This is a genomic window from Neobacillus sp. DHD-1R, from assembly GCF_057747995.1.
In genome coordinates this window covers 1,317,501-1,432,843 of sequence record NZ_CM173232.1, presented here as the reverse complement: position 1 = coordinate 1,432,843, position 115,343 = coordinate 1,317,501, and the positions used below count along the sequence as shown (strand labels likewise).

Below are 115,343 nucleotides of genomic sequence, written 5' to 3'. Positions count from 1 at the left end.
TCCGGCTGTTGCCCTGCTTGGCGCCGTCCTTCTACCCGTTGCATTACGAGCAGGTTTGCCCGCACTTGGAGTTGCAATGGCGATGAACTTGTTCGGACACGGAATTGCCTTATCAGGAGACTATGTTATTCAAGCTGCACCAAAGCTTACCGCAGATGCGGCTGGACTTCCGATTCAAGATGTTATAAATGCGAGCATCCCGTTAGTTTTTGTGATGGGTTTAGTTACAACGATTACGGCCTTCTACTTTTTAAAAAGAGATATGAAACGAGGCATTTTAAAAACCCCGTCCGATATCCTGACAGATTTACCTGTTGAAGAAAGTGATAAACCTGCCCTATTATCGCTCAAACAAAAACGTTTCTTCGCGATATTGGTTCCACTATTATTTGCCGCTGATGTTGCTGCCATGTCAATCCTCAATTTAGCCGGTGGAGATGCCACTGCTTTAGTCGGCGGAACTTCTATTTTAATTCTTCTATTAATCACCTTAACCAGTCACAAAAACAAAGGTCTTGAAAAAACAACTCAATATTTAATTGAAGGCTTCCAATTTGGTTTTAAAGTATTTGGCCCTGTTATACCGATTGCAGCATTCTTCTATTTGGGTGATAGCGGTTTCACAAAAATCATTGGTGATTTCTTACCGAAAGCCTCACAAGGAATCGTTAATGATTTGGGTATTGCACTTGCCAGTATCGTTCCATTAAGTAAACAGGTGGGAGCCATTACATTGACAACAGTCGGTGCTATAACAGGCTTGGATGGTTCCGGATTCTCTGGAATTTCACTTGCAGGATCTATAGCAAGTTTATTCGCTGTTGCTATCGGGAAAGGTGCCGCTACACTAACGGCACTTGGTCAAATTGCCGCTATCTGGGTTGGCGGTGGAACACTTATCCCTTGGGCCTTAATTCCTGCTGCAGCGATTTGTAATGTCGATCCGTTCGAACTAGCCAGACGAAACCTAGTTCCCGTATTTATCGGCCTAGTTGTAACCACCATCGTTGCGATGTTTTTGATATAAGAAAAGCGCAAGTGCCCTGGTCAGCGGCGTATGGCCTGGAGCGCTCCAACTGAAATAAAGGAAACACGAAGAGCCGGAGGCGATTCGATGTTGACTTATCGTAGGGCGGAGAGCGAAGGACACTAGCCGCTAGGGCACTGGAGCTGGACAATTCTCGAAGCCAAAACTTATAAAAACTAATATACTAAAAAGCGGCCGACTTTGTCGGCCGCCTTCTATTTAAACCTTCGCTTAAAGTACGTGTATAGGAAGATCCAAATCGATACCCATATGAATCCTAATGTATAGCCCCCAACGACATCCGTTGGATAATGGACATGTAGTATAATCCGGCTTGCTCCAATGAGCAGCAGTATAAGGGCTGCAAGACTCCCAATGATGATTTTTACCATTTTGGAATGGTTCTCCTCTATTAATAGATAGGCAATCATAAAATAAACAACCATACCTACCATTGCATGCCCGCTTGGATAACTGTAGCTTTTAACATGGACTAAATACTCAAGATCCGGTCTTGGACGGACAAAAAGATCCTTCAATAGCTTACTAACCTCATTACCAAGAGCAACAGACAGGGCCAATACAGCTGATCCAACATAATTTCGCTTCTTTAACAACAGCCACATAAGCATGAGAAGGGCCACAATTCCAATTCCTTTTTTATCGCCTAACTCTGTTACTTGAATAAAAAATGGTATGATTGAATCAGGGACGTGTGAAAACAAGCCAGCCACCTGATCGTCTATCCAAAAATGACTGTCGACTGCTACTTTAAAAGATGTAATGCATGCAAGTATTACTGCCACCATAAAAAAAATAAAAGAAAACTTTTGTTTGTTTATTACCTTCATTCCCCTAACCCTTTCACACTTTTTCTATTTAAAATCCTTTAAAAGTATAAAGAAATTCACTTTAAAAATCTATATAATAGTATCAAAGTGTTAAAATAGTTTGAAAATGCATTCTTTTCCAATCAGAGTGGAGGAGTTACATATGTTAACTACATTGTTTACTAAGTTAGAGGCTTACTATGAAGAAATGGTTTCAATCAGGCGTTATATGCACCAGCATCCGGAATTATCTTTTCATGAATATAACACAGCTAAGTTAATCCAATCCTATTATGAAAAACTGAATATCGAGGTAAAAGGTAATGTGGGCGGAAATGGTGTGGTTGCAAAAGTTTTTGGGAAAAAGCCGGGTAAGACAGTCGCATTACGAGCAGACTTTGATGCATTACCCATTCAAGACCAAAAAGATGTTCCTTACAAGTCATTGGTTCCCGGAATTATGCATGCCTGTGGACATGACGGGCATACTGCCACGCTGCTCGTTCTTGCAAAATCATTACATGAACTTCGAGAAGAACTTGAAGGGACTTATGTCTTTATTCACCAACACGCAGAAGAGTATGCTCCTGGCGGTGCTGCCCCAATGATTGAGGATGGCTGTTTAGATGGTGTGGATGTCATCTTTGGTACCCATTTGTGGGCAAGTGAACCGACAGGAACCATTCAATACCGAACAGGTCCGATTATGGCGGCAGCTGACCGTTTTGAAATTGAAATCCAAGGTCAAGGCGGGCATGGGGCGCAGCCACATAAAACAAAGGATGCCATCGTTACGGCATCACAGCTCGTTTTAAATCTTCAGCAAATTGTCAGCCGCAAGGTGAATCCTGTTCATTCTGCAGTGGTTACCGTTGCTTCTTTTACAGCGGAAAATGCCTTCAATGTCATCGCCGACAAGGCAAAGCTTATCGGTACTGTTCGTACTTTTAACGAAGACAATCGCCAATTTATTGAAAATGAAATAGAAAGAATCACATATGGTACATGTTATATGTCTGAAAGCAGTTATGAGTATCATTTTTTCAGAGGATACCCAGCAGTGGTTAATCATGAAAAAGAAACCGAATTTCTAATTAAATGTGCACAAGTTGTTCCGGATGTAATCAACATTGAAGAAACCGAACTCCAAATGGGCGGTGAAGATTTTGCCTATTATTTGCAAAAGATTCCTGGAACCTTCTTTTTCACCGGAGCAAAACCTGCTGAAGCCGAAACTGGATATCCCCATCACCATCCAAAATTTGATATAGATGAAAAAGCCATGTTAATTGCTGCCAAAACGCTAGGAACAGCTGCCTTAAAAATCCATAATGAATAACCAACTTAAGCTCCTGACATCTAGATGTCAGGGGCTTTTTGCAATAACCTTAACCGATAGGCATTCATCGCTGTTTCTCCTAAATGTTTGAGGAGATTATTATTAGCATAGGCACCAACAAATGCGCCAATTCCTGGCACAAGCTGAAATAGTTTCGCAAGATCAATATAATCCCGATATTCCTGCTGGAACTTACGCCAATCCATTTCCACGAGAACCTCCCTCCGGCTGTCCCAATTTTCAATTTCATTTAAGGTGTTCTTGCGGATTTCTTCACTTGAAAAAGCTAATTGAAAAACATGAAGGAGAAATAATCTTTCTTCATATTCCTTAGTATCAAATCCATATATAACGGCTGCTTCAAACAGAAATTTCATTTTAATGGTCAGAAGCAATGGGAAATCAGCAAGACCTAATAAAATCCCTCCTGCCCCTGTTCCCGCTCCTTCCACTACAGCAGTCTTCTGATAGGCAGCTATTTTTTTGTGTGCTAATTCATCTCTCTCTGCTAGCGTTAATCCGCGTGCCTGATCCTTATTTGTTGTAACCTGTGAGCCAAATAACGTCGCTTTTACCATCCCTTTGATGCTTTCCGTCATGACCTCATGAACCTTTTCGGGGATCCATTCATTGATTCTCCCTTGAGCTTTTTTTGATATTCGGTTCATCATTCCTGAACGTCTTGTTAACTTTCGCTTCCATTCTTCTACTTCTTCGTACACCTTTATTTCATACTCGTTCAATTTAATCCACCCCTCACCATCATTTTATGCTTAAATACGTTGGAAACCGCCCATTAGTTTCAAAAAAAAAGGATGTCTCAAAACAAGGGTCTGACCCCTGTTTTAAGACATCCTTTTTCAGATTATGCTTTTAATCGATTTTTAGCGTAAAAATAGACGAAAATATAGCTAAACGCCAGCCCAGCGAGTAAAGCAAGCAGGGAAATCATCCATTCACCTTTAATTAAAATCAAAAATGCAAAGATGACGGATTGACTAGATAAGATCACGATTAATAAAAAGTGAAACGAATCAGTCTTATAGCGTTGGGCAACCGGGTATAAGTCCACCCATAGTTTGTTTTGATGGTGATTCCATAATGGCAGCAATTGAAAGCCCGTTAAATATAAAAATAACACACTAAGCAAAATTTGCCCCAGACCAAAGGAAATAAAATAAATGGCAAGTGCGCCGATTACAGTTAAACGAATGAATAAGCCTAGATAATCGGAGGAGCGCAAAAATGTTCGTGCATACAAGTACAGGTAGGTTTTTTCTTGTGAAAATTGGATATTGCGTATAAATAGATCAAGCCACTTTCTTCTTTTCACAGTATCTTTTAATTTTGGAACATCGGTAAACATGTTAGCTAACCGATAAAAGGAAGCCATTCTCTTTTCCTCTTGCTCAATTAATTGGTCCCATTTTAAGCCCATTTTTCCAGTTTTGGCAGAAAAGGTGTAATAATAAAAAATAATGATCACTCCCATGATCAGGAGAATCATAATGTTAGCATGTTTGAACAGTAGAAAGGATAATGCGGCATTCAAAAAATAACGGACAACCAAATCCCATCTATGTACGGATGACTCAACATAATAATTGATATTCCAAGTAACAGCTAAATTCCAAACCTTCACAATGAATAACACGATTAGAAACGGGATAAAAGAGCTAAAACTATTATTATTGACATGTGCATATATTGGCATAAGCACTGCTAGTACCATCAACAGAATATAACCTTGATAGACAAAGCTTGCCGCCCCGGAACGGAAAAAATATCCTTTTAACTTACTCTCAAGTGGCAATAGAAACACCTTGTCTGCTTCTAATAAAAAGTTATACACCGGACTGTACGTGAGAAAAACCCCAATCAAAACAGCCATAATAAGTTCTGCTGGAAAATCTGTTGAAAGTGTCTCAATCCAGTTTTGATAATAAAATGCGGCTGTACCAATTAAAAATAACAAAACAATGACAAGATGCCCATTAAAAATATACCGTAAATATCTTCCTAAATCTTTAAATCGACGACCTGCTCGATCCTTCCAAAGTTTCTTCTCATCAAACATAATTTTCTTCCTTCGTTAGTTGAATATACAAATCGTCTAAAGAGGCTGCTGGCATCGAAAATTGCTCTCTTAACTCTACAAGTGTACCTTTTGCCCGGATTTTCCCTTCATGAAGGATGACAAAGCGATCACAATATTTTTCTGCGGTAGCGAGAATATGAGTCGACATTAAGATACCCGCCCCATTTTCTTTCATTTTTTTCATTAAATCAAGCAGGGACTGAATCCCTAATGGGTCAAGACCAACAAAGGGTTCATCCACGATATATAACGATGGCTGGACAAGAAAGGCACACATGATCATGACCTTCTGCTTCATCCCTTTCGAAAAATGAGCAGGAAACCAGTTTAATCGTTTCTCCATTCGAAATTCAGACAGAAGCGGTGTAATTCGTGTTTTAAAGGTAGACTCATCGAGTCCGTACGCCATCGCAGTTAATTTCAAATGCTCATCAAGGGTTAGCTCCTCATACAAAACAGGGGTTTCGGGAACAAACGTAAATAAGCGGCGATAGGCTTCTTTATTTTCTGTAAAGGACCGTCCATTAATTTGGATCGTACCGCGATGTGGTTCCATTAGTCCGATTATATGTTTAATGGTTGTACTCTTCCCAGCCCCATTCAAACCAATTAGGCCCACAATTTCTTTTTCTTTTACTTCAAAAGAAACATCCTTTAATACAGGGTTTTTTGTATATCCCCCGACAAGCTTATCGATTGTTAATAAAGCCATTTACAACGTCCTTCCTCCATCGAAGTTTATGGTTTTAATTTTATCAAATTACGCTCGATAAAAATAGGAATTCAATTTTTTATAAAATTTTTGGAATAATTCCTTTGCAATCGGACATCATAATATTCGAAGGGGAAATAACTTACTCCGATGAAGTGATTCATCTAAATTTGAGATGAGGTGTCTGTAAAAGACAATTTCCTTTCAAACAAGTGAGCTTCTATTCGATTCAAATAAGGGGATGGTTGTATTGTACAATGTGCATGGTAACCATTTAGAGTTCAAGTAACACCAACACTGTTTATCTTAAAGAAATAAACGGAAAATGAGGTGTTTACCGCAGATCGCTACCTGTTTTTATAAGTTGGGAAAACATATAAAAACAAATAGGGGATGGTCAGCTTGAACAAAGATGTCTCTTTATAAAAAAACACTCTACGAAAAATGAGGTGTTTATCAAAGAACACTCCTAAAATGATCGCAGATTTGAAGCAGTTCCCCTTCGAGAGGGCAGGATTCCACGCGGATCCTGCCTTTTTCTTTCGTGGAAACGGAGCAAACTGGATAGCTTTTATTCCATCATTTTTAAGATATGTGGTAAAATAATACAAACTATTTTGAAGGGGTTGTTTATGAAATGAGTGATTGTATTTTTTGCAAAATAGCTAACGGTGAAATTCCGGCAGCAAAGGTTTTTGAAAATGAACATGTCGTTGCCTTTTTGGATATTAGTCAAGTTACAAAAGGACATACGCTTGTCATCCCAAAAGTACATAAGGAAAATTTATTTGAATTGACACCTGAAATTGCTAGAAATTTCTTTGAAGTTGTCCCTTCCATTGCAAATGCTTTGAAAAAGGAATTCGAACCCATTGGCTTAAACACCCTTAACAATAACGGTGAACATGCCGGACAATCTGTTTTTCATTATCATATGCACCTAATCCCGCGCTATGGCAAGGGAGATGGCTTTGGCGCTGTTTGGAAAGACAATCAAAGCGATTATACATCTCAAAAATTACAGGAAATGGCAGAAAAAATTGCCAAACAACTTTAAGATATATAGTAAAGCAGGATAATTTTCTGAAAATTATTTCTTTATATATATTATCGTAATATGGTATAATGATTGTAAGTTTTTCGCTGCAGGCAATCAGTGCACTGCAGGAGGAACAAATAGCTTAGGATAGCAGAGGAGAGATGAGAAATGAATACAAAAAATTTAGTAGTATTAGCACTTTTAGCGGGGATTGGAGTCGTCTTGCATACAATCATGCCGAGTTTCCTTGGAATTAAGCCTGACATGATGCTGGCCATGATGTTTTTAGGAATTATTCTAGTTCCAGAAGTAAAAGGTGTCGTGCTTATGGGCATTGTGACGGGAATATTATCTGCCTTAACAACACAGTTTCCTAACGGTCAAATTCCAAATATGATTGATAAACTTGTTACTGCTTTAATCTTTTTTGGTTTATTCTTAGTTTTAAGAAAAATCACCAAACCAATCGTAACTGCTGCCGTATTAACAGCAGTGGGAACATTAGTTTCAGGGAGTGTCTTTTTAGGATCAGCCTTTTTTCTAGTGGGCTTACCAGGTCCTTTTGCAGCACTATTTGGAGTGGGTGTTTTACCAGCAATTGTGTTAAATACTATTATAATGGTTATTTTGTATCCAGTAGCTCAATCAATTTTAAAAAGATCGAAAATGTCATCCGCTTCCGTCATTCAAAAGTAATGCTCGGGATCCTGTTAAGAAAAAGAACCCATTGGGTTCTTTTTCTTAACTTACATATCACAACTCTTCTATGAAAAGTATGAAAGTATGAAAGCGACTAGCAGGCATATCCCTCCACCGCCAGCCAGTGCAGCAACTCTTTTCTTTAGCACTTGTTTTGGCGGATATACACCTGGTCTTTTTAAAACAAGTAAATATTTAAAAGATCCAAAAACTAGAATTGCACTCGAGATAAAAAACGTCACAGCTACACCCTTCATCTTTAATGTCCCCCTACTAGATTCGAAAATTCGAACATTGGTTGTAACTATTTATATGTTTTACCGCCCAATCCTATGATGATCAAGGACTCGTTTTGGTAAGTAAGGATTGGATTACTATTTAAAAAAATTATTTTATCAAATTAAATATTCTAAAATTTACCATTACTCGGAGGAGACAAGTAAAATGAAAGTGAAACCGTTTTTATATGGATTTATAACTGGGGGACTTGCTGCAGGTATTAGTATATTTTTAACAGCTCCAAATTCAGGTAAAGTAACAAGAATTAAACTAAAAGAAAATAAGCAATCTGCACTTAGTCAGTTGCAAGAACTTAAAATGAACCTAATCCAATTGAAAGATTCAACTGCACATGCAACGAAAGAAGGAAAAAAACAATTGGTAAACTTCTTATCGGAAGTGAAATCTTCTCTCGTCCAATGGGAAGAAGATGTACAACCTCAACAACAAGCGATCCAAAGAGAAATTGTCGAAATGAAGGAAACCGTCCAGGAATTAGAAGAAAAAATATTAGAACATCGTTAATAGATCATTTTTCATTAAATATTGAAGGAGGAGACGCCCTTAACAGAAAAAATCCTAAGAATCAATATAAGATTATTATGATTTCTAAAAATTTTGTGAATTTATGCTTTATTAATTTTTATTTTATTGGCATAATGAAAATAGAGAAATATAAAAGTAGGTGAAAATGGGGATGACTGAGAAACAATATTCTATGAAAGAAGCAATGATTTTTAGTCAAAGAATTACACAATTGAGTAAAGCATTATGGAAATCGATTGAGAAAGATTGGCAGCAATGGATTAAACCTTTTGATTTGAATATTAATGAACACCATATTCTTTGGATCGCTTATCATTTGAATGGGGCTTCTATCTCAGATGTGGCAAAATTCGGGGTCATGCATGTCTCCACAGCGTTTAACTTTTCTAAAAAGTTAGAAGAACGAGGTTTGCTGAAATTTTCAAAAAAGGAAAACGACAAACGTAATACGTATATCCAGCTTACAGACAAAGGTGAAGAAATTTTACTTCAATCAATGGAAACCTATGAACCAAAAGGCAATGCGGCTTTTTCAGGTGCCCTTCCACTCCGGGACTTGTATGGTAAATTTCCAGATATTATTGAAATGATGGCGATTATTCGCAATATTTATGGTGATGATTTCATGGAGATTTTCGAACGCTCTTTTCAAAATATTGAACTTGACTTTATCGAAGAAGACGGGAAGTTGAAAAAGGCAAACAAAACGGAACAAGAGTTAGTATAAATCACATGCTTATAGAGATTTATTGAACTCCCGAAAAAGCGGCTCGTACAAATTTTGGAGCAAGCAAGCCTTAACTACTTCTTCAATTTTTAGATTCCCAGGCAATGAAGCTGATAATTCTTCGAAAAGCGGATGGAAGTAAACATATCCTTCCGCTTTTTGTTCTGCTAATTTCTCGCTCAACTCATCACATAAATGATAGAAATTAGCGATCTGCTGCTCAGATAACCCTTTTTCAATAATTAGCTTATAAAACTCAAGCTTTGGATTATTAACAAGCTTAATTAACAGCTTTTGATGATATTCAAGCAGATTAATTCTTTGCAAAAGCAACTCATGTCCATTCATATATTTGTCCTCTTTTCAACCCTTTTCATTATCTTATGTTCATTATTCACCTTTTAAAGAGGTGGGTAAACCTTTTTTAAGCTTTTTAAGAGATTTCAATTGGCGGCAATTGGCGTTTTCAAGGCTCCATCCAAATTGTCTAGAACTCTTCCATTCTTTATGACTATCTTTTTTTTGCATTTTTTGATATTGTATAGAGAAAAGTGAAAGCACTTATTCCGTGAATAAACTTCACGTCGAGTAATTGTTGGACCGTAATTATAGTATACCATTAGGGAGGGAATCAATGATGATCTCCGTTTTTATTGTGTTAGCAATATTTATTTTGTTTTATGTAAATAAAATGACAAATTCACTTTGTATCCAAAAGGAAATACCCGAAGAAAACCAACATAAGGTATTCCGCACGATTAATGTTTTAATCACGATATTACTAATATCATCATACTTGGAAATTTTATATACATAATCCATCAATGAATAGGCTGACAATTGTTTTTGGATGTGTAATGTTTAATCCAAGCGTTACAAAAAGCAAAGCGATGAGGCAATCTCATCGCTTTTTTGTTTACTATCCTTTTATTAATAGATCCAAGAAGCTCCAATGATAATTAACAGAATGAAAAGGACTACAACTAAAGCAAATCCTCCACCGTAACCTGCGCCACCAGACATATATCTTGACCTCCTTTCATAATTCATTTTTTTGTCTTAATAAACCCAAGAAGCCCCAACTATAATCAATAGGATGAAAAGGACTACAATTAGAGCAAATCCACCGCCATATCCTGCACTCATCGTAATACCTCCTTTTTAATTTGCTAAGATATACTATTCATGAAGGTTTCATTTCGTTTAGGCACTTCACTTATTTTTTATGGAAAAGTCTATTTTGCTTTTTTTGAAATTTCTATATATGCTCACATCTTTTATTTTTGCAGTGGTACCCATTTATGTTATAGTAAACATTGTGGACAAGTAGACCCCACAAGAATTTAACTGTTTAGGAGAGATTCATCATGAAAAAATGGATATTGGCCCTTACATTGGCTGGCGGGGTTCTTGCATTAAGTGCATGTAATCAGAGCAGTTCTAATACAGTGGCAGAGAGCAAAGTTGGAAATGTAACACAAGAGGAACTATACAATACGATGAAGGAAAAGATTGGAGATCAAGCCCTTCAGCAACTTATGTATGAAAAAGTTCTTTCAAAGAAATACAAAGTTACTGATAAAGAATTGGATGCTAAAGTGGCTGACTTAAAAAAACAGCTTGGTACCAATTTTGAGACCACCCTTGCACAGTACGGCTATAAAAATGAAGATGATTTAAAGAAAACAATGAAGCTCGGAATGATGCAGGAAAAGGCTGCTTTAAAGGATGTTAAAGTAACCGACAAGGAATTAAAAGACTATTATGCTTCCTATCAGCCAGATATTAAGGCTCGCCATATTCTTGTAGCTGATGAAGCAACGGCAAATGAAGTGAAGAAAAAGCTTGATGGCGGTGCTAAATTTGAAGAGGTTGCGAAAGAATATTCTACTGACACAGCTTCTGCACAAAATGGCGGCGATTTAGGTACAATTAACAACACGAATAAAGAACAATATGACCCTGATTTTATTAAGGCTGCATTTGCTCTTAAAGCAAATGAAATTAGTGCACCAGTAAAAACACAATTCGGTTATCATATAATTCAAGTAACAGAGAAACAAGAGAAAAAACCTTATGATGAAATGAAGAAAGAGATTGAATATCAAGTAAAATCATCAAAATTAACAAGTGATTCTATCCAAAAAGCGATGCAGCGTGAACTTAAAGCAGCAGATGTCAAAGTAAGTGACAAGGATTTAAAAAATGCGCTTGAGCCACAAGCTACTCCAGCAGCACAATAATGAAGTAAAGCGGAAACCCCCGACAAACTGGGTGTTCCCGCTTTTTTTCATTTTTCATTGAATTTCAATACTAGATTGATTTTTTATTCCCCTGTAGCCTTAATTTCCTCACGCAATTCTTTCTCCCGTTCGAGACGTTGAATATAGATTTCCCCTTCTCGTTCAATGTTTTCCATTTCCAACTCCCGCTCTTCTCTGCCCGTTTTTATGGCCATTAATGCACTAATTACTATTCCAACCACAACTGCATAAATCCAAATAGGTATCGTCAATGTCCCCTGCTCCCTTCTATAGTGGCTGTCCACTTTACATTACAACTTATTCAATATTCCTCAAAATATTCATTTCTTGGCAAAAAAAATAACCCTTTATAGGGTTATTTCTCTTAATTATGAAAAACTGGTTTATAAAACGAACGGTTATCTAAGGCGAAAATCCGCTCAGTAAATTCACCAGGCTTCACTCGCTCTAATGCCCGATCCAGCATGTTCATTTTGGCATCAAGATTATCAATATAATGAAGAATTTCTGCTTCCTTAATTAATGGCGGCTTGGGACTTCCCCATTCCGCTTTTCCATGATGGCTAAGAACAAGGTGTTGTAAAATTAATACCTCTTCCGATGATATTCCAAGCTCTTCTGCAGCCTTCCCAATCTCACCAACCATGATGGTAATATGACCAAGCAAATTCCCTTCAATCGTATAAACCGTTGAAATCGGCCCCGATAATTCCATTACCTTTCCCATATCATGTAGAATAACACCTGCATACAAGAGGTCCTTGTCGAGACTAGGATATAAAGTCGTTATCGCCTTGGCTAAGTCAAGCATGCTTACGACATGATAGGCAAGGCCTGAAACAAATTCATGATGATTTTTCGTTGCCGCAGGAAATTCTAAAAAGGCCTTTTGATGTTTCTTTATTAAATGGCGGGTAATCCTTTGGATATTAGGATTTTTCATTTCAAAAATATATTGTGTCAACTTACTATCCATTTCTTCCTGACTGACTGGTGCAGTTTCTAGAAAGTCATCAAGCTTTACGCCATCGGATAGCCCGGCTTTTCTGATTTGGCGAATTTTAAGCTGACTTTTCCCACGATAATTTTGTACATCTCCAATAACTTTTACAATATTTTGGGCAGCGTAATTCCTTTCTTCATCCGCCCCAGCATCCCAAAGCTTTGCCTCTATTTCCCCACTTTTATCTTGGAAGATCAATGTCAAAAATGGCTTGCCGTTACTCGCAATCCCTTTTATGGAACTTTTAATTAGGAGAAATAATTCAACTTGTTCTCCCACATCATAATGTAATATTCCTTTGCTCAACCTCTCCACACTCCTTCCCATAGTAAGAGTATAACATATCCAATTATTTTCCTATTAGATAATCTGAACAGCACCTTTCTCTAGAAAAAGAACCTCCTCTTTTTTAAATAAATGAAGTAAATGCTTATGACAAGTGAAAAATAAAATTTGATTATGTTTCAATCCTTTAAGCAGCTCAATTACTTTTTTCGTCCTTTTTTCATCAAAATTGACAAAACTATCATCGATGATAATTGGAAACTGATAGTTTTCATAAAGTGTTGTCGCCAAGGCAAACCGAATGGCTACATATAACTGTTCCGTTGTTGCCTGGCTTAGTTCATCGGCTTCAAATAAAGTATGGTCCCTACGCTCGACTAGAAAGCCAGTACCGGAGTTCTGAAGGTGGATCCTATGATAACTTCCATTTGTAAGAAAAGACATGTATCCTTCCGCTTTTGCAAGCATCTTTGGTAAATGAACATTTTTATATTTATCAACTGTTTGCCACAAAATCTCTTGAGCTAAACAATAGACAGACCACTCCTTTGCTGCCTCATCAAGTTCATACTTTTTCTGCTTGAAATGATGGAGAATATCAGAATACAGACCTCCCTCTTCGAGAATTTGAATTTCATACTTTACGGAAGCATATTCAGTTTGAAAACTTTTCAATTTTGCTTGCAATTGTTGGGCATCAAGATTATATTCCTTAATTAATTCCACTGGATCGGAAATGGTTAAAAAGCTTTCCCTAACCTCTTCAGAAAGAATCGAGTAGTGAAGCTGACTTTGAAGTTGATTAAGTCTCTCTAGCAGTTGCTCATATTTTTCTGCTTTAGCTCCAAGTTCATAGAATTGCTGCTCCGTCTCCACCTTAGCTGCATGTAGAAGCTTCGTATGTTCCGTTTGTAGCTGCACTAACTCTTGAGATTTTTGTTGCAAATCAGCTGTTAAATCAGCGAGCTTTCCCAATCTTTCTTGGCTCTTTATTTGCTTTTCATGCTCTTCCTTTAGCTTATTTCGTAGTAGATAAGCAGACTTATGTATATCTAAGCCGTTTTCTTCTAAAAAACGATTTTCGAAAGATTTTATATTTCCAATTAGTTTGTTTTGCTGAAGATTTATTTGCTCAATTTTAATTTGAAGCTGTCTTTTTTCTCTGCCAATTGACTTGAATTGCTCTATTAATGTGAAAGCTTCCTGTAAAAATGTCATCGCAATATAGTCTGGTATTTTTAATTCTCGACTAATGGATAACAGCTTTTCTTTATTTTGATTCGTCTCTAACTCCCACTCTTCAAATTTGGAGAGTATCTTTTCATATACCACTTGCTGCTGTTTTAGCCTTAGTTTTAACATTTGCAGTTCTTCACGTCTTTTAGTATCTTGCAGTAACTGGTTCTCGAGCATGGTTAAATCCAAATATTTCGTTGACTGAAGTTTTTGCTTTAACAGTTGTTCCTTTTCTCTTAGCCCATTAAGTGGTTGATCTAGATCTTCCTCATTAGCCTGCTTGTTGCCTTTTTTCATAAAAATAGCTGCGACTATACAGCCCAACACGCCAAGGTATAATAGAACCCATTGCTTTGTAAATAAACCATACATGATGAGGCCAAATAAAATTAACTCAAACAATAAATACTGGAGCTTTTTCTGCTTTTTCATCTTTTCACGTGCAGCTTTATCCCTTGCATTTGCCTGCTGATAAAATTCTATTTTTTCTATTACAGTTGTTAATTCCCACTCGAGGCTTTTCTTATCACTTCCAAATCTAACCTGCTCTTCAAGTTCAACCCTTTTCTGTTTATCAAGGATTTTACTTTCAGCCAAGCGGACTTCTTTTTCTAATTCTTCCAATGCCTTTCTTTCTTCTTGATACCGCCCCTCTAACTCTTCTTGTACTTCTGCTAACTTTTTCCTTTTTTGAGCCACTATTTCAACTTGATTTTTCATATATATATTTGTATTAATGGTATAAATCTCATCCTCATCTAGAGGTAAATGAAGCTTTTCACTTGTATTAGCAAGCTTCTCTTCATACTCTGCGAGTTTTGTTTCGCATTGCTGTTTCTCTAGATTCAACTGTTCAATAATTGGAACTTGTTCAAGTAAGGTGATAATAGCAGGCTCGCTTTCAAGGAAAACAAGGTTGGGCTCGATAGCTGCTAATTCTTTTTTTAAGTTTTCTATTCTTTCGGTGATACTCATGATCTCCGCTTTGTGCGGATGGATGAGTTGATTTACCTTTTCGATTCTTGCAATTCCGTGAGCAGGAAAGTGGATTTCTCCTAGCTCCAATAGCTCTTTCTTTGCCCACTTTTCTTCCTGTACAATGGACCCGATTCTCTTCCATTCATTCAGTTTTTCTATTTTTTCGCCAATTTCCTGAAGCTTGCTAATTGCAATTTCAATTTCTTTCTTCAAAACTTCTCTTTTTTCTATCAAATTTTCATATTCTTTCGTTTTTGCTGCAGCTTTTTTCAATTCTCCACTTAATTCATGGACTTCCTGTAATTTTTCATTTAACAATGGCTTCTTGCCAGACGGCTTAAAGCGGTTATCTAACTCTTTCTGCAGAAAAGTTTCAGTCTTTGATAACTGTTCTGTTCCTAATGCTCCAGCGGAAAACAGGAATTTCCCGATTTCTTCACCCTTCATTTGATGAATATTCTGAAGTCCATGCAAATTAAAGGAAAAAATAGCTTGGAATATACTTTTATCAAAGTTTGCAAGTAATTCTTTCAGGAGTTCCTCGCCGCCAATCTCGCCTGTATCTAGAATTACTTTAACATCGCCTGTTGCTTTCCCTTTAATCCGCTCGATAACCGCATATCCGAGCACTTCGTGATAAATTCTGATTTTCCCACCGTATTTGGTACTATGCTTTGGCTCATAGCGAAGATCGGATTGTTGTTTGGTAGGAAACCCGAAAAGAATGCCATGGATGAAAGCCATGATAGTAGATTTTCCAGCTTCATTTTCTCCATAAAAAACTTGAAAGTCAGTCAGGTTGGTCATGTTGACATTTTCTAATTGGCCGTAGCCATATATTTGTAACTCCAGTATTTTCAATCAATATTTCCTCCTTTCGATCAGGATTGATAAAGTAATTTGATTAACAAGTTCTCCGCTTTTTCAATTAGTTCATCTTGCTCTGCCTTAGATAAATGGGATAAATACTTTCTTCCTAAAGGGTGCTCATACAGTGGAGCTAGGGCTTTTCCGGAATCTTCATACTGATTGACAGTTTCAAAAAGTTCTCCATAAAAATTTGCTTCTGTTTTTAATAGTTCTTTATTAATCTCCACTTTTTCCATGGTTTTTAAGTCAACAACCCATACAAACGATTCCTCATCCTTTTCAGCTTCTAAAAGAAGCTCCAGCAGCTCACCATCCATGCTTCTCTTTTCACGTTCATCAGCTAACTGAGTATCATTAACAGACAGTGTTAATAAAGTCCCTGCATGGTCTCTTCGAAGATTATTGATGCAAACTTGACATAAATGAAGGATGTCATGAAAGTTGTTTGCTGAGGAAGCATCAATGATGGCTTCTTCCCAAATAACATCAGAGGACTCAACAAAGTCTAGATTTGCATCATGATCTGTCAACGTAACATGGTAAAATCCTTTACCGCCCGACTCTTTCTTATTTCTTCCTTGAAGATTGCCTGGATAAATTATGGGTGGGTTTTCTGACAAAATGGCCCGTTTATGGATATGTCCCAATGCCCAATAATCAAAGTCCTTTTGCAGTAAATCCTTGATTGAAAATGGTGCATAGTTATCATGCTCCGTCCCAGCACTTTCATTGCCGTGAAGGATACCAATATGATAATCTGCCCCTTCTATTTTCTGATAGTCATCTATTTTACGATCAAATACATGCCTAGTGGCATAGCTAAACCCATAAAGGTGGACGGTTTCCCCGCTCTTGGTTTGAAGTATTTTCATTTCAACCTCATTGTCAAAAAAATGAACGTTTGCAGGCATGTCTAGGTGCACCCAGGAACCATTTAGATGATCGTGATTACCATGAACTACAAAAACGGGAATTTCCTCTTCTGCAAGCTTGATCATTTCGGCTCGAAAGCGTGCTTGTGCCCGTAAGCTGCGATCCTCCCCATCATATAAATCGCCCGCTATGATGACAAAATCAACGTGCCGCTCAATAGCCGTTGCTGTAAGCCTTCTTAATGCCGTAAAAGTGCTCTCTTTCACCCTTGTAAAGATAGTAGAAGGCAAATGCCTTAATCCGACCAATGGGCTGTCCAAATGAAGATCTGCCGCATGAATAAACGATATCCTTTTCATATAAAAAAATCCTCTCACCATCTTTTCTCCATTGTAGCATTTACGAAAAACGAATGCACGTTCTGTTTTAAAAAGAAAAAAGAGAATGTCTTAAAACAAAGGGTCAGACCCTTTTTAGACATTCTCCCTAAAAAACTATTCGTTTTTTGTTAATTGAAGAGCTTTTTTTATATCTTTATAGGAATTGGATTTTCCATACATTAAGACACCGCCTCGATAAACACGAGCACCAAATATGGCCAATATAACAATTGTGGCCACAAGAATGGCAATTCCTACTAGTGCTTCCCATATTGGAATGGTCAACATCCCCACCCGTAAAAACATAATCATCGGTGTAAAGAATGGAATATAAGATGTAACGGTAATGAAGGTGGCATCAGGTTTACCAAGACCAAACATTGCAATCATAAATCCAGCCACAACCAGTAATGTCATTGGCGTAATCATCTGCTGTACATCTTCAATTCGGCTGACGAGTGAGCCCAAAAAGGCTGCAAGAGTGGCATAGAGAAAATAGCCAAGAATAAAGAAAATGACAGCATACACTATAGTCCCTACTGGGATATTCCCAAATCCATATACACCGAAAAAACCATCTTTTAATGAATCTATATTTATAGTGAACGAATAATAACCAACTATAAGAAATGCTGCTAATTGTGTTAGACTTAATAGTCCGATCCCCACTATTTTGGCAAACATTTGCTTGATCGGTGAGACACTAGAAATTAAGATTTCCATGACTCTAGAAGACTTTTCGGTCGCTACTTCCATCGCTATCATATTAGCATACATAATTACGGCGAAATAAATAATAAACAATAGGACATAGACGAGACCTCTAGCTTGATTCAGTTCTTCTTCTGTCTTGGCATTTTTCTCAAGGGCAACTTTTTCAAAGGAAACTGGTTCATAAAGCTTTTGCAGCTGATTAGGAGCCAAATTTATTTGTGAAGCAGCCATCATGGTTTTTACTTGCTGCAAGCCTGTTTGAAGGTCAGTAAATAGTGATGAGTCTGCAATACTCATGGCTTTATAAGTTGCTTCTGGTAATTTTTCATCATTAAAACCTAACTGAATGACCCCTTTAAACTCTCCTTTTTCTACTGCCATTTCAGCTTCTTTTTCATTACCCTTGTAAAGGGTAAGTTTAAGCTCCTTGTTAATTGTTCCTACCTGTTGGATAAAAGGTTCATAAAGCTGGCCTGTTTCATCCAAGACAGCAATATTGTCTCTTCCATTGTTTTTATCGAATAAATCAATAATCCTATTAATATTGGTAAGCGCTAATACGAGCACCACGGTCAACAAAGTTGTGACAATAAATGACTTAGTCTTTAGTTTAGTTAAATAGGTATGTAACAAGATAATCCAAAAACTATTCATATGAATTACCTACTTTCTCTATAAAAATATCATTTAAAGAAGGCTCTTCAAGGGCAAATTTTCTAATAAACCCGTTATGGACAATTTCCTTAAGAATTTTTTCAGCAATATACTCTCCTTCAATCTGCAGATGTATTCCTTCCATAGTTATTTTAGACTTCACTACCCCTGGAAAGCCTTTCAATGAATCTAAAGAAAAATCTGCATGGATGACGAGATTCTTTTTTCCGAACTCATGTTTAATTTCCTTTAAAGAACCATATACGACTGGACTTCCTTTATGTAAAATGCATAAGTGTTCACACATTTCCTCAACATGCTCCATTCGATGACTGGAGAAAACAATCGTCGCTCCATTTTCCTTTAAAGTCAAAACGGCTTCCTTTAGCATTTCGACATTTATAGGATCAAGTCCACTAAAGGGCTCATCAAGTATTAATAATTTGGGCCGATGCACAACAGCCGCTATAAATTGGATTTTCTGTTGGTTCCCCTTGGACAGCTCTTCAACTTTCTTATTCTCATACTCTGGAATTTTAAACCGATCCAGCCAATATTTTAGTTCCACTATCGCTTCGCCTTTTTGCATTCCTCTCAATCTAGCTAAATAGACGATTTGATCGCGAACCTTAAGTTTCGGATATAAGCCTCGTTCCTCGGGCAGATAGCCGACAAGATGGCTTGTGGAATAATCAATTGGTTTATCGTCCCAGGTAATTCTCCCACCCGAACTGTCTAGTAACCCTAAGATCATACGAAATGTAGTTGTTTTGCCCGCGCCATTTGCTCCTAAAAAACCAAACATCTCCTTTGCAGGAATTGTTAATGAGAGATCGTTTACGGCCGTAAATGAGCCAAATCGTTTGGTAACATGTTCAAGTTTTAGGACCATTTCACACACTCCTTTCCCTTACATATACGAATATACCATATTATGGTTTCAATTTATTTTTGCACAATATAGTGAATTATGTGAAAATATTAGTAACATTCTTTTACAAGGGGGATTTATGATGAATACTTATAAATTAACTGCTTTCGAGGCAAATGGAGAAAAACTTTTAGACGAAAGCTTCCAAGCGGAAAATGACGAGGCAGCCAAGAAACAAGGAGAACAACTATTACAAGAGAAGGCATTATTAGAAAAGACACATCGATGCACCTCTCCTAGTGGCAAACTACTTCTTTTTAAATCATAAAAAAGATATGTCTCAAAACAAAGGGCCTAATCCATTGTTTTGAGACATCCTCTTATTATTTTCCAATAAAATTAGGGCGTCTTTTTTCTATAAAGGCACTAATTCCTTCTTGATGGTCAAGCGTTTCGCGCATTTTTTGCTGACCATACTTTTCTAACTCCAATATTTTTAACAACTGTGGGCGATTCTTTTCAGCCATAATTTTTTTTGTTTTAATCATTGCCTGAATGGGACGGCTTAGCCAATCTGAGACCCTTTCATCTAGTGTCTCCTCAAGATCACCCTCTGCAATCTCTTGAATCAATCCCAGTTTAAAGGCCTCATCAGCGCTTAACATCTTTCCATCCCAAATTACTTGCTTTGCTTTTGTCTCACCTAATCTTTTTTCTAAAAAGAAATGCGCTCCACCGTCTGGAATCAGCCCAATGCCAATAAAATTCATCGCCAGCTTACTTGCTTTGTCTGCAATAATATGGTCTGTCGCCAATGCTAAACTAAATCCCAAGCCGGCAGCAGCACCAGTAACCGCACTAATCGTTAGTTTCGGAATGCTATAAAGTGTAATAATTAATTCACTAATATAATCCATAACAGGAAAGAAATCGTTTTCATTCATGTTGGACAGCATGGTTTTAATATCACCGCCAGAGGAAAAAGCCTTGCCTTTTCCAGTAATCACCACAATATCAATATCATCTGAATCGCTAATTTCTTTTAGTTTACAAATAAGCCCCTTTATTACATCTAGATCCATAGCATTTAATGATTCTGGCCTATTCATTTCGATTGTTGCAACGCGGCCGTTGACTCGCAAGTTCACCTTATCCGTTACAAAATTGATTGACATTGGAAATACCCTCCCTTTTTCTTCATTCACTTCCATTATATATGGAATGAACCAGAATAAAAACAAGCTTTCTTAATATATTGAATTTTCTTCTATTTAATTTTCCTGTTAAAAATGGAGAGAATCAACAATACCGTTTAACAGAGCCTAATTTTTAAAGATCACAGCAAAAAGACAAAGAGACGTATCCCCTTGTCCTAGTTCATTAATTTTTTTCCTGCACTTCTTTTTGTACTTGATCCCGCAGAGTCATTTTTAAAAATTTTCCAACTGATGTCTTGGGTATTTCATCAAGGAAGAGAATGTCATCTGGAATCCACCATTTAGCAAACTGCGGTTTTAGAAATTCTATTAATTCTTCCTTTGTTGTTTTCCCTTTATAAGCATCCTTGACTACAACGCAAGCAATTGGCCGTTCCTGCCAGCGTTCATGTGGAACGGCTACAACTGCCGCTTCAAAAACGGCATTGTGTGCCATTAAGGCATTTTCTAGATCGACAGAGGAAATCCACTCGCCGCCACTTTTAATTAAGTCCTTTGTACGGTCTACAATTTTCACAAACCCTTCTTCATCAATGGTTACCACATCTCCGGTATGGAGCCAGCCATCTTGAAAGGCATCCTGTGTCCGCTCATCCTTATAATATTCAGAGGCGATCCATGGGCCGCGAATACATAATTCACCCATTTCTTTGCCATCCCAGGCAACTTCACCATCTTTCCCCACGATCTTTATATCAAGACCTGGGACAATGACCCCTTGTTTTGCACGTAATTCAAGTCTTTCTTCCAAATCCAGTTCTTCTTGATAGCTTTTTAGTGTTGAAATAACAACGAGTGGACTCGTCTCAGTCATCCCATAGGCATGCATAAAGGGAATTTTATGACGTTGTTCATATGCTTTAATCATTCCTTTTGGTGCCGCCGATCCCCCGCATAAGACTCCCCTCAAACTGCTCAAGTCATATGAACCCTCATCCAGTTCTTTTAACAAGCCAAGCCATATGGTTGGAACCCCAGCTGTAATAGTTACCTGTTCCTGCTCGATTAGCTCTGCAATCAATTTGGGCGTAAAATATGGACCAGGTAACACTAAAGATGTGCCAAACCAGACTGCAGAAAACGGCATTCCCCACGCATTTGCATGGAACATTGGTACAACTGGGAGAGCGATGTCTTTTTCACTCATCGCAGCACTGTCAGCAAGCCCAAGTGCCATACTATGAAGCACAATCCCACGGTGTGAATAAACCACACCCTTTGGGTTCCCAGTAGTAGCAGATGTATAGCACATTCCTGCAGGATCATTTTCTTCAATATTTTCTGGATATTTATATTCTGGATTGGCATCTGCTAAAAGTTTCTCATAATGATAAACAGGAGTGAGCGTTGTTTCAGGCAATTCTTTTTCGTCGGTCATAATGATAAAGGCCTTAACCGTTTTTAATTCTGCAGCACAGCTTTCTAGTAATGGCAGGATATCTGAATCAACGAGGAGAACTTGATCTTCTGCATGATTAATAATGAAGGATATATGTTGTGGTGATAAGCGGATGTTAATCGTATGGAGTATTGCGCCCATACAGGGAATCGCAAAATAGGCTTCAAGATGACGATGATGATTCCAGGCTAAGGTTCCTACCCTTTCACCTTTTAAAACTCCTAATTTAGTCAGGCTGTCAGCTAATCTCCTCGTCCTTTCGGCAATTTGCTTGTATGTAAATCGATGGATGCCGCTTGCTGTTCTGGAAACAACCTGTTTTTTTGGAAAATACTTTTCTGCCCTTTCAATCATTTGTGTCATGGTTAAAGGTGTTTGCATCATAACTAATCATCCCCTCCAATAATAAAAGCGCTTTAATTTTTTCTTAGCATTGCACGGTCAATCTCCGTAAATATTCGACATTCAGAATGATTATTCCTTTATTACGAACTCTAAAAAGAAAAAATTCCCCTACTCACATTTTAGTAGGAGAATTAACTGGTATAGGTCGTTTATATCTGTAAAAATCACTTTTCTATGATTTTCATCTTTTTCAGGAACTCAATCGGCTGTTGTTTTCGAAAGTGTTCCTTTACCATATAGGCCACACCATGCTCATTTTCTGACCTTGTTACCCAATCTGATGCCTTTTTCACTTTGAAGTCGGCATTCCACATTGAAACCCCTAGACCAACTGCTTCAATTAAAGGAATATCATCCAGGCCATCACCAATATATACCATTTCACTTCTGCGAATACCAAGTTGATTCCCTAAATAAGACAATCCGGTTAGCTTTGAAACACCTGCTGGAACAATATCCAACCTTAGGGAATCTAACTCAATCACATCAATCTCATTAAACATTTTACTTAGCGCGTTTTTTGCATCATTTAGGTCAGTCACATCTTCAAAATACACTTCCATTTTGGGTGGTGCCACTGCTTGTTCATGCAAATATTCACTAAGGGATGACACAAATTGTTGAGAATAGAAAACGGGGTCTCCTGAAGTGAAAACAGTTTTTGCTAATAATTGATTATTTAACTTTAACTTATTTGCTAATGAAAATTGTTCATGGACTAGGCGGATTTGGCAAGGTAAAGCTTCTAAAAAACGGACTGTATCATAGGTAATGTCCTCATTGATCCTCTTAACATACATAGTTTTTTCTTCTGGACTAGCAATAAAAGCGCCTTGATGTGTGATCAAGGGTGATTTTATTTTTAACGCCTTTGCCACCTTTCGGGCGGAAGGGTAACTACGCGAGGTTACTAACGTTACATATATTCCTTTTTGCTGAACGTAATCAATTGCTTCTTTTGTAGACTTATGAATTTTCCCATTGGATTGGAGAAGCGTTCCATCAATATTTAACGCAAGCAAGCGATAAATCATTATGTTGCCCCCTGTTCTTGGTGAAATTACCTTTATATCACTTTTATGATTTTTCACTCATTTATAGAACAGTCCTAGCAAAAGAGCTGACAATCTGAGAAAAGAAAAAGAGGACATCCCAAACAACGTTTCAGACCGCACTAACTCAAGAAATCGCTGAACATTTCTTAACAGACGATTCTAAATTGATCATTAAATGTCGGTTTGAACCTGTTGGGACATCCTCAAAGTAAACAGCTTACATTTTTCCGTATAAATCTTCCAATGGTTTCATTATGACCTTGTTTAGTTCACCAATAACCATGCTCATCCGCTGCTCTGCTTCCATGAGGTGCGAAATTTTTTGATTTTGCTGAACAAGTCCCACCGTTGCTTGGGCCTGCTGAACTTCTTGTTCAGAAATATCTTGCCCCATCATTTGTTTTTGCTGTAGATTCATTTGCATGTGCCGAAATTGATCAAACATTTGTTTTGCTTGGGGATCAGCATTTACTTCTTTATAGGCCTGCTGTAATTGTATATACTCTGCGCTTTGACGGATAGCTGTTTCTAACGCATATGCGGAATCATATAAATTAACTGCCATTTTAAGTCCACTCCTTTTTATAAACATTTCCTAATCACTATAACAAACTATTCAATTAAATGCGAGAATGTTAAAATCACCATTCCATACGGTTTTACATACATTATCTATATCCACTAATGCCTATTAGTAATGAAGAAGTGCCATTGGAAAAGGAGCTGAACATTTCTCAAAGATTATAGTAAATGAGGAGTGATTATGTCATTTTCATTAATATCGATTACGGTAGTTCCTAGAGAAATAACCAATCAAGATGATTGCCATATCCAAATGTCCAATCATTTATATAACCATCTTCAATTGGAAAAGAATCGGGATTTAACTATCTTGATAGGAAAAAAAACGATCACCTCTAAAGTCCAAACAGCGCAATTGTCTAGTAACGAAATTCATCTGCCTGAAATGTTACTAAAAACATTTTGCCTGCCAATTCAAACCTATACATTTCATGCCTTATTTCATCCTGAAACTCATACGTTGAAGCTTGGACCTATAATTGGATTACTAACTGATTTCCCTGAACTTACCAATCAAGAACCTCACTTTCGTTCGATCCATTTATTTTGTGAGGAGCTGCATCAAGGAATAACTGAGTATGGCGGTTTTTTTTATGTATTTTCTTATAAGCAATTTTTAAACCAAGGATATTACTTGGAAAAGGATAAATGGGTGTCTGCCCCCCTTCCTGCACCGGACGTCATTTATAACAGAATTCATTCTAGAATCCTTGAACATAAGAAGGAGTATAAGCAATTTCGCCAAGAAGTGGAACAGTTAATGATTCCCTTTTTCAATGAGCGCTTTCTCTCTAAATGGGAAGTGTATGAACACTTAATTAATGAAAACAAACTTTCTTTGTTTATTCCTTCGACAAACCTATATTCGAAAGAACATCTTTACGACTTTATTCAAAAATATGACACTATTTTCCTTAAACCAATTCATGGGAGTCAAGGCAGAAACATTATTAAAATAAGGAAGGTTACGGAACAAGAATACTCGTTCCAAACCTCATTAACGAATGCCGCCGATTATAGTGAAAAAAAATATTCCTTAGAAGAACTTTATCAACTAATTAAACCGTTTGTCCATAAGCGTATTTATATTATCCAGCAAGGTATTGCATTAATGTCTCATCAATCATGTGCCATGGATTTCAGAGTTCTCTGTCATAAGGATCAATATAATCACTGGACAGTCACCTCAACAGTGGCCAGGATTTCAGCAGAACGGGAGTTTGTCTCAAATCTAGCAAGAGGGGGAACGATGGCTAGGCCCTTAAATGCTTTACGCTCTACGATGAGTCATAAAGAAGCTTTAGAAGTATTGAGTCAGATAAAGGAATTGGCACTTGCTGCAGCCACAGTTATTAGTCAGCAATCAGGAGGTTTAACTGGAGAACTTGGGATTGACATTGGCATTGATCAAGCAGGAAAACCTTGGTTAATCGAAGTCAATTCAAAGCCGTCAAAAAATTACGAGGATGGTTTAGGAAAAATTAGACCCTCCGCCAAAGCAATCATTCAATTAAGTACAAAGCTTGCTTTTGAATAAGGAAAGTGGAAGCGCCCTGGTCAGCGGCGTATGGCCTCCTCGGAAAAGCTAACGCTTTCCCTTCGTGCGATGCCAATGCTGCCGAAGCCTTCCTTATGGAGCGCTCCAACTGAGATAAAGGAAACACGAAGAGCCGGAGGCGAATCGATGTTGACTTATCGTAGGGCGGAGAGCGAAGGACACTAGCCGCTAGGGCGCTGGAGCTAGACAATTCTCAAAAATTTTTATATTTTCTTATCTCATAAGAAAAGCGCTGGAGCTGGACAATTCTCAAAGCCAAAACTTATAAATGCTTTTAGAATAAGAAGAATATGGAGGTCTTATCATTGATAACCTTTGGAATTATGACCTTAACAATGGAAAGTGAAAAATCCTATATTAACGAAATCGCACAACGTGCTGAATCATGTGAAATGGAAGTTTTTAGGTTTATACCATCCGATATCAATCCACATTCTCTTTTAGTTAAAGGGAAAATGTTTGATTCCCAAGGGAAGATGTGGTTAGAAAAAGAATTACCAATCCCAAGCATTGTTTATGACCGATGTTTTTACGGAGAGGACGAACATTCCAAACAATGTCTCCCCATCGTATCCTGGCTAAAAAGCAGAAGAGATATCACCTTCTTAGGCTATGGTTTACCTAATAAACTAGAATTATATCGTTCCATAAAAAATACTACTTTATCTTCCTATTTACCCGCTACACAAGCCGCTACTGAACCAAATCAAGTTTTAAGCGAATTAAACTTAAGGAATAAAATTATTTTAAAACCGATTAACGGTTCACAAGGACATGGAATTTATTACTTAAAGAAGAACGAGAGATCCTTTCATGTGAAAACAGAAAAACAAAAAAAGATCATTTCGCGAATTTTCCCAAATGAGGGCAAACTCGTTCATTGGCTTCAAACATTATTCAAAACGCGTGATTATCTGTTACAGCCCTATTTAGAGCTATCCAATCAAGAACAGCAGCCCTTTGATATACGGATACTTCTACAGAAAAATGAGCTGGGTGTTTGGAGTGAACAAGGTAGAGGAATTCGAGTTGGAAGTACCGGCGGAATCCTATCCAACCTAAGTGCAGGTGGAACTGTCATTCCCTTTTCTGAGTGGCTTTCCTCCCTTCAACCTGCCAAAGGGGAGTTTATTCGCCAAGAATTACATTTTATACTATCCAAGCTTCCTGCCATTCTCGAAAAGGAATTTATGCGACTTTTCGAAATCGGTATTGATGTTGGTATCGCCAAAAACGGCTCCATTTGGATTCTTGATATTAATTCAAAGCCGGGACGAAAGGTTATTTTACAAACTCAGCCCGAATTACAGGAAATCCTTTACATCCAACCGCTCCTATATGGAAAATACCTTTCTCAGACGGACCAACATGAAAGGAAAAGCTATTATGAGAAAACATTACCTTATTGAAGTTGTTCAAAATGACCAATTAGTGGTATTTTGTCCTCCTGCCATTATTCAAGATAAACAGCTAAAAAAAATTGCGTTTGGCTCAAAGTCATTGGAGGTAAATTTCCTCCCTCACCCTGACCAAAACGATCGCATTGTTATTAGTAAAAAAATTCAAGAGGCTATTCAGTTTCCACAATTCAAACTATCCCTCCATGCCTTTTTAGAAAATAATATTCTTTACATTGGTCCTTTGGTTGGTATCTTCACGGCCGGGTTTACGTCTTTCCCCCAGCAGCCGGTAGGCGAAAGGACATTATTTTTTTCAAAACTTCTTTCTGTTAGTAAAACGGTTGGAGCTCTACCGTTTGTTTTTGGGGAGCAGCACATTGATTGGAAACAAGGAACGATTGAAGGGTACTTTTTTCATGAAAATGCTTGGCAAACGGTTGAAGTACCATTCCCAAATGTGATTTACGATCGACTGCCCAATCGAAAAAGTGAAGAAAATCCAAAGTTAATAAAGGTAAGAGACCGACTACAAAAGGAATATCTCATTCCTTGGTATAATCCCGGATTTTTCAATAAATTAGATATTTACGAAAGACTCCAACACGAGACATCGGTTACAAATTACCTTCCTGAGACCTATCCGTTCACATCCTTCTCCGCCATTGAAACGATGCTCTCCAATTATGGTCATATTTTTATTAAGCCAAAAAACGGAAGCCTCGGACATGGGGTTCATCAAGTAATCTATGATAAACACGCAGACCATTATTATTGCAGGTATCAAGATGAATCAGGAGTTAACCGATTGCGTAAATATTCAAGCTTGGAGCGCTTGTTCAAATCGGTATTTGCGAATCAAGCACTGGAAAGAATGTTGGTACAGCAAGGCATACACTTGCTTAGAATCGAACAGCGCACAGTGGATTTCCGAGTCCATACAAATAAAGATGACTTTGGAAAATGGCATGTAACGGCGATTGCTGCAAAAGTTGCCGGTCATGGAAGTGTAACAACGCATGCACGAAGCGGGGGAGATATTAAAACAATCGCTGAAATTTTTTCTCAGGAAGAATGTGAAAGGTATACGAAGAAACTAATAAATGCTGCGCTCCTGCTAAGTACAGCACTGGATAAGAATATGGAAGGAATTATTGGGGAAATTGGTTTTGATTTAGGCCTTGATCGAAATGGGGAAGTTTGGCTTTTTGAAGCGAATTCCAAACCAGGCAGGTCTATCTTCAGTCATCCGGAATTAAAGGAATTTGATTTATTAACACGGAAATTATCAATTGCGTTTGCTGTCTTCCTTACAGAGCAATCCTTATTACACCCAGAGGAATTATTTAAATGAAACACATTCAATCACGTCCTCTAATTGGGATTATAACGGCACGAAAATCAAATGGTACGATTGCGGGTAACGGTCCGCTTTTTATAGAAATACAAAAGAAGCTTATTTCACTAGATGGAATAAGCTTTGTCTTTACTCCTGAAGAAGCAGATTCAGATCATATTACAGGCTATACTTTTTCACTGAATCAAGGCAAGTGGATAAAGAAGCGATTTCGCTACCCTGACCTGGTTTATAATCGGATTCCGTTTCGAAAAGCCGAAGAAAACGAACAATACCAACGTTTTTTTTCCAATTTAACAGAAAAAAGCATACCCTTTTTTAACCCTTGTTTCATCGATAAATACGAACTTTATACACTTCTGAAAAATCATCATATTCTTCAACACTATTTGCCGAAAACAATCCTAGCTCAAGATAAACAGAAATTATATTCCTTTTTAAAAGAATGTAAAACCATATATTTAAAACCAAGGCAATCTTCAAAAGGGAAAGGAATAGTCCGCTTAAGGATGAACGAACCGTCACTCATTCAACTCGAAGGAATAAACAGTCATGAAAGCTATGATTCCTTTACTCATTTTTGGGACAAATGGAATATGGAATTGCTTGAGAAAAACTATTTAGCACAGGAGGAAATTCAATCTGAAGAATTTGATGGATACAGGTTTGACTTTCGAATCCTAGCCCATGCTACTGAGGATGATTATATTCTTACAGGAGTCGGGATTCGTCAATCCCAGACTCAGGACATCACAACCCATATTCCTTCTGGAGGAAGGTTTCTCCCCTATGAACTGCTGCAAAATGCCGAGCACGATCAATTTATTAAAGTGATTATCCCTCCTATTGGTAAGGCTCTATCAGAGACGTTTGGTTATTTTGGTGAATTTTCTATTGATGCTGGAGTTAGCAAATCAGGCCAATATTATATTTACGAAGTAAATTCTAAGCCCATGAGTTTTGATGAAACTGAGATTGAAGATAGAAAAATTGAGCATCTTTGTCATTTATTTCTTCAGCTCATTCATAAGCAACAATAGTATGCTTTATCATGTTTAGGAAAAACAGTAAAAGGTATGAAAACCCGTCCTTTCCGCACACTAAATTTGAAACCAGCTACTTCTAATACGAGGGATGGTGCGCGCTGAGGCTGGAACATAATCATCATTTCAACGCAAATTATAATTGGCAGCAGGAAAGGATTGAAGGACATGGAAAATGAAAAAGAAAAGCTAACGAATGAAGGCTCTGCTTATGAAGGCAGAGAAAAAGCCTTTATGGATATTGACAGGATGATTAATGAGGGGCTGTCTGGTGGTACCGTACATGCACGTTATAATTCGACAAATATTGAAGAGGCTCGCGACCTTACGGAAGAACAACCACCACTTGAGCGCGATTAATCCATAAGTTTTACATCAACTGGCTGGCCTAAGAAAAGAGGCTTAGCCTTTTTCTTTTTATCCATTCCATTTCTACTGATATAATACAAATTATAAAAAGAAAATTTTTGATAATGGGGAAATGGACATGCTAAAAAAACTTTTAACCATATATCCGAATGCTATTTTGTTTTCCAACCAGCCGGCCAGTCCCTCAGAGCAAGTTTATTACTTTTGGAGCGAAGCTGATAATGAATGGATTGGCATTCCAAAAACAGAAGTTAGTAAGAAAGAATTAATTCTTCTTAAAACAATCTATAAATTTGTTGACTTTCAAACATCTAGTTACTCTCCTATCACAAAAGAATGGTATGATTTTTTGTTTTTAAATAGCCCTCTCCCCTCTCACCATTCCAGGAGTTATTTAAGATTTATCCAGTTCCATATTAACGGCGATGATGTAAATCAAACGGAAATCGAGTCAGCCTTAAAAGGATTTTTTACTGAAGAAGTCTTAATTTTATGGGAAAATGGGAGTCAGGGCGTTGTAATAGAAGAAAAGAGACAAATTTCACTTTCCGAAGAGGAATTAATCTCGATGACAGAAACATTAGAAAGCGACTTTTATGTGAAAGTTTCCTTTTTCATCGGAAAAGTTACTCTTTTTTCTGACCAGCTGCGGGTAAAGTTTCTTCAAGAAAAAGAATACTTTACATTTGCGATAAAGAAACTAGGCATTCCTAATATTTTTACATTTGAACGGGTTTTCCCCGCCTATTTAGCGTATTTTTTGCCAATAGAATTAAAAAATAAAGCCAGCCAAGAGATTGCTGAAGTATTTTATGAGGATCCTGACTTGTTTTCGACCATAAAGGTTTTTCTAGAAAACAACTTAAATGCAAGTATGACGGCAAAAAAATTATATATCCACCGAAACACGCTTCAATATCGGATTGACAAATTTACGGAGAAAACAGGTATTGGGTTAAAGGACTTTCATGGTGCTTTTACTGTCTTTTTGGCCTGTCTTCTTTTTGAACATCATGAGAAAGAGTAACAAAGTGCCCAAAAAAGCGTTTTCATTTTTTGTGCAACCTGTCCATATTGATTTTCCTCCTCTCCATGTAAACTTAACTTACCAAGATTATTAAGGAGGAAGTTTCCATGGCAGAATTAAAATTAGATCATATCTATAAAATTTATGATAATAAAGTAACAGCAGTTCAAGATTTCAATTTACACATCCAAGATAAGGAATTCATTGTGTTTGTTGGACCATCAGGCTGCGGTAAATCGACAACACTCCGGATGATTGCTGGCCTTGAAGATATCTCAAAAGGTGATTTTTTCATTGATGGAAAAAGAGTAAATGATGTGGCACCAAAAGATCGCGATATTGCAATGGTTTTCCAAAACTATGCTCTATATCCTCACATGACGGTCTATGATAACATGGCATTTGGATTAAAACTTCGCAAATTTCCAAAAGACGAAATTGACCGTCGTGTAAGAGATGCAGCAAAAATTCTTGGCTTAGAAGCATACTTAACTCGTAAACCGAAAGCCCTTTCCGGTGGACAACGTCAACGTGTTGCTTTAGGTCGTGCGATTGTGCGTGATGCAAAGGTATTCTTAATGGATGAACCATTGTCAAACCTTGATGCAAAGCTGCGTGTCCAAATGCGTGCCGAGATTGCAAAGCTTCACCGTCGCTTAGATACTACAACTATCTATGTAACGCACGACCAAACCGAAGCTATGACAATGGCTTCCCGTTTAGTGGTTATGAAAGACGGTATTATCCAACAAGTTGGTACACCAAAAGAAGTTTATGAAAAACCAGAGAATGTATTTGTTGGCGGCTTTATCGGATCTCCTGCAATGAACTTCTTTACTGGAAAATTAGAAGAGGGAAAATTTGTAATTGGAGCAACTTCCATTGTTATTCCAGAAGGAAAAATGAAATATCTTCGTGATCAAGGCTATGTTGGAAAATCAATTATTCTTGGTACTCGTCCAGAAGACATTCATGATGAACCAGTTTTCATCGATGCCTCTGCAGGAACAAAAATTAATGCAAAAGTAGATGTTGCCGAATTAACTGGTGCTGAGTTAATGATTTATTCTTCCATTGGCGAACAGGATTTCGTTGCACGGGTTGATTCACGTGGAGATATCCATCCTGGAGATACAATCGAAATGGCAATTGATATGAATAAAGCACACTTTTTTGATATCGAGAGTGAATCAAGAATTCACCCTCTAAGTGAAAAGTAATAATCTTCAATAAGTGGATGCCTAAACAAAAGGTCAGACTCTCCCACCCAAATGTGAGGTCTGACCTTTTGAGATATCCACTTATTCTTTTATAAAAATGACCTCATCTTTGTGACAGGCAGGACATTGGTATAAATGCGGACACGTATGGCCAGAAGCTGTGTCAGGATAGCCATCCTCCATTTTCATTAAATCAATTTCCATATAGGCGCTGTAGTCATCAAAAAAATCAAGCAACCTTCCACTTTCCAACATAGGTTCCCCACAATTTGTACACATTAAGTATACTTCCCTAAAACCATTACAGACTGGGCATACTGACATCTATTTCACCCTTTTGTTTAATTGATAATCTTAGTTTGTGTTAACTTACACTCGCTATGTAGTGGAATAAATTACTAATTAATTTTTGAATATAACCTCTAAAATTAATCATAATAAAGATTACAAAGCACCAATACACCAACGGATGAAACACACAAGTCAGGTTTTATCCAAACAAAGGAATCATCTCCAATCTATAATAACTTATCAAACAACATTGATAATATGGGTTAGGCCATGGTGGCAATATTATGGTTCAATTCCATACTGACCCCAAACTTATTAAGAGGAGTGTTATTCAACTATGGCAAGTAACAACAACTCTAATCAACTTTTAGTACCAGGCGTCGAGCAAGCACTTAGTCAAATGAAGTATGAAATCGCTCAAGAATTTGGTGTAAATCTTGGTGCAGATACTACTTCACGTGCTAACGGATCTGTCGGAGGCGAAATTACAAAACGCCTTGTACAAATGGCTGAATCTCAACTTGGCGGATACCAACGCTAATCTTTAACAAACCTTTATTGAACAATTTAATAATATGGCTAAGCCCCCTCCTTTTGGAGGGGGCTTTCACTGATTACAATTGTTAAACCATTTTTTCAGGCTTGATCCATTCAGTAAATTGCTTTTCTGTCACATATCCTGTTTTAAGGGCAGCTTCTTTCAAAGTACTATTTTCCTTAAAAGCAAGCTTCGCTATTTGTGCTGCTTTCTCATAGCCAATATGAGGGTTGAGAGCTGTAACCAACATCAATGAGCGTTCCACATTAGCTTTGATAACTTCTTCATTGGCCTTGATTCCGATTGCACAGTTTTCATTAAAGGAACGGATGCAATCTGTAAGAAGGCTGACAGATTGAATGAAATTGTAGATAATAACTGGTTTAAATACATTTAACTCAAAATTGCCTTGACTGGCTGCAAAACCAATCGTAGCGTCATTCCCAAAGATCTGACAGGCTACCATTGTTAGTGCTTCGCTTTGGGTTGGGTTCACTTTTCCAGGCATAATGGAACTTCCTGGCTCATTTGCTGGTATACTAATCTCTCCAATACCACTACGGGGTCCGCTTGCCAGCCAGCGGACGTCATTGGCAATTTTCATTAAATCAGCCGCTAGGGCTTTTAATGATCCATGTACATGAACAATTTCATCATGGCTTGTTAAAGCATGAAATTTATTTGCAGAAGACCTAAAGGGATAACCTGTTTGGCCAGTAAGCTTTTGTGCAATCATGTCCCCAAATTGTGGATCAGCATTAATCCCTGTTCCGACTGCAGTTCCTCCGATTGCTAAATCAAGCAGATATTGGCTGGAATCTGTAATCATCCGATTATTTTTCTCGAGCATAGACCTCCATCCGCTTATTTCCTGACCAAGGGTCAATGGGGTTGCATCCTGTAAATGAGTTCTCCCTATTTTGACGATGGTTGAAAAGGCTGCTTCTTTTTCTTGCAGGGTGTTTTTTAGTTCTAAAAGGGCTGGAAGCAAACTTTCGGTTATTTTTATATAAGCGGCAATATGCATCGCGGTCGGAAAAGTATCATTGGAGCTTTGTGACATGTTAACATCATCATTAGGATGAATTTTTTCCGTATCCCCTTGTTCCTTTATCCACTCGTTTGCTCGATTGGCAATTACCTCATTAACATTCATGTTTGATTGGGTCCCGCTGCCCGTTTGCCAGACTACTAACGGAAAATGGTCATTTACGTCGCCGTTGAGTATGTCATCACACACTTTTTTTATTGCCTCCATTTTTATCTCACTAAGCTTCCCTAATTGAAAATTAACGATTGCAGCGGTCTTTTTTATTCTAGCTAAGCCATAAATGAGCTCCAATGGCATCTTCTCATTCCCAATCTTAAAATTTTCTTTACTCCGCTGTGTCTGTGCACCCCAATACTTATCAGCGGCCACCCGTACTTCACCTAGCGTATCCTTTTCGATTCTATATTCCACCATTCTCAATCCACCTCACAATTTCGAACTACTTCAATATATATATATCCATTTATACCCACTTTCATTAATCTCAACTCTATTTATAAAGCGCAAAAAAAAACTGCAGACATTTGTCTGCAGCCTATGATTTAATGAGCGTATACCCGATAAAGTAAGAAAGGATTAAAAAACTGCCAATTGCTAATACAACTGAATAGTCTGACATATCTATACCACCCCAATGATAATTTTAAAACTTAAACATGTTAAAATTATCACAGAATCTCGGGGTTGCATGTGATAAAAATTACACTTTGGTGACTAAGGAGAAGATTTTCCATGAATATTTGCCTGTTAGGGGCAACAGGAAGAGTAGGTTCGGTTATTCTTGAAAATGCCATTTCACATCAATTTTCCGTCCAAGCTGTAGTGAGGGATTCAACAAAATGTAACATGGTGGCTGCAGGTCTTACCGTGATAGAAGGGAATGTCCTTCATGAAGCGATTATTCGTCAATCAATTAAGGGCACAGATGCCGTTATTAGTGCGTTAAATACAGATGGACAAGCAACCCTTTCAGATTCCATTCCTTTTATCATTAAGCATATGAAAGAAAATGGCTTGAAGCGGATTATTACCATCGGAACAGCTGGAATCCTTCAAGCACGGACTTCCCCCCGTTTATACCGTTTTCAATCATCAGAGTCCAGACGAAAGAGTACAAAGGATGCTGAAGAACATTTAAAGGCGTATTTATTATTAAAGGAATCAGGGCTTGATTGGACCGTCGTTTGCCCCACTTATTTGCCTATAGGTGAAAGAATTGGACAGTATCGATACGAAAAGGATATTCTCCCTCACAATCCTTCATCCATCTCCGTATACGATACCGGCGATTTCGCCTTTCAACAACTTTTTACAAATGAATTTGTTGGTGCGCGCGTCGGCCTTACCTATTAATCCTCAACAATGGAAAAGAGGATGTCCACAAAGGGTCTGACCCTTTGTTTGAGACATCCTCTTAAAATCAATGCTCTTTTTCTTTTCCCTTACCTTTATCCTTCCATTTCTTATTCCATTTCTCTTTTTGTTTGTTCCATTTTTCTTCCCACTTTTGAACCTCATTGTTAAAGTTTTCTTGTAAACTTTTCCGATTTTTCTCTTCTTCAGCTTTTTTTCTTTCTTCTATTAATGTTGCGATGTGTGGAACAGCAAAGCTTTTGGCAGGTGAATTACTTAATGCTTCCTTCATCACTTCACGGAAGACAACGGCCGATCCGCTACCACTCGTTGGGGTAATATAATGCTCGGCATCCGTTTTATCATAACCAACCCAAATGGCTCCCACTAATTGCGGTGTGTAGCCGACAAACCATTGATCTTTCAAACCGTTAATTCCTTTAATAGGAACCTGTGTGGAACCCGTTTTTCCTGCGGTTTCACGGCCAGGTATTTGAGCAGCTTTCCCTGTTCCCTGCTCCACAACACCAAGAAGCATGGTGGTCATATTATCGGTGACGGCCTTTGTTGTTACTCGTTCTTTTTGAACTTTCGATTCAGCCACAACATTGCCGTTAAAATTAACAATTTTTTTTATGACGTGTGCCTTCACTCTTATACCATTATTCGGAAAAACAGAAAAAGCTTCTGCCATGTTTAAAGGTGAGACTCCCTTGTGCAAACCACCAAGGGCCATTGATAAATTATTATCCTCTTTATCTAATGAAATCCCGAATCGCTTTACTGAATCGATCCCTTTTTCAATCCCTAATTCATTCAGGAGCCAGACTGCAGAGACATTTTTTGATTCCTTTACCGCCTCATACATCGGTACCTCACCCGCATATTGATGGTCATAATTGCTCGGTTGATAATTCCCGAACTTCATCGGTTCATCTTTTAACATATCTGTAATTTTCCAGCCCTCTTCAAGAGCTGGTGTGTAAACCGCCAATGGCTTAAAAGAAGAGCCAGGTTGTGCCTTTAATTGGGAAGCACGATTATAGCCCCTAAAGGTATGCTCTCCTCTTCCTCCTACAATAGCCCTTACTCCGCCTGTTTTGGGATCAATCAAAACACCACCACTTTGAACAAGGGCGTCTTCTCCATTCGGAAATAGGGCATCATTTTGATAGGCGTTCTCCATCGCAGATTGCATAGTTGGATCAAGTTCGGTATATATTTGGTAGCCGCCAGTCAATAATTCGTCCTGTGTAAACCCATATTGGTGGATGGCCTCATCTAACACTTGATCGACATAGTATGGATATTTACCACGGAACGGATCTCCCCCCATATCATTCAAGACGACTTTTTCCTGTTTCGCTTTTTCATATTCCAGATTAGAAATAAAGCCTTGCTGCCTCATTTGGTCCAACACAAGGTCTCGTCTTTCCGTGGCTTTTTCCGTGTGTTTATAGGGATTAAGGGCTGATGGAGCCTTTATTAATCCAGCTAATAAAGCAGATTCACTTATGGAAAGATTTTTAACCTCTTTAGCAAAATATTTACTGGACGCTTGTTTAATTCCGTATGCACCATTTCCAAAATAAATTTGGTTTAAATACATTTGGAGAATTTCCTGCTTTGAGTATTCCCGTTCAACAGCAATAGCTAAAAATACTTCTTCCATTTTTCTTTTCAGTGTTTTTTCAGAAGTAAGGATGGTGTTTTTCGTTAATTGCTGTGTAATCGTACTGCCCCCCTCAACCATGCCGCCTGCCTTTAAGTCACGGAACAATGCTCTTGAGGTCCCTATTAAATCAACACCATTATGTCGATAAAAGCGATGATCTTCAATGGCAATGACAGCATTTTTCAATGAATCAGGAACTTCCTTTATTGGAACTCCTTCATTTTTATTTGCTGATACTTTACTTGCCACATTCCCGCTAACATCATAAAAAACGGTGGGCTGGGGAAGTTCATTTTTCAACTCCGATATGTCCGCATCTTTAGAAAAATAATGAAGAAGTCCAAAAAAACTTAGGATTAGAATCAACACAAATAATAAAATGACTTGGAGCAAATGCCATTTTTTCAAATTCTTTAAAATGCCACTTACTTTATCAATAAATACCAATTTGATGACATCCTTTATCTGTAATCTCAGTAATAGGTATACTTTTAGATATCTAGGTAGGTTTTATGATGTTCAGGTATTAAAAAAGACGGGGCCAAGACCTCATCTCCTCATGTGTACCATTATTCACTTATAGTTAATTCTTTAAAGCGCTGTTTTGAATGTTTTTCGTCAAAACTGCTAAAAATTCGATAATTTCTTTCATCTAATATCCGAAAATGCTTACTTAAAATATTCTGTTGCAAGATAAACCCATTTTTTTGTGATAGGACTCTCCACCATATTCGACCGCCAAGCGTTTTAGTTTTTCGAAGGTCGATTCCATCCAGTGCAACTGTTTCTAATACCTCAAGGGGCTCGCTTCCAAACAAAAATTGGACCGTTTCCGTTTCTCGAAAAAGAGCACAAATCGAAACCACTGTAGACCAGTTTGCCAAAACTCTTCCCTTTTCAATTTGAACAAGTGTTTTCTTTGATACACCAATAATATCCGCCATTTTATCTTGTGTATACCCTGCTTCCGTCCGAATTAGACGAAGCTTTTCAGAAACCTGCATGATAATTTCATCCCTGGTCACGTTAAGCCCTTCTTTCAACGACATCTAGTGTAATTTTACACCAATCCTCATCATCATTCAAATATAAAGAACGACACTTCTAAATGAAATCACGGAGCTACCTTTACTAAAAAACTAAAAAACTACTAGAACATACTCTAGTAGTTTTCTAGGTCCTTTTATTTCAATTGGGGGGGAATACCACATTGGCTGGAACATGAATTCTTTAAATCACAAGCGGCGCATTTTCCTTTTTTGGATTTATTGATAAATTTAACTAATGCCCAGCTTGCGTATCCAAAAATGGCAACACCGATAATTACACTGGCCAGCATCTTCTTCACCTCTTCTTTGAATTAGACCAACCCAAACAGTTTTCCACCTTGATAGATGAGCAACGATAAAACATATGCAATATCAAATGCATAGATCATTGAAAAAGCTGTCCATTTTTTCGAACCAGTTTCTTTATAAATTGTAGCAGTCGTTGCTAAACAAGGAATATACAAAAGAATAAACACCATAAAACTATAAGCTGCGAGCGGGGTATAATAATTCGCTAATAACCCCTGTAAACTTGCATCATTCGGTACAAAATAAATAATATTCATAGTAGAAATAATGGCTTCTTTTGCAAGGAACCCGGTAATAAGCGAAGCAGATGCCTGCCAGGTACCAAAACCAATTGGATCAAAAATTGGTGCGATCACATTCCCAATCGCAGCTAAATAACTATGATCCATGTCAACCTTTAAGCCGCCAGGACCAGCATAGGATAAGAGCCAGATAAAGACGGAACCGGCAAAAATAAATGTCCCTGCCTTTCTTACGAATCCTTTTCCTTTATCCCACGTACTTCTCCACAAGGATTGGAACTGTGGAAGCCTGTATGGCGGCAGTTCGATTACAAATAAGGAAGTTTCTGATTTTAATAATGTTGAAGAAAAAACCTTTGCTAATATTAATGCCACTACAATACCAAGAACATAAAGGCTAAGTACGACAAATGCCTTATGTCCCGCAAAAAACGCTCCTACAAATAATGCATAGACGGGCAATCGGGCCGAGCAGGACATTAACGGTGTTAGAAGAATGGTTAAAAGTCTCTCTCTCGGCGTTTCAATCGTTCTGGCAGCCATGATCCCTGGAACATTACACCCAAAACCGATCATCATCGGAATAAAAGCCTTCCCATTCAAGCCTACAGACTCCATAATACGATCCATGACAAGGGCAACTCGCGCCATATAACCTGAGTCTTCTAATAATGAAATAAAAAGGAAAAGAATAAAAATTTGCGGTACAAACACCAGAACCCCGCCAACACCTGCTACCAACCCTTCAATAATTAAAGCATGAATAAACTCAGAGGCATGGATGGCTGCTAATACATTTTCAAACACAGTTGTAATCGGACCCGTTAAAAAGGCGTCTAACACATCCGATAAAGGAGTCCCCAGCCAATCAAACGTCAGCATAAACATCAAATACATGAGCAACAAAAAGATTGGCATACCTAAATATTTATTGGTTACAATACTATCAATTTTTTCTGTAAGCGGAATGACCGAGTCACTTTTACGCGCTACTTCGGTGACAATTTTTTCAATAACTTCTTTTCTTTTCAAATAGATAAAATTGGCCAATGATTTAACATGATATTGTGACTGTAATTTAGCTTCCAAGTTTTCTACTATATTATTTAACGCTTGTTTATTTGCAATTCGATTAACATAACTTTGCACATATTGATTTCCTTCAAAATATTGAATTGCAAGGAATCGGGCTGCATGACTGGTTTTACCCAAAATTTCGCCCGTAAAGGCTGTAATGGCTTCCTCCACCTCTTTACCATAGTAAACAAGGTTTTTCTTGATTGGCTGAATGGATTTGGTAGAAATGACATCAATAAGTTTGTCACAGCCTTTTCCATTTCTTGCCACAACCGGAACCACAGGAACTCCAAGATGATTTGAAAGCTTTGTTGCATCTATGTGAATACCACGCTTATTCGCTACATCAATCATATTTAGACCAATAAGAGCTGGTTTCTCAAATTCAAGCAATTGAAGAGTCAAATGTAAATTTCGTTCTAATTGTGATGCGTCTAATATATTTAACAAACGATCAACGGATTCATTTAAAAAGAAAGAGGTAACAACACCTTCATCCTTTGATAATGGATTTAGAGTGTATACACCAGGTAAGTCTATTAATTGACCAATCTTATTTTTGAAGACGCCAACTTTCTTTTCAACAGTTACACCGCTCCAGTTGCCAACATACTCATAGGATCCTGTTAGATTATTAAACAATGAAGTTTTTCCAGTATTTGGGTTACCAATTAGAGCAATCTCCATTATAATCTCTCCACTTCAATCTGAACCGCTTCTTTACGGCGAATTCCAACACATTGTCCACATGACTCAATCATTACTGGACCACCAAAGGGCATAACGCATTTAACACAAACTTCTGATCCTTCGGAAATTCCAAAGTCAAGCAAACGTCTTTGAACGAGGTGACCAACATGAGATAAGTCTATAATCTTACCTTTATCTCCTGCTTTTAAAGAACCAAACATGTATATCACCCTATCTACGTTAATTGAGAATGATTATCTTTCTAATTTGTATTTTATCACTTTTAATAGGTAATAAGAATAATAAATTTGACAAAACTCCGAAAAATTCGCAAAAAAAAACATACATGTGTTTGACCTTCTCACACATGCATGTTTTCCTTTTCTCGTTCTTACCGAATTTGATGTACAATCATTTTCTTTGGCATTGCACTGATAACTAAAATAATGATAATTGCACTGATTACAAAGCTTGGGAGCATATAAGTTCCATTATAAAGCAAGGAGTAAATAGCTACAGGCTGGCCTTTGGGAGCATATTCCCCAAAAAACACAATTCCTGATACAACATGACATAGATATCTTAGTGCGCTTCCTAAAAAAGCCCCGCAAATGACGTATGCCATCCATTTTCCTTTTTTCTGTGCATCAATAGCATTTTTCACTTGAGCAGCAAAAACACCTGCTAACCCAACAACTGTAAAAGCGATAAAGTAATCAATTATCCCTTGAACAATGGTATAAATTTGTGCAAATCCAAGAATAAATTGTAATAATCCTAGTAAAAATCCTGTTAACAAACCGCCTTTGATTCCCCAGCGGTAGGCCATTAAGAAAATCGGCACCATAGCAATCGATATGGAGCCACCCTGCGGCCAAATTTTTAAAGATAATATCCCCGCAACAAAATCCAATAAATACGCAAGTGCGGTAAAGACAGCAACCTCTGCAATAAATAAAGTGTTACTCCTCGTTTGTTTCATCAACTTCTCCCCCTACTAAACTACATAGTCCCGTTTAATCTCTTCCTGAAGCCATATGGTGCCATATTAAAAATGACCAATAAAAAAAGCAATGCACGACATATAGGGTGTCTGCATTGCTTTCATATTCGGCAAACCACATCCCTACGCTAGCGTTAACTAACAGGTTCATAGGGTCAGAACTCAAAAGTTCACTCTCAGCCATCTCAAAACAGCTCCCCCTGTGGAAGTATTCAATTGTTTCCATAAAAAATATACTATTGATTTAGAGATATTACAAGAAAATTATAACAATGTTGTTTCCAGTTGGATTGAGATAAACAGCTTCTGAAATGGATTAAACCTATTGGGAAATTATTTTTATTTTATTTTTAAAAGGATTTTGGCACTCATAAGCGAATTTAGATTGTAATCAGTTTTGTTAATACCATAGGGGGAAACGGCATGTTTACGGGCGAACAAACAGATTTAATCAGTTTTTTTAATCAAAACAAACAGAAATTAGTACAAGAATGGGAAAATTCGATCATTAAAAATCATGGAGATCCCTTTAAAATGAAGATACGCGAAAACGGGGAAGCAATTTTAAATGTAATATTTACAATGCATCAAGTTTCCCAAGAAGAGTTATTAGAAGTTCTTGAAAAAATCGCCATATCTGTTTCGGAAGAAAGAGTGTTGGCAGATATTAACATTGGGGATTTTGTCTACAACGTCAATCTCGGCAGAACTATTTTATATAGCTATCTCAGTAAAACAGGGCTTAGCTGGGCACAACTTCAAGAATCGATAAATATGATCAATTTTTGCTTTGATAAGTTTCTATATTTTGCCGTTTCACATTATTCTGAAGCAAAAAATAAAATTATTGAAGAAAAGACAATGGTGATAGACTCTACACATCAAGATCGATTGACACTTTTGGGTCAGATGACATCCAGCTTTATTCATGAATTTAGAAATCCTCTTACCTCTGTTCAAGGGTTTATTCAACTACTTAAGGCAGATTATCCAAATATGAGATATTTAGATATTATTTCAAGTGAGTTAGATCAGCTTAATTTTCGAATCTCACAGTTTTTGTTACTTTCAAAGAAAGAATTAATTGGGAAAGAAAAAGTTGATTTTAATTTAAATAATCTAATTGATGAAGTATTAAATTTTCTTTATCCAAGTATTTTGGACGGTAAAGTAAAAATCCAAAAATTTTTAAGTGCTGATTTCACATTAAATGGATATGCTGATGAAATTAGGCAAGTGTTTATTAATATTATTTTTAATGCGATTGATGTTTTAAATCATCATGAGGTTCCCAATCCGACGATAGAGATTAGCAGTAGTTTAGAAATTAGTCGGTTTATAAAGATCAGTATTTCTAATAATGGCCCAGTTATCCCGTGCGAATTACGGGAAACCATTTTCGAACCCTTTTTCACCACTAAAAAACTTGGTACTGGTCTTGGATTGTTTGTGTGTAAGGAAATTATTGAAAAGCACAAAGGAAATTTAACTTGTGATTCCTCATTAGATAAAACTACATTTTCGATTTACTTACCAGTTGTTTAAACCACCTGGAAACAATTTAATACCAATTTTCAGCAAATCCCACTTAGGGATTTTTTTATTTTTACATTTGTTTCACCTCCCGTTATAGGTCTTTTGTGCATATGATGTACTAAAAATTTTTGGGGAGAATTGGCTTATGTTTACATTAAGGGTTGACCATGAAATTGAACTTCAATTGTTTCAACAACACCACGCCTCAAAACTGTTTCAGCTGGTCGAAGATAATCGAGAACATTTACGTGAATGGATGCCATGGGTAGATAGTATGACTTCTCCTTATCATTTTGAATCTATCATACCTGTGTGGCTATCACAGTTCGCCGAGAATAGCGGGATGAACGTGGGAATCCTTTATAAGGGTGAGCTCGTCGGCTCGATTGGATTACATGGAATTGATTGGTACAACAGCATGGCAAGCATTGGCTATTATCTATCTAGAAATGCAGAAGGTCATGGCATTATAACGCGTTCAGTTCGAGCCCTGCTGAATTATTCCTTTTTCCAATTAGGATTAAACCGGATTGAAGTACGCTGTGGTGTTAAAAATAAAAAAAGCCGAGCGATTCCTGAAAGGTTAGGTTTTGTTAAAGAAGGGAAAATAAGAGATGGAGAGCAGTTAAACGGGTATTTTCACGATCTTATCGTTTATAGCATGCTGGCACGAGAATGGAGGCTTTTAAATATGAAGGTGAATTCATAAAGAAATCCATTTATCAAGCCATTCTAAAGCTTGTGGACTACACAATTTGCTAAACAAAATTTTTTTGGAAATAATAAGACTATAGAGTTAAAAGTAAGTGAGGTGGAATCCTTACTCAGCGTAAGGTAACCGATGATCTGGATGAATGTCTTAATAATAGCTATCCTTATTTCCCTTACAGCATTCTTTGTCGCATCAGAATTTGCCATTGTAAGGGTACGGACAACACGAATAGACCAATTAGTATCTGAAGGTAACAAAAAGGCTGAGGCAGCCAAAAGGGTCATTTCTAACCTCGATGGTTTCCTTTCAGCCACACAAGTTGGGATTACGATCATTTCATTGATATTAGGCTGGCGGGGAGAATCAACTGTCCGTCAGTTATTGGGGCCAGTTTTTAGATGGATTCATATTCCGTTATCCTTAGAACCTGTGATATCGACAATTTTCGCTTTTATCATTATTACTTTCTTCAATGTCGTTATTGGTGAATTAGCACCAAAAACCTTTGCCATCCAAAAGGCTGAGGAAATTATTCTGGCATTTGCCAAGCCCTTGATCATATTTTATAAGCTATTATATCCGTTCATTTGGATTCTAAATCGATCGGCGCGCTTTATTACAGGTTTATTCGGAGTTAAACCCGCTTCAGAGCAAGATCTTGTTCTTTCAGAGGAAGAATTGCGTATGTTACTTTCTCAAAGCTATGAGAGTGGTGAAATCAATCAATCTGAGTACAAGTATATGAATAAAATATTTGAATTTGATGATCGGATTGCAAAAGAAATTATGGTGCCGAGAACTGAGGTAATAACGTTTTCTAAGGAAGCAACCATGGAAGAAATTATCGAAATCGTAAAAAAAGAAAAATACACAAGATACCCACTAATTGATGGTGATAAAGATAATATCTTAGGAGTTATCAATATTAAGGAAGTTTTAACTGATTGTATCCTTCAACAATGTAAGGGTCCAGAACCGCTTCTGCCCTATTTAAAACCTGCCATTCATGTAATTGAAACGATTCCGATCCAAGAACTATTAGTAAAGTTGCAAAAAAACCGTTCGCATATGGCCATTCTATCTGATGAATATGGCGGGACAGCCGGAATTGTCACGGTTGAAGATATCCTTGAGGAAATTGTTGGAGAAATACGTGATGAATTTGATTTAGACGAGCTCCCCCTCATTCAGAAAAAGGGCGATGAACACTATATTTTGGATGGGAAAGTGCTTATTAGCGAGGTAAACGATCTTCTCGGAACAGCACTTGAAGAGGAGGATGTAGATACAATTGGCGGCTGGTTCTTAACCCAAAAGTTTGATATACATATTGGGGATTCTATACAAAATGACGGATATGTTTTTAAAATCCAAGAACTTGAAGCTCATCATATTTTATATATTGATGTGAAAAAGGCAGCAGCGTCTTCTGATTAGAAGACGCTGTTCAAATGTAAATTTTCTCAAAATTTAGATTTATTTGTTCATATTTACCGCTGTTTACCATAAAATGTTGATATCAACCAATATTCAAACTAGAACGTTTGACTGTATGGTTTAAATTCATTATAATTAATCTAATTTATAAAATGTTGAGGTGGTAAGATGGGGCTGTCTATCGGATTGGGGAAATAGCAGAAATAGCGATGGTTTCTAAGAGAACTATTGACTATTATACGTCTATTGGTTTGTTGAAGGCAGAGCGCTCCAAGTCAAATTACCGCATTTATTCGGATGAATCATTACATGATTTAAAATTTATAGAAGAATGCAAGAGTCTACACTTTCCATTAGACGAGATTAGAAGAAAACTAGAAATGCGAAAAACAAAAAATATTGGTGAATCAGAGGTGGAAAAACATGTAAGTGCGGTAACACAACAGATGAAGCAGCTTCATAGCGATTTGTTTGACCTCATTCCAATTCTAGAGAAATTGGATGAACAGCAAAAAGAGGAGCTAACAAGCAATCTAAGCCTGCTTCGAAGTGCACTTATGAAATCCCTTTTGAATGTAACTGGCTAATTTTTTTAAATTACTGGGAGGTGACTCCTTACCCGTTAATTTACGGGATAAGGGAATTTATTTGGACATATTTAACTTGGTTATAATAGCCATTTTAATTGCCTTAACTGCTTTTTTTGTAACTTCAGAGTTTGCGATTGTCAAAATTAGAAGTTCAAGAATTGATCAGTTAATTGAAGAAGGAAATTCGAAGGCTGTTTCAGCCAAAAGAGTGATATCAAACCTAGATGAATATCTATCTGCTTGTCAGCTCGGGATAACCATAACTGCTTTAGGTTTAGGTTGGATTGGGGAATCGACAATTGAACACATGCTTAGCCCTCTTTTCTTAACACTAAGCATACCTGAAAGTGCGACGCAAATATTATCTGTTGGGATAGCCTTTGCAACAATTACCTTCCTACATGTTGTGGTTGGTGAACTTGCACCGAAAACGCTCGCAATACAGAAGGCAGAAATGATTACCTTACTCATATCACGTCCGCTAATCTTATTTTATAAGATTATGTACCCTTTTATTTGGGTATTAAATGGATCAGCACGAATTGTTTCCAGTATTTTTGGGCTCAAGCCTGTGTCTGAAAACGAAATTGCTCATACAGAGGAAGAACTTCGAATTATCCTGTCGGAAAGCTATAAAAGTGGTGAAATTAACCAATCTGAGTTTAAGTATGTAAATAAAATTTTTGAATTTGATAACCGGATTGCAAAAGAAATCATGGTTCCAAGAACGGAAATGGTTTCATTGTCAAAGGATGATTCATTAGAAACCTTTCTTCAGGTTTTACGTGAAGAAAAGTTCACCAGGTATCCTGTTATTGATGGCGATAAAGACCATATCATAGGCCTTGTTAATATCAAAGAGCTCATGACCGATTTAATTGGCAATGAAAAACTATCTACTCAAACACTGGAAAGCTATACGCGGCCTATTATCAGGGTAATAGAAACAATTCCAATCCATGATTTATTAGTCAAAATGCAAAAAGACCGCGTTCATATGGCAATTTTAATGGACGAATACGGAGGAACATCTGGTCTTGTTACGGTTGAAGATATTCTTGAAGAAATTGTGGGCGAAATTCGTGATGAATTTGATATGGATGAAATTCCAGAAATTCGCAAGGTAAAGGAAAACCATTATATTATTGACTCAAAAGTTTTAGTAAGTGAGATTAATGATTTATTGGGTGTCGATATTGATGATGAAGATGTTGATACAATTGGCGGTTGGATCTTGACCGAAAATTATGAAGCAAAAGAAGGCGACACAGTTCTCCACGATTCTTACAACTTTAAAATACTTGATATGGAAGAACACCATATCAAATATATTGAAGTTACCAAAAATGCTAATCAAGAAGAATCCAATATCCCGCAAATGGCGGTAGCGAATAAATCAGAAGTCCTTTACTAAAAATAAGAAAAGCGCAAGCGCCCTGGTCAGCGGCGTATGGCCTGGAGCGCTCCAACTGAGATAAAGGAAACACGGAGAGCGAAGGACACTAGCCGCTAGGGCGTTGGAGCTGGACAATTCTCAAAGCCAAAACTTATAAATTCTGATATTATGGAAAGAAGACCAGCGCAATTCTAACTGGTCTTCTTTTTTTTGGCCATTACTACAGAAACGATTCGCCCCCTCTAACTCGCTCCCCCTTGTTATACAAAAAGAGACTGTTTATATATCAACAGTCTCTTTCAAGCTATTTTGATTTTAAAATAATAATGTCCTCTTCCGCCTTAGCAATTTTAACTAAATGAGAGTCAAGCCGACGAGTGATATGCTGGAGATCATTACATTGTGTTTCCTCAATACGCTGAAGTGCCTCTTTAATATCAGATAAATCAATTTGATTTACTTCAACTCGATGTTCGATGCTGTCCATCTTCTCTAGTCTCGATAATCTTTTTTCTATATTTTCTAAGGTGCTGTTAAATGTATTGATCAAACTTTTTATATCTATACCATCATCAGTTAATTTTTCGAATTGTTTTTCCATGGTTAAAACCTCCCCTGTCTTATTATTTATTTTATCACTGTTAACACTATAAACATGTTACAAAAACAGCAACAATGGATCATAAGTTTTCAACCATATTTTGTCGTCATTCTTTATTTCTATAATCCTGTATAGACGATTTATAGAAAACATTGACGGTTTTCTTTTAATACAGTTGTGACCAATTAGATACGAAAAATTGAACATTTTTTTAAAACAACCGAATTATGAGTAGGCATGTGAAGATTATCACATGCAAATTTTCAAATTCATTATACTCTTTTACTATAAGGGATAGAGAATACATGCTAGATTATTTATCGATTCATTTCTGTCCTTATGATGCATGATTAACTTATGAAAAGGTTGGTGTATAAATATGTTCTTATCTATCGACGAAAAAGCTACATCATGGTTCACAAAGGAATTTGAAATCAGTAAACCAATCAGTATTCGACTATATCCTCAATATGCAGGTTTTGGACAAATGAATAAAGGCTTCACACTAGCATTCTCAGCTGAACAACCGTCAAATGTTGGATTTACAAAGGAAATAGGTGGAATTACCTTTTATGTGGAAGGTAATGATGTTTGGTTTTTTGAAGATACGGAAACCTACTTGTCTGTTAATGATGTACTCGAAGAAATTCAGATTACGTACAAAGAAACTGTTTGCCCCACAATTAACTAAACCACTACCACTTTAATTAATAATGGTTATGTAAGAAAACAAGCCGGCGATTCAACCGGCTTGTTTTTTATAGCTATTAATTTACTTGTTTTCCTAAACTTGGCGGCAGTAATTTAACACTCTCATATACTTTTCCAAGCTTTTCTTCACCTTGAGCAAAGAGATCATCCCCAGCATCAAGAGCCGGTGTAGCCTTTTTCAATTCATCTGCTTTAGCTTGGTAGGAAGCTGCATAATCCTTTAATGCTGCCTCAATATCTGTTTTTTGATCTTTTAATGTATCAGGAACTTGAATGCTAGTTAACTCTGTAGCTACGGCTGCTGCAGACTCACTTGCTTTAGCCTTTTCTTCGGCCGTTGGTAACTCTTCAGGCTTGGCATCTTCCTTAGTTGCTTTAGCTATATATCCATTTAAATCAGCATCTTTTGCATTAATTTTATTTCCAAGGTCCATATAAAATTTAACTAGTTCCTTCTTAACATCCACTTTCGGTGCTGCTGCTTCTTTTGTTTCTTCTTTCTTTTCTGTTTTGGCCTCGTCATTGCTTGAACAAGCGGCTAGCGCAATTGCCATTGTTAAGGCTGTTACAAATAACAAAAACTTTTTCATCTGATGTTTCCTCCTCTATCTCTCTTTTTGTTGCCTTGATTATTTTACAACATAAATTGAGACGAAAAAAGTACAAAAAGGTTTCAAAAATTAATTTTATTAAAAAATTCATCCTATTAAATTGTTTTATAGTTACTTTTCTTCACAAAACAATCTGGACAAAGAAAATAATGCTAGTAACATTATTAAACATGTCAATTTAATTATTTAGAAAATTAAGAAAGTATTGTGAACTATGTTACAATAATGGTTATTTTTGTATATAATAAATATGACATAATAGTTCTAAATACTCATGGTTCCTAATAATTTTTCGACACTTTTCAATGAAAGGGGTTGGACAACTTGGAACATAAGAGGCCTCAAGTAGAATGGTTTCATTTAACATTTGATTTATCCATCATCCTAACCACGACAGTTGCCGCACTTATTGTTTTCCTAATCGCCTACCTATTTACAAGAAACTCTACTACACAAGTCCCAACTAAATGGCAAAACTTTATGGAGTGGATTTTGGAGTTTGTAAAGGATATTATGAACACATCAATGCTTACAACAAATAATTTATTTATCTTGTCTACTGGGGTTTCTCTTTTAATGTACCTATTTATCGCAAATCTTATGGGGGTCCCCTTCTCCATCATAACTGCTGAAGAACATTCTGTTGTCTGGTGGAAATCTCCTACTGCTGACGCTCATGTTACCATGACGCTTGCCATAATGATTATCGTTTATACCCACTTCATCAATATACGATTAAACGGTCTCAAACACTTTCTTATGAGCTTCTTTAAACCTTTTAAGGTTTTATTTCCTATTAATGCAATTGAACAACTGGCCACAACGGTAACATTGGGTCTGCGTTTGTATGGAAATATTTATGCAGGTGAAGTAATGCTTGCGCTACTAGCAGGTACTATCAGTCACGGGATTTTTGTAAGTCTTCTTGCTGCCGTTCCCATGTTAATCTGGCAGGCATTCTGCATTTTTATTGGTGCAATTCAAGCATATATCTTTGTTACGCTAACGATGGTTTATATTGCTCACCGATTAACCTAAACAATAAGGGGGTGAAGGGTATGGGGGATATTACATTATTGGGACTTCCAATATCATTAGGGACAATGATTTACCAAGCATTTGTTTTTACCATACTGGTGTTTATTTTAAAGAAACTTGTGTTTAAAAAGCTTGTCGGTATTCTTGACAAAAGAAAAGAGCATATTGAAAATCAGCTCCAATTAACAGAAATGTATAAACTAGATGCATTAAACAATCTTAAAAATAGCGAAAATATTCTTAAACAAGCAAAATTAGAGGCAAGAGAAATCATGAAGCTTGGTGAAAAAGAAGCCAATATAGTTATCCAAGAAGCAAAAGACGAGGCTAAAGAGATTCGAAAGCAAGCAAAAGAAGAAGCATTCCTTTCTCGGACACGCACCTACCAAAACAACCAAGTAAAGGGGGCTTAATAGGATGAAACACAAATTCACAAAATACTTGGGCAGAGTGACGGAAACCTTAGAATTAGGTTTTGAAGAAAAATGGATTTATGCTCATTATACAAAAGGATCGATCGAAAAGACGGCCTGCCTTTTGAAGAATGAAAATAAATCTGAAGATGAGTATCTTGAGACTTTTTTCGAAGAAAACGATGTTTCTGATGAAATGAGAAAAGAAGTTAAAAAATTTTTTGAAAATGATAAAAGCTCCAATTCCACTCAGTGGAATGAATTTACAATCTTTCTTATGAAAGCGATTTCGTTAAACATGGTATTTGGTATCGCTGTTGCCATTTCTGTTTATGCCGGTTATAAGTTTGGGACTTTTCTTGATAACCGTTATGATATTTATCCTTCCTTTACATTAATAGGTATTATTTTAGGGATTGTTGTCGGGGGTTTAACGGTTTACTCCATGATTCAAAAATATTTTAAATCGCCAACAGAAAACAAAAAAAAAGAAGTGAAACACAGCAAGAAGGAAACAGACTATACTATTAACTATCCAGTTATTGATGTTTCCATTGATCAAGTGCGTAAAGCAGTGAGATCATTTTCCGATAATTTGCCTAAAGGTGTCTTCCGGACAATTCTTGTTGAGGAGGATAATAGCATCGACTTTAAAAAGCTTGCGCCTATACTTGGAGGAATTCCTTCGAAAAATTATTATATGTCTAAGGAAACTTATGATTTGTTTGATGAAAGTGAAAAACAAATTCCCTATGAAATGGATCTTGTCCAAAAAGCTGTTGATCAATATGTGAAAGAACATAAGGAGTTTCCAATGCTAAAATTTGATCCAGACCATAGGGTAAATTATTATCAGTTATTACAGGAGCATTATCTAAAAGCTTCGCCAGAAACACAATTTTATATTACTGATTTGGATGGACTGATCACCCATATTAAACCACAAAGAAAAAACTCCTCTCAAAGTTGAGAGGAGTTTTTTCAATCAACAGGACTCGTTTAATCCTAGTATAATACCAATCAAAAATGTTAACTTCCTTTCTTTTTGGAGTATTTCTGTTTAAAAAGAAGTTTTTTTTTGCTTTTTTTCCAATTAACTTGAGATAATAGCAATAGACGACAATATTTATCTAAATGAGGAGTTCAAAGATGTTAAAACAGAAAAATAAACCCCAATATTTAGCAACGGTTTCTCTAGTTGTGATGGGAATCGGCTTTATAGTTACCATTCCCTTGCAGCATTCATTCTGGGGAAATATTTTGCAGGGTGGTTTTGAAGCAGGACTTGTCGGGGGATTGGCAGATTGGTTTGCGGTAACCGCATTATTTAGGCATCCGCTCGGTATTCCAATCCCCCATACTGCTCTCTTGCCAAAAAATCGTAAAAGAATAATCGCTGGAATTATTTCGATGCTAGAAAATGATTGGCTAACAAAAGAGAGTATTCGAAAAAAAATAGATACCATTCCATTTACAGATAAACTATTTGAAATAGTTAACCATGAAATTCATTCAAAAGCTATCCAAAAGAATTTCATTATTTTCATTCAACATTTGATTAACAAAATCAACATTGAACGAATTACTCCAGTGGTCGAAAAAGAATTAAAATCTCGGTTAATCGATTGGGATATAAAAAACTACCTTCCATTACTGATCGATAAGGTGACTAACAGAAAATATGATGAAAAAACTCTAGATTTCATCCTCAAAGAAATTGATGAATGGGCTCGGAAGGATAGCACAAAGTATAAACTCGGCGGAATGGCCGTAGATGCGGTTGAAAATATTAAAGCAGATGGTTTTATGCAGTTTGCGTTAAAATCGTTTAGCAACCTTGTTAACGAGGAAAAACTCGGAAATATCATCCAAGGTTTAATTTTAAAAGGGGTGGATAGCTATCGCGATCCCTTGAATCAAAACAGGCAGACACTATTAATTCATATCCGTCAAAAGTTGGAATCGATAAAAACAGATGAAAAACTTTATGAAGAACTCACTAACTTTAAAACACAACTGATTACCGAATGGGAACCGCAAGAACAAATCACCCATTTATTAACTCAAATCCAGCAAAAAGCTCTTGATTTTGTTGCGGCACCAGCCTTTTTCGATGATTATATTCTTCCATTTATATTAGATGGGCTAAACAAGATCAAAGAAAATCCAGAAAAAATAGATTCCATAGACACTTGGATAAAAACACAACTTTCCAACTTCGTCGATAAAAATCATTCAAAAATTGGCAAGCTTGTCGAAGAAAATTTAGAGAGATTGGATGATAAAACGCTGATCAACATGGTAGAAACAAATGTTGGAAAAGACCTACAGTGGATTCGCGTCAATGGAGCTGTTTGTGGATTTATAATTGGACTTATTTTAGTGAGCATTAGAGCCTTTTTTTAATAATATCTACTAAGAAAAGCGCAAGCGCCCTGTTCAGCGGCGTATGACCTGGAGTTGGACAATACTAGAAAGAGAATATCCCAAAGGGTCAAGACCCTATTGGGACATTCTCTTTCTTTGTCTATCGCTTTACAAAGATTCCTATCTTGTCCTTAGAAATAATAGTTATTTTTTAGAATGCTCCCTCATATTTAGTACTGTAGTACTATTTTATATGGAAAAGGGGGGCAAAAAGTTGGCTGTTAAGTTGATTAAAATTTCTGTTGTGTATTTTGTCATCGGAGTATGTATCGGTATGTACATGTCAATGACAGAAACATTTGATTTCACACCCGTTCATGTCCATATTAATTTATTAGGCTGGATGTCAATGGCACTTGCAGGTCTCATTTATGTTGCTTTTCCAAGTGCTGGCGAAACCACACTCGCTAAGGTTCATTTCTGGCTGCATAATATTTCCTTGCCTATCATGATGATTGGTCTTGCCTTTTTAGTATCTGGAGTGGACAATGCAGGTCCTGCAGTCGCTACAGGTGGTACTTTAATGGTTTTAGGGATTATCATCTTTGCTATCAATATCTTTAAAAATGTAAAAAACTAACATGCCCTTATTGTCCATATCCCCAAAAAAGATTAATGAAAAAGTGAGTGTCCAAAGGGGTTAGACCCTTTCGGACATCCGCTTTTCATAATGGGCGATCACGTACCTTTATCGCTTGTAGTAGTCTAAGGCACCCTTTCTTAGCTTGTTTTTTTCCTCGTTGGTTTTTCGATAATTGTACCTATAAATGGCACCTTCCCAGTCTCCATACATTGGATTGGGAAATACGATTAACTTTTTTCCAAATTCTTTTTTCCGCAAATTTACTGCACGCATTCTGCCAGAAACTGTTAACTCATCAAAACCACTAAAATCCCCTAAATTATCCCCAAATAATAAGATAATTTCATGTGTCTTCATCACTTGCCTGCGGCGAGTTTCTTTCCCTTTTTCACCAGGCTGTTGTAATAAAATATGCTCTTTCTTTACTTGAGGTGCCCCCACTTTTTGTAGATTTTTCATTGTTGCTTCTTTCAGTTCTTCATTTCGATTTGAAATGTAGTAAATGTCCACTCCTTTAGAATCTGCGTACTGTAAAAATTCAATTGCCCCCGGAAGTGCCTTTGCTTCAGCACGGTTAAACCATTTACTCCAGTCAAAGGGCTTTCCTTTTCCATGAAGGACAAACCACGCCTGATAAGGACTGTTGTCAAGAATGGTCTCATCAATATCAAGAACAATAGCCGGCTTTAACCCTTGGTTCTTTGGTCGTTTTTTTAAGATTTCATCCAATCTAAGTCTGCCGAGGTTGTAGCCTTGATAATATAATGCTTTTGCCTCCCCCGCTTTTTGGTACCAGAGAACAGACATGGCATTTTGCTCATACAAGTTTAGTGAAGGACTTACTACTGGTTCAGCTTTTATTTTCACACTCATGAATGAGAAAATAAGAATCACACCCATTAACATCCCAATCATCTTTTTCATCACAATGAACCCCCTTTTTTTGTATAGGGTTAGTATGTGAAAAAAAGCAACATTCAAGCTAGTTATCGCCCAATCATTTAAAATATTACGTTTTTTTTATGGAATTCTGAGTAATATCCATTATTTTCTTGTAAAATTATACAAAGGCTCAATTATTTTTTATGGTCTTCCAATCTCATTTTATATATATTTTGGAGGTTTTCATTTTGAATCCTAGACAACATGACCCTTTTAAAGCGGCTTTTGATAGTTTAGATGAATTTGCCGATCTTATTAGCCATGTATTAAATTGCCCCATAACGATTGAGGATGCAAACCATCGTCTTCTTGCCTACAGTACACATGATGAACGGACCGACGCGGCAAGAATTTCTACCATTATTGGCAGACGAGTACCGGAAAAGGTCATTAATCAATTATGGAAAGAAGGAACCATACCAGCTCTCTTAAAAACGCATGAACCTATTCGTGTTAAAAATATGAATGATATTGGACTTAATCATAGGGTCGCCATCTCTATTTGGAAGCAGGAAGAGGTCTTGGGTTTTATTTGGGCAATTGAAATAGATAAAACATTAACCAAAGAGGATTTTGATTTATTAAAAATGGCAGCCAATGCTGCAAAGAATAAATTATTGCAATTGCAAACGAGAAAAAACAAAAAGGAAGAGCACTCACAAGAATTATTCTGGAAGCTTTTAACTGGGCACTTGCAAGGTGAAAAAGAAATTTATGAGCATTTCCATACACTGCAGATTGTACCATCTCCTTCTTTTGCAGTAGCTGTCTTTCAATTTCAACGAAATATTACAAGCAAAGAAGAGCAAAACATATCCTATTTATTAAAAACAAGTCAACTAATGAAAATCATGCTTTATACGATTGACTGTAATCAACTAATCTTATTAGTATCGGCAGAAAATTTAGAAGATCCTTTTCATAAATTAACTCATTTTGTTGAGACCTTTGTTTGGAAAATGAATGATCGATATGGAGTAAAGGATGTTACTCCTGTATACAGCAGTATTTATGAAGATTATCAAAAAATTGGGAAGGCCTATAAAGAGACACTAGCGGTTTTATCCATTAAAGAAAAATTCCCACAAGAGACTACAGGTATTTTAAATTATCAAAAGCTTGGTATCTTTCAATTATTCGAGGTTATTTTAGAAAAAAGACGATATGAAGACTATGAAAATTACTACTTAAAACGACTTCATGAATATGACAAAAAGCATAACAGCAATCTTATTGAAACATTGGAGGTCTTTTTAAATAAAGATAACAATATTAATGAGGCGGCCAAGGAATTAAAGGTTCATGCGAACACATTAAATTATCGGTTAAAGCGAATTACCGAAATTGGCGATATTAATCTAAAGGACCCCAATCAGAAAATGATCCTCTATCTTGATTTAAAGCTTGAAAAATACCAGAAAAAATGACGATTTTGTGGAAATCTCCAAAAGGAAGAAACTTATTTCTCCATTCCTAACAAAGAAAAACTATGACAAACATTTTATAATAAAGCCATAGCAAAAGTTCATTGCTGACATTAGGGAGGAATAAATGATGTTTATTGGTGTTCCTAAAGAAATTAAAAACAATGAAAATCGTGTAGCGCTAACCCCAGCAGGTGTTGTTACGTTGGTAAGAGCTGGTCATACTGTGCTTGTTGAAAAAGACGCCGGAATTGGAAGCGGATTCAATAATAATGATTATACAAAGGCAGGCGCGGAAATCATTGAGGGTGCTGAAAATGTTTGGTCAAAATCCGATATGATTATGAAGGTAAAAGAACCGCTTGCAAATGAATATGTATACTTCCGACAAGGTTTAATATTATTTACTTATTTACACCTTGCTGCTGAACCTACTTTAGCACAAGCCCTAAAAGATAGTGGTGTGATTGCTGTTGCATATGAAACAGTATCAGTAAACAGAACACTCCCGCTTTTGACTCCAATGAGTGAAGTCGCTGGACGGATGGCTGCTCAAATTGGAGCACAATTCTTACAAAAGAATAACGGTGGTCAGGGAATCCTCCTGGCAGGTGTACCAGGAGTTAATCGTGGAAAGGTAACCATTGTAGGCGGAGGGATAGTTGGAACAAATGCAGCAAAAATGGCTGTCGGATTAGGTGCTGATGTAACCATTATTGATTTAAATGCAGACCGTCTTCGCCAGCTAGATGATATTTTTGGAAATCAAGTTAAAACCTTAATGTCCAATCCATATAACATTGCAGAAGCAGTGGCTGAAGCAGACTTATTAATCGGTGCTGTTCTAATCCCTGGTGCTAAGGCTCCTAGGCTTATTACAGAGGAAATGGTAAGATCGATGAAGCCTGGTTCTGTAATAGTCGATGTTGCCATTGACCAAGGAGGAATTGTTGAGACAATTGATCATGTAACCACTCATGATAATCCTATCTTTGTCAAACATGGTGTCGTTCACTATTCAGTTGCTAATATGCCAGGTGCTGTTCCACGAACATCAACCATTGCCTTAACGAACGTGACGGTTCCATATGCATTGCAGATCGCAAATAAAGGAATTTTCAAAGCGATTTTGGAAAATGAAGCATTGAAGCTAGGCGTTAATGTTGCCAATGGAGAAATTACTTATGAAGCGGTAGCAAACGATCTTAATTTTGATTATGTAACGGTTGAAGATGCATTAGAGAAAGAACTTTCTTCCATATAAGAAAAGCGCAAGCGCCCTGGTCAGCGGCGTATGGCCTGGAGCGCTCCAACTGAGATAAAGGAAACACGAAGAGCCGGAGGCGATTCGATGTTGACTTATCGTAGGGCGGAGAGCGAAGGACACTAGCCGCTAGGGCGCTGGAGCTGGACCATTCTCGAAGCCAAAACTTATAAATTCTTATACTATAAGAAAGACTACTTTTGTTGACATAAAGCAGAAAATTGATAAAGAGGATTTCTCAAAGTGTAAGACCCTTTTGAGACATCCTCTTTTCGTTATTCCGCAACCTTATAAATATTTACGATGAACCCCTTTGCCATCATAAGAAAACAACATTTTTCTATCTTCAATCATGGTTTCAATATTAACTGGTCTGCCCCAAAGTTGATGGATATACGGAAGAACTTTTTCGAGATATTTAACATCTAGTTCAATCCCCTCAAACCAGTGTTTAAGGTATAGTTCACCATTTTTCTGGTAATCCCCATCGTTGACCGTAATGTACGGAAATCCTCCATTAACTCGCATATTTACGAGCTGATCCCGAATATGTTCCCACTCCTTATCAACGACTTTATAATCACGCCCTTGCTTTTGAAACAAATACATATCTTCCCGCATAACAAGATCCTTATTTAAATAATTACGAAGAAAGGAAATATCTGATTCTACCTCACGTACCTCGAACATCTTCTCTCTACCAGACCCAGGCAAGACACCTCTTCGCTTCATTTCTTCAGTTGGATTATCATATCGTTCTTCAATATCCTCAAAAATTTTAATACCAAGATAATAGGGATTAATCCCTGTTTTGGATGGCTGCACAACTCCTGCATTTAATTTAGCAAATTCAATTGCCTCACCACTTGTTAAATCCAGTTCTCTTAAAATTCGTTGATGCCAATACGAAGCCCAGCCTTCGTTCATAATCTTTGTTTCAAGCTGGGGCCAGAAGTAGAGCATTTCTTCCCGCATCATCGTTAAGATATCTCTTTGCCATTCTTCAAGCTCTCTACTATAGGTTTCTATAAATAGTAATAAATCCTTTTCAGGTCGAGGAGGGAATTTCTTCTTCTTCGGTTGATTGGTTACTATTTTATCTTTTTCGTCGAGATTCCATAAGTCATCATAGGGTGTTTCAGCCTTGCGTTCTGAATCTTCTTCTTCTTCATCGTCTCCAATGGACCAAGAAAGTTTAGGTCTCATTAGCGAAGGGTCAATATGCTCATCAATCGCCAAGACGGCATCTAAAAAGGTTTCTACTTCCTTTTTTCCATATTGGATTTCATATTGATGGATCCTTTCTGCTGTAGCTGCCATACTTTCAACCATATCACGCTTTGTATTTTGGAAGCGGACGTTATTTTTAAAGAAATCGCAATGAGCTAGTACATGGGCAACAATTAGTTTATTTTGGATAAGGGAATTTGAATCAAGCAAAAAGGCGTAGCACGGATTTGAATTTATTACCAGTTCATAAATTTTACTTAAGCCTAAATCATAATGCAGTTTCATTTTATGAAACTGTTTGCCAAAACTCCAATGTGAAAATCGGGTTGGCATACCGTATGCTCCAAATGTATAAATAATTTCTGCAGGACAGATCTCATAACGCATCGGATAATAATCCAAACCAAAGCCTTTGGCAATTTCAGTTATCTCACTAATGGCGTATTCCAATTGATTACGTTCTTCAAGATTCATTAGCCACTCCCCCTTTTCCTCTTAAGACAATGTATGAAGTAAAGGCGGGAATGATGAAACAAGATAAATAAACTCTTTTTATTTTCCCCTATTTAAGTAGGCTTATGATTACTGGGGAATCCTTTTCGCTTCTTTTGCGAGTTTTAGTCCAACAAATCGATTACGCTTCCATTCCTCCTTAAAAACAGATAGGGGTGGGTTCGTTTCTCCAACCAGATAGCTTATTTCAATCGTCAGCCCTGGACGATGAAAGGTCGTAATGAACCAATCAGTAAATCCCCCTCCAACCGCATCTTTTTCTGGCTTAGAAAGTTTATAGCCTGTCAATCGGGCGATCTTTTTTGCAATACGCTTATCCCGTTTAAGTTCCCTCCCGTTTTTATAATGCCAGAAAATTTCTCTTCCTGCCGTATGGTACGCAACTGCAATGGCTGGGTTTATCTCTTTAATAAATGCGGATAGGGCTTGTACTTCTTTTGCTTCAAATGGTTTCTCTCCTTTATAAAATCGGTAAAAAGGGGCTTGTGGCTCACAATCCAGCTTGTCCCATCCTGCTGGATATTGACGATTTAAGTCAACTCCCATTCCATTGGCTTTCCACCGCTCAAAATTATTTAGCTTTTCATTCATCAGCCATAATCGTTCTTGATGCTGGACCGGAAAAATTTTAAGATTATTTTGTTGGATCTCCACACCATCTGGATTTAACATTGGAACAAACCAAATCGATACCTCATTAAGGATATTGGTGGTAAAAAGGCCAACCTTCTTCACTTGATACGCCTCAGCGTAAGATTCAAGCATTTTCATCAATAGTGTGCTGGTTAGCCATTCACGTCCATGATGGGCTCCAATAAGCACGATATTCTTTTTCCCTTCTCCAAGCTTTACAGCCCAGATTGTCTTTCCAAAATGAGAAGTTCCAATCGATCTCACTTTAATCTTCTCTGGATACCTTTTCTCCATTTGCTTAAGGTCCTTTTCAAGCAGTTCATAGGAATACGGTCGATCTGTTCTAACAATTTTTGCTTTAACCGCTGTATCAAATGAAAGGAATAGAATCAAAACAGCACATAATAATCTAGCCATGAATATATCCCCACTTTTCTCTCAAAACAATAAATTATACAGGTAAATGTTGAAAACAGCGTAAACACTGAGTGTCCAACATTTTCTGTGAAGATTATCTTCAGAATGTCATACAATAATCTCAACTCCTAGTAAGGAGGAGAGCTCAAATGAATAAGTTGGATTACGATCGGGCGTTATACTATACGCACCGATCTGAATGGGACAATTTACTGATTTTAATGGTACGGACAAAAGACCAATTTTTATCGAAAAAAATCGAGCAATTCCTGCATGCCTACAATTTCGAACATGACTACACTGTAATTGAATCAAAACTATATAATCTTCTTCGTTACATCGACCATGCTAACGAAACAGTAGAGCCAGATGGAAATGGCTTACCGATGTATAGTCTTTCCTGAAATAACAAGTGGATACCATTTGATTGAGAAAATAATTAACAACCGGACCAAAGAATTCCACCAAAAAACGGCTTCCGCGACGGAAGCCGTTTTTAACTATTTTACTTTTAACGCCAAGGCAGCAATAGAAAAATGTATAAATAATTTTCCAAAAAATTATTTGATACTTTGAACTACTTTTAATTTATGATCAACAAGATCCATAAAACTTTTTTCAATGGTTTGCAGTTTTAATTTACTTTCTTCAAGACTCTCACTACTAACACCAAAATAAAATTTCACCTTTGGTTCCGTTCCGGATGGCCGTAAACATACCCATGAACCATCCTCGAAAATATACTTTAAAACATTTGATTTTGGTAATTCAATCCGCTCTTCACCCGATGATGTAATCCGAATGCTTGTTAGATAATCTTCTGCTGCAATCGTTTTAACTGAGCCCAGGTTGGTTATTGGCTCATTCCTGAAAGCAGCTAACAGGCGTTGAATCATGTCTGCTCCTTCCTTTCCCTTTAGGGTTAATGAACGAAGCCCTTCCTGGTAATAACCATATTTTTTAAATACTTGCAGCATCCCTTCATACAGGGTCATGCCTTGTTTCTTATAATAAGCACACACCTCTGCAGCCAATAACGCAGCCTGAACGGCATCCTTATCACGAACAAAGTCACCAATTAAATAGCCGTAAGACTCCTCATAACCGAAAAGGAACGTAGAATCACCTGATAATTCATACTCCTTCATTTTTTCTGCAATAAACTTAAATCCAGTTAATACATCAACTGTTTCTAATTCGTATGCTGATGCTATTTTCCGTCCTAATTCGGACGTGACGATCGTTTTCAATACGACTCCGTTAGGCGGAAGTGTTCCTTTTTCCTTCTTCTGGGCAAGAATATAATCCACCAACAATGCACCTGTTTGATTGCCTGTTAAAACGATATATTCTCCTTCCAGGTTAGGAACAGCAATTCCAAGACGGTCTGCATCAGGGTCAGTTGCAATTAAAATATCAGCACCTACTCTTTTACCATCACGAATTGCTAGTTCAAATGCCGCATGTTCTTCAGGATTTGGACTTTTTACAGTTGAAAATTCTGGGTCGGGCTGCTCTTGCTCTTTTACAACTGTAACATTTTTATAACCTAAAGCTGCTAGGGCTGCCCGGACAGGTTGATTGGCAGTCCCGTGTAAAGGAGTAAAAATAATATGTATGTCCGATTCTTCTGCTAGATCCGGATTCTCTGAAATTGTTTTTAATTTTTCGATATAAGCTTTGTCAATTTCTGTTCCAATCGTTTTAATTAGCCCTGATGCTGTTAGTTTCTCTACATTGTCAACCTCAATCAATAATTCATTCCCAATTTCATTTACCTTAGTAATCAGATAATCGGCTTCTTTTGGCGGCAACTGACCTCCATCTGAACCATAAACCTTATATCCGTTATATTCAGGTGGATTATGGCTGGCCGTAATCACAATACCAGAAAAGGCATTTAAGTATCTCAAGGCAAACGATAGCTCAGGAGTCGGTCTTAATTGGTCAAACAGGTATGTTTGAATGCCTCTTGTTGCTAGCGTTTTAGCAGCCTCTAGTGCAAATTCCGGTGATTTGTGGCGCGAATCAAAGGCAATGACAACACCTCGATGTTTGGCTTCAGCCCCTTGTTCTTCTATGTATACAGCCAAGCCTGCAGAGGCCTTGCGAACGGTATAGATGTTCATTCTGTTCGTACCTGCCCCAATTTCCCCGCGCATTCCACCCGTTCCAAATTCTAAATTTTTATAAAAAGACTCTTCTAACTGTTTTTCATCTTGGATTTTACCTAAAAGTTCCTTTTTTAATTCAAAATCCAAACCTTCAAATTCATTCCAACTATTTGCAATTGTTTTCCAATTCATAAGATGTCCTCCTTCTAATTTCCCTACTATGTATTTATTGTTCTAAATGAGGGTCAGTTACTCCTTTAAAAAAAAGCAAAAATTAGCCGACAATTTTTGCAGGAAGACCTTTTATAAATACGAGAATAAAAAAAAGAGGATGTTTCATCCTCTTTACGGTTTTCTATATAATTAATTCATTGTCTGCTTTTGTGTAAATACTAAGCACCGTATTTTTCATTTGCTTGGCATCCAAAAACTGTTCAAATTCAAATGGGAAACAAAGTCCATAATGCTGCAGTGTCTCCACATTTTTATTAAATAATACTGCATACTGTTCATCAAGGTCAGAGGACTCAAGAATGGAAATAATTGTTTGGATGCTGGTCATCACTTGAAAAGCATCTTTTAATGTATTAAAATCCTCAGAAGTATGCAAAATCTTTAATGCGTGAAATTGACAAATGTCTTCATCACTAAAATATACAGGAAAAATATTGGAGTAAATGTACCTCACCAGTCCATTAATTTCTTTTTCTTGACTCGGTGTCGAGGCAAAAACTATCTTCACTTATAACCCACCTTTGCCAACACTTATTTCTGTCGTAATATATATCATAAGAATAACATAATTATCTCGATATTTTTGGTGGTAATTATCACCACAGCTTATTGGTAAAGGAGAAAATAATGCTAAAAACAGTACGCATGGGTGAGTGGTTTCAGATTATTATTCCTAGTAAATGGGAAGGAAAAACGATCGAGGATATTTTCCGTGACAGTTGGGAAGCGCCAAAAAAATTAACTTATCTTTTTCGATTAGAAAATAAGGTGCATCTGGATGGAAAACGTGCTAATTGGAATATGCCTCTTACTGAAGGATCAAAACTACAAATCCAATTATTTGAAGAAGAAGAACTAGAAATCACCCCTAATTTTCAGGATCTTGACATTTTGTACGAAGATGACCATGTTTTAGTTATTAATAAACCGCCATTTATGAATACACATCCTAATGATCCAAAGAAAGAGACAAATACACTTTTAAATGCGGCAGCCTTTTATTTACAATCTAAAGGGGAAGCTAAAAATGTTCGCCAAATCCATCGCTTGGACCGAGATACATCAGGGGCTATTCTTTTTGCCAAGCATCCGTTAGCAGGGGCTATTCTAGATAAAATGCTGGAAAAAAGAAGTATCAAAAGAACCTATATCGCAGCTGTTCATGGTCTTTTTCAACGAAAAAAAGGGGAGATAAACAAGCCAATTGGCCGAGACCGACATCATCCAACAAGACGGAGGGTTTCACCATCTGGTCAAGAAGCTATTACCTATTATCAAGTGTTAAAGGAAAATAAAGACAAGCAGCTTACCTATGTAAAATGTTGGCTGGGAACGGGAAGAACCCACCAAATTAGAGTTCATTTAAGTCACATAGGTCATCCTTTAGTGGGGGATACGTTATATGGCGGGAGGCCAGATGTAAACAGGCAGGCACTTCATGCGGCTAAACTCGAGTTTAGTCACCCCTTTACTCAGGAGAATATTGTCTGCAATGCACCTTATATTGATTTACGAGAGCTTTTTAAAGATATTGATGTGTATTCTATATAGAAAAAGGATGTCTTAAAAGAGTATTCCCTTTTGAGACATCCTTTTTATTTTTAAGCCCGTTGTAGTATTAATCTGCTTTTCTAAAGGATCGCATGATGAAGCTAATTAAGAGAACTAATACAGCAGCCCCGATGATAGCAGGGATTATGGCAAAATCAGCAACATGTGGTCCCCAATTACCTAAAACAGCGGTTCCTAACCACGCACCAACAAATCCAGCTATGATATTACCAATAATGCCACCCGGAATATTCCTTCCGACGATCATGCCTGCTAGCCACCCTATAATTCCACCTACAATTAATGCCCAAATGAAACTCATGTTAGAACACTCCTTTTTAGTATTCTTCATTTCACTTAATTAATAGCTTAGTCTCAGGCCGTTTGCTTTAGTGCCTGTATAAATAAATTACCCCATTTTCTTTTTTATACTCCTAAAAAATAATCTTTGTTTTATCAGCACCTAAAAAGCAGCTTATTTATACATAAATTCATTAGACTAGGCAAAAGTAAAAATGTACTTATTAATCAAGAAAAAGATTCCGAAAATTCTAATGTTAAGTTTTTGTAAATTCCGTTAAGATTCTTTCTTTTTTCGACATTTTTCAAGTAGAATTATTGAGTTAATAAAACGACATTTGGAACGATAAATCGGAGGGTAAATCAAATGGCTTTCAAAAAAAATGACAAATTCTCGGTATTGCTAAGCAATATTTCTTCAAATCTTAAAGAAAGTGCAAATTTCTTTACCGAATACAAATTAAAAAATGTGAGTGATTTAAAAATTTTCTCAGAAAAAATGAAAGAATTGGAAACAAAAGGCGATTCCTACGTTCATGAAGTTATTAAAGAACTAAATGATGCCTTTATTACCCCAATTGAACGTGAAGATATCCTTTCCCTTGCTATGAGCATGGACGATGTACTGGATGGTCTCGAAGGTTCGGCTGCGTTGTTTGAAATGTATTCAATTACGCAAGCAGATGAGTTTATGCTGCAATTTGTTAAAGCCATTCAGGCAAGTGTCCAAGAAATTGATAAGGCCATTGAACTTCTTTCAAACAAAAAGTTACCTGCAATCCGGGAGCATGCTATCAAAATTAAGGATTATGAATCGAAATGTGATAATGTATTACGTCAATCGATTAAACACCTATTTACTGTAGAAAAAGATCCAATTCGAATTATTCAATATAAGGAAATTTATGAAAATCTTGAGGATATCGCAGACTATTGCCAGACTGTTGCAAATACCCTTGAATCCATTATTATGAAAAATGCATAAGGAGCAAAAATATGAGTCTTGTTTTAATCTTAACCATACTAATTGTTATTGGTGCTCTTGCATTTGATTTTATTAATGGTTTTCATGATACAGCAAATGCAATTGCAACCTCCGTTTCCACAAAAGCTCTAAAACCTCGTCAAGCGATACTCTTGGCTGCAGTAATGAATTTTGTGGGTGCGTTGACCTTTACGGGTGTTGCTAAAACAGTATCGAAGGATATTGTTGACCCATTTACATTACATAATGGGTCAGTCGTAATTTTAGCTGCCCTGCTTTCAGCAATCTTTTGGAACTTACTCACCTGGTATTTTGGAATCCCAAGCAGTTCATCCCATGCTATTATTGGGTCAATCGCTGGTGCTGCGATCGCAGCAGAAGGTTTTCATGCTCTAAATTACACTGGTTTCGTAAAAATTCTTGAAGCACTTATTCTTTCACCAATTTTAGCCTTTGTAGTCGGATATATCGTGTACAGCATTTTTAAAGTAGCTTTTAAAAATCTTCAATTAACAAAAACGAACCGCAATTTCCGTTATATACAAATTGCAACTGCAGCATTACAATCTTATTCGCACGGAACGAATGATGCTCAGAAATCAATGGGAATCATCACCTTGGCTCTTATCTCGAACAAATTTCTTGATCCTGATGCGGGTATCCCTTTTTGGGTACAAGTTTCCTGTGCCATTGCGATGGGACTTGGAACCTCAATAGGTGGTTGGAAAATTATCAAAACCGTTGGCGGTAAAATTATGAAGATTCGTCCCATTAATGGTGTTGCTGCCGATATAACTGGTGCCGCAATTATTTTTGGTGCAACCTATATTCATTTACCTGTCAGCACTACCCATGTTATTTCTTCAGGAATACTTGGCGTGGGAGCTTCACATCGTCTTAAAGGCGTTAAATGGGATACAGCACAGCGTATGTTAATTACATGGGTTATTACTCTTCCCATTACAGCTTGTATTGCAGGTCTAGTTTATTTCATTTTAAATTTGTTCTTTTAATACTTAACCAGAGAATTCCTTCTCTGGTTTTTTTTATGTTTTTGTGGGAGCATAAAAAAACCGCCAGTCCATTTTTAAGGCCGGCGGTTTCCAGTGGATCTATTTAAGTTAATTGTTTTATTCACGGTTCTTTAATTTCAATTCTTCGAAATTCTTCTGCGATAATGTCATAGGACTTTTTTAACCGCTCATAGAATATTGGGTGATCCCATTCCTTCCAACTATATAGAAAGGCTTGCTTTTGTTGGAGCTTACCATTAACAGCTTGAGGAAATGTCTGCTGTACCTTCTCATTTTCTGTAGTCACAACGGCAGCTCTAATTCCATTAATTTCTTTACTTCCCGATAACCCAGTCTCCCAGACATTCCCCATCACTTCTTTTAAACTGGGGTCCTTGAAATTCAATAGCTGCCAAGGAATTCTCCCTTCAATCACCTTTTTATCAGTACTAATACTTACATCGGTTAAGGAATTAAACTCCTTACTTGTTGGATTCGCATTTCCGAACTGAAGCCGTCCAGTTTCATAATCCTGAAAAGGAATTCTCTCCTTAGTAGTAGGAATGGTTTGTTGTTTATTTAAGGCAAGTCGAATGGGATGAAACATACCATTATCTTTTTCATCAGCATACGTCACTTTCGGAATCATCTTTAATAATTTTGCATATTGATAATAAAACGTGTCATAATAACTATCGATCATGATGGCGGAATCTTTCGGTCCTGTCAGCTTAATATTAAAATCAATTCCATAATCTGTTTGGATCTTCGTTTGATCATTAATAGAAACCTTAGTTTGCCCTTGATTCCCAATAGTATCAAGGAGGAGATATGTACCTTGATTTTGAAAATCAACACGTTGGTTATATTTAATTATAAAATACAAATACGCGCTGTCAGAAGCAAACCGAACTTCCTTGATCGGCTCGTGCTTATTTTTAGTCTGATAGCCTATTTTTGTGCTTGCCATCTCCCAATCGTCAGCAGCACCATCAACGATAATCGCTGATTCCTTTTGCCCTGGCTCGAAACCAAGCAAACCAAAATGCTGTTCATTAGTCTGCTGATTATTCCAATAGGGACGGCGATCAGGATTATCGAAATCCATCGTATTCCAGGTGCGTTTAAACCATTCATCCTGCCAACTAAACACAAGCCCGCCGGCGTAGCCTTCTGAAACAATTGACTGGTATAAAAGTTTGTCGATCTTCCCCTGTTCTTCTTCGGAATGAAATCCTTGATTCATTCCATATGGATTCTCATGTGTTAATCCTCTTGATGAAGGCACACCAAATTCCGCCACTAAAACAGGCATTTGATGCACGCCAAGTAACTCATGCAAGTAGCCTGCATAACTATTTTTCTTTCCATTAGCATCGACATAATCCAGATATTTTTGTTCATAGTTAAGAAAGTCAGGGTAGTAAGGATAAATATGGTACGAGGCAAACAGTCCGGCTTTGAAAGCATTCGTTGCCTTGATATGGTTAGGGTCCACCGAAACCATATCCTCGTTTTCAAGTGGTTCGGATGGGTGCCTCAACAAATCAGTTGTCACCCAGTTTGTGAAGCTCATAGAATGCTGCCATTTGTATTGCCTTACTTCGTACCCGGCCGCATAATCCATTAGCCTGGCCAGCCAAACCTCGAACGGACTAGCCTTTTCTGTTTGGATATACTCTCCCTTAAATGGACTTATCCCTGCATGTTGAGCATTTGTTTTTACCACCATGGCAGGGTCCCATTCAGTTCCCACGATTATACCAATAACATATTTTGAGATATCATATTTATAAACACCTGATGCATGACCTGGCCGTACCGCAAGGTTTGCATTTCCATGGATAATGTCAATCATATTTTTAATTTCTAACTTTGCATCATCTATGTTCACCTTTGCAAATGCATCCTGTGTTTGAATCAAATTCTCTTCATTTACCCACGTTCCGTGAAACAGGTATAAAGGTTTTTTGGCCATCTGGTTATATTCATAAAAGGCTTCATAAAACTGTGGAGGATGGAGGGTATAAATTCTTATGGCATTGGCATTCATCGCCCCAATTTCTTGAAACCATCGGAAATATTCCTCTTTTGAAATGGCTGCCTCGCCAGGGAAATAACCCGGTTTCCCAATCCCCATATTCACTCCCTTAATTAAGAAATCCTTCCATTTCCCATTTTTTTGGATTTGAATATAGAAATCACCTGTTTTGCTGTTTGTCTTTATCCCATTCTGTTCAACCAGTTCTACTTTTTCTTGTTCGCTCACATGTTGTAAACCATTTTTTAAAATGTCCTTCATCAGAGGTACGTAGGCTTCCCAATAAAAAGAATTTTTTGCTCCAAAAGTCTTTTTCCACGTATCCAAGCCTTTCGATTGATAAATCCCAGGCACTTCTGCTTCATCGGCAAAATCACCTGAAAAATAATAAGAAGAATATTTCGCATTTTGATGATAAACCACAGCTGGGAATTGGGCTGGTATTCCGTATCCTTTTAATTTCTCTTTAGCTTTTTGGGAAATAGGAAGTTCATAAGTAGCCAGAGTCTCTTCGTTATTTCTTGTCTCGATAATATCAAACCAATACTGATACCTACCTTCTATCTTTTCGGAAAAATACTTTGTACCCTTGCTTGTTAATCGAAAGGTGAGTCCGTTATTATGAATATCTTCTTTTCCAATGACAACGATTTTGTTATTTTTACTAACAAAAACAAAGCCTTCTCCAGTGAAGCTCCATTTCTTGTTTTGCTTTAGATAATTCTCTTTTACCCATTCAGGCACTTCGCTGCCATTCAAATCAAGGAAATACCTGCCAATCCATCCTGACCATTCCACATTTAATAAATTAGAAATTTTTTCCTTTGTCACCTCTGATGTTGGGCTTGCAAAGGTATTAAATTCAGCGATCAATGTTTTTCCCTTTGACTGAATAAGAGACTTTTCTATTTGAGTGACTTCACTAGAAGTTAGACCCCCATATATTTTGGCAGATCTTTTGCCAGTGAGGTTATCACCATAAAAATCCTCCTTATATACTCCATATTGGTCAGTCAAATAAAATACATCATATTGATTTAAGTCCTTAGGTATTGGGTCAATTGTATATTGCTGATCTTTTCCAGGTTCAAATCCTTTATAATCACTACTTGCCGTATAAGGTCTTTCCCCATTTTTAAAGTATTTAGCATTGTTTAAAATCCAAACTAGTCCTTTATGTTCCCGATAGGAGGAATTAGGTACAGTCTTGTCTAAAATAAGGACGTTTAATTCTTTTGCAGGCTGGATAAACCATAACCAAAAAGGGCTCGTCAATATAACGATAAAAATAATTGCATACATGATTAAATAGGCTGGCTTTTTCATTTTGATACACCTTTTCTTTTCATTTCTCCCCAACTCTTATCTCCCTTAATAACTTGCCATACGCCTTCACAGCGCCAAAAAACAGTCATTGGCCTGTACCAAATTGTTTCGGTTAAAGAATAGAGAAAAAGCTTGATGATATCAGATACCTTAGGATATTTCGTTAAACTCCACTCTTCCAAAAGAACGGATGTCATCGAAAATATTGAGCCATATAAACAAGATAGAAGAAAGAGTAAAATGGAAAATTCAATGTAACTCCCACCAAGAAATAAACATAGAATCATGAAAAGATAACCGGCTAATTCAATTATTGGTCCAAAAAACTCTACAATCCAAAAGTACGGGAAAGCTAACAGTCCGATTGAACCGTATTTTGGATTAAATGTTAGTTTTCGGTGTGTCCATAAGCTTTCAAAGAGTCCTCTGTGCCAGCGGCTTCGCTGTCTCCGTAAAAATGTCATGTCTTCAGGTACCTCTGTCCAGCAAACTGGATCGGGAACATAGACAATTTTCTTTTTTTCTCCTTTTTCCTTTAACATGCGGTGAATTCTCACCACGAGTTCCATGTCTTCACCGACCGTATCCGTCTTATACCCACCCGCTGCAATCACCCAGTTTTTTGAAAATACACCAAATGCTCCAGATATAATAAGTAGAAGATTATGACGGCTTAAACCAATTCTCCCCATTAAAAAGGCGCGTAGGTATTCAATAATTTGCATGACAACTAACGGCTTATTTGAAAGGCCAATACTTTCAATGTGCCCATTGTGAATTTGGCATCCATTCGCAATCCGTACACTCCCACCTGATGCAATTACTTCTTCATTGGAATCAACAATCGGTTTCATCACCTTTAAAAAAGCATCTTGTTCAAGTACAGAATCACCGTCCAAGGAGCAAAAATAAGGATAATGGGAAAAATTCAATCCAACATTAAGGGCATCTGCTTTGCCCCCATTCTCCTTGTCAATTAGAAAAAGATTCGACAGAATGGACGATTGATAAATCTTCCCCATTGGTTTCGTACTGATTTGAATTCTCACCACTTTTTTAATTTCTTTCATACTATAGTGCTCGATCATTTTTTGTAGTGTTTGATCGGTGGATCCGTCATTCACTACAATCACTTCAAAGGCAGGATAATTTACACTTAATAACGAGCGAACACTCTGAATAATTCCTGCTTCTTCGTTGTATGCAGGAACAATGATTGAAACTGGTTTTGTATAGATTTCGTCGAGATAATCCTCATAGGCTTGAACCCGATCGAGTTGATATTCTTTCCGAAGTTGAAAACAAGAAATAATCAAAATACCCGTGTAAAATATAATAACGATAATCATATAAACCGTAATAAACGAAGCAAAAGCTGTGACGATATCTCCCCATTGAAAAAATGGCATATTCTATACCCCTTTATGCAGCCATTCCCAGGCCATATCTTTTGCGAAAGTATCCTTTGAGGACTCTAACACCTTACGTAAAATTTCTTTTCCATTAGAAAATTCACAAATAGCTTGTCCGGCCTGGGACCGAACCCACCACGTTTGATCATGCAATAGCTCTACTAACCGTGGAATAGCTTTTTCTTCCTTTAGTGAACCAATCAGTTTAGCAGCTACCATTCGTTCCTCCCATTTTTCTGAATAGAGTAGTTCCAAATATGGCGCAATATTTTTTACATATCCAATCTCTGCTAATGCCTTTAAAGCCCTAAGTTTAATCTCACCTGAATAGCTTGAAAATGTCTTTTCTAAGAAAGCTACAAAATTGAGATCTCTTTTAACCGAAATGACATCAAGAATAGCCTTTTGAAGTGGCAGGTCAGCTTTATGAAAAGTAAGAACATACTGGTCAAAGTTCTTTTGAGTTAAGGAAATCAAAATATGACGATATTCATATTCAGATAGATTTGAATATTCATTTGTTAGCATTTCAAAAAGCGGCCCATATTGGAATAAAGCAAGAATTCTTAGTATATGGACACGTTCTTCATGCGTAAGTCGTTTCTTTTTTAGTAAACGAAAAACATCATCTATAAGATGAGTCATATTAAAATCTTCAATTTGATAAAGAGTATTCATCCGAATACTCCACTTTTTGTTTTGAAGTCTTTTTTTATAGTATTGGGTTAAATACATTTTTGCTAATGTCGATATACGATTCCATTCCTCTTCCCCTTCTACAACCTTAGTATATCGGCTTAGTAACTGTTCAATTGCTATTTGCTGAAGCGCTGTTTCTGGCTGTAGTTCGCTTGAATAACTGCCATCTATAAGTGTTGCAAAAATAAGAGGATTATATTGCTCTTTATAGCTTTCAATCCTTCTTCGTTTCTTTATTTCCAATGATTTTCGAGTGGTTAAATACACTAATAAAATGACCAATATACCTAAAATTGATAATGTTAGGCTGGTGAGGAACAATATCTCATCATTAAACATTTATTTCATCCTTTTGATTAACCGTTGTATTCTCGCCTGAAGTTCCTTAATACTGAATGGCTTGGTCACATAATCATCAGCACCAAGTGTTAATGCCTTCTCAATATCAGCTTCGCTTTTTCTCCCGGTTAGCATGAGCACATGAATACTCCTGTTGTTCTTTCTTTTCTTTACCTTTTGCAAAACTTCAATGCCATCCATTATAGGCATAACACCGTCCAGAATTAAAAAATGTTCCCCTTTTTCGTCTAAACGCCGCGACTCAAAAAATTGAAGACCATCCTCAAATGCTGCAATGTTCAATTCATAATGATCAAAGTCCATTATTTTAAGAATTCTCATGAGCAATGTCCGAATAATTTCATCATTGTCCACAATGGAAATAAATAATGGTTTTTTCGTCAATTCCAGTGGAGATTGATTAATGGTCTCAACTCTCGCTCTGCCATTTTCTTTTGCTAAATATAAGGCTTTGTCCGCCGCCTGTAAAGCAGCTTCCATGGTTATATCTGCATGCATAACAGTATAAACTCCCGCAGAAAAAGTGATGGCATCACTTGATTGTATTATTTGAAGAGACAGTAATGAAAACTCTTTTAGTAATCTTGAAACAATCTCGACAGCTTCAGCCTGTTGGGTATCCTCAAACAAGATAACGAATTCTTCACCACCATACCTAAAAACAGTATCGGAACTTCTCGTCTTTTCTTTTAAAAAAGCTGCGAACGTAGACAGAATGCTATCACCCGCAATATGCCCGAACAAATCATTTATAGTTTTAAAATGGTCAAGATCTAAAAAGGCAATGCTAAACAATTGATTGTTTCGTTCTAAATCCTTGAGGTTTCGGGTAAAAACATCGCGTAAGAATTTACGATTGTAAAGCTGGGTTAACTCATCTACCAGCACCGATTGATCAAATAATTTTTTTCTGTTTAAATGCCCCTGAATGCGAACGGTTAATTCTTCTAAATCAATCGTTTTGTCAAAAAAATCATCCGCGCCAAGTTTATAAGCATTTATTCTCATTTCACGATCATTAGTAGGACTTATCATAATTTTCGGAACAAACTGTTTGTGCGTATGCTGCTGTAATTCTTTAAGTAATGGTAATCCATCTATTTCTGGTGAATGGAGATCGATAATTATACAATCAGGATTTATATCATAGTATTGTGAAAGAATCTTTTCAGGGGCTGTACTGGCTGCCACCATCCACCCTTTTTCTTCGAGTGCATCCTTTAGGTGAATTAAATTAGAGACATCATCGGCAATGATTTGTATCACCGGTATATTGTCATCATGATGCCGCTCTTTTTTCTCTCCGCCATTTTTAAAGTCCATTACCAGCCTCCCCCCCATTTTATAAAAAATTTTTTCTATATAACAAGCTTGTGTAATCTAAAGTTTATTATTATTAAATAAAATATACAATGAAAATAGTCGAACAAAGTCGAATTAAAAAAGAAAATTATTCTTTTGACGACCTCATTAATCATAGTCTCACTTCTAAAAAACAAAAGGATCCACATGAATGGATCCTAAATTTTTGTAACTTCATTTTAAATTTCTCGCTTTTTCTGTACAGCTCTCCATGGCAGCCAAAATGGAACCCCGGAAATGTTCTTTCTCTAGGGTTGCAACAGCTTCAATGGTTGTACCGCCTGGAGTACAAACATCATCCTTAAGTACACCTGGATGTATTCCTGTCTCGAGAACCATTTTGGCAGCACCTAAAATTGCCTGTGCCGCAAGACGATATGCTTTTTCTCTTGGAATTCCCTGACGCACTCCCCCATCAGCCATTGCCTCAATTAACATGTACACATATGCTGGGGACGAGCCGCTGATGGATGGTACGGCATCCATTAACGATTCTTCCAAACGCTCTGTTTTACCGAAGCAATGAAATAGATGCTCGACCTCACTTATCTCGTCTTCGTTGAGATAAACATTTGCACAAATAGCACTCATTCCTTCACCTACTAATGACGGCGTATTGGGCATCGTCCGAACAACCCTGACTTGAAAGCCAAATAATTCCTCAACATCCCTCAAGCTGAGGCCTGCAGCGATAGTAACAATTATTGCTTGTGGATTGATTGCTCGTTTTATTTCTTCAACTACCGCAGCATGTAGGTTAGGTTTCACTGCAAGAATGAGTATGTCAGCAAACTTGGCAACCTCTATGTTATGTAGTGATGTAACAATACCATAAGTCTCCTTTATTTTATGAACCGTTGCTTCTGTTGCTGCACTTGCCATAAGATTTTCTCTAGGAATAAAATTTGATTTTAATATCCCTGCAATCATTGCTTGTGCCATTTTCCCCGCACCAATAAAGCCTATCTTTTTATTCATCTTGTTTCAGCACCTTATCCTCTTACTTGTACATCTCATTTTCTAATATAATCACTTTTTCTGCAAAGTTTGTTCTTCCAACATCTTTTGTATTTTCAACCAATCGGTAAATATTATCGCAGCATTGTTTGGCACCGATTACTAATAACGGTACCCCGATAAAATCTATTTTTAATCCTCTTGAAAAAAAACCACCCATTGACATGGCGAAGGGCACTGTTGGGGACGTATTGGATAACACAATTTTTTCGTCAAAATTAAATTTTTCTTGTAACAATAAACTCATTTCTTTTAAGGCAGGGACAACATATTTATTTCTTTTTCGTCCTATCGTATAAACTGTGTTGCCCTCATCATCTTCCCCATGGAAAATTAACTTGCCGAAGTCTTCCTTTGTTAGCTTATTAAAGAATTTCACATTTAATATTTCATCCTTCGTTAGTTTTTGCTCTGTTTGGGGTAATCTTTTTAAATGATAGGCCGCCGCTAAAGATGTGGTATGTGTCCCACCATAATCATTATAAATATAAATCATGGTATCATCCCTTTTTTTTCTCTTTTTAATATGTTCTTATGTTCTCCCATCAATTCTCTATTAATGTAGGAACATCTATATAAAAAAAAGAGAAGTAATCCAAAAGATTAGCTTCTCATCATCTTTTCTATTTAAGATCACTAGGGGAAAATGCACCAGGCAGTAAATCCTTAACCTTAACTCGTTGAATATCGCCCTTTAAGTTGGTAAGTACAACTTCCATTTCCGCATCACACAGCTCCGAAATCACCTGACGGCAAGCCCCGCAAGGAGTAACTGGACCTTCTGTATCAGCGACAATTGCAAGGGAATTAAATTCGGTTACACCCTCTGAGTATGCTTTAAACAATGCTGTCCGTTCAGCACAATTCGTCATGCCGAATGAAGCATTTTCTATGTTACAGCCACGATAGACAGTCCCATCCTTTGACAAGAGGGCTGCACCTACCTTGAATTTAGAATATGGAACATAAGCAAACTCTCTTGCTGTATGTGCTTCTTGTATAAGTTTCTTTTCTTCCAACTCACTCACGCTCCGCTAGGTAGTTTTTATGCTGGATCAATTTCAATGGGTTACCCTCGTATTTATATAATTAATAGTTATTTTGAGACAGTTCACCTTTAGCAATCGAAACACCAGAACTTGCACCAATACGGGTAGCTCCGGCTTCTACCATTGCCAATGCATCCTCACGGCTGCGAACACCTCCAGAAGCCTTCACACCAATTTCAGGACCAACGGTTTGACGCATTAGGCGGATATCTTCAACAGTAGCTCCGCCTGTCGAAAAACCAGTAGATGTCTTTACAAAATCTGCCCCTGCTTTTACAGAAAGCTCACATGCTCTAATTTTTTCTTCATCTGTCAATAAACATGTTTCGATGATGACCTTGACTAATGCTTTTCCTTTTGCTGCTTCTACAACGGAACGGATGTCATTTTCAACTAAATCATCCTGTTTGTCTTTTAATGCGGCAATATTTATCACCATATCAATTTCATTTGCTCCGTTTTCAATCGCATTTTTTGTTTCAAAGGCTTTCGTTTCAGACGTTGATGCTCCTAGAGGGAAGCCAATGACCGTACAAACCTTCACTTTTGGAGTATCTGCAAGCATTTCAGCTGCAGTTTTGACCCATGTAGGGTTAACACAAACAGATGCAAATAAATATTCCTTTGCTTCTTCCACTATTTTGATGATTTCTTCTCGACGTGCATCTGCTTTTAATAATGTATGATCAATCATATTGACAATATTTTGTTTCATTATAATATCCTCCCAATTTAACTAAACTTTTATACAAGATTCATAGTTTTTTCACATCATAACTATAACAAAAATATGAACATTTGTAAATATATATATGAACAAATGTAAAAACATTTTCAAACCTAAAACAACAATAGGCTTTTTATATGGACTATTGTTGTTTATCAAGTAAGAACTTAGCTGTAAATTGATCCGTGATCAGAACATTCGCGTATTTACCTTTTAATGCTCCATAGATTCCATCAATTTTATTCGGCCCTCCGGCAACTATGATTGAATATTCCTTCTTCCTCAATTCATCGAGATTGACTCCAAGGGTTCTCTCGTCCAGGCTCTCATTACATATCTCGCCATCCTTATCAAAGAATCGTGAGCAGATATCACCAACTGCTTTTCCATACAAGGATTCCATATCACTTTCTGTAAAATAGCCTAATTGAAATAATAAGGAGTCTGTCTTAATGGAACCAATCGTGAATATGGCTATGTTAGCTTCTTTTCCTAATTCCAAGATTCTTCGAATATGTCGGTCCGCTTCCATCGCCTGTTTAACGACTACATGGTCAACAATTGCAGGTAACGGTAGATTATGAGGCGTAGTATTATATGCCTTGCCAAAAAGATACAATATTTCGGAAGCGTATGTATTGGTTTCCGCATGACTCACGCCGCCTTTTAATTGAACCACTTTCACATTTTTTACAAACTTCTGCTTCAGTTCCATGGCAATATGATAGACTGTTGTTCCCCAAGTCACCCCGATAATATCATCTTCCTTTACAATTTCATCAAGAAAAATGGCAGCCTTTTCGCCAAGATAATTTTTTATTATATGATTTTCATATTGCGGAATGGAAGCAATAATTACTTTTTTCAAATTGAACTTTTTTTCTAATTGAACAGCTAAGTTTTCGACATCATCAGTTGGATCCATAATGGTGATTTGGACGATGCCATCACTCTTCGCTTGCTGTAATAACCGAGATACAGTGGGTCGGGAAACACCCAATACCTTGGCAATCTCGCTTTGGTTGTAATCCAATAAATAATATAGCTTGGCAGCTTCAATGACCTTACTCAATTTTTCTCGATCCACTCATCTCACCCAAATTGTTATATTTTTTCTTTATTGTATCAAAAATATATCGATTCTCATAATTTCTTTGCATTTGTAAAAATCCATTTGAACAAAATTACATGATGAAAATCGTTAGAATAAAATGAATTGACAAAATTGATTGGGGGAAAATTTACTAAGTGAAGTAGGTTTGGTTTATATACCAGAATTGACACGAAAACGAAAAAATCGTCTGAAATATTTTATTCTACTGTATACTAAAATAAGGAAAATAGTTCCTTTGAGGAGGCGATCATGTTGGAGAAGTTAGGAGGGTTCATCTTTCAAAAGCGGAAATGGATATTAATGATTTGGATTTTAATTATAGGCTTATTTGGTTCTTTCGCCCTGCATTTACCATCTGTTTTAAGTGGTAATGGCTTTGAATATGCCGGCGAGTATCATGAAACAAGAAAAATAGTAGAAGAAAACTTCGGGCATACCAAATCTTCCATTATTTTAGTTTTTGAAAAAGATGAAACAGTTAGCGACATGTATTTTAGAGGTTTTATTCAGGATACATTTGAAAAACTAGATAATTTTGATGGGGCTGCAACCATGATCTCACCGTTAAAAAAAGACGGAATGTACAAAGACCAGTATGCATATGGACTCCTTACTTTTAACCAAAAAGCCGAAAACCTTGGAAAAGAAATCGGGCAACTCAAAGAGCTCCTTCACAATAAACAGGGTGTTAAAGTCACCATGACAGGGGAACCAATAATTGTTCAAGACCTTAATGCTGCCAGTCAAGAAGATTTAGCTAAAGCAGAAATGATTGGGCTGCCGATTGCCTTAATTGTCCTTATTCTTGCCTTTGGTGGTTTAATTGCTGCCGCTCTGCCACTTGTTATCGGCGTAATCTCAATATTAACAACGATGGGGACGGTTTATTTTTTTAGTTATCAAACTAACCTTACTATTTTTATTCTAAACATCATTCCAATGATTGGACTTGCCTTAAGTATTGATTTTGCGTTGTTATTTATTAACCGCTATAAAGAGGAATTACAAACGAAATCCATCCAAGATGCAATTAAAACGACCGTTGCAACGGCAGGCCGGTCAATCATTTTTTCGGGACTCTGTGTTTTTATCGGATTATCTGGGCTATGGTTTATTCAAATAGATATTTTTCAAAATGTTGCCCTTGGCGGTATGCTTGTCGTTCTAATGTCTGGACTTTGTGCCTTAACCTTTTTACCTGCTCTTCTTGCTTTAATCGGGACAAACATAAATAGACTGAGTATCTTTCGGATAGCAGACAAGCAGGAGAGTATATGGCATAAATTTGCAATGCTTGTAATGAAGCGCCCAATTATTATGGCAACAGCAGCACTTGTCCTTCTTTTGATTGGACTTATGCCTGTAAAACAGATGGTTTTAGCGATTCCCGGCACCGATTCTTTACCGCAAAAATATCCTTCACGATTGGCTTTAGAAACATTTCAAGAGCATTTTATCGCTAAAGAAAGACGAGACGAGAAAAAGGTAACCATTGTTCTTGAAACAAATAGCCCAATAGTTGAAAGGAACAACTTAAAAAAGGTAAATAAGGTTATTCAAAGTTTACAGAAAGATCAGCTCGTATACACTGTTGACTCCCCATTTTCAGCGACGAGAATTTCGGATGATCAACAACTTTATCAATTGCTCACAAAGGGTGATAAAAAGGTAGTAACCCCGATTATGGACTACTTTATCCGAGACAATAAAATGCTTCTAGAAGTGTATTTAAAAACAGGAGAACACTCTGCCAAAGCCCGACAGTGGGTAAGTGATTGGTCCCATAAAGATTTAGGTGTAAAGGCCAGCTTTGGCGGTTCAATTAAATTTGAACAAGAAATTTTTGCTGAGATATACCAAAAGGCTCCATATGGATTATTATTAATTGTTATTACAACTTTTTTTATCCTTATGGCAGCCTTTCGCTCCATCCTGATCCCATTAAAAGCTATATTAATGAATGTATTGAGCCTAGGATGTACCTTTGGAATTGTCGTTTGGATTTTTCAGCAGGGACATTTGGGAATAACACCTGTTAATATTGCATTAATCTTACCTGTTTTCGTTTTCACCCTTGTGTTCGGTCTTTCCATGGATTATGAAGTCTTTCTCATTTCAAGAATTCAAGAGTTTTATTTAAAAACAGGTGACAATAGTGAAGCTACAATAGCTGGTTTAACTTATACCAGTAAGATTATTACCTCTGCTGCTGCGATAATGATTGTTGTTACAGGTGCGTTTGCCTTCACTGGGGTGATGCCGGTCAAGCAACTGGGAGTTGGGATTGCAATCGCCATTTTTATCGATGCAACCATTGTAAGGATGGTTCTTGTTCCAGCATTAATGAAGCTGTTAGGTGATTGGAACTGGTGGTTTTTTGGCTATAATAATATTCGTCAACGAGTAAAGAATAAGAAGCCAGCCTAAGTTTTTAGGCTGGCTTTCACTTTTAGGATATAGGTATATGTGCAAGCGAAGAACCTTTTTCGAGAGCAAGCTTATTAATCTCAAGTAGATGATGTTTATCCGAAGATAGGACCTTCTTTAACGATTCTATAATCGACGCCATTGAAACTATTTTGCGGTACTCCAAAAATGCTCCTAATAAAATCATATTGGCCACACGCGGATTTCCCAGGTCATTTGCTAAATCTGCAGCACTAATTTCCACAATCTTTATATCCTCACGTTCTGATGTTCTAACAACAAGTGAAGAGTTTAATAGTAAGAACCCCCCGGGGCGAATGCGCGGCTCAAACTTATCAAAAGATGGGTTATTTAATACAATGGCTGTCGACGGCCTCGTAACGAGTGGTGAACCAACGGGTTCATCACTTACCACAACAGCACAATTTGCCGTGCCGCCCCGCTGTTCTGGTCCATAAGAAGGAAGCCATGAAACGCCCTTACCTTCGAGCATACCGGCATAAGCAATAAGCTGTCCCATTGACATGACTCCTTGGCCGCCGAAACCTGCAATAATAATTTCTTCAAGCATCGTTAGTTCCCTCCCGCTTTGTTCTTATAAACCCCAAGGGGATATACGGGAACCATATTGTCCTTTATCCATGCAAGGGATTCCGCTGGGTCAAGCCCCCAGTTTGTCGGACAAGTTGACAATACCTCTACCATTGAAAAACCTAAACCTTTCTTTTGCGTTTCAAATGCTTGCTTAATGGCTTTCTTTGCCTTTTGGATATGTGGGACATCATGGGCTGAGACTCGTTCGATATAAGCTGCACCATCAAGTGTAGCGATCAGTTCACATACCTTAATTGGCGCCCCCTGAATCCTAACATCACGCCCGTATGGAGTGGTTGCTGTTTTTTGTCCAATTAGCGTGGTTGGAGCCATCTGCCCCCCCGTCATGCCATAGATAGCATTATTGACGAAGATAACCGTTATATTCTCTCCTCTTGCGGCAGCATGAATGACTTCACTTATTCCAATTGAAGCCAAGTCCCCATCACCTTGGTAGGTAAAAACAAGCCTGTCAGGTAAAACACGTTTCACCCCCGTGGCTACTGCGGGTGCACGGCCATGAGCTGCCTGCGTCATATCACAATTAAAATATTCATACGATAATACCGAACATCCTACTGATGCCACTCCAACTGTATCTTCTAAAATATTTAGTTCTTCCAAAACTTCTCCAACAATACGGTGAATTACTCCATGTGTGCAGCCAGGACAATAGTGCGTAGGCTTATCCGTCAACCCGTTTGTTTTTTTAAAGATGGTTTTCATCGTCATACAGGTATCCCCCCGGCAATCGACAGAATCTTATCATAAATTTCCTCTTGAGTAGGGACAACGCCGCCCGTCCGCCCAAAGAAGTCTACCGGTGCACATCCATTTACTGCTAATCTAACATCTTCAATCATTTGTCCTGCACTCATTTCAACAGAAATATACCCCTTTATGCGATCTCTTGTTTCAATAAACGGTTTTTCAGGGAATGGCCACAGAGAAATTGGCCTTATTAAGCCAACCTTTATCCCTTTCTTCCTTGCTTTATTAATGGCATTTAATGTAATTCGTGCAACAGTTCCAAATGCGACCATAATATAATCGGCATCATTCAGTAAGTAAGATTCATAGCGGACTTCATTTTCTTTTATCATGGCAAACTTCCGCTGCAGGTTTCCATTCCGCCTTTCTAGACCTTCAGCGTCCAGTTCAAGTGAAGTGATAATTTTCGGACCTCCATCGCCGCGGGTTCCGGTAGTAGCCCACGCTTTTGGATCCTGACCCAATTCAGAACGTTCGCCAAATTCTACTGGTTCCATCATTTGCCCTAGCATGCCGTCTCCCATTAAGATAACTGGTGTTCGGTAGCGGTCGGCGATGTCGAAAGCCGCTTGTGTTAAGTCGACAATTTCCTGTAAGCTTGCTGGTGCTAAAACAGGAATGTTGTAATCTCCATGTCCGCCGCCTTTTGTTACTTGAAAGTAATCGGATTGTGCGGGCTGAATATTTCCTAAGCCCGGACCTCCACGAACAATATTACAGATCACAGCAGGGAGCTCTGAACCCACTAAATACGATATCCCTTCTTGCTTTAGACTAAAGCCAGGACTTGAAGAGGATGTCATTACCCTCACCCCTGTACTAGCAGCGCCGTAAACCATATTAATAGCCGCTATTTCACTTTCCGCTTGTAAGAACAGACCACCTACTTCAGGAAGTCTTCTTGCCATATAGGCAACAAGCTCACTTTGAGGCGTAATGGGGTAACCAAAAAAGTACTTACAACCAGCATGAACGGCCGCTTCCGCAATTACTTCATTCCCTTTCATTAACACTTTCCCCATCCGTAACTCTCCCTTTCCCTCACACAGTTTGCAATATTTTTACAGGTTTATATACAGAAATAACGGAATCCGGACAAATTAGGCCGCATTTAGCACAGCTGATACAATGCTCCTGGTCAACAACATATGCCGGCCGATACCCTTTTCCATTTAAATAGTCAGCTAGAAAAATAACATTTGTTGGACATACCTGAACGCAAAGACCACAAGATTTACATATTTCCTCGTTGAAAACAACCTTTTTTTCCATTGAATTCATCTCCTTATCCTTCCCAAGGCACTTTCATATATCGGTCAATAAATACAACCTCATGGTTATTCGTAAAGTCTTCCACAGCCTGTTTCAAATGTCCTGAGATGGTCGTATATAAAAAAGGTATTTCAAGCTTTTCGGCTAATCTGTTACTTAACTCATATCCTTTCTCAATATCCTTTATGGTTGTATCAAAGCCAATGTTTGAGTTATTAATAATTCCTGTAACCTTGAGGCGAGAGGCCTTCTCTATTTGCTCCACAGTAAAGATGGCCCCTTCCAATGTACTGACATAGGGGCGATTACCGTTTAATACAAACAATAATTCAGGCATTTGCTGTTTCCATTCATGATAATATTGTCCAAGTGCTGTTGCCCCATCTTTATCTCCACCAGCATCTACGATTAACCGGTACCTATAGTCATGCAATACTCGATAAATCTCCCCAGAAACAATCGGCAGGTCTGCCGATGCAAGCTGACCTCTTGGAGCAATTAATTCAACATCATACTGTTGAAACATGTCCGCTACATCGCGTGAGCGAAAATAGGGGTTTATTATATCTAAATCAGTGATGGCTACTTTTTCATACTTTAATCTTTCGGCCAATGCTAGATTTATCGCAACTTCTGTTTTACCACTTCCAAAATGGCCGGATAAAATGGTTATCTTATTTTTTTGTTCCAACGACTGAGACACTTCCTTCCATTTAAATGAAGGCGTTTGCGTTAATGATTTCAAATGTTTTCCAAGAAGTATTTATTTTTTTCTATTATAAATCTTCTCCTAGCTCCACCGCTTTGAAAAAAGTCACACTTCACTAGATTGTCATAAAGTGAACCCTCAAACTACGAGGCTTTTTTACTGCCATATTATCGGGATAATTTACTAAGAAAAAACAATACTATGAGTACGGAAAACCAAGATGTGCTGGAGGTATTCTTAGTGGACAAAAAAAAGTCGTTATTATGGATATGTTTTCTTTTTCTTTTTTGGCTTCCATGGTCTACCCGTTCTTTTGCAGTCGAGACCAACCCCAATCAACAAGGAATAGTTGATTTACGTATACTAGAGACAACCGATTTACATGCAGATTTGATCAATTATGATTATTACCAAACGAAAATAGACAACCGGATTGGTTTAGTCAAAACTGCCACATTAATCCGTAAAGCTAGAAATGAGGTCAAGAATTCCTTATTGTTTGATGATGGAGATCATTTAAAGGGAAATCCGCTTGGAGAGTATTTAGCGAGAATCAGAGGCATGCACAAAGGAAAAACACATCCAGTTTACCGAGCATTCAACTATTTGAAATATGATGCAATTGCCCTTGGTAATCATGAATTCAACTATGGATTAGCGTTTTTAAATAGAGCCATACTCGGGGCCAAAATGCCTGTTTTAAATGCGAATGTTTTTTCCGTAAATAAAAATAAACCGTACTTTACTCCCTTTGTGATTTTAAAAAGGAAAGTGATCGACCAAAGTGGCGGACAACATGAACTAAAAATTGGCGTTATTGGCTTTATGCCCACACAAATTATGAAGTGGGACAAGGCAAATCTTGAGGGAAAGGTCATGGCAAAGCCCATTTTAGAAGCAGCAAAAGAGTTTGTCCCCATGATGAAGGCTGAAGGGGCAGATGTCATCATTGCCCTTGCCCATACCGGGATTAGCAGCGAACCCTATAACCCTGAATCAGAAAACGCTGTCTATTATTTAACTAAAATCCCCGAAATTGATGCCGTATTGGCTGGACATTCACATAGTGTATTCCCAGGCCCAGTTTATCAACACGTTTTAAATACCAATATAGAGACCGGAGAAATTAATGGGAAGCCGGTTGTTATGGCAGGTGCCTTTGGGAGCAGACTCGGTATAATTGATCTACAATTACGAAATATTGCCGGCAAGTGGAAAGTGGTCACGGGAAGATCCTTTACAAGACAGATAGCAGATGAAAATGGCAAGCCCCTTGTAAAAACAGATATAGGATTGTATAAATTAGTGAAACAAGAACACGACGAGACGGTCGACTTTATTAAAAAATTAGGATTATAAGAGTGGATAAATACTAACGTGCAGAATTTTCAGAATAAATTACTCTTTACATCACGAGTATAGTTTTATAAAATAAGATAAAATACATTTATTGAACTGAGGTGGAGTCTGTCAACACAGGCTCCTTTTTGCATTTTTTTAATATATGTATAAAAACTTGAGGAGAAGAGGTCCATTTATGTCAACACAAGCAATTATCGCTATTGGTGTATTTCTCATCACATATGCCTTTATTGTAACAGAAAAAATCCACCGGACCATTATTGCGATGGCTGGCGGAATTATGATGGTATTATTAGGAATTGTCGGGCAGGAAAAGGCTCTCCATCATATTGATTTTAATACTCTCGGATTATTAATTGGTATGATGATTATTGTCGCCATTACTTCAGAGACTGGTTTGTTTAAATACATAGCGATTTGGGCTGCAAAAAAGGTGAAAGGCGATCCTTTAAAAATCTTGATTGCCCTCGGAATCATTACTGCTTTAGGATCTGCTTTTTTAGATAATGTCACGACTGTTCTATTAATGGTTCCTGTGACCTTTAGTATTACAAGGCAATTACGAGTTAATCCGATTCCCTATTTAATAACGGAAATTTTTGCTTCGAACATTGGTGGAACTTCCACATTAATCGGAGACCCACCCAATATCATGCTTGGCAGTGCAGTTAAAGAATTAACTTTTATGGCATTTATAAATAATCTAACGGCCATTTCATTTTTTATCTTATTCGTTAATATCGCCATTTTAACATTTATTTATCGAAAACAGCTCAAGAGCTCAGATGAATTAAAGGCTAGTTTAATGGATCTAGATGAAAGGGAAGAAATTACCGATAAGCCGCTCTTGGTTAAATCATTAATTGCCCTTTCTTTAACGATTATTGGTTTTTTCCTGCACCAACTGCTTCATATCGAATCCGCAACAGTCGCATTAGCAGGGGCATTTTTATTACTTCTTTTAACTGGTGAAAAATATTTAGATAAATCATTTTCAAAGGTAGAATGGACAACCATTTTCTTCTTTATCGGGCTTTTCGTTCTTGTCTCAGGTTTGATTGAAACAGGAGTCATTTCATTATTAGCAGATTATTCTGTTCATCTTACAGGCGGTGATGTCGCATCAACATCGATATTAATTTTGTGGGTTAGTGCAATCGCCTCTGCATTTATTGATAATATTCCGTTTGTGGCCACCATGATTCCAATGATTAAAGATATGGGAGACCTCGGAATTAATAATTTAGAACCGCTGTGGTGGAGTCTTTCCTTAGGCGCATGTTTAGGAGGAAATGGAACCTTAATCGGGGCAAGTGCAAACGTCATTGTTGCCGGACTCGCTGCGAAAGAAGGATATCCTATTACATTTGGAAAGTTCTTGTTAATTGCCTTTCCATTAATGATCCTCTCCATCATCATTTGTACGGTTTACATTTATTTACGATATTTAATCTAAGGGGGAATAAATATGGTCGTAGCGTATAGGTATAATGAAAAACTGCTCAATTTAAAAGAATTACCTAACGGTGATGATATTGAATTTTCAATTACCTTATTTGATAGTGAGTTAAAGAAAAACTTGAGGAAGGTTAGGGAATTTTTTGATGAAAATAAGGTACTTACTGATATCCAATATTACATTCATTCCAATAACAAGTATCAAGTGATTGTACGAAAAGACTTTTACAATGAATTTTTAATCCAAATGTTTAGACAGCAATTAATACAAGAGTTGAAATGGATATAAAAATAGGGCGCCATCGGCTGAGATGGCAGCCCTTTTTTTACGGAAGAAAGGAATTACCTACAATATCTCTGATTGAGTTTACTTCAACAGGCTTACCGATATAATACCCTTGCGCAAAGTCACAATTTCCCTTTTCTAAATATTTCAATTGTTCTAGCGTCTCAACACCTTCTGCAACTACTTTTAATTTTAAATTATGGGCAAGAGAGATGATCGCTTCTGAGATGGTAAGGTTAGCCTCATCCAATTCAAGATTCATTATAAATGATTTATCAATTTTCAAAATATCGATTGGGAATTTTTTTAAATAACCCAATGAAGAAAAACCAGTTCCAAAGTCATCAATAGAAATGGTGATTCCAAGTGCTTTTAGGTTATTTAAAACAAAAACTGCGCTTTCTGGTTCTTTCATGATAGTACTTTCCGTTAATTCCAAATCTAAAGCATGCGGCGGTAATCCTGTATCATCAAGGATCGTTTTAATGATTTCTTCAAGGTTCTGTTTGTGGAATTGCTGCGGCGAGATGTTCACGCTGACAGTCAGATCCTCGAATCCCTCAACATGCCATTTCTTACACTGCATACAGGCTTCTCTCAATACCCATTCACCGATGGGAGCAATAAGCCCAGTTTCCTCAGCAATATGAATAAACGAATCAGGGTATAAGAGCTGATTTTCTTTGCTCTCCCACCTAATTAATGCTTCCATTCCATTGATTTTCCCCGTTTTCAAATCCATTTTAGGCTGATAATGGAGCACAAATTCATTTCTTAATAACGCTTCTCGTAAATGGAGTTCCATATCCATACGGACCATTGCGTGAACCTTCATATTAGCAGCAAATAATGAATAACAGTTTCTTCCCTTTTCCTTTGAATGATACATGGCGAGATCCGCATTTTTGATAAGTGTATTAATATCTTCACCATGCTGTGGATGTAAGCTAATCCCAATACTCGGTGAAATATTAAATTTTTGGCCATAAATGGTGAACGGTTCTTCCATTACCTTTAAAATATGATGACTTATTTCACATGCTTCCTTACTAGAAGATAACTGAGGGACCAAAAAGAGAAATTCATCCCCACCAAATCTAGCCAGAATGACCTCTTCTCCAATTGCCCCTGTTAATCTGTTAGCAACCGATTGTAAAAGAAAATCACCTGCTTCGTGTCCCAAACTATCATTAATAACTTTGAAATGATCTAAATCAAGCAAAAATAACCCCAACATACTTTTAACATTCGCATGTTGGATTTGATATTTTTCAAAGTAAGCTTTAATAAACCAACGATTGGGCAGACCCGTTAAAGCATCATGATAAGCCATATGGGCAATTTTCTTTTCGGCATTTTTTAGTTCCGTAATATCCAAACCAAAACCGAGAAGATATTCATCACTTGATTCTGGCAGTTGAATAATCGTTTTGCCCGTAAACATGTAAGACTCTTTTCCTTGAAATCCTGTCATTGTCTCAGTTGTAATCAACGTTCGCTTACGCCATACTTCTAGATCAAATCTACGAATCATTTCAGCAATGTGCTCTGGAAAAAAATCAAAAACAGTTTTACCAACTAATTCCTTGAGGTCCATTCCATTTAACTCACATGCTTGCTTATTCGCAAAGATTGTCTTACCTTCAGGATCTTCTAAAAAAACATTCATAGGCAAGGCATCGAGAATCAGCAAGTGTAAGGAGGAATTTAGCCTGAGCTCCTTCAAAAGCTCGTTTTCTCGATGTTCCAGCTCAGCTATTCTTAATTTTAATGTTTCAATGCTTTCATCTACATGGGATGGTCGGTCCACTTCTTTTTCCCGCCTTTTGACAACCAATCTTTTTAAACCCTAAACCTTAATTATATTTTATAACTGTTAATCACACTATTTTTTTTAATTTCCAACAATTTAATGAAATTATTAAGAAAAGCGGAAGCGCCCTGTTCAGCGGCGTATGGCCTCCTCGGAAAAGCTAACGCTTTTCCTTCGTGCGATGCCCATGCTGCCGACGCCTTCCTTATGGAGCGCTCCAGCTGAGATAAGGTGAAACTTCAATCAGCGAATGTTCTTCTCGCTGATTGTTAGTTGAGCCGATCGCGTTTAACGGGCAGTTGAGAATCTACTGCCCGTTAAACGCGAAAAAGGAAACACGAAGAGCCGGAGGTGCATTCGTGCTTGACTTATCGTAGGGCGGAGAGCGAAGGACACTAGCCGCTAGGGCGCTGGAGCTGAACAATTCTCGAAGCCAAAACTTATATATTCTTATATTACCAAAAAAGAACAAATTTTAGTTGCCTTCATTATTAGGACATTTTACATATTGTAAACTCTTTATGAAAAGGCTATGTTAAATTCTAATGTTGATTTGTGACCATAAGAAAACCGCCTTTGTGAAAAGGCGGTTAATTGAGCTATCGTCTCCCGTTAGCGTAATCACCTTAAGTGAAAAGGTCATCTTACCTTCTGGTATACGAGACCTATGGATCCAGAATCAAAGGTCTTGTTTTCGATTAGCTTAAGATTGATCTTCTCCTTGAGACCTTGGAATAACGGCAATCCCTTACCGATCAGGACGGGAGAAACCGTAATTTTATACTCATCAATTAAATCAAGCTGCATAAGGTGGTGTGCGAACCTAGGACTGCCGAGGATGACCATATCCTTGCCTGGCTGCTGTTTGAGGTTATTGATCTCTTCCTCGGCATCTTCTTTCACGAGTCTGGAATTATTCCATTCGACTTTCTCCAGCGTCGTGGAAAAAACGATTTTGGCTGTCTTCTCGATCCACTCGGCATGATTCCGTTCATGCTGCGAAGCTGATGGGTTCGAAGGCACAGATGGCCAGTAACTGTGCATCATCTGATAAGTCCCACGTCCCCAAATGACAGTGTCGGCAGTACTCAGAATTTCTTTCGCGTGTTTTTCCAAATCAGCATCGTAGGAAACCCAGCCAATGTCCATTTCACCATTCGGCCCTTCTACAAAACCGTCAAGCGATGCGTGCAGAAATAGAACGAGTTTTCTCATTTTCAGTTCTCCTTTGTTCATGAGGGATATCTACATTATACATTAACTATATTTTAGCATAATTCAACTTGGGTTATTTCTTATGAATTGCTAATCCCAAACCTGCCCGTGAGCTTAACAAGAATAAGCAGAAAGCCGAAGCTTTGTGTTCGTGTCGGTGACAGTAAACAGGCACGATTTGACCAACATATTTTTCTTATTCGATGAGGTATTCTCATATTCCTTGTTGTCTATTAAACGGAACCAAGCCAAATAATGTTGCAAATATTTGGTTGCAACACCATTGAAGCGGTCCATCCATTTCTTCAAGCGGCTGTGATAGCTGTTTACGTTTTGGATATAGTACACGCCTTTGACACGTTGTTTTCCATCGGACTTGAATCGGTAATGAGCCAAGCCCTTTGCATTTGCATAGGAGCTGAATGCCCGCCAGGAATCCGTGCAAAGCACGTTTGAATCCGATAGATGACCGCCAATCGCCTCATCTAATTTCGTTGTCCGAATGCGACCACGCCCAAGAACGCCAGAGTACGTCATTTTCTGACGGTCACGGGCAACGAGGACACATACTTGGTCCTTGCTTATGCCACGATATTTGGCTTTTCCGCCTCGTTTACGTGGCTTGCGTTCGGTGATGTTCCGCTTGCCCTTTTCCGAGTACAGAAAGTAGGTCTCGTCCATTTCAACGATACCTTGGAATGATTCGGTTGGAATCTGTTTCAGGGCAGCAAGTATCTTATGTCGCCAGTAAAACAAGGTGACATGTGTGACTTCGTCGTTTAATTGTTCGGCACATTTTCTCAGCGAATAGCCCTCAATCATGCATTCAATAAAACGAACCCACACATGAGGTCTTCTCGTTCGTTGAAGAGGTGTGTTTGTAAGGTCATTAAAGGTTTAGCAACAGGATTTACAGCGGTAACGCTGACGTTTAACCTCTCCAGTACGTGTTTTTACGGCGTACTTCCCAAAACGAACGACAGAAATGGTTTTGCAATGCGGACAAACAAGCCCATCTTTGTGCTTCTGCTCCTGGATTTCATCAATTGCTCGAACGGGGGCCGACACACCCTTGGTTCGGGATTGCAAAAAGAAGATAAGTTCCTGCTTACCACTATCGTCTAATGTATCAGCAAGATTTTTTAGCTCCTTTAAATCCATAGACAAATCATCTCCGAACCGAATTGTTACCTTTATCATAGAATATTCGTTCGTAATTATCAAATATCAACATTAAGGTTTAACAAAGCCTATGAAAAAAAGAAAAGCTGTCCAAAGCCCTGTTTACGGAGACTTTGAGACAGCTTTTCTTCATATTTAAGAATTTATAAGTTTTGACTTCGAGAATTGTCCAGCTCCAGCGCCCTAGCGGCTAGTGTCCTTCGCTCTCCGCCCTACGATAAGTCAAGCACGAATGCGCCTCCGGCTCTTCGTGTTTCCTTTATCGCGTTTAACGGGCAGTAGATTCTCAACTGCCCGTAAGAACCCGATCGGTTCAACTAACAATCAGCGGGAAAAACGTTCGCTGATTGAAGTTTCACCTTATCTCAGTCGGAGCGCTCCATAAGGAAGGCGTCGGCAGCATGGGCATCGCACGAAGGAAAAGCGTTAGCTTTTCCGAGGAGGCCATACGCCGCTGACCAGGACACTTGCGCTTTTCTTCATTATTCCATCCAGTGGGTATGGAAAATCCCTTCTTTATCGATACGTTGGTAGGTGTGCGCACCGAAGTAATCACGTTGTGCTTGCAAGAGATTAGCTGGAAGCGTCTCTGTTCGGTAACTATCATAGTAGGAAATGGCACTAGCAAATGAAGGAACCGGAATCCCACGCTCAATTGCTACAGCAAGAACTTGACGTAAAGCAACCTGGTAGCTTTCCACTATTTCTTTAAAATAAGGATCTAATAAAAGATTTGCTAATGCCGGATCACGATCATAAGCATCTTTAATTTTTTGAAGGAATTGAGCACGAATAATACAACCACCTCGGAAGATCATCGCAATATCACCATAGCGAAGATTCCACTCGTATTCTTCGGAGGCAGCCCGCATTTGGGCAAAACCCTGGGCATAAGAACAAATTTTGCTCATATACAAGGCTTTACGAACAGCTTCAATTAGCTCTTCTTTGTTTCCATCGAATGGCTTCACGTTAGGACCATTTAGTACCTTACTAGCCTTAACACGTTCTTCTTTCATAGCAGAGATAAAGCGTGCGAATACTGATTCTGTTATAAGGGGAAGTGGTACACCTAAATCTAGGGCATTTTGGCTCGTCCATTTACCAGTCCCTTTTTGTCCTGCAGTATCAAGAATGATATCAACCATCGGCTTGCCTGTTTCTTCATCTATTTTAGTAAAAATGTCTGCGGTAATTTCAATTAAGTAGCTATCTAATTCGCCTTTATTCCAATCAGCAAAGACATGGTGAAGTTCTTCGGCGCCTAAACCAAGGACATTCTTCAAAATAAAATAAGCTTCAGAAATTAATTGCATATCCCCATATTCAATACCGTTATGTACCATTTTCACATAATGACCGGCACCGTTTGGACCAATATAAGTACAACATGGGTCTCCTTCGACCTTAGCAGAAATTGCCTCTAAAATCGGCTTCACAAGGTCATAGGCTTCCTTTTTACCACCGGGCATAATCGAAGGACCCTTTAAAGCACCTTCTTCTCCACCAGAAACACCTGTCCCAATAAAATGGAAACCTGCTGTTTCCAACTCTTTATTGCGTCTAATGGTATCCTTAAAGAACGTATTACCACCATCAATAAGAATATCACCTTCTTCAAGAAACGGCTTTAAAGAATCAATTGTTGCATCAGTAGCCGCACCTGCTTTAACCATTAATAAAATTTTCCTTGGTTTCTCTAACAAGTTGACAAACTCCTCAACGGATTTTGCACCAACAAAATTCTTACCTACTGCTTCCTCATTTAAGAATGCCTCTGTTTTATCATAGGAGCGATTAAAAACGGCGACAGAATAACCACGGCTTTCAATATTTAATGCAAGGTTTTTTCCCATAACGGCTAAGCCAATGACACCAATTTGTTGTTTAGTCATTTATATCCCTCTTTCTTCTTTATCTATTTTTAGTAATGAGGTATTCCCTTTTCAAGAATAGTTTGCTCCAATTAAAGAGTATAACACTTATTTACTGTTTATTATTATTGATTAAGCTTATAAAATTCCAAAAAAATATTTTTAATTCGTCACTTAATGTTCAAGAACGTCACTTTTTGTTCAATATTGAGCATATTATTTATTTTATAATAGATGTATTAAACTAAATATAGTTAGATGGGTGTGTTAATATGGAAAAGTTGCTTTATGTAACTGCCAATCCAAAAGGTTTGGAAAAATCAAAGGGATTACAAATCGGTGAATCTTTTCTAGAAACTTTTCAGCAGGAACGGCCCGATGTGGAAATAAAGAAAATGGATCTGTTCACATTAGACTTTCCCCAAATGGATGCAGATTTGGTTTCTGCCAGAGGAAAATTAGCAGGTTACGGATATACCTTAGATGAATTATCAGGCATGGAAAGAGAAAAAATCGTAAAAATGCATGCTCTTGCAGATGAGTTTATTACTTATGATTATTATGTGTTTGTTTCTCCGATGTGGAATTTAAACTCACCAGCAGTATTAAAAGCTTTTTTGGATAATTTATTTATTGCAGGTAAAACATTTGCCTACACTCCAAACGGCCCAAAAGGACTCTTAGAAAATAAAAAAGCAGTCCATATCCAAACAAGAGGTGGACAATATACGGGTACTCCGCTTCAAGACATAGAATCAGGTGACCGCTATTTAAAGATTGCCCTCCGTTTCCTAGGGATTGAGGTAATGGACACTGTTATTGCAGAAGGATTTGATTTATATCCACAAAAGATTCCTGAAATCATAGCAAAAGCCAAAGAAAATGCAAGCATTGCCGCTAAAGAATTAGCTAAAAGGATCGCAGCTACAGTACAAGTGTAAAATTCAAAGCTTCCGATTAGGGAGCTTTTTTCACTTTCACATTATTTACTTTTTCAAAGAGTTAAATTATATAGTATAATGGCAATGGTTTTTATAAATGAATTTATGCCCACTTTCAAACCTTACCAGGAGAATCTACATGTTAAAAGATTTTATTTCAAATGTAGCCCTCTTAATTGCTTCCTTTTCAATTATGGGTGTGATATTTAAGAATAGACCTTTATATCCCTCCTCACCTTGGTCTTCAAAACTATATTGGGGTCTTTGTTTTGGTCTCCTTGGGAATGTATTAATGTCATTTAGTATTCAGATTAATTCAACAATCATTGCTGATTTACGCCATTTATCCATTGTCATTGCCGCAGCCTTTGGAGGTTTTATCCCTGCACTAATTGCTGCACTTCTAATTGCCCTCGGGAGAATGAATTTGTTTGGCTTTAGTTATGCATCCCTACTCCCCTCAATTGGTGCCCTGCTTATTGGAGTCTGTTGTGGATTCATTTATAAACTAAACATCAAACGCACAGCCAAGGCTTTCATCATGAACTTAATTGGCTTGTTTATCATCTCCAGTATCTTCATTGTTAGGATTGATGATTTCCATATTCTTAAGAATATTTTAACTCTTCATTCTCTCATATCTTTACTTGGTGGTTTCATTGCGTACCATTCCTTTGTGTTTGTCTTTAATTCAAATGAAGCACAAAATCAATTAAAACAAAGCTTAAACAAATTAAAAGAAACAGAGGAGCGGTTTCGATTACTGGCTGAATATTCAAGTGATATGATTACCATGCACAATGAAAGTGCAGAGTACATTTACATCTCACCAGCAGTCAAAGAAATTATTCATTTTGAATATCCTGAACTATTAGGAAAAAAAATGCAGGACTTTATTCATTCCGATGACATTGAACGTACCAATGAAATGTTTGCTAAAGCACTTAACGCTGGGGATGCTGAGTGCACGTATCGGTACCGCTCGAAGTTTGGAGACTTTATTTGGATTGAATCTACTCTAAAAAGCGTTCCCTTTCAAGAAGATGGTCAAAAGAGGGTTATTAATGTCTCAAGAAATATAACCGACCGAAAACTTACAGAAGAAAAGTTACAAGAAGCTAATAAATTGCTAAATCGACTATCTTATATGGATGGTTTAACTGGAATTGCTAATAGGCGCTGCTTTGATGAAACATTTACGAAAGAATGGTCACATGCATACTTAACAAAGTCGCCAATTACATTATTGATGTTCGATATTGATTACTTTAAAAAGTACAATGATACATATGGTCATTTAACTGGAGATTCTTGCTTACAATCCATTGCGCATGCTATAAATCATCTGGTTGCTGAAAACCAAGATTATACATTTTGTCGTTATGGCGGTGAAGAATTTTCGCTTATTTTACCTTTAACCAATTCAGAGGACGGTATCAAAATAGGACATGACATCCATGAGACCATTCAGTCCCTGCAAATCCCCCATAAGAGTTCGGAAATAGCTGATATTGTCACATTAAGTATTGGAATTGCCACCATGATTCCTGTTTCAACGGATACACCTGCAATGTTAATTAAAGCAGCAGATTCTGCTTTATATACATCTAAAGCAAAAGGAAGAAATACGATCTCATTAAGGAGTAACTTGGAAGGATGATGACAATTCTTCCCTTTTTTTCGCTCTATCCTTTTACAAGTCTCGGTATTTTTCTTAATATTTTGCAAATTTTGTTGTAACTTGCGGTAAATGCATGTAAAATTTTCCTAACAGCTCTATTGGATGGTGAAGGAAATGGAAATTACGAAACACCTTTTCTTAAATCTTTCCTTATTAATCATAATTCTATCAATATGTTTGATGTTTTTCGAAAAGGTTAACAAATTCTCTTTGTCGAAATGGATAATTATTAGTTTGTTTATTGTCATATTGTGGTTATGTATCCAATTTTCCTACACCCCCGTGCCATCTCTACGGTACGATTTGCGAATTATCCCATTGGTCCTGGGTGGACTTTATGTAGGAATTGGTCCCATACTTGTAGCAGCGGTTATTTTAATTAGAAGCTTTTACGGAGTTAATGTAGGTTTTTTTCAAACATGTCTCCTTTATGCTCCATTAGCTATCATACTATGGAGATTATACCCATGGTTCGTAAAACAAGCTCCTGTTCACCGGATTCTTGTTACGGTATGTATAGGTATGAACATTAGCGTATTGACCGTTTTTGGGATGAGTTTTGCCGATTTTTCCATGAACCTATTTGATGCTTGGTTTGCTTTCCTTACCATTCCCTCACTCGGAATTGGAATTATTTCTTATGGAATTGAATTTGTTAGAAAAAATAATGAAATGCAACAACAGCTGATTAAAGCAGAAAAATTAAAAGCAGTCGAACAAATGGGAGCAGCTATTTCCCATGAAATTCGTAACCCTTTAACTGCTGCAAGTGGATTTGTCCAGCTTCTTCAGGATGATTACCTTTCAAGGCAAAAAAGAAAAGAATATTTATCCATTGTTAAAGAAGAACTAATTTCGGCCGAAAGGGTCATTCAGGATTATTTGACCTTTGCCAAGCCATCTCTTGATTCGATTGAAGAGTTAAATGTAAAAAGTGAACTCCGGCAAATTATTAACATTCTTCAACCATTAGCGAATCAAAATTCAGTCGAGATTCTAACTGATTTCTCAATATTAGGTTTTATTAAAGGTGATGGACAGAAGTTCCGTCAATGCTTTGTAAACGTACTTAAAAATGGGATTGAAGCGATGCCTAATGGCGGTTATTTAACAATTTCCACAGAATATGACCAAAATCTTGTTAAAATTAGCGTCATGGACACAGGTGTGGGAATGAAAAGAGAACAATTAGAGCAATTGGGGGAGCCCTTTTATTCCACTAAAGGAAAGAATGGCACAGGATTAGGGATGATGGTGGTTTATAGCATCGTCAGGGCGATGAATGGAAAAATCTGCGTAGAAAGTGAAGTTGGAAAAGGAACCACTTTTTATTTTGAATTTCCCACCATTACTTCTTTCATGAAAAACGAACAAACCGGCAGAGTGTAACACACATCTGTCGGTTTGTTTATTTTACACATTTCTCTCTAAAACGTGGTTACTTTCCAATAAACATTTGTGTCCAGTGTTTCCCTGACGATTCAAATCCCACGCCAATATGGGTGAAATTTGGACTTAGGATGTTTTTACGGTGACCCTCACTGTTCATCCATGCCGTAACTACTTCTTGTGGTGTCCGTTGTCCTTGAGCGATATTCTCCCCTGCGGATTTATAGGTCACACCAAAATCCCTCATCATATCAAAGGGAGAGCCATATGTTGGGCTAGTGTGAGAAAAATAGTTATTTTGCTGCATATCCACAGATTTTTTCTGTGCCACTCCGTTAAGCTTTGTATCTGCTTTTAGTGCCGGCAGACCATTTTTACTCCGTTGAGCATTGGTTAAATCAATCACTTGTTGAACAAATTGACTGACCGATCCCGTAGTGGCTGTGTTATTTTTTGTTTGTGCTGCAGGTTTCGGTGCCGGTTGTGCCTGTATTGGTGCTTGGCTGGTTTTAGGCTGAGCAGGTGCTGGTGCCGGTGTTGGTACTTTTGCAACTTGGTTTTGTTGCGGTGTTAACGCCTGTCCTTGCTGAAACTGTCCAAACGGAAACCCATTACCTTGTCTAGGATCGATTCGTATAAATTTATATTTTGCATCCTGGATCAAGACAGCCCGTGTATGTGGATATTGATTACTATTTAAGGTTGTGTCATAGGCGGAAATCATGTCATCATTATTAGTTTTTCTGACTTTATTCCGATTATCAAAAAAATTATTATCTACATCACTTTCACTGTTGTTGCGATTAGAGTAATCCTCAGTTAATGGTCCATTGTGATCAATACCGTCATCCCTGCCGTTTCGGACATTGAAAATACCGTTATCCCTGTTATTTGTATTCATACCTATCCGATCGGTAGTCTGATCATTGATATCATTACGATTATTGGTATTACATGCAGCAAGTCCCATGGTTAGGGCTACAGTTAAAAGTAACCCAACTGGTTTTTTTATCAATTTAAATACCCCCTTTTAAAAAAGTTTTTGGTCTTACGATCTTATTTTTTATCTTTTCGAGGAAAGTATTAGTGGTAATATACGACTGTAAGAAAAGCGCAAGTGCCCTGGTCAGCGGCGTATGGCCTGGAGCGCTCCAACTGAGATAAAGGAAACACGAAGAGCCAGAGCGATTCGATGTTGACTTACCGTAGGGCGGAGTGCGAAGGACACTAGCCGATAGGGCGCTGGAGCTGGACAATTCTCGAAGCCACAACTTATAAATTCTTATATTGCAAAAAAAACAACAGATGCAGGGCATCTGTTGACATGTTAAAAGCTCTATTTCCTTAAATAGTAAGATGCTCATCGTTTCATCTGTATCATAAATTTGTAACGATCAGCACGAAAAACGGATTTAACAAATTCAACAGGGGTTCCATCCTGAAGGTAGGCGTTTCTTTCAATCAGCATAACCGGTGCCCCTTTTTGAATTTGTAAATAGTTTGCATCAGTTGGAGTGGCGATGGACGCCTCAATTAATTGTGAGGCACTATCAATTCTTAACTTTAATTGTCCTTCAATATAAGCATATATCGATTGACTCACCACTTCTTCGGTAAGCCCCTTAATTAAATTGGCTGAAATATAGTTGGTTTCAATGGCCATAGGAACACCGTCCGCAAGTCGAATCCTGATAATTTCATAAACGGGGTCATTATCAGGAATGTTAAGTTGCCCAGCAATTAGATTGGTTGCAGAAATCATTTCAAACTTAACCAGCTGACTCCCAGGAATGAATCCTCTTGCCTTCATTTCCTCTGTAAAGCTCGTTATACCTTGCAGAGGTTTTTCAATTTTTCGCTCTGCTACAAATGTACCTTTACCTTGCAGCCGATATAAATAGCCCTCATTTACTAGTTGTGTAAAGGCCTGTCTTACTGTCATCCGGCTAATTTGATATCTTTCAGCGTATTCTCTTTCAGGGGGGAGAGCATCACCAGAACTCAATTCACCATTTTCAATTAACCCTTTAATATGCTCCTCTAACTGATAGTAAATTGGAATCGGGGATTTTTTGTTAATCATTCTCCTCTTCACCCTTCTAAATTAATTGAAAAAGAACGTGTCTTTTTTTCACGAATCCTTCTTGAACTGCTAAAAGCTATTATTGTGAACCTTGATATCCGAAACGGCTGCTTTATCAGCTATAATTGTAACACATGGATGATTTTTCAACACTGAAGCAGGAAAGCTTTCCGTTACTTTTCCATTCAATAATTGATACATTGCGTCTTTTTTCTTCTCACCTGATATAAGAAGAAGAATTTCTTTACTTTTCATAATAGTCGCGATTCCCATTGTAATGGCTTTAGTTGGTACTTCCTCCACTCGATCAAAAAACCTTGCATTTGCCTGAATGGTGGATTGGGCTAAATTAATTACATGAGTAGTTGTATTGAACAACGTTTCAGGTTCATTAAAACCTATATGGCCATTACTGCCTATTCCAAGTATTTGCAGATCAATGCCCCCTTGTTTAGCAATTAATTGTTCATACCGGCGGCATTCTTCCTCAATATCAGTGCTATTCCCATGTGGTACATGTGTATTATTTTTATTTATATCAATATGATTAAACAACTGTTCATTCATGAAATAACGATAACTATTCTTATTTTCCCCAGAGAGACCGATGTACTCATCTAAATTAATAGTGGTTACCTGTCGATAAGAAGTCCCATTTTCACGGTAATCTTCTATTAAATTTTTATAAGTTCCGATGGGCGTTCCCCCTGTTGCAAGGCCAAGTGTTATTTTTGGATTTTGACAGACCTTATTAATAATATAATCGGCTGCTTTCTGACTCATTTCTTGATAATCCTTCACTTCAATAATTTTCACAGTGAGTTTCCCTCCTTTTTAAAGGCAAGTTTCCCTCGACAAAATGTCATATAGATATCCATTTGATCATCTAGGATTACAATGTCAGCATCCTTACCTATGGAAATGCTTCCTTTTCTATCATATACATTTAACTGCTTGGCTGGATTAACTGAAGCCATTTCGATGACTTCCTCAAGTGAACATCCGGTATAAGTTACCATGTTTTTGACTGCATGTCCAAATTTTAAAATACTTCCGGCAAGTGTCCCATCTGCAAGAACAGCCTTTCCATCTTGAACAATGACTTCTTGACCGCCGAGGTCATACATACCATTTTTTAAGCACTTTGCTCGCATAGAATCTGTAATTAAAATTAATCCTTCGCTTTGTTTACTTTTATATGCAAGATTTACCATTTCCGGATGAACATGTACCCCATCCACGATGATTTCTGCCATTAGTTCTTTTCGTAAAAAGGCTGCACCCACTACACCCGGTTCACGATGATGTAGTCCTCTCATTTGATTAAAAAGATGGGTAACCTGATTTGCCCCCGCTTCAATAGCATCATTAACCTCTTCAAAGGTTGCGTCCGTATGGCCTAGGGATGCAATAATTCCGTTTTCCTTTAAATGGCGAATCAATTCAAGCCCACCAGGAACTTCAGGAGCGACAGTAACGAGTTTAATCATATTTTTGGACAACTCTTGCCATCTTTTAAATAAAGAAAGATTAGGCTCAATAATATGATTTATCGGCTGAGCCCCCGCTTTTTTTGCATTCACAAATGGCCCTTCAAGGTGGATTCCCAGTACTTCAGCCTTTCCCGTTGAATCCTGCACTTGTATATAGTCACCAGCATTTATTAATGCCTTTTCAATTAATTTATCTTCTTGTGTGATTGTTGTAGCTAAAAAACTAGTGGTCCCTTCTTTGGGCAGTGCGGTGACCATGGTATCCAAGGCCTCTTTAGTTGCATCCATTGTGTCTGCACCATTAACTCCATGTATATGTTCATCAATAAAGCCTGGCACTACATGGAAATGAGCAGGAACTTCGATTACATCAAATGCTTCCGCATCTTTAAGTTCATCTCTAGAACCAAAATCGATTATTTTATCATTATTTATTTTTATATAACCATTTTCAATTAGTCCCTTTTCTGTATAAATACGTACATCCTTAAGCAAAATAGGCTTAACCTCTATATTCATTTTAAAAAACTTCCTTTCAGGTTATATTTTAATTTTATCCCCAATAAGTATAGTTGTCTATACCAATTATATTACCATTAAAAGATTTTTTTCATATAAAAACGACAGGAACTAGGTCCTGTCGCTTTAGTTAGGCAAACAATTTCGATTCTTCATTTTGGAAAAAGCTTTTCATCGCATGAAATACATCTGCTTTTTGCTTAAGAATATAATAACGGAATTGTTCATCCTTGATGTTTTTATAAGCTGACATTAATGTTGAATGTCGATTATATTGGTTTACCTCACCATATCCAAACATATTGGATACCTTCATTAATTCTTCGACTAACTTCACACAGCGGGCATTATCCGATGTGAGATTATCACCGTCTGAAAAGTGGAATGGATAGATGTTGAATTTTCGTGGATTATACTTTGTCTCAATAACCTCTAAGGCTTTGCGGTATGCGGATGAACATATGGTTCCGCCGCTTTCTCCTTTCGAGAAGAAGTCTTCTTCAGAAACTATTTTAGCTTCGGTGTGGTGCGCAATAAATTCAATTTCTACTGTTTCGTATTTTGTTCTTAAAAAGCGTGTCATCCAGAAAAAGAAACTGCGTGCCATATATTTTTCCCAAATGCCCATGGAGCCACTGGTATCCATCATCGCAATCACAACTGCTTTAGAGTCAGGTTTGATCACTTCATTCCAGGTTTTAAACTTTAAATCATCCTTATAAATAGGGTGGAATGCAGGCTTACCAGTCATTGCATTCCGCTTAAAAGCAGACATCATCGTACGTTTTTTATCAATATTTCCCATTAACCCAGTTTTCCGAATATCATTGAACTCAATATTTTCAATAAGATGTTCTGGGTCCTCTTTTTTCTTTAAATTTGGAAGCTCTAGTTGTTTAAATAATGCTTCCTCAAGTTCCATTAAAGAAACCTCTGCCTCAAAATAATCTTCACCGGCCTGATCTCCTGCTCCTTGGCCTTTACCAGGACCCTTTTGACCACTCGAACCGTCTCGAGCAACTACATCACCGACCTGACTATCACCTTCACCTTGGCCCACGTGTTTGTTTTTGTCATAATTATAACGAATTTTATATTCGTCCAATGAACGAATTGGAATCTTTACCACATCGCGACCATTAGACATTATAATACTCTCTTCTGTAATTAAGTCTGGAAGATTGTTACTAATTGCCTCCTTGACTTTTTCTTGATGCCGTTGCTGATCATCGTGGCCTTTTCGGTGGAGGGACCAATCTTCTTTAGAAATTACAAATTGATGATTATCGACAGTCATTCTAAACCCCTCCTTAAAAATTTATTAACTCCATATTGCACAAATTTTTAATAATAACATAAAATAACGCGAGTGAAAAAAAACGACTAAATGATGGATTACTTTATCCTATGCAGAAAGAAAGAATAATTTACTAATAATTTCGACAATAAGGCATTCGCCTAGGTGATTGGACAAGATTGCAGTGTGGTACCCTAGTCAGGCGTCCATGCACAAATCAAGACGGTTAGTTAGGAAAAAAAGGGACTGACAGATTCATTCTGTCAGTCCACGCTATTTTAATCCTCGATTATCTGTTCAATAAACTACCTACATATCTTAATAGTTCATTTGCAGATGTGGAGCTATACCCATGCTCATCAATTAACCTCGCAACCACATCATTAATTTTCTTTAATTGCTGCTCATCTGGTGTTTTAGATGAAGTAGTAATTTTGACTACATCCTTTAAATCAGCGAACAGCTTCTTTTGAATCGCTTCTCTTAGACGGTCGTGAGAATTATAATCAAATCGCTTGCCTCTTCTCGCATAAGCAGAAATTCGAATTAATATCTCCTCTCTAAAAGCCTTCTTGGCATTTTCGGAAATTCCAATTTGTTCTTCAATGGAACGCATTAATTTTTCATCGGGATTAATTTCTTCCCCGGTTAACTGGTCACGAAGCTTTACTTTATTGCAGTAGGCTTCAACATTATCCAGATAATTGTTCATTAAAGTTTTTGCCGACTCTTCATATGAATACACAAAAGCCTTTTGAACTTCATTCTTGGCAATCGTATCATACTCTTTACGCGCTAAGGCAATATAATTCAAATAACGTTCTTTTAACTCTGCTGTAATGGATGGATGCTGGTCAAGCCCATCTTTTAATGATCTTAAAACATCTAGAGCATTAATAGATGGTACCTCTTTTCGAATAATCGTCGAAGATATCCGGTTTATAACATAACGTGGGTCAATACCACTCATGCCTTCATCTGGATACTCCTTCTTAAGTTCCTCGACATCCGCGCGATTAAAACCTTCTACATTTTCCCCATCGTAAAGGCGCATTTTCTTTACCAGATCAATATCACCTTTTTTCGGCTCCTTTAATCGAGTAAGAATAGTAAACATTGCAGCAACTTTTAAGGTATGTGGAGCAATGTGTACATCCGATACATCACTTTCACGAATCATCTTTTCATAGATTCGTTCTTCCTGGGAAACCTTTAAATTATAGGGAATTGGCATCACTATAATTCTGGAGTGGAGAGCTTCATTCTTTTTGTTGGATATAAATGAACGATATTCTGTTTCGTTTGTGTGAGCCACGATGAGCTCATCCGCGCTTATGAGCGCAAATCTGCCTGCCTTAAAATTTCCTTCCTGTGTTAGAGAAAGTAAATGCCAGAGGAATTTCTCATCACATTTCAACATCTCTTGAAATTCCATCATTCCTCGGTTTGCTTTGTTTAGCTCCCCGTCAAAGCGATAGGCGCGCGGATCAGATTCTGACCCAAACTCGGCAATAGTTGAAAAGTCGATACTTCCTGTTAAGTCTGCTATATCTTGCGATTTTGGATCAGAAGGGCTAAATGTTCCAATTCCAGTCCGTTTATCTTCGGAGAAAAAGATTCTCTCCACTAAAACATCTTCAATTCTTCCGCCATATTCTTTTTCCAGCCGCATCATATTCAATGGTGAAAGATTTCCCTCAATGCGGATCCCATACTCTTGAAAAAAGTCAGTGCGCAAATGGTGTGGGATCAAATGCAACGGATCTTCATGCATTGGACAGCCCTTGATGGCAAACACTGAACCTCTGTCCGTACGGGAATAATGTTCCAGACCTCTTTTTAACATCGTCACAAGTGTGGATTTACCACCACTAACAGGACCCATTAAAAGTAAAATCCGTTTTCTAACATCGAGCCTCTTGGCTGCTGGATGAAAGTATTCTTCCACAAGTCGTTCTAAGGATTCTTCTAAACCGAATAATTGATTACTAAAGAAATTGTATTTCTTCGCCTCTTTTTCTTCTTCAATTCCTGCATCCTTAAGCATATTATAAACTCGAGAATGTGCTGATTGTGCAACCCATGGCTTTTCTTTAAGCAACAATAAATAGTCCGCGAATGTTCCTTCCCAACGAAGTTTTTCCTCGTCCTCACGATACCTCTCAATTTTCTTTAAAATGTCCATAAGGCCCTCCCCCTGTAGCTTTATCAGAGACGATTAATATAATCTATGCACCAAAGAAGTTGAACATGCGTAACCAATGCGGGATACTGTCTATCTTTTTTATTTTAAGAATAGGAATATTGCTCTTTTCATTTTTTTAAGTTAGGCTATAATAAAAATATATGGACAAAAAATGAAAAATGTATGACGAAGGAGGATATACATAACATGAACACTTTCATTGTTATATTAGTCATGATCGCATTTTTAGCGGCAATCTTCACAGCAGGTTATAACGACAAACCAGGTACAAATAAATAAGAAAAGCGGAAGCGCCTGGTCAGCGGCTTTTCTCAAAAAAAAAACGACTGCCATCTCTTGTAACGGGTTCACTTTAGTGGTGCAAACAAGCGAATCACAAATGAAAACGCATTGGAATTCACGGACGAATTCTAATGCGTTTTTTTCGTTGGTGCAACAAGCTTATTATAAATTTTTGCAACTTTTCCACATATGAAATCACAAGGTGATTCACAAGGCTGAAATAATTATTGGAGGGTATGTGAAATAGATGTGATTTAAGATGTGCATTATATTGAAAGTTTTGGGCAAAACAAAAAATTGTGTCCATCTGAGTTGTGAAGGACAAAAATCGGTTAGGCAACATGAAAAATGTCCTTCATCCGGGTTATGAAGGACAAAACCCGGTTGGGCAACATGAAAAATGTCCTTCATCCAAGCTATGAAGGATGTGATTTGTCCTGTGAATTCAGTGGCGAAAAAATGTGAGAATGAATCAGTGATTTGACCTGATTTTTACAGTTTTGCACCTCACAAGTGAACCATTACATCTCCTGGCAGTCATTTTTATTGGATATCAAGTTTGTTTTTTTGGATGAACTCCTTCATATACATCCTTCTTGGTCGTTCAAGCATCTTGGCCATTTGCTCTGTCCAGCGATCATTTCTTTCGCCGCCTGTTCTTTGCTCATAGTAAGTGGAAATTAACTGATCATATTCATCCAGCTGCTGATTGAAAAGCTCATCATCCTGCTCATATTCATCTATATGATAAATATGTTCCAGGGGCAGTCTCGGTTTTTGTTCCGTAATCTTACTGGGATAGCCAACTGCAAGTCCAAACAATGGAATAACCCGGTCAGGTATTTTAAGAAGCTGTTTGACCTCTGCTAAGTTATTGCGGATCCCCCCAATATAGCAAATGCCTAACCCCATAGATTCAGCTGCAATCACTGCATTTTGAGCTGCTAAAGACGCGTCAATCAAAGCAACCATAAATTTCTCGGTACTTTCAAGTGAAGAGTTCACATTTGTCTGTTCCTTTTTTCCAATAACGGTATGTCGATACAGATCAGCACAAAAAACAAAAAAATGACCATTCTTTTCCACATAGGGCTGATTTCCACTTAGTTCCGCTAATTTTTTCTTTTTCTGTTGATCCTGAACCCCAATAATAGAATAGGCTTGAATAAAACTAGAGGTTGCCGCTGCTTGTGCACTGGCAACAATGGTTTTTATCTGTTCATCAGTGAGGGGTTTGTCCTCAAAATGACGAATCGAGCGATGATTAAGAATCGTGGAAATAACATCATTCATCGTTTTCCTTCCTTTCTATAAGAGGCCCGCTGCGGAGCCTCTTTTCTTCATTTAAGATTGGGGTAATCCTGCTGGCGTAATGCTTCATAAATAAGAATCGCCGCAGTATTTGATAAATTTAATGAACGAAGATTTTCGTTCATCGGAATTCTTAGGGCTGTTTCTATATTATTTTCAATTACATCCTTCGGAAGACCAGTGGTTTCCCGCCCAAATATAAAGTAATAATCTTTACTTGCGTCACTGTAGTCAAAACTGCTGAATTGCTTTTGTCCAAATTTCGTAATATAGAAAAATGCTCCTCCCGCATTCTTCTCATAAAACTCTTCTAAGGAATCATAATAAATGATATTTACATGTTCCCAATAATCCAAGCCTGCCCTTTTTAACATCTTATCATCTGTTGAAAATCCAAGTGGACGAATTAAATGTAAACTAGTATCCGTGCCTGCACAGGTCCGAGCAATATTTCCGGTATTAGAAGGTATTTGTGGTTGATATAAAACTACATGTATAGACAAAAAACTTCACCTCGTATAAAAACTCTAAAGGCAATTATACCATGCTGACTTATGCTTTCAAGAATCATTCATCAATGATGGAATAAAACTTATATTTGATATTAGGGGTATAAGCGGAGGAATCCTCATATGCCCAGTACCGCATTCGACTATTGTAAGTATGAGCATTAACTAAAGGCATCCCATTAGCATCCTTTCCCGTGACAAGTGTATTATGATTATACCGTCCGTCCCCTTCAAAATCATAGCAAATAACATCACCTAAAAGTAATTGCTCAGGATTACTAACCTCCCTTGCTCTTAAGCCGCTTTTTGAATTCGAAAAATACAATCTTAGTGAATTAGCGATTGCCCAACTGTAACTCCAGTTATTTTTTTGTAACCACCAGCCGGAACCACGATTCGGATAGCCCCGCATCGGTGAGCCTGCCACATGGAGGCATTGTGAAATAAAATTCGTACAATCATTTTCAAATTTTTTATAGGCAGGATTGTAGCTATTCCACCAGCGCTCCGCATATTGAACCGCTTTTAACCGATTATATTGATAGCTTAACCGTTCTTCATGATCAGCTAAAGCAGCTGCTGCCGATTCCGAAATGATCTTTTGTTCAAGGTTCGGAATGATTTCTTCATCCATAACTAATGCATTTTTGTAAAACTTAGCCACCCTTTCTTCCATCTCTTCTTCCATATATAATTTTCCTTTTTGCTTAATTAAATATTGATAATGGGCATGGTACTTTATTGTTTGAAATTCTTCTTCAGTGAACTCTTCAATAATCCTGCCAGCTGCCTTTACTTTCACTATTTCGGCAGACCTTTTTGCTAAGGAAGCTTGTTTCTTTTCTGCCTTTGGGAAAAATAGTCTGTGACTTCTTGTATCGGTTATAAATTGATTTACCCGTTTTTCAAATAAGTCTTGAAGGTACTCACGCATATAGTCTCCACCCCTTTCTTTTCATACATATGAAAGAGGGCTGGATTTCACTATAAAAAAAAGAGCGAAACCGTTAACGGTTCGTTCCTTTTTCGTTAAAAAAGCATAGGCCTTTATCTATTTCTGCTTGGACTTCCCGGTTTTTTTCATATTCTTTAGCCTTTAATAAGGCCGTATGGGCGTTCTTACCACCAATTTTCCCGAGAGCCCATGCTGCTGTTCCTCTTGTGACGATACTTGCCTCATGTTCTAATATATCGATTAAATTGGGGACTACCGTTTCATCTTTAAAATGGGCAAGTGCGATAATGGCATTTCGTTGAATAGGCTTCTTTCCTCTCCATGATCCTGAAACATAACCAAATCTATTTTTAAACTCCCGATTACTTAATTTTAAAATTGGCTTTAATAATGGTTTGGCTACTTCTGGGTCTGGTTCCATTTCTTCATGAACATGAAAGTCGATCCCCTTGTTTACAGGGCAGGCTGTTTGACAGGAATCACAGCCATAAACACGATTGCCAATCTTATCCCTAAATTCTTCCGGTATCAATTCCTTTGTTTGTGTTAAAAAAGAAATACAGCGCTGTGCATTAATTTGACCTCCTCGCACTAATGCACCTGTAGGGCAGGCCTCTAAACACTTTGTACACGTCCCACACTGGTCTTCTATTGGTGTATCAGGTTCTAAAGGGATAGTCGTAATCAATTCACCTAAATATACGTAAGAGCCAAATTCCGGGGTAATGATAGCACAGTTTTTTCCGCTCCAACCAATCCCAGCCCGCTCCGCAACGGCTCGGTCAGACAGTTCTCCTGTATCGACCATTGATTTTACCCTAGCATCAGGTACTTTCTGTTGAATAAACTCTTCCAGCTTTTTCAGCTTTTCTTTAAGAATATGATGATAATCAAGTCCCCACGAGGCCCTGCTAAATATTCCCCTTCTCTCTCCCTTCTGCCCTTTCACTGTTTCCTTCATTTTTGCTGGATAGGCTAAGGCAATAGAAATAATCGAGCGAGGTTCTTCTAGCAGCATTGAAGGAGTGATCCGTTTATCGATATCCGGCTCTTCAAATCCTGATTGATATCCGAGTTCCTGTTGTCTTATTAATCGGTGTTTCAAATCAGTGAATGGATCAGCAGTCGTAAATCCAATCTTATCGATACCAATTTTTTTACTATACGCGATGATTTCTTCTTTTAAAGTAAATGGGTCCATTTGCCACCCTCCTTTCCAATTATTCATATCTATTTAAAGTTGTTAAAATTATTAGTAGCACATTTATTTATGATAAACTATTTTTAATGAATTTTGGAGGTGGAATGGTTGGAAATTCAACTTTCATCAGAAATAATGGAATACATTCCAGACTTTAAACTTGGTGTGATTGAATATAAGGATATTATTGTTGGGGATTCACCACAAATGTTAAAAGGCAGGCTCCAGCTTTTTCAAGAGTCGATCTATTTCGATTTAGAAGATAAACTTGTAACAGATCTTCCTGCTATTAAGGAATGGCGGAGCATTTTTAAAATGATTGGGAAGGATCCAAATCGCTATCGTCCTTCTGCTGAAGCATTGTTTAGAAGAGTACAAAAGCAAAATTATCTTTCTTCCGTTCAAAGTGCAATTGATATTAATAATTTTTTCTCGTTACAATATCAAGTACCCATTGGTATTTATGATCTTGATGCGCTAGAAGGAGATGTCGCTATCCGAATTGGAGAAGAAGGAGAGGAATACATAGGCTTGAATGGAAGGGAAAATTCTTTACAGCGTCTTATCTTGGCTTCTGATCAGAATGGTCCATTCGGTAGTCCGTTTGTTGATTCTGTAAAAAAGCAAGTAACGGTTGAGACCAAAAATGCCTTGCAAATTATTTATTTACGACCAACAACCAATTTAGAAAGTGCTAAAAAGCTTACTGAATCACTTATGAACATGTTTGCACAAATCCATGGAGGAGAAGCTTCCTTCCAAATTCTTCGATGCCAGTAAGTGGCATCGTTTTTATATCCAATAAAATAAAAAAACGCAATGCATCGTTCTCCTATGTAACGATACACTGCGTTAGTTAATATGTATGGAGCGGGTGATGGGAATCGAACCCACTACATCAGCTTGGAAGGCTGAGGTTTTACCAGTAAACTACACCCGCATGTTGTTAACAAACTTATGACGTAATTAATACTACACACATTTCATAAAAAGGTCAAGGAATTTTCGCAAATTTTGTCGATTATTCTCTTTTACTTTTAAGAACATCATTATTAGCAATAACCATTCAAGATACATGTTTATGTCCATATTTTTCACAAAATAACTATTTTAAAAAAGGTCTATTTCACTTAATTTGAAAAGGGAGATGGGATGGTGGATACACCGAATGGTTACAGCCAGCCGCTAATCTTTAGAGGGATATGCGGCTGGCTGTGAATTTATTTTCCCATATGCGTATGAGCGTTTTTCATGGAACTGTTTTTCATATTCTTTTTCATAGCCTTCACTAGGAAACCGCCTTTAAATCTTCGCGGTTCATACGAAATTATGAAAGCCTTAGGGTCATATTGTTCAATAAAATGCATGACTTCCGTTTCAACATTCCGCTTTGTCAGTATTTCTAATTGGTACCTTTTGCTATCACGGCCGCTCCCTTCATAGATGGTCACTCCTAGTCCCTTATTTCTTAACGCTTCAATTAATTCTTCATTTTGGTCCATTAAATTAACATATAACGTAGTGTATCCAATTGCTAATTTATTTTCAATTCGTGTTCCAAGGTAAAGCCCCACACCAAAGCCAACGGCATAAATAATTTTTTCAGTGAGGCTTTGATTACCGGAAAATATGATGGATAAGCTAAAGATCGAGATTAATGTTTCTAATATACCAAGTAGTGAAGCTGCTAAACTCATATTTTTTACTAAAAAGATCGTCCGTAGAGTCATAATCGGGACATATACCAGTTGAAGTATGAAAATCACAAGAAGATTTAAAAACATAATGAACTCCTTTTTTATTGGTGTGTAAAACTGCTTGTTGATTTCCTTTCCAGGTGCACCAATCAACAGGATTTCGCCTTTCTATAATCACAGAAATGATTGTTAAACAGTCAATCAGGCACCTGTTTCAATCTTTGGCATATGCTGCGGTTCTACACCGCTGAACGCATTGCTAATATTTTCCCAGGCCTGCTGTGTTTCTATGAAATCGTTATAATGCTTTTTCACATTGCGGTGATAGTTTTCCAGTTCGGCAGCTATCTTCATGAAATCGTTTCTGCCAAAATACTCACAGATTTTTGGCAGAGTTGCGGCCAGCTGTTCACGCATCTCTTTAATTCTTTCCTCGTATCTCTTAGAATCCGTAATATATAACCATAGCGGTTTATAACGGATCCAGCCGATACACGCCTTGTAAAAACGCTGAATAACTTCTTCACAGTCGGCTTGAATGTAATCTAATTTCGTTGGCAGCACTCCATCTAACAAGGTCTTGTACGTTGAAAAACCGTCGTGGAAGGTATAGCATGGCACACGCAGCACTTTTCGGTCATGAAGACAGGTTCCTAAAAAGGTATCTTCTCCGCGGGCGTTAGGAGGATTGTAAAAAGGATTGACACGCTCTAGGTCTGTTAAATTAATACAAAGATTAGAGCCGGAAATAAATTTAGAATGGTTGACTTCCTCCACTTCCTCGGCATTCCCATTTACAAGCACTCTCGTGTCAGCATAAGTAACACCGCCGTTTTCCATCACCGATTTAATTGTATCCCAATTGACAATGTCGTTACTGATGGCCTGAATGAAAGTCTGAAAATCAGATTCCTTTAAGCTATCATTAAATCTGATATATGGAATAGGAGAGATGTATCCGCAGTGGTGGCCGTTCGTAATATCGGCGTGCTGAATATGTTTTAAATGAGTGTCCAGCCCTCGCTGGCCGCTCCAGATAGCTGTTCCGCTATTAGTAACAGCTAGAGGATATTCATCGTCATCTAAGAATATCAGGTAATCAATTCCTTCTTTTATTGCCATATATTGAATGATATTGCGTTTGCCGGCATATCCTCTGCCGAAAATAAGCTTTGCCTGTCTTTCATTAATAATCCCCTGCTTGATTAACTGGCTGATTTCTGTCTGCATTTTTTCATTTCCAATAAAGCAGGTACCGTCAACTAGCTCTAGTAATTCTGAACTGATATTCGTATAGTCTGTAGGCTTTGTATTGTGGTATTTTAAATCGTAGGCAACAAACAAGTTTAAAGATACCTTTTCATTGGAGATTAATTCAGATTCCCTCCAATTAAAAATATATGTTTTTAAAACCTGCTTGAAGTGTTTACGGCCTGTTGCAAAGCCAATACCTACTTTAATTTCCTTTTCCATAGTAATCCCCTCTTCTTTATCTAGTTTATAAAAAAACATACAAGGTTTTACCGTATCTCTATCTCCGTTTATAGAGATACCAGTTTCTATGTAAAATTGAATTATAAGCTGAAACGTTCTTTCTTCTAAATCGTTTGTTGTAAGAACGTTCTCAACCCTTAACGGTTCCAAAATGAAGAACTTGAATAAAATTCAGAAAACTAAATGCTTACCATCGACAAGTTCCCGACTATTTGGGAATTTTCGGACGGTGCCAGATACCTTTTGTTTATGTGTACCCGATTATTAATAAATTCAAACAGGGGATTTTTTTAAAAAAAGAGCTAGGGGTTCCTATTTGATCAATCTACCGGATAACATCTTTAATAGACATAGCTTATTGTTTATCATTAGTATTAAATATATAAAAAGAAGGCCACTCATGAAGAGCGACCTTCTGCTACACTGATTGCCATTTTTCAACGAAAAGAAAGAAAGAAAAATTAGGCCTAACAAACTAAAAGTTGTAATTTCAAATAAAAAAAGATTGAAGGACATTAAGATAAATAAAAAAACGTTTCTTACATAATGTAAGAAACGTTTTTTTCATCGCATTGGCAAGCGATGATTGTATACCGGTGGTCGGGGTCGAACCGACACTCCTCACGGAACACGATTTTGAGTCGTGCGCGTCTGCCAATTCCGCCACACCGGCGTATTAAGATGTTTTTTAAAGCAATGCCGAGGACCGGAATCGAACCGGTACGGTAGTCACCTACCGCAGGATTTTAAGTCCTGTGCGTCTGCCAGTTCCGCCACCCCGGCGTAATTAAAATGAACTGGACTTATCAATACTACAAAAAGTATTATGGAGGCGGCAACCGGATTCGAACCGGTGGTAAAGGTTTTGCAGACCTCTGCCTTACCACTTGGCTATGCCGCCATATATTTTGGAGCGGAAGACGGGATTCGAACCCGCGACCCCCACCTTGGCAAGGTGATGTTCTACCACTGAACTACTTCCGCATTTTGGCTGGGCTAGCTGGATTTGAACCAACGCATGTCGCAGTCAAAGTGCGATGCCTTACCGCTTGGCTATAGCCCAATAAAATATATTAGATCTATATTCAAGATGAATATATATGGGGCGGCTGATGGGAATCGAACCCACGAATGCCTGAACCACAATCAGGTGCGTTAACCACTTCGCCACAACCGCCATTATAAAATTAATTGGCAGGGGTAGTAGGAATTGAACCCACACCAAAGGTTTTGGAGACCTTCGTTCTACCTTTAAACTATACCCCTAAAGATGGTGGAGGGGGACGGATTCGAACCGCCGAACCCGGAGGGAGCGGATTTACAGTCCGCCGCGTTTAGCCACTTCGCTACCCCTCCACATATATAATATACAATTGCCAGCTTATGGTGCCGGCGAGAGGACTTGAACCCCCAACCTACTGATTACGATTCAGTTGCTCTACCAGTTGAGCTACACCGGCATTCTTTTAAATTTATGGTGGCTCAGGACGGAATCGAACCGCCGACACAAGGATTTTCAGTCCTTTGCTCTACCGACTGAGCTACTGAGCCAACATGTTATTCTTACCTACAATGAAATGGCGGTCTGGACGGGACTCGAACCCGCGACCTCCTGCGTGACAGGCAGGCATTCTAACCAACTGAACTACCAGACCAAATTGCGGGGACAGGATTTGAACCTGTGACCTTCGGGTTATGAGCCCGACGAGCTACCGGACTGCTCCACCCCGCGACAATAATAATAAAACTATGGTGGAGGATGACGGGATCGAACCGCCGACCCTCTGCTTGTAAGGCAGATGCTCTCCCAGCTGAGCTAATCCTCCATTATGGTGACCCCTACGGGACTCGAACCCGTGTTACCTCCGTGAAAGGGAGGTGTCTTAACCGCTTGACCAAGGGGCCATATTGTAAAAATAATTATGGAGGAGAGCAAGGGATTTGAACCCTTGAGACAGGGTTACCCGCCTACACGATTTCCAATCGTGCTCCTTCGGCCACTCGGACAGCTCTCCATAAAAATGGCTCCGCAGGTAGGACTCGAACCTACGACCGATCGGTTAACAGCCGATAGCTCTACCACTGAGCTACTGCGGAATAATATGATTACAGCCTGGCAACGTCCTACTCTCACAGGGACGCGTGTCCCAACTACCATCGGCGCTGAGAAGCTTAACTTCCGTGTTCGGTATGGGAACGGGTGTGACCTTCTCGCCTTAATTACCAGACTATTTATTCGACACTATTTTATTATAATGTCTTTTTTATATTTTTCAAGAGGAAAATTTATTTTTTTCATTCCCTCAAAACTAAATAATCTAGAAGAAGTGTGGTAAAACTCAAGTTCGCTTTAAAAATTGTCCAGCTGCGGCTCCTAACTTCTCGGCCGTTTCGATCCGTCCCTTCAAATCCAAAACCAGGATTTGCAGTGCCGGCTCTCCAACGTCTGTCGAAGTTGACCAGTCGCCTTCGCTTTTCTATTTGGTTAAGTCCTCGAACGATTAGTATCAGTCAGCTCCACATGTCGCCACGCTTCCACCTCTGACCTATCAACCTGATCATCTTTCAGGGTTCTTACTAGCTTGACGCTATGGGAAATCTCATCTTGAGGGGGGCTTCATGCTTAGATGCTTTCAGCACTTATCCCGTCCGCACATAGCTACCCAGCGATGCCTTTGGCAAGACAACTGGTACACCAGCGGTGCGTCCATCCCGGTCCTCTCGTACTAAGGACAGCTCCTCTCAAATTTCCTGCGCCCACGACGGATAGGGACCGAACTGTCTCACGACGTTCTGAACCCAGCTCGCGTACCGCTTTAATGGGCGAACAGCCCAACCCTTGGGACCGACTACAGCCCCAGGATGCGATGAGCCGACATCGAGGTGCCAAACCTCCCCGTCGATGTGGACTCTTGGGGGAGATAAGCCTGTTATCCCCGGGGTAGCTTTTATCCGTTGAGCGATGGCCCTTCCATGCGGAACCACCGGATCACTAAGCCCGACTTTCGTCCCTGCTCGACTTGTAGGTCTCGCAGTCAAGCTCCCTTGTGCCTTTACACTCTACGAATGATTTCCAACCATTCTGAGGGAACCTTTGGGCGCCTCCGTTACTCTTTAGGAGGCGACCGCCCCAGTCAAACTGCCCACCTGACACTGTCTCCCACCCCGATCAGGGGTGCGGGTTAGAATTTCAATACAGCCAGGGTAGTATCCCACCGACGCCTCCACCGAAGCTAGCGCTCCGGCTTCTCAGGCTCCTACCTATCCTGTACAAGCTGTACCAAAATTCAATATCAGGCTACAGTAAAGCTCCACGGGGTCTTTCCGTCCTGTCGCGGGTAACCTGCATCTTCACAGGTACTATAATTTCACCGAGTCTCTCGTTGAGACAGTGCCCAGATCGTTACGCCTTTCGTGCGGGTCGGAACTTACCCGACAAGGAATTTCGCTACCTTAGGACCGTTATAGTTACGGCCGCCGTTTACTGGGGCTTCGATTCAGAGCTTCGCCTGCGCTAACCCCTCCTCTTAACCTTCCAGCACCGGGCAGGCGTCAGCCCCTATACTTCGCCTTGCGGCTTCGCAGAGACCTGTGTTTTTGCTAAACAGTCGCCTGGGCCTATTCACTGCGGCTCTTCGAGGCTATTCACCCCAAAGAGCACCCCTTCTCCCGAAGTTACGGGGTCATTTTGCCGAGTTCCTTAACGAGAGTTCTCTCGCTCACCTTAGGATTCTCTCCTCGCCTACCTGTGTCGGTTTGCGGTACGGGCACCTTTTATCTCGCTAGAGGCTTTTCTTGGCAGTGTGGAATCAGGAACTTCGGTACTAAATTTCCCTCGCTGTCACAGCTCAGCCTTCACGGTAAGCGGATTTTCCTACTTACCAGCCTAACTGCTTAGACGCGCATATCCAACAGCGCGCTTACCCTATCCTCCTGCGTCCCCCCATCACTCAAACGATAAAGAGGTGGTACAGGAATATCAACCTGTTGTCCATCGCCTACGCCTTTCGGCCTCGGCTTAGGTCCCGACTAACCCTGAGCGGACGAGCCTTCCTCAGGAAACCTTAGGCATTCGGTGGATGAGATTCTCACTCATCTTTCGCTACTCATACCGGCATTCTCACTTCTAAGCGCTCCACCAGTCCTTACGGTCTAGCTTCAACGCCCTTAGAACGCTCTCCTACCACTGACATCGTTGATGTCAATCCA

106 protein-coding genes, 17 tRNA genes, 2 rRNA genes, 1 pseudogene and 1 riboswitch (2 of these 127 cut by a window edge) are annotated in these 115,343 nt (G+C 37.9%); of the genes and pseudogenes, 43 read left to right on the top strand and 83 right to left on the bottom strand.

Annotated elements, in window-relative coordinates:
• Positions 1 to 1,027: the 3' portion of a hypothetical protein gene (locus tag AC3ANL_RS06815; RefSeq protein ID WP_488328479.1), read on the top strand. The gene continues 371 nt to the left of window position 1, outside the view; the window shows 1,027 of its 1,398 coding nt (coding positions 372-1,398); its start codon lies off the left edge, out of view; its stop codon occupies positions 1,025 to 1,027.
• Between the two features lie 215 nt (positions 1,028 to 1,242).
• Here the strand turns inward: AC3ANL_RS06815 and AC3ANL_RS06810 are convergent, their stop codons facing one another.
• On the bottom strand, positions 1,243 to 1,878 hold the full coding sequence (locus AC3ANL_RS06810) for a phosphatase PAP2 family protein (RefSeq protein ID WP_488328478.1): 636 nt from the start codon (positions 1,876 to 1,878) through the stop codon (positions 1,243 to 1,245).
• A gap of 142 nt (positions 1,879 to 2,020) precedes the next feature.
• On the opposite strand from AC3ANL_RS06810, the gene AC3ANL_RS06805 reads away from it, so the two are divergent.
• Complete coding sequence (locus tag AC3ANL_RS06805) at positions 2,021 to 3,196, top strand: M20 family metallopeptidase (RefSeq protein WP_488328477.1); 1,176 nt, start codon at positions 2,021 to 2,023, stop codon at positions 3,194 to 3,196.
• A gap of 20 nt (positions 3,197 to 3,216) precedes the next feature.
• Here the strand turns inward: AC3ANL_RS06805 and AC3ANL_RS06800 are convergent, their stop codons facing one another.
• The 3 genes from AC3ANL_RS06800 to AC3ANL_RS06790 all read right to left on the bottom strand — a co-directional run bounded on the left by AC3ANL_RS06800 (position 3,217) and on the right by AC3ANL_RS06790 (position 6,006).
• Complete coding sequence (locus AC3ANL_RS06800; RefSeq protein WP_488328476.1) at positions 3,217 to 3,939, bottom strand: EcsC family protein; 723 nt, start codon at positions 3,937 to 3,939, stop codon at positions 3,217 to 3,219.
• A gap of 122 nt (positions 3,940 to 4,061) precedes the next feature.
• Positions 4,062 to 5,273 carry an ABC transporter permease gene (locus tag AC3ANL_RS06795; RefSeq protein WP_488328475.1) on the bottom strand — a complete coding sequence of 404 codons (1,212 nt, stop codon included), beginning with the start codon at positions 5,271 to 5,273 and terminating at the stop codon, positions 4,062 to 4,064.
• Positions 5,266 to 6,006: an ABC transporter ATP-binding protein gene (locus AC3ANL_RS06790; protein ID WP_488328474.1), complete on the bottom strand. Its 741-nt coding sequence runs from the start codon at positions 6,004 to 6,006 to the stop codon at positions 5,266 to 5,268. The genes AC3ANL_RS06795 and AC3ANL_RS06790 overlap by 8 nt, the downstream gene beginning before the upstream one ends.
• A 637-nt stretch (positions 6,007 to 6,643) precedes the next feature.
• On the opposite strand from AC3ANL_RS06790, the gene AC3ANL_RS06785 reads away from it, so the two are divergent.
• Positions 6,644 to 7,063 carry an HIT family protein gene (locus AC3ANL_RS06785; protein WP_488328473.1) on the top strand — a complete coding sequence of 140 codons (420 nt, stop codon included), beginning with the start codon at positions 6,644 to 6,646 and terminating at the stop codon, positions 7,061 to 7,063.
• Positions 7,064 to 7,213: 150 nt separating this feature from the next.
• Positions 7,214 to 7,741, top strand: coding sequence for a tryptophan transporter (locus AC3ANL_RS06780; protein WP_488328472.1), 528 nt, complete (start codon positions 7,214 to 7,216; stop codon positions 7,739 to 7,741).
• 68 nt (positions 7,742 to 7,809) lie between these two features.
• On the opposite strand, the gene yhzF is transcribed toward AC3ANL_RS06780, so the two are convergent.
• The gene (gene yhzF, locus AC3ANL_RS06775) at positions 7,810 to 8,001 is read right to left on the bottom strand and encodes a membrane protein YhzF (protein WP_488328471.1); all 192 of its coding nucleotides are present in this window, start codon (positions 7,999 to 8,001) and stop codon (positions 7,810 to 7,812) included.
• A 187-nt stretch (positions 8,002 to 8,188) separates the two neighbouring features.
• Here yhzF and AC3ANL_RS06770 point away from each other — a divergent pair, with 187 nt between their 5' ends.
• Both AC3ANL_RS06770 and AC3ANL_RS06765 read left to right on the top strand, forming a co-directional pair.
• Entirely contained in the window at positions 8,189 to 8,548 is a 360-nt protein-coding gene (locus AC3ANL_RS06770; RefSeq protein ID WP_488328470.1) for a YtxH domain-containing protein, read from the top strand.
• Between the two features lie 172 nt (positions 8,549 to 8,720).
• Positions 8,721 to 9,296 carry an HTH-type transcriptional regulator Hpr gene (locus AC3ANL_RS06765; RefSeq protein WP_488328469.1) on the top strand — a complete coding sequence of 192 codons (576 nt, stop codon included), beginning with the start codon at positions 8,721 to 8,723 and terminating at the stop codon, positions 9,294 to 9,296.
• A gap of 9 nt (positions 9,297 to 9,305) precedes the next feature.
• On the opposite strand, the gene AC3ANL_RS06760 is transcribed toward AC3ANL_RS06765, so the two are convergent.
• The gene (locus tag AC3ANL_RS06760) at positions 9,306 to 9,644 is read right to left on the bottom strand and encodes a DUF1878 family protein (RefSeq protein WP_488328468.1); all 339 of its coding nucleotides are present in this window, start codon (positions 9,642 to 9,644) and stop codon (positions 9,306 to 9,308) included.
• Between the two features lie 289 nt (positions 9,645 to 9,933).
• Here AC3ANL_RS06760 and AC3ANL_RS06755 point away from each other — a divergent pair, with 289 nt between their 5' ends.
• A complete protein-coding gene (locus tag AC3ANL_RS06755; protein WP_488329675.1) occupies positions 9,934 to 10,113 on the top strand; it encodes a hypothetical protein in 180 nt (59 codons plus the stop codon).
• Positions 10,114 to 10,226: 113 nt separating this feature from the next.
• Here the strand turns inward: AC3ANL_RS06755 and AC3ANL_RS06750 are convergent, their stop codons facing one another.
• A complete protein-coding gene (locus AC3ANL_RS06750) occupies positions 10,227 to 10,319 on the bottom strand; it encodes a YjcZ family sporulation protein (RefSeq protein ID WP_040204450.1) in 93 nt (30 codons plus the stop codon).
• Positions 10,320 to 10,355: 36 nt separating this feature from the next.
• Positions 10,356 to 10,442: a YjcZ family sporulation protein gene (locus tag AC3ANL_RS06745; protein WP_098529756.1), complete on the bottom strand. Its 87-nt coding sequence runs from the start codon at positions 10,440 to 10,442 to the stop codon at positions 10,356 to 10,358.
• A gap of 221 nt (positions 10,443 to 10,663) precedes the next feature.
• Between AC3ANL_RS06745 and AC3ANL_RS06740 the strand changes: the two genes are divergently transcribed.
• On the top strand, positions 10,664 to 11,539 hold the full coding sequence (locus AC3ANL_RS06740) for a peptidylprolyl isomerase (protein WP_488328467.1): 876 nt from the start codon (positions 10,664 to 10,666) through the stop codon (positions 11,537 to 11,539).
• A gap of 83 nt (positions 11,540 to 11,622) precedes the next feature.
• Here AC3ANL_RS06740 and AC3ANL_RS06735 read toward each other — a convergent pair whose 3' ends face one another.
• From AC3ANL_RS06735 to AC3ANL_RS06710, 6 genes are all read right to left on the bottom strand, one after another.
• Entirely contained in the window at positions 11,623 to 11,811 is a 189-nt protein-coding gene (locus AC3ANL_RS06735) for a sporulation YhaL family protein (protein WP_488328466.1), read from the bottom strand.
• Positions 11,812 to 11,924: 113 nt separating this feature from the next.
• Positions 11,925 to 12,869, bottom strand: coding sequence for a 3'-5' exoribonuclease YhaM (yhaM, locus tag AC3ANL_RS06730; protein ID WP_488328465.1), 945 nt, complete (start codon positions 12,867 to 12,869; stop codon positions 11,925 to 11,927).
• Between the two features lie 54 nt (positions 12,870 to 12,923).
• Positions 12,924 to 15,923, bottom strand: a complete 3,000-nt coding sequence (locus tag AC3ANL_RS06725; protein ID WP_488328464.1) for an ATP-binding protein — start codon at positions 15,921 to 15,923, stop codon at positions 12,924 to 12,926.
• A gap of 20 nt (positions 15,924 to 15,943) precedes the next feature.
• Complete coding sequence (locus AC3ANL_RS06720; RefSeq protein ID WP_488328463.1) at positions 15,944 to 17,164, bottom strand: metallophosphoesterase family protein; 1,221 nt, start codon at positions 17,162 to 17,164, stop codon at positions 15,944 to 15,946.
• A gap of 135 nt (positions 17,165 to 17,299) precedes the next feature.
• Positions 17,300 to 18,553 carry an ABC transporter permease gene (locus AC3ANL_RS06715; RefSeq protein WP_488328462.1) on the bottom strand — a complete coding sequence of 418 codons (1,254 nt, stop codon included), beginning with the start codon at positions 18,551 to 18,553 and terminating at the stop codon, positions 17,300 to 17,302.
• The gene (locus tag AC3ANL_RS06710; RefSeq protein WP_488328461.1) at positions 18,546 to 19,445 is read right to left on the bottom strand and encodes an ABC transporter ATP-binding protein; all 900 of its coding nucleotides are present in this window, start codon (positions 19,443 to 19,445) and stop codon (positions 18,546 to 18,548) included. Before AC3ANL_RS06710 ends, AC3ANL_RS06715 begins: the two co-directional genes overlap by 8 nt.
• A 121-nt stretch (positions 19,446 to 19,566) precedes the next feature.
• Between AC3ANL_RS06710 and AC3ANL_RS06705 the strand changes: the two genes are divergently transcribed.
• Entirely contained in the window at positions 19,567 to 19,752 is a 186-nt protein-coding gene (locus AC3ANL_RS06705) for a YhzD family protein (protein WP_488329674.1), read from the top strand.
• Between the two features lie 55 nt (positions 19,753 to 19,807).
• Here AC3ANL_RS06705 and AC3ANL_RS06700 read toward each other — a convergent pair whose 3' ends face one another.
• The 4 genes from AC3ANL_RS06700 to AC3ANL_RS06685 form a co-directional block, all read right to left on the bottom strand.
• Positions 19,808 to 20,599: an enoyl-CoA hydratase gene (locus AC3ANL_RS06700; RefSeq protein ID WP_488328460.1), complete on the bottom strand. Its 792-nt coding sequence runs from the start codon at positions 20,597 to 20,599 to the stop codon at positions 19,808 to 19,810.
• Positions 20,600 to 20,804: 205 nt separating this feature from the next.
• Complete coding sequence (locus AC3ANL_RS06695; protein ID WP_488328459.1) at positions 20,805 to 22,424, bottom strand: long-chain fatty acid--CoA ligase; 1,620 nt, start codon at positions 22,422 to 22,424, stop codon at positions 20,805 to 20,807.
• Between the two features lie 185 nt (positions 22,425 to 22,609).
• Positions 22,610 to 23,479 (bottom strand): Cof-type HAD-IIB family hydrolase, encoded by an 870-nt coding sequence (locus tag AC3ANL_RS06690; RefSeq protein WP_488328458.1) that lies wholly within the window; start codon positions 23,477 to 23,479, stop codon positions 22,610 to 22,612.
• Between the two features lie 238 nt (positions 23,480 to 23,717).
• Entirely contained in the window at positions 23,718 to 24,065 is a 348-nt protein-coding gene (locus AC3ANL_RS06685; RefSeq protein ID WP_488328457.1) for a YlbF/YmcA family competence regulator, read from the bottom strand.
• Positions 24,066 to 24,263: 198 nt separating this feature from the next.
• On the opposite strand from AC3ANL_RS06685, the gene AC3ANL_RS06680 reads away from it, so the two are divergent.
• From AC3ANL_RS06680 to AC3ANL_RS06650, 7 genes are all read left to right on the top strand, one after another.
• Entirely contained in the window at positions 24,264 to 25,619 is a 1,356-nt protein-coding gene (locus tag AC3ANL_RS06680; RefSeq protein WP_488328456.1) for a YheC/YheD family endospore coat-associated protein, read from the top strand.
• A gap of 326 nt (positions 25,620 to 25,945) precedes the next feature.
• A complete protein-coding gene (locus AC3ANL_RS06675) occupies positions 25,946 to 27,049 on the top strand; it encodes a YheC/YheD family endospore coat-associated protein (RefSeq protein ID WP_488328455.1) in 1,104 nt (367 codons plus the stop codon).
• Positions 27,027 to 28,391, top strand: coding sequence for a YheC/YheD family endospore coat-associated protein (locus tag AC3ANL_RS06670; protein WP_488328454.1), 1,365 nt, complete (start codon positions 27,027 to 27,029; stop codon positions 28,389 to 28,391). Before AC3ANL_RS06675 ends, AC3ANL_RS06670 begins: the two co-directional genes overlap by 23 nt.
• Positions 28,388 to 29,434: a YheC/YheD family endospore coat-associated protein gene (locus AC3ANL_RS06665; protein ID WP_488328453.1), complete on the top strand. Its 1,047-nt coding sequence runs from the start codon at positions 28,388 to 28,390 to the stop codon at positions 29,432 to 29,434. The genes AC3ANL_RS06670 and AC3ANL_RS06665 overlap by 4 nt, the downstream gene beginning before the upstream one ends.
• A gap of 171 nt (positions 29,435 to 29,605) precedes the next feature.
• On the top strand, positions 29,606 to 29,797 hold the full coding sequence (locus AC3ANL_RS06660; protein WP_488329673.1) for a hypothetical protein: 192 nt from the start codon (positions 29,606 to 29,608) through the stop codon (positions 29,795 to 29,797).
• A 127-nt stretch (positions 29,798 to 29,924) separates the two neighbouring features.
• Positions 29,925 to 30,833, top strand: a complete 909-nt coding sequence (locus tag AC3ANL_RS06655; protein ID WP_488328452.1) for a PucR family transcriptional regulator — start codon at positions 29,925 to 29,927, stop codon at positions 30,831 to 30,833.
• Positions 30,834 to 30,940: 107 nt separating this feature from the next.
• A complete protein-coding gene (locus AC3ANL_RS06650) occupies positions 30,941 to 32,053 on the top strand; it encodes an ABC transporter ATP-binding protein (RefSeq protein ID WP_488328451.1) in 1,113 nt (370 codons plus the stop codon).
• A gap of 81 nt (positions 32,054 to 32,134) precedes the next feature.
• Here the strand turns inward: AC3ANL_RS06650 and AC3ANL_RS06645 are convergent, their stop codons facing one another.
• Entirely contained in the window at positions 32,135 to 32,377 is a 243-nt protein-coding gene (locus AC3ANL_RS06645; protein WP_488328450.1) for a hypothetical protein, read from the bottom strand.
• 304 nt (positions 32,378 to 32,681) lie between these two features.
• On the opposite strand from AC3ANL_RS06645, the gene AC3ANL_RS06640 reads away from it, so the two are divergent.
• Positions 32,682 to 32,885 (top strand): alpha/beta-type small acid-soluble spore protein, encoded by a 204-nt coding sequence (locus AC3ANL_RS06640; RefSeq protein ID WP_488328449.1) that lies wholly within the window; start codon positions 32,682 to 32,684, stop codon positions 32,883 to 32,885.
• Between the two features lie 82 nt (positions 32,886 to 32,967).
• On the opposite strand, the gene fumC is transcribed toward AC3ANL_RS06640, so the two are convergent.
• A complete protein-coding gene (gene fumC, locus AC3ANL_RS06635; RefSeq protein WP_488329672.1) occupies positions 32,968 to 34,344 on the bottom strand; it encodes a class II fumarate hydratase in 1,377 nt (458 codons plus the stop codon).
• A 321-nt stretch (positions 34,345 to 34,665) separates the two neighbouring features.
• On the opposite strand from fumC, the gene AC3ANL_RS06630 reads away from it, so the two are divergent.
• A complete protein-coding gene (locus AC3ANL_RS06630; protein WP_488328448.1) occupies positions 34,666 to 35,286 on the top strand; it encodes an NAD(P)-dependent oxidoreductase in 621 nt (206 codons plus the stop codon).
• A 67-nt stretch (positions 35,287 to 35,353) separates the two neighbouring features.
• On the opposite strand, the gene AC3ANL_RS06625 is transcribed toward AC3ANL_RS06630, so the two are convergent.
• The 6 genes from AC3ANL_RS06625 to thiT form a co-directional block, all read right to left on the bottom strand.
• On the bottom strand, positions 35,354 to 37,408 hold the full coding sequence (locus AC3ANL_RS06625) for a transglycosylase domain-containing protein (protein ID WP_488328447.1): 2,055 nt from the start codon (positions 37,406 to 37,408) through the stop codon (positions 35,354 to 35,356).
• 122 nt (positions 37,409 to 37,530) lie between these two features.
• Positions 37,531 to 37,986, bottom strand: coding sequence for a helix-turn-helix transcriptional regulator (locus AC3ANL_RS06620; protein WP_488328446.1), 456 nt, complete (start codon positions 37,984 to 37,986; stop codon positions 37,531 to 37,533).
• A gap of 158 nt (positions 37,987 to 38,144) precedes the next feature.
• The gene (locus AC3ANL_RS06615; protein WP_488328445.1) at positions 38,145 to 38,300 is read right to left on the bottom strand and encodes a FeoB-associated Cys-rich membrane protein; all 156 of its coding nucleotides are present in this window, start codon (positions 38,298 to 38,300) and stop codon (positions 38,145 to 38,147) included.
• A 21-nt stretch (positions 38,301 to 38,321) separates the two neighbouring features.
• Positions 38,322 to 40,325 (bottom strand): ferrous iron transport protein B, encoded by a 2,004-nt coding sequence (gene feoB / locus AC3ANL_RS06610; protein WP_488328444.1) that lies wholly within the window; start codon positions 40,323 to 40,325, stop codon positions 38,322 to 38,324.
• Positions 40,325 to 40,549: a FeoA family protein gene (locus AC3ANL_RS06605; protein WP_488328443.1), complete on the bottom strand. Its 225-nt coding sequence runs from the start codon at positions 40,547 to 40,549 to the stop codon at positions 40,325 to 40,327. Before AC3ANL_RS06605 ends, feoB begins: the two co-directional genes overlap by 1 nt.
• A 170-nt stretch (positions 40,550 to 40,719) precedes the next feature.
• On the bottom strand, positions 40,720 to 41,310 hold the full coding sequence (gene thiT / locus AC3ANL_RS06600) for an energy-coupled thiamine transporter ThiT (protein ID WP_488328442.1): 591 nt from the start codon (positions 41,308 to 41,310) through the stop codon (positions 40,720 to 40,722).
• Between the two features lie 124 nt (positions 41,311 to 41,434).
• Positions 41,435 to 41,542, bottom strand: a riboswitch (TPP riboswitch).
• Positions 41,543 to 41,754: 212 nt separating this feature from the next.
• Between thiT and AC3ANL_RS06595 the strand changes: the two genes are divergently transcribed.
• The 5 genes from AC3ANL_RS06595 (at position 41,755) to AC3ANL_RS06575 (ending at position 47,020) form a co-directional block, all read left to right on the top strand.
• A complete protein-coding gene (locus tag AC3ANL_RS06595; RefSeq protein ID WP_488328441.1) occupies positions 41,755 to 42,876 on the top strand; it encodes a histidine kinase N-terminal domain-containing protein in 1,122 nt (373 codons plus the stop codon).
• Positions 42,877 to 43,012: 136 nt separating this feature from the next.
• Positions 43,013 to 43,576: a GNAT family N-acetyltransferase gene (locus tag AC3ANL_RS06590; protein ID WP_488328440.1), complete on the top strand. Its 564-nt coding sequence runs from the start codon at positions 43,013 to 43,015 to the stop codon at positions 43,574 to 43,576.
• 132 nt (positions 43,577 to 43,708) lie between these two features.
• Positions 43,709 to 45,016, top strand: a complete 1,308-nt coding sequence (locus tag AC3ANL_RS06585; protein WP_488328439.1) for a hemolysin family protein — start codon at positions 43,709 to 43,711, stop codon at positions 45,014 to 45,016.
• 209 nt (positions 45,017 to 45,225) lie between these two features.
• The gene (locus tag AC3ANL_RS06580) at positions 45,226 to 45,603 is read left to right on the top strand and encodes a MerR family transcriptional regulator (protein ID WP_488328438.1); all 378 of its coding nucleotides are present in this window, start codon (positions 45,226 to 45,228) and stop codon (positions 45,601 to 45,603) included.
• A 61-nt stretch (positions 45,604 to 45,664) separates the two neighbouring features.
• Positions 45,665 to 47,020, top strand: coding sequence for a hemolysin family protein (locus AC3ANL_RS06575; RefSeq protein ID WP_488328437.1), 1,356 nt, complete (start codon positions 45,665 to 45,667; stop codon positions 47,018 to 47,020).
• Between the two features lie 286 nt (positions 47,021 to 47,306).
• Here the strand turns inward: AC3ANL_RS06575 and AC3ANL_RS06570 are convergent, their stop codons facing one another.
• Entirely contained in the window at positions 47,307 to 47,603 is a 297-nt protein-coding gene (locus tag AC3ANL_RS06570) for a hypothetical protein (RefSeq protein WP_488328436.1), read from the bottom strand.
• Positions 47,604 to 47,982: 379 nt separating this feature from the next.
• On the opposite strand from AC3ANL_RS06570, the gene AC3ANL_RS06565 reads away from it, so the two are divergent.
• The gene (locus tag AC3ANL_RS06565; RefSeq protein WP_488328435.1) at positions 47,983 to 48,294 is read left to right on the top strand and encodes a HesB/YadR/YfhF family protein; all 312 of its coding nucleotides are present in this window, start codon (positions 47,983 to 47,985) and stop codon (positions 48,292 to 48,294) included.
• Positions 48,295 to 48,370: 76 nt separating this feature from the next.
• On the opposite strand, the gene AC3ANL_RS06560 is transcribed toward AC3ANL_RS06565, so the two are convergent.
• Positions 48,371 to 48,904 carry a hypothetical protein gene (locus tag AC3ANL_RS06560; protein ID WP_488328434.1) on the bottom strand — a complete coding sequence of 178 codons (534 nt, stop codon included), beginning with the start codon at positions 48,902 to 48,904 and terminating at the stop codon, positions 48,371 to 48,373.
• Positions 48,905 to 49,249: 345 nt separating this feature from the next.
• On the opposite strand from AC3ANL_RS06560, the gene atpB reads away from it, so the two are divergent.
• From atpB to AC3ANL_RS06535, 5 genes are all read left to right on the top strand, one after another.
• The gene (gene atpB, locus AC3ANL_RS06555; protein ID WP_488328433.1) at positions 49,250 to 49,963 is read left to right on the top strand and encodes a F0F1 ATP synthase subunit A; all 714 of its coding nucleotides are present in this window, start codon (positions 49,250 to 49,252) and stop codon (positions 49,961 to 49,963) included.
• A gap of 20 nt (positions 49,964 to 49,983) precedes the next feature.
• A complete protein-coding gene (locus tag AC3ANL_RS06550; protein ID WP_488328432.1) occupies positions 49,984 to 50,376 on the top strand; it encodes a F0F1 ATP synthase subunit B in 393 nt (130 codons plus the stop codon).
• A 4-nt stretch (positions 50,377 to 50,380) separates the two neighbouring features.
• Positions 50,381 to 51,346 (top strand): AtpZ/AtpI family protein, encoded by a 966-nt coding sequence (locus AC3ANL_RS06545; protein WP_488328431.1) that lies wholly within the window; start codon positions 50,381 to 50,383, stop codon positions 51,344 to 51,346.
• Between the two features lie 179 nt (positions 51,347 to 51,525).
• A complete protein-coding gene (locus tag AC3ANL_RS06540) occupies positions 51,526 to 52,782 on the top strand; it encodes a DUF445 domain-containing protein (protein WP_488328430.1) in 1,257 nt (418 codons plus the stop codon).
• 235 nt (positions 52,783 to 53,017) lie between these two features.
• Complete coding sequence (locus tag AC3ANL_RS06535; RefSeq protein WP_488328429.1) at positions 53,018 to 53,383, top strand: cytochrome-c oxidase; 366 nt, start codon at positions 53,018 to 53,020, stop codon at positions 53,381 to 53,383.
• A 108-nt stretch (positions 53,384 to 53,491) separates the two neighbouring features.
• Here the strand turns inward: AC3ANL_RS06535 and AC3ANL_RS06530 are convergent, their stop codons facing one another.
• Positions 53,492 to 54,310, bottom strand: a complete 819-nt coding sequence (locus AC3ANL_RS06530; RefSeq protein ID WP_488328428.1) for a 5'-nucleotidase, lipoprotein e(P4) family — start codon at positions 54,308 to 54,310, stop codon at positions 53,492 to 53,494.
• 206 nt (positions 54,311 to 54,516) lie between these two features.
• On the opposite strand from AC3ANL_RS06530, the gene AC3ANL_RS06525 reads away from it, so the two are divergent.
• Positions 54,517 to 55,755 carry a PucR family transcriptional regulator gene (locus AC3ANL_RS06525; RefSeq protein ID WP_488328427.1) on the top strand — a complete coding sequence of 413 codons (1,239 nt, stop codon included), beginning with the start codon at positions 54,517 to 54,519 and terminating at the stop codon, positions 55,753 to 55,755.
• A gap of 127 nt (positions 55,756 to 55,882) precedes the next feature.
• Entirely contained in the window at positions 55,883 to 57,016 is a 1,134-nt protein-coding gene (ald, locus tag AC3ANL_RS06520; protein ID WP_488329671.1) for an alanine dehydrogenase, read from the top strand.
• A 288-nt stretch (positions 57,017 to 57,304) separates the two neighbouring features.
• On the opposite strand, the gene AC3ANL_RS06515 is transcribed toward ald, so the two are convergent.
• Entirely contained in the window at positions 57,305 to 58,720 is a 1,416-nt protein-coding gene (locus tag AC3ANL_RS06515; protein WP_488328426.1) for a SpoVR family protein, read from the bottom strand.
• A gap of 108 nt (positions 58,721 to 58,828) precedes the next feature.
• Positions 58,829 to 59,809, bottom strand: coding sequence for a M14 family zinc carboxypeptidase (locus tag AC3ANL_RS06510; RefSeq protein ID WP_488328425.1), 981 nt, complete (start codon positions 59,807 to 59,809; stop codon positions 58,829 to 58,831).
• 149 nt (positions 59,810 to 59,958) lie between these two features.
• On the opposite strand from AC3ANL_RS06510, the gene AC3ANL_RS06505 reads away from it, so the two are divergent.
• Entirely contained in the window at positions 59,959 to 60,213 is a 255-nt protein-coding gene (locus AC3ANL_RS06505; RefSeq protein ID WP_488328424.1) for a YhdB family protein, read from the top strand.
• Positions 60,214 to 60,369: 156 nt separating this feature from the next.
• Here AC3ANL_RS06505 and AC3ANL_RS06500 read toward each other — a convergent pair whose 3' ends face one another.
• Together AC3ANL_RS06500 and AC3ANL_RS06495 are read right to left on the bottom strand one after the other, a co-directional pair.
• Positions 60,370 to 62,115 carry a phospho-sugar mutase gene (locus AC3ANL_RS06500; RefSeq protein ID WP_488328423.1) on the bottom strand — a complete coding sequence of 582 codons (1,746 nt, stop codon included), beginning with the start codon at positions 62,113 to 62,115 and terminating at the stop codon, positions 60,370 to 60,372.
• A gap of 163 nt (positions 62,116 to 62,278) precedes the next feature.
• A complete protein-coding gene (locus AC3ANL_RS06495) occupies positions 62,279 to 62,665 on the bottom strand; it encodes a YhcU family protein (RefSeq protein ID WP_488328422.1) in 387 nt (128 codons plus the stop codon).
• 119 nt (positions 62,666 to 62,784) lie between these two features.
• Between AC3ANL_RS06495 and AC3ANL_RS06490 the strand changes: the two genes are divergently transcribed.
• Positions 62,785 to 63,708 (top strand): RluA family pseudouridine synthase, encoded by a 924-nt coding sequence (locus tag AC3ANL_RS06490; protein WP_488328421.1) that lies wholly within the window; start codon positions 62,785 to 62,787, stop codon positions 63,706 to 63,708.
• 67 nt (positions 63,709 to 63,775) lie between these two features.
• Here the strand turns inward: AC3ANL_RS06490 and AC3ANL_RS06485 are convergent, their stop codons facing one another.
• The gene (locus AC3ANL_RS06485; protein ID WP_488328420.1) at positions 63,776 to 64,030 is read right to left on the bottom strand and encodes a GlsB/YeaQ/YmgE family stress response membrane protein; all 255 of its coding nucleotides are present in this window, start codon (positions 64,028 to 64,030) and stop codon (positions 63,776 to 63,778) included.
• Between the two features lie 345 nt (positions 64,031 to 64,375).
• On the opposite strand from AC3ANL_RS06485, the gene AC3ANL_RS06480 reads away from it, so the two are divergent.
• Both AC3ANL_RS06480 and AC3ANL_RS06475 read left to right on the top strand, forming a co-directional pair.
• Complete coding sequence (locus AC3ANL_RS06480) at positions 64,376 to 64,993, top strand: DUF47 domain-containing protein (protein ID WP_488328419.1); 618 nt, start codon at positions 64,376 to 64,378, stop codon at positions 64,991 to 64,993.
• Between the two features lie 11 nt (positions 64,994 to 65,004).
• Positions 65,005 to 66,006: an inorganic phosphate transporter gene (locus AC3ANL_RS06475; RefSeq protein WP_488328418.1), complete on the top strand. Its 1,002-nt coding sequence runs from the start codon at positions 65,005 to 65,007 to the stop codon at positions 66,004 to 66,006.
• A gap of 121 nt (positions 66,007 to 66,127) precedes the next feature.
• On the opposite strand, the gene AC3ANL_RS06470 is transcribed toward AC3ANL_RS06475, so the two are convergent.
• From AC3ANL_RS06470 to deoR, 9 genes are all read right to left on the bottom strand, one after another.
• Entirely contained in the window at positions 66,128 to 69,373 is a 3,246-nt protein-coding gene (locus tag AC3ANL_RS06470) for a hypothetical protein (protein ID WP_488328417.1), read from the bottom strand.
• Positions 69,370 to 70,782, bottom strand: a complete 1,413-nt coding sequence (locus AC3ANL_RS06465; RefSeq protein ID WP_488328416.1) for a glycosyltransferase family 2 protein — start codon at positions 70,780 to 70,782, stop codon at positions 69,370 to 69,372. Before AC3ANL_RS06465 ends, AC3ANL_RS06470 begins: the two co-directional genes overlap by 4 nt.
• Before the next feature lie 3 nt (positions 70,783 to 70,785).
• A complete protein-coding gene (locus AC3ANL_RS06460) occupies positions 70,786 to 71,823 on the bottom strand; it encodes a HEAT repeat domain-containing protein (protein ID WP_488328415.1) in 1,038 nt (345 codons plus the stop codon).
• Positions 71,824 to 73,167: a GGDEF domain-containing response regulator gene (locus AC3ANL_RS06455; RefSeq protein ID WP_488328414.1), complete on the bottom strand. Its 1,344-nt coding sequence runs from the start codon at positions 73,165 to 73,167 to the stop codon at positions 71,824 to 71,826.
• Positions 73,168 to 73,380: 213 nt separating this feature from the next.
• On the bottom strand, positions 73,381 to 74,184 hold the full coding sequence (gene proC, locus AC3ANL_RS06450) for a pyrroline-5-carboxylate reductase (RefSeq protein ID WP_488328413.1): 804 nt from the start codon (positions 74,182 to 74,184) through the stop codon (positions 73,381 to 73,383).
• Between the two features lie 22 nt (positions 74,185 to 74,206).
• The gene (locus AC3ANL_RS06445) at positions 74,207 to 74,719 is read right to left on the bottom strand and encodes a DUF3189 family protein (protein WP_488328412.1); all 513 of its coding nucleotides are present in this window, start codon (positions 74,717 to 74,719) and stop codon (positions 74,207 to 74,209) included.
• A gap of 127 nt (positions 74,720 to 74,846) precedes the next feature.
• On the bottom strand, positions 74,847 to 75,242 hold the full coding sequence (locus AC3ANL_RS06440) for a cytidine deaminase (RefSeq protein WP_488328411.1): 396 nt from the start codon (positions 75,240 to 75,242) through the stop codon (positions 74,847 to 74,849).
• A 70-nt stretch (positions 75,243 to 75,312) separates the two neighbouring features.
• Positions 75,313 to 75,987, bottom strand: coding sequence for a deoxyribose-phosphate aldolase (gene deoC, locus AC3ANL_RS06435; protein ID WP_488328410.1), 675 nt, complete (start codon positions 75,985 to 75,987; stop codon positions 75,313 to 75,315).
• A gap of 154 nt (positions 75,988 to 76,141) precedes the next feature.
• Positions 76,142 to 77,086 (bottom strand): DNA-binding transcriptional repressor DeoR, encoded by a 945-nt coding sequence (gene deoR, locus AC3ANL_RS06430; RefSeq protein ID WP_488328409.1) that lies wholly within the window; start codon positions 77,084 to 77,086, stop codon positions 76,142 to 76,144.
• A gap of 276 nt (positions 77,087 to 77,362) precedes the next feature.
• Here deoR and AC3ANL_RS06425 point away from each other — a divergent pair, with 276 nt between their 5' ends.
• Positions 77,363 to 79,540 (top strand): MMPL family transporter, encoded by a 2,178-nt coding sequence (locus tag AC3ANL_RS06425; RefSeq protein WP_488328408.1) that lies wholly within the window; start codon positions 77,363 to 77,365, stop codon positions 79,538 to 79,540.
• A 22-nt stretch (positions 79,541 to 79,562) separates the two neighbouring features.
• Here AC3ANL_RS06425 and AC3ANL_RS06420 read toward each other — a convergent pair whose 3' ends face one another.
• From AC3ANL_RS06420 to AC3ANL_RS06400, 5 genes are read right to left on the bottom strand one after another with little or no spacing between them, the layout of a single operon-like run.
• Positions 79,563 to 80,111, bottom strand: coding sequence for a 2-oxoacid:ferredoxin oxidoreductase subunit gamma family protein (locus AC3ANL_RS06420; protein ID WP_488328407.1), 549 nt, complete (start codon positions 80,109 to 80,111; stop codon positions 79,563 to 79,565).
• A gap of 2 nt (positions 80,112 to 80,113) precedes the next feature.
• Positions 80,114 to 80,866: a thiamine pyrophosphate-dependent enzyme gene (locus AC3ANL_RS06415; protein WP_488328406.1), complete on the bottom strand. Its 753-nt coding sequence runs from the start codon at positions 80,864 to 80,866 to the stop codon at positions 80,114 to 80,116.
• Positions 80,863 to 81,927 carry a 3-methyl-2-oxobutanoate dehydrogenase subunit VorB gene (locus tag AC3ANL_RS06410; RefSeq protein ID WP_488328405.1) on the bottom strand — a complete coding sequence of 355 codons (1,065 nt, stop codon included), beginning with the start codon at positions 81,925 to 81,927 and terminating at the stop codon, positions 80,863 to 80,865. The genes AC3ANL_RS06415 and AC3ANL_RS06410 overlap by 4 nt, the downstream gene beginning before the upstream one ends.
• Positions 81,928 to 81,946: 19 nt before the next feature.
• Positions 81,947 to 82,177, bottom strand: a complete 231-nt coding sequence (locus AC3ANL_RS06405; protein WP_488328404.1) for a 4Fe-4S dicluster domain-containing protein — start codon at positions 82,175 to 82,177, stop codon at positions 81,947 to 81,949.
• Between the two features lie 13 nt (positions 82,178 to 82,190).
• On the bottom strand, positions 82,191 to 82,868 hold the full coding sequence (locus tag AC3ANL_RS06400; protein WP_488328403.1) for a hypothetical protein: 678 nt from the start codon (positions 82,866 to 82,868) through the stop codon (positions 82,191 to 82,193).
• A 258-nt stretch (positions 82,869 to 83,126) separates the two neighbouring features.
• On the opposite strand from AC3ANL_RS06400, the gene AC3ANL_RS06395 reads away from it, so the two are divergent.
• From AC3ANL_RS06395 to AC3ANL_RS06385, 3 genes are all read left to right on the top strand, one after another.
• Positions 83,127 to 84,245: a metallophosphoesterase gene (locus AC3ANL_RS06395; protein WP_488328402.1), complete on the top strand. Its 1,119-nt coding sequence runs from the start codon at positions 83,127 to 83,129 to the stop codon at positions 84,243 to 84,245.
• Positions 84,246 to 84,423: 178 nt separating this feature from the next.
• The gene (locus AC3ANL_RS06390; RefSeq protein WP_488328401.1) at positions 84,424 to 85,704 is read left to right on the top strand and encodes an ArsB/NhaD family transporter; all 1,281 of its coding nucleotides are present in this window, start codon (positions 84,424 to 84,426) and stop codon (positions 85,702 to 85,704) included.
• A 12-nt stretch (positions 85,705 to 85,716) separates the two neighbouring features.
• A complete protein-coding gene (locus AC3ANL_RS06385) occupies positions 85,717 to 85,995 on the top strand; it encodes a hypothetical protein (RefSeq protein WP_488328400.1) in 279 nt (92 codons plus the stop codon).
• A gap of 37 nt (positions 85,996 to 86,032) precedes the next feature.
• Here AC3ANL_RS06385 and AC3ANL_RS06380 read toward each other — a convergent pair whose 3' ends face one another.
• The 4 genes and pseudogenes from AC3ANL_RS06380 to gndA all read right to left on the bottom strand — a co-directional run bounded on the left by AC3ANL_RS06380 (position 86,033) and on the right by gndA (position 92,097).
• Positions 86,033 to 87,829, bottom strand: coding sequence for a putative bifunctional diguanylate cyclase/phosphodiesterase (locus AC3ANL_RS06380; RefSeq protein ID WP_488328399.1), 1,797 nt, complete (start codon positions 87,827 to 87,829; stop codon positions 86,033 to 86,035).
• A 615-nt stretch (positions 87,830 to 88,444) separates the two neighbouring features.
• Positions 88,445 to 89,020, bottom strand: coding sequence for a dihydrofolate reductase family protein (locus tag AC3ANL_RS06375; RefSeq protein ID WP_488328398.1), 576 nt, complete (start codon positions 89,018 to 89,020; stop codon positions 88,445 to 88,447).
• Between the two features lie 114 nt (positions 89,021 to 89,134).
• Positions 89,135 to 90,181 (bottom strand): annotated as a pseudogene (locus AC3ANL_RS06370) (IS1595 family transposase).
• A gap of 503 nt (positions 90,182 to 90,684) precedes the next feature.
• Positions 90,685 to 92,097, bottom strand: a complete 1,413-nt coding sequence (gene gndA, locus AC3ANL_RS06365) for an NADP-dependent phosphogluconate dehydrogenase (RefSeq protein WP_488328397.1) — start codon at positions 92,095 to 92,097, stop codon at positions 90,685 to 90,687.
• 251 nt (positions 92,098 to 92,348) lie between these two features.
• Between gndA and AC3ANL_RS06360 the strand changes: the two genes are divergently transcribed.
• The 3 genes from AC3ANL_RS06360 (at position 92,349) to AC3ANL_RS06350 (ending at position 96,087) form a co-directional block, all read left to right on the top strand.
• Complete coding sequence (locus AC3ANL_RS06360) at positions 92,349 to 93,017, top strand: FMN-dependent NADH-azoreductase (protein WP_488328396.1); 669 nt, start codon at positions 92,349 to 92,351, stop codon at positions 93,015 to 93,017.
• Positions 93,018 to 93,156: 139 nt separating this feature from the next.
• Positions 93,157 to 94,677 (top strand): diguanylate cyclase domain-containing protein, encoded by a 1,521-nt coding sequence (locus tag AC3ANL_RS06355; protein WP_488328395.1) that lies wholly within the window; start codon positions 93,157 to 93,159, stop codon positions 94,675 to 94,677.
• A gap of 543 nt (positions 94,678 to 95,220) precedes the next feature.
• Positions 95,221 to 96,087, top strand: coding sequence for an ATP-binding protein (locus AC3ANL_RS06350; RefSeq protein WP_488328394.1), 867 nt, complete (start codon positions 95,221 to 95,223; stop codon positions 96,085 to 96,087).
• 49 nt (positions 96,088 to 96,136) lie between these two features.
• Here AC3ANL_RS06350 and AC3ANL_RS06345 read toward each other — a convergent pair whose 3' ends face one another.
• The 10 genes from AC3ANL_RS06345 to queG all read right to left on the bottom strand — a co-directional run bounded on the left by AC3ANL_RS06345 (position 96,137) and on the right by queG (position 107,943).
• Complete coding sequence (locus AC3ANL_RS06345; protein WP_488328393.1) at positions 96,137 to 97,102, bottom strand: CAP domain-containing protein; 966 nt, start codon at positions 97,100 to 97,102, stop codon at positions 96,137 to 96,139.
• A gap of 345 nt (positions 97,103 to 97,447) precedes the next feature.
• Positions 97,448 to 98,170: a GntR family transcriptional regulator gene (locus AC3ANL_RS06340; RefSeq protein WP_488328392.1), complete on the bottom strand. Its 723-nt coding sequence runs from the start codon at positions 98,168 to 98,170 to the stop codon at positions 97,448 to 97,450.
• A gap of 69 nt (positions 98,171 to 98,239) precedes the next feature.
• The gene (gene nagB, locus AC3ANL_RS06335) at positions 98,240 to 98,986 is read right to left on the bottom strand and encodes a glucosamine-6-phosphate deaminase (RefSeq protein ID WP_488328391.1); all 747 of its coding nucleotides are present in this window, start codon (positions 98,984 to 98,986) and stop codon (positions 98,240 to 98,242) included.
• Positions 98,983 to 100,182, bottom strand: coding sequence for an N-acetylglucosamine-6-phosphate deacetylase (nagA, locus tag AC3ANL_RS06330; RefSeq protein ID WP_488328390.1), 1,200 nt, complete (start codon positions 100,180 to 100,182; stop codon positions 98,983 to 98,985). Before nagA ends, nagB begins: the two co-directional genes overlap by 4 nt.
• Positions 100,183 to 100,312: 130 nt before the next feature.
• The gene (yhbH, locus tag AC3ANL_RS06325) at positions 100,313 to 101,479 is read right to left on the bottom strand and encodes a sporulation protein YhbH (RefSeq protein WP_488328389.1); all 1,167 of its coding nucleotides are present in this window, start codon (positions 101,477 to 101,479) and stop codon (positions 100,313 to 100,315) included.
• A 289-nt stretch (positions 101,480 to 101,768) separates the two neighbouring features.
• A complete protein-coding gene (locus tag AC3ANL_RS06320; RefSeq protein WP_488328388.1) occupies positions 101,769 to 103,664 on the bottom strand; it encodes a PrkA family serine protein kinase in 1,896 nt (631 codons plus the stop codon).
• Positions 103,665 to 104,510: 846 nt separating this feature from the next.
• A complete protein-coding gene (gene nfsA / locus AC3ANL_RS06315) occupies positions 104,511 to 105,260 on the bottom strand; it encodes an oxygen-insensitive NADPH nitroreductase (RefSeq protein ID WP_488328387.1) in 750 nt (249 codons plus the stop codon).
• 47 nt (positions 105,261 to 105,307) lie between these two features.
• Positions 105,308 to 105,781: a tRNA (uridine(34)/cytosine(34)/5-carboxymethylaminomethyluridine(34)-2'-O)-methyltransferase TrmL gene (gene trmL, locus AC3ANL_RS06310; RefSeq protein ID WP_488328386.1), complete on the bottom strand. Its 474-nt coding sequence runs from the start codon at positions 105,779 to 105,781 to the stop codon at positions 105,308 to 105,310.
• Between the two features lie 64 nt (positions 105,782 to 105,845).
• The gene (locus tag AC3ANL_RS06305; RefSeq protein WP_488328385.1) at positions 105,846 to 106,721 is read right to left on the bottom strand and encodes an amidase domain-containing protein; all 876 of its coding nucleotides are present in this window, start codon (positions 106,719 to 106,721) and stop codon (positions 105,846 to 105,848) included.
• 73 nt (positions 106,722 to 106,794) lie between these two features.
• Complete coding sequence (gene queG, locus AC3ANL_RS06300; RefSeq protein ID WP_488328384.1) at positions 106,795 to 107,943, bottom strand: tRNA epoxyqueuosine(34) reductase QueG; 1,149 nt, start codon at positions 107,941 to 107,943, stop codon at positions 106,795 to 106,797.
• 108 nt (positions 107,944 to 108,051) lie between these two features.
• On the opposite strand from queG, the gene AC3ANL_RS06295 reads away from it, so the two are divergent.
• Positions 108,052 to 108,723, top strand: a complete 672-nt coding sequence (locus AC3ANL_RS06295; protein WP_488328383.1) for a B3/B4 domain-containing protein — start codon at positions 108,052 to 108,054, stop codon at positions 108,721 to 108,723.
• An 86-nt stretch (positions 108,724 to 108,809) separates the two neighbouring features.
• On the opposite strand, the gene AC3ANL_RS06290 is transcribed toward AC3ANL_RS06295, so the two are convergent.
• The 21 genes from AC3ANL_RS06290 to AC3ANL_RS06190 form a co-directional block, all read right to left on the bottom strand.
• Positions 108,810 to 108,883 (bottom strand) — tRNA-Gly (locus AC3ANL_RS06290).
• 280 nt (positions 108,884 to 109,163) lie between these two features.
• Positions 109,164 to 109,727: a DUF2179 domain-containing protein gene (locus AC3ANL_RS06285; RefSeq protein WP_488328382.1), complete on the bottom strand. Its 564-nt coding sequence runs from the start codon at positions 109,725 to 109,727 to the stop codon at positions 109,164 to 109,166.
• Between the two features lie 114 nt (positions 109,728 to 109,841).
• Positions 109,842 to 111,113 (bottom strand): hypothetical protein, encoded by a 1,272-nt coding sequence (locus AC3ANL_RS06280; RefSeq protein ID WP_488328381.1) that lies wholly within the window; start codon positions 111,111 to 111,113, stop codon positions 109,842 to 109,844.
• A gap of 612 nt (positions 111,114 to 111,725) precedes the next feature.
• Positions 111,726 to 111,807, bottom strand: a tRNA-Leu gene (locus AC3ANL_RS06275).
• Positions 111,808 to 111,831: 24 nt separating this feature from the next.
• A tRNA-Leu gene (locus AC3ANL_RS06270) sits at positions 111,832 to 111,917 on the bottom strand.
• 44 nt (positions 111,918 to 111,961) lie between these two features.
• Positions 111,962 to 112,035, bottom strand: a tRNA-Cys gene (locus AC3ANL_RS06265).
• A gap of 8 nt (positions 112,036 to 112,043) precedes the next feature.
• Positions 112,044 to 112,118: transfer RNA gene (locus tag AC3ANL_RS06260), tRNA-Gly, on the bottom strand.
• A gap of 4 nt (positions 112,119 to 112,122) precedes the next feature.
• Positions 112,123 to 112,197, bottom strand: a tRNA-Gln gene (locus tag AC3ANL_RS06255).
• A 38-nt stretch (positions 112,198 to 112,235) separates the two neighbouring features.
• Positions 112,236 to 112,311, bottom strand: a tRNA-His gene (locus AC3ANL_RS06250).
• A 15-nt stretch (positions 112,312 to 112,326) separates the two neighbouring features.
• A tRNA-Trp gene (locus tag AC3ANL_RS06245) sits at positions 112,327 to 112,400 on the bottom strand.
• Positions 112,401 to 112,405: 5 nt separating this feature from the next.
• Positions 112,406 to 112,490: transfer RNA gene (locus AC3ANL_RS06240), tRNA-Tyr, on the bottom strand.
• A 28-nt stretch (positions 112,491 to 112,518) separates the two neighbouring features.
• Positions 112,519 to 112,594 (bottom strand) — tRNA-Thr (locus tag AC3ANL_RS06235).
• Positions 112,595 to 112,609: 15 nt separating this feature from the next.
• Positions 112,610 to 112,685 (bottom strand) — tRNA-Phe (locus AC3ANL_RS06230).
• Positions 112,686 to 112,712: 27 nt separating this feature from the next.
• Positions 112,713 to 112,789 (bottom strand) — tRNA-Asp (locus AC3ANL_RS06225).
• Between the two features lie 3 nt (positions 112,790 to 112,792).
• Positions 112,793 to 112,866: transfer RNA gene (locus AC3ANL_RS06220), tRNA-Met, on the bottom strand.
• A gap of 18 nt (positions 112,867 to 112,884) precedes the next feature.
• Positions 112,885 to 112,960, bottom strand: a tRNA-Val gene (locus AC3ANL_RS06215).
• 4 nt (positions 112,961 to 112,964) lie between these two features.
• Positions 112,965 to 113,039, bottom strand: a tRNA-Glu gene (locus tag AC3ANL_RS06210).
• 18 nt (positions 113,040 to 113,057) lie between these two features.
• A tRNA-Ser gene (locus tag AC3ANL_RS06205) sits at positions 113,058 to 113,149 on the bottom strand.
• A 7-nt stretch (positions 113,150 to 113,156) separates the two neighbouring features.
• A tRNA-Asn gene (locus AC3ANL_RS06200) sits at positions 113,157 to 113,231 on the bottom strand.
• A 14-nt stretch (positions 113,232 to 113,245) separates the two neighbouring features.
• Positions 113,246 to 113,362: ribosomal RNA gene (gene rrf, locus AC3ANL_RS06195) — 5S ribosomal RNA — on the bottom strand.
• Between the two features lie 253 nt (positions 113,363 to 113,615).
• Positions 113,616 to 115,343 (bottom strand): 23S ribosomal RNA (locus tag AC3ANL_RS06190) (it continues 1,208 nt past the right edge of the window).

Coding starts and splice junctions, on each gene's coding strand:
- AC3ANL_RS06810 (WP_488328478.1), bottom strand. CDS start 1,878: ATGAAGGTAATAAACAAACAAAAGTTTTCTTTTATTTTTTTTATGGTG.
- AC3ANL_RS06805 (WP_488328477.1), top strand. CDS start 2,021: ATGTTAACTACATTGTTTACTAAGTTAGAGGCTTACTATGAAGAAATG.
- AC3ANL_RS06795 (WP_488328475.1), bottom strand. CDS start 5,273: ATGTTTGATGAGAAGAAACTTTGGAAGGATCGAGCAGGTCGTCGATTT.
- AC3ANL_RS06790 (WP_488328474.1), bottom strand. CDS start 6,006: ATGGCTTTATTAACAATCGATAAGCTTGTCGGGGGATATACAAAAAAC.
- AC3ANL_RS06785 (WP_488328473.1), top strand. CDS start 6,644: ATGAGTGATTGTATTTTTTGCAAAATAGCTAACGGTGAAATTCCGGCA.
- AC3ANL_RS06780 (WP_488328472.1), top strand. CDS start 7,214: ATGAATACAAAAAATTTAGTAGTATTAGCACTTTTAGCGGGGATTGGA.
- yhzF (WP_488328471.1), bottom strand. CDS start 8,001: ATGAAGGGTGTAGCTGTGACGTTTTTTATCTCGAGTGCAATTCTAGTT.
- AC3ANL_RS06770 (WP_488328470.1), top strand. CDS start 8,189: ATGAAAGTGAAACCGTTTTTATATGGATTTATAACTGGGGGACTTGCT.
- AC3ANL_RS06765 (WP_488328469.1), top strand. CDS start 8,721: ATGACTGAGAAACAATATTCTATGAAAGAAGCAATGATTTTTAGTCAA.
- AC3ANL_RS06760 (WP_488328468.1), bottom strand. CDS start 9,644: ATGAATGGACATGAGTTGCTTTTGCAAAGAATTAATCTGCTTGAATAT.
- AC3ANL_RS06755 (WP_488329675.1), top strand. CDS start 9,934: ATGATCTCCGTTTTTATTGTGTTAGCAATATTTATTTTGTTTTATGTA.
- AC3ANL_RS06750 (WP_040204450.1), bottom strand. CDS start 10,319: ATGTCTGGTGGCGCAGGTTACGGTGGAGGATTTGCTTTAGTTGTAGTC.
- AC3ANL_RS06745 (WP_098529756.1), bottom strand. CDS start 10,442: ATGAGTGCAGGATATGGCGGTGGATTTGCTCTAATTGTAGTCCTTTTC.
- AC3ANL_RS06740 (WP_488328467.1), top strand. CDS start 10,664: ATGAAAAAATGGATATTGGCCCTTACATTGGCTGGCGGGGTTCTTGCA.
- AC3ANL_RS06720 (WP_488328463.1), bottom strand. CDS start 17,164: ATGAAAAGGATATCGTTTATTCATGCGGCAGATCTTCATTTGGACAGC.
- AC3ANL_RS06715 (WP_488328462.1), bottom strand. CDS start 18,553: ATGAATAGTTTTTGGATTATCTTGTTACATACCTATTTAACTAAACTA.
- AC3ANL_RS06710 (WP_488328461.1), bottom strand. CDS start 19,445: ATGGTCCTAAAACTTGAACATGTTACCAAACGATTTGGCTCATTTACG.
- AC3ANL_RS06705 (WP_488329674.1), top strand. CDS start 19,567: ATGAATACTTATAAATTAACTGCTTTCGAGGCAAATGGAGAAAAACTT.
- AC3ANL_RS06700 (WP_488328460.1), bottom strand. CDS start 20,599: ATGTCAATCAATTTTGTAACGGATAAGGTGAACTTGCGAGTCAACGGC.
- AC3ANL_RS06695 (WP_488328459.1), bottom strand. CDS start 22,424: ATGATGCAAACACCTTTAACCATGACACAAATGATTGAAAGGGCAGAA.
- AC3ANL_RS06690 (WP_488328458.1), bottom strand. CDS start 23,479: ATGATTTATCGCTTGCTTGCGTTAAATATTGATGGAACGCTTCTCCAA.
- AC3ANL_RS06685 (WP_488328457.1), bottom strand. CDS start 24,065: ATGGCAGTTAATTTATATGATTCCGCATATGCGTTAGAAACAGCTATC.
- AC3ANL_RS06680 (WP_488328456.1), top strand. CDS start 24,264: ATGTCATTTTCATTAATATCGATTACGGTAGTTCCTAGAGAAATAACC.
- AC3ANL_RS06670 (WP_488328454.1), top strand. CDS start 27,027: ATGAGAAAACATTACCTTATTGAAGTTGTTCAAAATGACCAATTAGTG.
- AC3ANL_RS06665 (WP_488328453.1), top strand. CDS start 28,388: ATGAAACACATTCAATCACGTCCTCTAATTGGGATTATAACGGCACGA.
- AC3ANL_RS06660 (WP_488329673.1), top strand. CDS start 29,606: ATGGAAAATGAAAAAGAAAAGCTAACGAATGAAGGCTCTGCTTATGAA.
- AC3ANL_RS06655 (WP_488328452.1), top strand. CDS start 29,925: ATGCTAAAAAAACTTTTAACCATATATCCGAATGCTATTTTGTTTTCC.
- AC3ANL_RS06650 (WP_488328451.1), top strand. CDS start 30,941: ATGGCAGAATTAAAATTAGATCATATCTATAAAATTTATGATAATAAA.
- AC3ANL_RS06645 (WP_488328450.1), bottom strand. CDS start 32,377: ATGTCAGTATGCCCAGTCTGTAATGGTTTTAGGGAAGTATACTTAATG.
- AC3ANL_RS06640 (WP_488328449.1), top strand. CDS start 32,682: ATGGCAAGTAACAACAACTCTAATCAACTTTTAGTACCAGGCGTCGAG.
- AC3ANL_RS06630 (WP_488328448.1), top strand. CDS start 34,666: ATGAATATTTGCCTGTTAGGGGCAACAGGAAGAGTAGGTTCGGTTATT.
- AC3ANL_RS06615 (WP_488328445.1), bottom strand. CDS start 38,300: ATGCTGGCCAGTGTAATTATCGGTGTTGCCATTTTTGGATACGCAAGC.
- feoB (WP_488328444.1), bottom strand. CDS start 40,325: ATGGAGATTGCTCTAATTGGTAACCCAAATACTGGAAAAACTTCATTG.
- AC3ANL_RS06605 (WP_488328443.1), bottom strand. CDS start 40,549: ATGTTTGGTTCTTTAAAAGCAGGAGATAAAGGTAAGATTATAGACTTA.
- thiT (WP_488328442.1), bottom strand. CDS start 41,310: ATGAAACAAACGAGGAGTAACACTTTATTTATTGCAGAGGTTGCTGTC.
- AC3ANL_RS06595 (WP_488328441.1), top strand. CDS start 41,755: ATGTTTACGGGCGAACAAACAGATTTAATCAGTTTTTTTAATCAAAAC.
- AC3ANL_RS06590 (WP_488328440.1), top strand. CDS start 43,013: ATGTTTACATTAAGGGTTGACCATGAAATTGAACTTCAATTGTTTCAA.
- AC3ANL_RS06585 (WP_488328439.1), top strand. CDS start 43,709: ATGATCTGGATGAATGTCTTAATAATAGCTATCCTTATTTCCCTTACA.
- AC3ANL_RS06580 (WP_488328438.1), top strand. CDS start 45,226: ATGGTTTCTAAGAGAACTATTGACTATTATACGTCTATTGGTTTGTTG.
- AC3ANL_RS06570 (WP_488328436.1), bottom strand. CDS start 47,603: ATGGAAAAACAATTCGAAAAATTAACTGATGATGGTATAGATATAAAA.
- AC3ANL_RS06565 (WP_488328435.1), top strand. CDS start 47,983: ATGTTCTTATCTATCGACGAAAAAGCTACATCATGGTTCACAAAGGAA.
- AC3ANL_RS06560 (WP_488328434.1), bottom strand. CDS start 48,904: ATGAAAAAGTTTTTGTTATTTGTAACAGCCTTAACAATGGCAATTGCG.
- AC3ANL_RS06550 (WP_488328432.1), top strand. CDS start 49,984: ATGGGGGATATTACATTATTGGGACTTCCAATATCATTAGGGACAATG.
- AC3ANL_RS06545 (WP_488328431.1), top strand. CDS start 50,381: ATGAAACACAAATTCACAAAATACTTGGGCAGAGTGACGGAAACCTTA.
- AC3ANL_RS06540 (WP_488328430.1), top strand. CDS start 51,526: ATGTTAAAACAGAAAAATAAACCCCAATATTTAGCAACGGTTTCTCTA.
- AC3ANL_RS06530 (WP_488328428.1), bottom strand. CDS start 54,310: ATGAAAAAGATGATTGGGATGTTAATGGGTGTGATTCTTATTTTCTCA.
- ald (WP_488329671.1), top strand. CDS start 55,883: ATGTTTATTGGTGTTCCTAAAGAAATTAAAAACAATGAAAATCGTGTA.
- AC3ANL_RS06515 (WP_488328426.1), bottom strand. CDS start 58,720: ATGAATCTTGAAGAACGTAATCAATTGGAATACGCCATTAGTGAGATA.
- AC3ANL_RS06510 (WP_488328425.1), bottom strand. CDS start 59,809: ATGGCTAGATTATTATGTGCTGTTTTGATTCTATTCCTTTCATTTGAT.
- AC3ANL_RS06505 (WP_488328424.1), top strand. CDS start 59,959: ATGAATAAGTTGGATTACGATCGGGCGTTATACTATACGCACCGATCT.
- AC3ANL_RS06500 (WP_488328423.1), bottom strand. CDS start 62,115: ATGAATTGGAAAACAATTGCAAATAGTTGGAATGAATTTGAAGGTTTG.
- AC3ANL_RS06490 (WP_488328421.1), top strand. CDS start 62,785: ATGCTAAAAACAGTACGCATGGGTGAGTGGTTTCAGATTATTATTCCT.
- AC3ANL_RS06485 (WP_488328420.1), bottom strand. CDS start 64,030: ATGAGTTTCATTTGGGCATTAATTGTAGGTGGAATTATAGGGTGGCTA.
- AC3ANL_RS06480 (WP_488328419.1), top strand. CDS start 64,376: ATGGCTTTCAAAAAAAATGACAAATTCTCGGTATTGCTAAGCAATATT.
- AC3ANL_RS06475 (WP_488328418.1), top strand. CDS start 65,005: ATGAGTCTTGTTTTAATCTTAACCATACTAATTGTTATTGGTGCTCTT.
- AC3ANL_RS06470 (WP_488328417.1), bottom strand. CDS start 69,373: ATGAAAAAGCCAGCCTATTTAATCATGTATGCAATTATTTTTATCGTT.
- AC3ANL_RS06465 (WP_488328416.1), bottom strand. CDS start 70,782: ATGCCATTTTTTCAATGGGGAGATATCGTCACAGCTTTTGCTTCGTTT.
- AC3ANL_RS06460 (WP_488328415.1), bottom strand. CDS start 71,823: ATGTTTAATGATGAGATATTGTTCCTCACCAGCCTAACATTATCAATT.
- AC3ANL_RS06455 (WP_488328414.1), bottom strand. CDS start 73,167: ATGGACTTTAAAAATGGCGGAGAGAAAAAAGAGCGGCATCATGATGAC.
- proC (WP_488328413.1), bottom strand. CDS start 74,184: ATGAATAAAAAGATAGGCTTTATTGGTGCGGGGAAAATGGCACAAGCA.
- AC3ANL_RS06445 (WP_488328412.1), bottom strand. CDS start 74,719: ATGATTTATATTTATAATGATTATGGTGGGACACATACCACATCTTTA.
- deoC (WP_488328410.1), bottom strand. CDS start 75,987: ATGAAACAAAATATTGTCAATATGATTGATCATACATTATTAAAAGCA.
- AC3ANL_RS06425 (WP_488328408.1), top strand. CDS start 77,363: ATGTTGGAGAAGTTAGGAGGGTTCATCTTTCAAAAGCGGAAATGGATA.
- AC3ANL_RS06420 (WP_488328407.1), bottom strand. CDS start 80,111: ATGCTTGAAGAAATTATTATTGCAGGTTTCGGCGGCCAAGGAGTCATG.
- AC3ANL_RS06415 (WP_488328406.1), bottom strand. CDS start 80,866: ATGACGATGAAAACCATCTTTAAAAAAACAAACGGGTTGACGGATAAG.
- AC3ANL_RS06410 (WP_488328405.1), bottom strand. CDS start 81,927: ATGGGGAAAGTGTTAATGAAAGGGAATGAAGTAATTGCGGAAGCGGCC.
- AC3ANL_RS06405 (WP_488328404.1), bottom strand. CDS start 82,177: ATGGAAAAAAAGGTTGTTTTCAACGAGGAAATATGTAAATCTTGTGGT.
- AC3ANL_RS06390 (WP_488328401.1), top strand. CDS start 84,424: ATGTCAACACAAGCAATTATCGCTATTGGTGTATTTCTCATCACATAT.
- AC3ANL_RS06385 (WP_488328400.1), top strand. CDS start 85,717: ATGGTCGTAGCGTATAGGTATAATGAAAAACTGCTCAATTTAAAAGAA.
- AC3ANL_RS06375 (WP_488328398.1), bottom strand. CDS start 89,020: ATGAGAAAACTCGTTCTATTTCTGCACGCATCGCTTGACGGTTTTGTA.
- gndA (WP_488328397.1), bottom strand. CDS start 92,097: ATGACTAAACAACAAATTGGTGTCATTGGCTTAGCCGTTATGGGAAAA.
- AC3ANL_RS06360 (WP_488328396.1), top strand. CDS start 92,349: ATGGAAAAGTTGCTTTATGTAACTGCCAATCCAAAAGGTTTGGAAAAA.
- AC3ANL_RS06355 (WP_488328395.1), top strand. CDS start 93,157: ATGTTAAAAGATTTTATTTCAAATGTAGCCCTCTTAATTGCTTCCTTT.
- AC3ANL_RS06350 (WP_488328394.1), top strand. CDS start 95,221: ATGAACATTAGCGTATTGACCGTTTTTGGGATGAGTTTTGCCGATTTT.
- AC3ANL_RS06340 (WP_488328392.1), bottom strand. CDS start 98,170: ATGATTAACAAAAAATCCCCGATTCCAATTTACTATCAGTTAGAGGAG.
- nagA (WP_488328390.1), bottom strand. CDS start 100,182: ATGAATATAGAGGTTAAGCCTATTTTGCTTAAGGATGTACGTATTTAT.
- yhbH (WP_488328389.1), bottom strand. CDS start 101,479: ATGACTGTCGATAATCATCAATTTGTAATTTCTAAAGAAGATTGGTCC.
- AC3ANL_RS06320 (WP_488328388.1), bottom strand. CDS start 103,664: ATGGACATTTTAAAGAAAATTGAGAGGTATCGTGAGGACGAGGAAAAA.
- nfsA (WP_488328387.1), bottom strand. CDS start 105,260: ATGAATGATGTTATTTCCACGATTCTTAATCATCGCTCGATTCGTCAT.
- AC3ANL_RS06305 (WP_488328385.1), bottom strand. CDS start 106,721: ATGCGTGAGTACCTTCAAGACTTATTTGAAAAACGGGTAAATCAATTT.
- queG (WP_488328384.1), bottom strand. CDS start 107,943: ATGGACCCATTTACTTTAAAAGAAGAAATCATCGCGTATAGTAAAAAA.
- AC3ANL_RS06285 (WP_488328382.1), bottom strand. CDS start 109,727: ATGTTTTTAAATCTTCTTGTGATTTTCATACTTCAACTGGTATATGTC.
- AC3ANL_RS06280 (WP_488328381.1), bottom strand. CDS start 111,113: ATGGAAAAGGAAATTAAAGTAGGTATTGGCTTTGCAACAGGCCGTAAA.